Origin of the sequence: Nocardia sp. NPDC049149 (assembly GCF_043197455.1) — a bacterium.
In the GTDB taxonomy this organism is placed as follows: Bacteria; Actinomycetota; Actinomycetes; order Mycobacteriales; family Mycobacteriaceae; genus Nocardia.
Map to the genome: position 1 here is coordinate 86957 of NZ_JBICTD010000010.1, position 112816 is coordinate 199772.

The 112816-nt window shown below is 66.7% G+C and carries 106 protein-coding genes and 2 pseudogenes (1 of these 108 only partly in view); 40 read left to right on the top strand and 68 right to left on the bottom strand.

Annotated features, from left to right (window positions below):
* Window positions 1–185: 185 nt before the first annotated feature.
* On the top strand, window positions 186–338 hold the full coding sequence (locus ACGFNJ_RS33795; RefSeq protein ID WP_393457718.1) for a hypothetical protein: 153 nt from the start codon (window positions 186–188) through the stop codon (window positions 336–338).
* A gap of 324 nt (window positions 339–662) precedes the next feature.
* Here the strand turns inward: ACGFNJ_RS33795 and ACGFNJ_RS33800 are convergent, their stop codons facing one another.
* Window positions 663–1280, bottom strand: a complete 618-nt coding sequence (locus tag ACGFNJ_RS33800) for a hypothetical protein (RefSeq protein ID WP_393457721.1) — start codon at window positions 1278–1280, stop codon at window positions 663–665.
* Window positions 1281–1486: 206 nt separating this feature from the next.
* Between ACGFNJ_RS33800 and ACGFNJ_RS33805 the strand changes: the two genes are divergently transcribed.
* Window positions 1487–1762, top strand: a complete 276-nt coding sequence (locus ACGFNJ_RS33805) for a hypothetical protein (protein ID WP_393457724.1) — start codon at window positions 1487–1489, stop codon at window positions 1760–1762.
* Between the two features lie 2016 nt (window positions 1763–3778).
* Here ACGFNJ_RS33805 and ACGFNJ_RS33810 read toward each other — a convergent pair.
* The 7 genes from ACGFNJ_RS33810 to ACGFNJ_RS33840 form a co-directional block, all read right to left on the bottom strand.
* Entirely contained in the window at window positions 3779–5122 is a 1344-nt protein-coding gene (locus tag ACGFNJ_RS33810) for a DoxX family protein (RefSeq protein WP_393457727.1), read from the bottom strand.
* Window positions 5123–5139: 17 nt separating this feature from the next.
* Window positions 5140–5436 carry a hypothetical protein gene (locus ACGFNJ_RS33815; RefSeq protein ID WP_393457730.1) on the bottom strand — a complete coding sequence of 99 codons (297 nt, stop codon included), beginning with the start codon at window positions 5434–5436 and terminating at the stop codon, window positions 5140–5142.
* A complete protein-coding gene (locus tag ACGFNJ_RS33820; RefSeq protein WP_393457733.1) occupies window positions 5429–5806 on the bottom strand; it encodes a hypothetical protein in 378 nt (125 codons plus the stop codon). The genes ACGFNJ_RS33815 and ACGFNJ_RS33820 overlap by 8 nt, the downstream gene beginning before the upstream one ends.
* A 34-nt stretch (window positions 5807–5840) precedes the next feature.
* A complete protein-coding gene (locus ACGFNJ_RS33825; RefSeq protein ID WP_393457736.1) occupies window positions 5841–6242 on the bottom strand; it encodes a toxin C-terminal domain-containing protein in 402 nt (133 codons plus the stop codon).
* Between the two features lie 93 nt (window positions 6243–6335).
* Complete coding sequence (locus tag ACGFNJ_RS33830; RefSeq protein ID WP_393457739.1) at window positions 6336–6572, bottom strand: DUF4258 domain-containing protein; 237 nt, start codon at window positions 6570–6572, stop codon at window positions 6336–6338.
* A gap of 307 nt (window positions 6573–6879) precedes the next feature.
* Window positions 6880–7125, bottom strand: a complete 246-nt coding sequence (locus ACGFNJ_RS33835; RefSeq protein WP_393457742.1) for a DUF2283 domain-containing protein — start codon at window positions 7123–7125, stop codon at window positions 6880–6882.
* Window positions 7126–7199: 74 nt separating this feature from the next.
* Window positions 7200–7808 carry a TetR/AcrR family transcriptional regulator gene (locus ACGFNJ_RS33840; RefSeq protein ID WP_393457745.1) on the bottom strand — a complete coding sequence of 203 codons (609 nt, stop codon included), beginning with the start codon at window positions 7806–7808 and terminating at the stop codon, window positions 7200–7202.
* Window positions 7809–7903: 95 nt separating this feature from the next.
* Here ACGFNJ_RS33840 and ACGFNJ_RS33845 point away from each other — a divergent pair, with 95 nt between their 5' ends.
* A complete protein-coding gene (locus ACGFNJ_RS33845; protein WP_393457748.1) occupies window positions 7904–8830 on the top strand; it encodes an esterase/lipase family protein in 927 nt (308 codons plus the stop codon).
* A 17-nt stretch (window positions 8831–8847) separates the two neighbouring features.
* Here ACGFNJ_RS33845 and ACGFNJ_RS33850 read toward each other — a convergent pair whose 3' ends face one another.
* Genes ACGFNJ_RS33850 through ACGFNJ_RS33860 form a run of 3 tightly spaced genes read right to left on the bottom strand, consistent with a single transcriptional unit; the run spans window position 8848 to window position 17612 of the window.
* Complete coding sequence (locus tag ACGFNJ_RS33850) at window positions 8848–9759, bottom strand: fatty acid desaturase family protein (protein WP_393457751.1); 912 nt, start codon at window positions 9757–9759, stop codon at window positions 8848–8850.
* 19 nt (window positions 9760–9778) lie between these two features.
* The gene (locus tag ACGFNJ_RS33855; RefSeq protein ID WP_393457754.1) at window positions 9779–10741 is read right to left on the bottom strand and encodes a pyridoxal-phosphate dependent enzyme; all 963 of its coding nucleotides are present in this window, start codon (window positions 10739–10741) and stop codon (window positions 9779–9781) included.
* Window positions 10701–17612 carry an amino acid adenylation domain-containing protein gene (locus ACGFNJ_RS33860; RefSeq protein WP_393457757.1) on the bottom strand — a complete coding sequence of 2304 codons (6912 nt, stop codon included), beginning with the start codon at window positions 17610–17612 and terminating at the stop codon, window positions 10701–10703. The genes ACGFNJ_RS33855 and ACGFNJ_RS33860 overlap by 41 nt, the downstream gene beginning before the upstream one ends.
* A 264-nt stretch (window positions 17613–17876) precedes the next feature.
* On the opposite strand from ACGFNJ_RS33860, the gene ACGFNJ_RS33865 reads away from it, so the two are divergent.
* The 4 genes from ACGFNJ_RS33865 (at window position 17877) to ACGFNJ_RS33880 (ending at window position 19918) form a co-directional block, all read left to right on the top strand.
* Entirely contained in the window at window positions 17877–18155 is a 279-nt protein-coding gene (locus ACGFNJ_RS33865) for a hypothetical protein (protein ID WP_069162776.1), read from the top strand.
* Window positions 18155–18487 carry a hypothetical protein gene (locus ACGFNJ_RS33870; protein ID WP_393457760.1) on the top strand — a complete coding sequence of 111 codons (333 nt, stop codon included), beginning with the start codon at window positions 18155–18157 and terminating at the stop codon, window positions 18485–18487. The genes ACGFNJ_RS33865 and ACGFNJ_RS33870 overlap by 1 nt, the downstream gene beginning before the upstream one ends.
* Before the next feature lie 194 nt (window positions 18488–18681).
* The gene (locus ACGFNJ_RS33875; RefSeq protein WP_393457763.1) at window positions 18682–19617 is read left to right on the top strand and encodes a hypothetical protein; all 936 of its coding nucleotides are present in this window, start codon (window positions 18682–18684) and stop codon (window positions 19615–19617) included.
* 133 nt (window positions 19618–19750) lie between these two features.
* Window positions 19751–19918, top strand: a complete 168-nt coding sequence (locus ACGFNJ_RS33880) for a hypothetical protein (RefSeq protein ID WP_393457766.1) — start codon at window positions 19751–19753, stop codon at window positions 19916–19918.
* A 4-nt stretch (window positions 19919–19922) separates the two neighbouring features.
* Here the strand turns inward: ACGFNJ_RS33880 and ACGFNJ_RS33885 are convergent, their stop codons facing one another.
* Window positions 19923–21641 carry a hypothetical protein gene (locus ACGFNJ_RS33885; protein ID WP_393457769.1) on the bottom strand — a complete coding sequence of 573 codons (1719 nt, stop codon included), beginning with the start codon at window positions 21639–21641 and terminating at the stop codon, window positions 19923–19925.
* A 232-nt stretch (window positions 21642–21873) separates the two neighbouring features.
* On the opposite strand from ACGFNJ_RS33885, the gene ACGFNJ_RS33890 reads away from it, so the two are divergent.
* From ACGFNJ_RS33890 to ACGFNJ_RS33900, 3 genes are all read left to right on the top strand, one after another.
* A complete protein-coding gene (locus ACGFNJ_RS33890) occupies window positions 21874–22383 on the top strand; it encodes a hypothetical protein (protein WP_393457772.1) in 510 nt (169 codons plus the stop codon).
* 125 nt (window positions 22384–22508) lie between these two features.
* Window positions 22509–24848, top strand: coding sequence for a GH92 family glycosyl hydrolase (locus ACGFNJ_RS33895; protein ID WP_393457775.1), 2340 nt, complete (start codon window positions 22509–22511; stop codon window positions 24846–24848).
* A 117-nt stretch (window positions 24849–24965) separates the two neighbouring features.
* Window positions 24966–26333 (top strand): M14 family zinc carboxypeptidase, encoded by a 1368-nt coding sequence (locus ACGFNJ_RS33900; RefSeq protein WP_393457778.1) that lies wholly within the window; start codon window positions 24966–24968, stop codon window positions 26331–26333.
* Between the two features lie 55 nt (window positions 26334–26388).
* On the opposite strand, the gene ACGFNJ_RS33905 is transcribed toward ACGFNJ_RS33900, so the two are convergent.
* From ACGFNJ_RS33905 to ACGFNJ_RS33920, 4 genes are all read right to left on the bottom strand, one after another.
* Window positions 26389–27393: an ABC transporter substrate-binding protein gene (locus tag ACGFNJ_RS33905; protein WP_393457781.1), complete on the bottom strand. Its 1005-nt coding sequence runs from the start codon at window positions 27391–27393 to the stop codon at window positions 26389–26391.
* Window positions 27394–27460: 67 nt separating this feature from the next.
* Window positions 27461–28309 carry an ABC transporter ATP-binding protein gene (locus ACGFNJ_RS33910; RefSeq protein ID WP_393457784.1) on the bottom strand — a complete coding sequence of 283 codons (849 nt, stop codon included), beginning with the start codon at window positions 28307–28309 and terminating at the stop codon, window positions 27461–27463.
* Window positions 28306–29394 carry a FecCD family ABC transporter permease gene (locus tag ACGFNJ_RS33915; RefSeq protein ID WP_393457787.1) on the bottom strand — a complete coding sequence of 363 codons (1089 nt, stop codon included), beginning with the start codon at window positions 29392–29394 and terminating at the stop codon, window positions 28306–28308. Before ACGFNJ_RS33915 ends, ACGFNJ_RS33910 begins: the two co-directional genes overlap by 4 nt.
* Entirely contained in the window at window positions 29391–30404 is a 1014-nt protein-coding gene (locus tag ACGFNJ_RS33920) for a FecCD family ABC transporter permease (protein ID WP_393457790.1), read from the bottom strand. The genes ACGFNJ_RS33915 and ACGFNJ_RS33920 overlap by 4 nt, the downstream gene beginning before the upstream one ends.
* Window positions 30405–30848: 444 nt before the next feature.
* On the opposite strand from ACGFNJ_RS33920, the gene ACGFNJ_RS33925 reads away from it, so the two are divergent.
* Window positions 30849–31295: a nuclear transport factor 2 family protein gene (locus tag ACGFNJ_RS33925; RefSeq protein ID WP_393457793.1), complete on the top strand. Its 447-nt coding sequence runs from the start codon at window positions 30849–30851 to the stop codon at window positions 31293–31295.
* 1 nt (window position 31296) lies between these two features.
* Here the strand turns inward: ACGFNJ_RS33925 and ACGFNJ_RS33930 are convergent, their stop codons facing one another.
* The 5 genes from ACGFNJ_RS33930 to ACGFNJ_RS33950 all read right to left on the bottom strand — a co-directional run bounded on the left by ACGFNJ_RS33930 (window position 31297) and on the right by ACGFNJ_RS33950 (window position 35329).
* The gene (locus ACGFNJ_RS33930; RefSeq protein WP_393457796.1) at window positions 31297–32172 is read right to left on the bottom strand and encodes a lysophospholipid acyltransferase family protein; all 876 of its coding nucleotides are present in this window, start codon (window positions 32170–32172) and stop codon (window positions 31297–31299) included.
* A gap of 25 nt (window positions 32173–32197) precedes the next feature.
* Window positions 32198–32986 (bottom strand): hypothetical protein, encoded by a 789-nt coding sequence (locus tag ACGFNJ_RS33935; protein WP_393457798.1) that lies wholly within the window; start codon window positions 32984–32986, stop codon window positions 32198–32200.
* On the bottom strand, window positions 32983–33579 hold the full coding sequence (locus ACGFNJ_RS33940) for a hypothetical protein (RefSeq protein ID WP_393457801.1): 597 nt from the start codon (window positions 33577–33579) through the stop codon (window positions 32983–32985). The genes ACGFNJ_RS33935 and ACGFNJ_RS33940 overlap by 4 nt, the downstream gene beginning before the upstream one ends.
* 95 nt (window positions 33580–33674) lie before the next feature.
* The gene (locus tag ACGFNJ_RS33945; RefSeq protein WP_393457804.1) at window positions 33675–33863 is read right to left on the bottom strand and encodes a ferredoxin; all 189 of its coding nucleotides are present in this window, start codon (window positions 33861–33863) and stop codon (window positions 33675–33677) included.
* Window positions 33860–35329 (bottom strand): cytochrome P450, encoded by a 1470-nt coding sequence (locus ACGFNJ_RS33950; RefSeq protein WP_393457807.1) that lies wholly within the window; start codon window positions 35327–35329, stop codon window positions 33860–33862. Before ACGFNJ_RS33950 ends, ACGFNJ_RS33945 begins: the two co-directional genes overlap by 4 nt.
* 101 nt (window positions 35330–35430) lie before the next feature.
* Between ACGFNJ_RS33950 and ACGFNJ_RS33955 the strand changes: the two genes are divergently transcribed.
* Window positions 35431–36078 carry a TetR/AcrR family transcriptional regulator gene (locus ACGFNJ_RS33955; protein WP_393457810.1) on the top strand — a complete coding sequence of 216 codons (648 nt, stop codon included), beginning with the start codon at window positions 35431–35433 and terminating at the stop codon, window positions 36076–36078.
* Between the two features lie 177 nt (window positions 36079–36255).
* Window positions 36256–37239, top strand: coding sequence for a hypothetical protein (locus tag ACGFNJ_RS33960; protein ID WP_393457813.1), 984 nt, complete (start codon window positions 36256–36258; stop codon window positions 37237–37239).
* Window positions 37240–37452: 213 nt separating this feature from the next.
* On the opposite strand, the gene ACGFNJ_RS33965 is transcribed toward ACGFNJ_RS33960, so the two are convergent.
* Both ACGFNJ_RS33965 and ACGFNJ_RS33970 read right to left on the bottom strand, forming a co-directional pair.
* Window positions 37453–38391: an alpha/beta fold hydrolase gene (locus ACGFNJ_RS33965; protein ID WP_393457816.1), complete on the bottom strand. Its 939-nt coding sequence runs from the start codon at window positions 38389–38391 to the stop codon at window positions 37453–37455.
* An 86-nt stretch (window positions 38392–38477) separates the two neighbouring features.
* Window positions 38478–39056 carry a TetR/AcrR family transcriptional regulator gene (locus tag ACGFNJ_RS33970; RefSeq protein WP_393457819.1) on the bottom strand — a complete coding sequence of 193 codons (579 nt, stop codon included), beginning with the start codon at window positions 39054–39056 and terminating at the stop codon, window positions 38478–38480.
* Between the two features lie 230 nt (window positions 39057–39286).
* On the opposite strand from ACGFNJ_RS33970, the gene ACGFNJ_RS33975 reads away from it, so the two are divergent.
* Window positions 39287–40399 carry a hypothetical protein gene (locus ACGFNJ_RS33975; RefSeq protein WP_393457822.1) on the top strand — a complete coding sequence of 371 codons (1113 nt, stop codon included), beginning with the start codon at window positions 39287–39289 and terminating at the stop codon, window positions 40397–40399.
* 63 nt (window positions 40400–40462) lie between these two features.
* Here ACGFNJ_RS33975 and ACGFNJ_RS33980 read toward each other — a convergent pair whose 3' ends face one another.
* The 3 genes from ACGFNJ_RS33980 to ACGFNJ_RS33990 form a co-directional block, all read right to left on the bottom strand.
* Window positions 40463–41998, bottom strand: a complete 1536-nt coding sequence (locus tag ACGFNJ_RS33980; RefSeq protein ID WP_393457825.1) for an FAD-dependent monooxygenase — start codon at window positions 41996–41998, stop codon at window positions 40463–40465.
* 112 nt (window positions 41999–42110) lie between these two features.
* Window positions 42111–42305: a general stress protein gene (locus tag ACGFNJ_RS33985; protein WP_393457828.1), complete on the bottom strand. Its 195-nt coding sequence runs from the start codon at window positions 42303–42305 to the stop codon at window positions 42111–42113.
* A gap of 98 nt (window positions 42306–42403) precedes the next feature.
* Window positions 42404–43681: a glycosyltransferase 87 family protein gene (locus ACGFNJ_RS33990; protein WP_393457831.1), complete on the bottom strand. Its 1278-nt coding sequence runs from the start codon at window positions 43679–43681 to the stop codon at window positions 42404–42406.
* Window positions 43682–43843: 162 nt separating this feature from the next.
* Here ACGFNJ_RS33990 and ACGFNJ_RS33995 point away from each other — a divergent pair, with 162 nt between their 5' ends.
* Window positions 43844–44236 (top strand): ankyrin repeat domain-containing protein, encoded by a 393-nt coding sequence (locus ACGFNJ_RS33995; RefSeq protein WP_393457834.1) that lies wholly within the window; start codon window positions 43844–43846, stop codon window positions 44234–44236.
* 6 nt (window positions 44237–44242) lie between these two features.
* Here ACGFNJ_RS33995 and ACGFNJ_RS34000 read toward each other — a convergent pair whose 3' ends face one another.
* Window positions 44243–45613 (bottom strand): FAD-dependent oxidoreductase, encoded by a 1371-nt coding sequence (locus ACGFNJ_RS34000; protein ID WP_393457837.1) that lies wholly within the window; start codon window positions 45611–45613, stop codon window positions 44243–44245.
* Window positions 45614–45775: 162 nt separating this feature from the next.
* Here ACGFNJ_RS34000 and ACGFNJ_RS34005 point away from each other — a divergent pair, with 162 nt between their 5' ends.
* The 3 genes from ACGFNJ_RS34005 (at window position 45776) to ACGFNJ_RS34015 (ending at window position 48690) form a co-directional block, all read left to right on the top strand.
* On the top strand, window positions 45776–47323 hold the full coding sequence (locus ACGFNJ_RS34005; protein ID WP_393457840.1) for an amino acid permease: 1548 nt from the start codon (window positions 45776–45778) through the stop codon (window positions 47321–47323).
* 243 nt (window positions 47324–47566) lie between these two features.
* On the top strand, window positions 47567–48262 hold the full coding sequence (locus tag ACGFNJ_RS34010; protein WP_393457843.1) for a hypothetical protein: 696 nt from the start codon (window positions 47567–47569) through the stop codon (window positions 48260–48262).
* 56 nt (window positions 48263–48318) lie between these two features.
* Window positions 48319–48690, top strand: coding sequence for a hypothetical protein (locus tag ACGFNJ_RS34015; protein WP_393457846.1), 372 nt, complete (start codon window positions 48319–48321; stop codon window positions 48688–48690).
* Between the two features lie 102 nt (window positions 48691–48792).
* On the opposite strand, the gene ACGFNJ_RS34020 is transcribed toward ACGFNJ_RS34015, so the two are convergent.
* The 3 genes from ACGFNJ_RS34020 to ACGFNJ_RS34030 all read right to left on the bottom strand — a co-directional run bounded on the left by ACGFNJ_RS34020 (window position 48793) and on the right by ACGFNJ_RS34030 (window position 51274).
* A complete protein-coding gene (locus tag ACGFNJ_RS34020) occupies window positions 48793–49281 on the bottom strand; it encodes a carboxymuconolactone decarboxylase family protein (RefSeq protein ID WP_393457849.1) in 489 nt (162 codons plus the stop codon).
* The gene (locus ACGFNJ_RS34025) at window positions 49278–50357 is read right to left on the bottom strand and encodes a dihydrodipicolinate reductase (protein ID WP_393457852.1); all 1080 of its coding nucleotides are present in this window, start codon (window positions 50355–50357) and stop codon (window positions 49278–49280) included. Before ACGFNJ_RS34025 ends, ACGFNJ_RS34020 begins: the two co-directional genes overlap by 4 nt.
* Before the next feature lie 203 nt (window positions 50358–50560).
* Window positions 50561–51274: an esterase/lipase family protein gene (locus ACGFNJ_RS34030; protein WP_393457855.1), complete on the bottom strand. Its 714-nt coding sequence runs from the start codon at window positions 51272–51274 to the stop codon at window positions 50561–50563.
* Between the two features lie 180 nt (window positions 51275–51454).
* Between ACGFNJ_RS34030 and ACGFNJ_RS34035 the strand changes: the two genes are divergently transcribed.
* From ACGFNJ_RS34035 to ACGFNJ_RS34045, 3 genes are all read left to right on the top strand, one after another.
* The gene (locus tag ACGFNJ_RS34035) at window positions 51455–51784 is read left to right on the top strand and encodes a hypothetical protein (protein WP_393458467.1); all 330 of its coding nucleotides are present in this window, start codon (window positions 51455–51457) and stop codon (window positions 51782–51784) included.
* 140 nt (window positions 51785–51924) lie between these two features.
* Window positions 51925–54171, top strand: coding sequence for a protein kinase (locus ACGFNJ_RS34040; RefSeq protein ID WP_393457858.1), 2247 nt, complete (start codon window positions 51925–51927; stop codon window positions 54169–54171).
* A 223-nt stretch (window positions 54172–54394) separates the two neighbouring features.
* Window positions 54395–57622: a hypothetical protein gene (locus ACGFNJ_RS34045; protein ID WP_393457861.1), complete on the top strand. Its 3228-nt coding sequence runs from the start codon at window positions 54395–54397 to the stop codon at window positions 57620–57622.
* 3 nt (window positions 57623–57625) lie between these two features.
* Here the strand turns inward: ACGFNJ_RS34045 and ACGFNJ_RS34050 are convergent, their stop codons facing one another.
* The 4 genes from ACGFNJ_RS34050 to ACGFNJ_RS34065 all read right to left on the bottom strand — a co-directional run bounded on the left by ACGFNJ_RS34050 (window position 57626) and on the right by ACGFNJ_RS34065 (window position 59851).
* Window positions 57626–58186 (bottom strand): NADAR family protein, encoded by a 561-nt coding sequence (locus ACGFNJ_RS34050; protein WP_393457864.1) that lies wholly within the window; start codon window positions 58184–58186, stop codon window positions 57626–57628.
* A 72-nt stretch (window positions 58187–58258) separates the two neighbouring features.
* Window positions 58259–58543 carry a DUF6510 family protein gene (locus ACGFNJ_RS34055; protein ID WP_393457867.1) on the bottom strand — a complete coding sequence of 95 codons (285 nt, stop codon included), beginning with the start codon at window positions 58541–58543 and terminating at the stop codon, window positions 58259–58261.
* A gap of 2 nt (window positions 58544–58545) precedes the next feature.
* On the bottom strand, window positions 58546–59250 hold the full coding sequence (locus ACGFNJ_RS34060; protein WP_393457870.1) for a ferredoxin reductase: 705 nt from the start codon (window positions 59248–59250) through the stop codon (window positions 58546–58548).
* Window position 59251: 1 nt separating this feature from the next.
* Entirely contained in the window at window positions 59252–59851 is a 600-nt protein-coding gene (locus ACGFNJ_RS34065) for a sulfite oxidase-like oxidoreductase (protein WP_393457873.1), read from the bottom strand.
* A 336-nt stretch (window positions 59852–60187) separates the two neighbouring features.
* On the opposite strand from ACGFNJ_RS34065, the gene erm reads away from it, so the two are divergent.
* A complete protein-coding gene (erm, locus tag ACGFNJ_RS34070; RefSeq protein ID WP_393457876.1) occupies window positions 60188–60982 on the top strand; it encodes a 23S ribosomal RNA methyltransferase Erm in 795 nt (264 codons plus the stop codon).
* Between the two features lie 34 nt (window positions 60983–61016).
* The gene (locus ACGFNJ_RS34075; RefSeq protein ID WP_393457879.1) at window positions 61017–62210 is read left to right on the top strand and encodes a lactate 2-monooxygenase; all 1194 of its coding nucleotides are present in this window, start codon (window positions 61017–61019) and stop codon (window positions 62208–62210) included.
* A gap of 129 nt (window positions 62211–62339) precedes the next feature.
* Here the strand turns inward: ACGFNJ_RS34075 and ACGFNJ_RS34080 are convergent, their stop codons facing one another.
* From ACGFNJ_RS34080 to ACGFNJ_RS34165, 18 genes are all read right to left on the bottom strand, one after another.
* Window positions 62340–64391, bottom strand: a complete 2052-nt coding sequence (locus tag ACGFNJ_RS34080) for an AMP-binding protein (RefSeq protein WP_393458470.1) — start codon at window positions 64389–64391, stop codon at window positions 62340–62342.
* Between the two features lie 557 nt (window positions 64392–64948).
* Window positions 64949–65854: an ectoine hydroxylase gene (gene thpD / locus ACGFNJ_RS34085; RefSeq protein ID WP_393457882.1), complete on the bottom strand. Its 906-nt coding sequence runs from the start codon at window positions 65852–65854 to the stop codon at window positions 64949–64951.
* Between the two features lie 6 nt (window positions 65855–65860).
* Window positions 65861–66259 carry an ectoine synthase gene (locus ACGFNJ_RS34090; protein WP_393457885.1) on the bottom strand — a complete coding sequence of 133 codons (399 nt, stop codon included), beginning with the start codon at window positions 66257–66259 and terminating at the stop codon, window positions 65861–65863.
* Entirely contained in the window at window positions 66256–67533 is a 1278-nt protein-coding gene (ectB, locus tag ACGFNJ_RS34095) for a diaminobutyrate--2-oxoglutarate transaminase (RefSeq protein WP_393457888.1), read from the bottom strand. The genes ACGFNJ_RS34090 and ectB overlap by 4 nt, the downstream gene beginning before the upstream one ends.
* A complete protein-coding gene (gene ectA, locus ACGFNJ_RS34100) occupies window positions 67530–68174 on the bottom strand; it encodes a diaminobutyrate acetyltransferase (RefSeq protein ID WP_393457891.1) in 645 nt (214 codons plus the stop codon). The genes ectB and ectA overlap by 4 nt, the downstream gene beginning before the upstream one ends.
* An 85-nt stretch (window positions 68175–68259) precedes the next feature.
* The gene (locus ACGFNJ_RS34105; protein ID WP_393457894.1) at window positions 68260–69417 is read right to left on the bottom strand and encodes an ATP-binding protein; all 1158 of its coding nucleotides are present in this window, start codon (window positions 69415–69417) and stop codon (window positions 68260–68262) included.
* Window positions 69404–70114, bottom strand: coding sequence for a response regulator transcription factor (locus ACGFNJ_RS34110; protein WP_393457897.1), 711 nt, complete (start codon window positions 70112–70114; stop codon window positions 69404–69406). Before ACGFNJ_RS34110 ends, ACGFNJ_RS34105 begins: the two co-directional genes overlap by 14 nt.
* A 452-nt stretch (window positions 70115–70566) precedes the next feature.
* The gene (locus tag ACGFNJ_RS34115) at window positions 70567–71007 is read right to left on the bottom strand and encodes a hypothetical protein (RefSeq protein ID WP_393457900.1); all 441 of its coding nucleotides are present in this window, start codon (window positions 71005–71007) and stop codon (window positions 70567–70569) included.
* 1763 nt (window positions 71008–72770) lie between these two features.
* Window positions 72771–73556: an RNA polymerase sigma factor SigF gene (locus ACGFNJ_RS34120; RefSeq protein ID WP_393457903.1), complete on the bottom strand. Its 786-nt coding sequence runs from the start codon at window positions 73554–73556 to the stop codon at window positions 72771–72773.
* Window positions 73546–73977, bottom strand: coding sequence for an anti-sigma factor (locus ACGFNJ_RS34125; RefSeq protein WP_393457906.1), 432 nt, complete (start codon window positions 73975–73977; stop codon window positions 73546–73548). Before ACGFNJ_RS34125 ends, ACGFNJ_RS34120 begins: the two co-directional genes overlap by 11 nt.
* A 160-nt stretch (window positions 73978–74137) precedes the next feature.
* On the bottom strand, window positions 74138–74812 hold the full coding sequence (locus ACGFNJ_RS34130) for a PAS and ANTAR domain-containing protein (protein ID WP_069162798.1): 675 nt from the start codon (window positions 74810–74812) through the stop codon (window positions 74138–74140).
* 98 nt (window positions 74813–74910) lie between these two features.
* A complete protein-coding gene (locus tag ACGFNJ_RS34135; protein WP_069162799.1) occupies window positions 74911–75324 on the bottom strand; it encodes an STAS domain-containing protein in 414 nt (137 codons plus the stop codon).
* 225 nt (window positions 75325–75549) lie between these two features.
* Entirely contained in the window at window positions 75550–76392 is an 843-nt protein-coding gene (locus tag ACGFNJ_RS34140) for a fructosamine kinase family protein (protein WP_393457909.1), read from the bottom strand.
* Entirely contained in the window at window positions 76389–77162 is a 774-nt protein-coding gene (locus ACGFNJ_RS34145) for a helix-turn-helix domain-containing protein (protein WP_393457912.1), read from the bottom strand. Before ACGFNJ_RS34145 ends, ACGFNJ_RS34140 begins: the two co-directional genes overlap by 4 nt.
* Before the next feature lie 53 nt (window positions 77163–77215).
* Window positions 77216–78937, bottom strand: coding sequence for a molybdopterin-dependent oxidoreductase (locus tag ACGFNJ_RS34150; protein WP_393457915.1), 1722 nt, complete (start codon window positions 78935–78937; stop codon window positions 77216–77218).
* A gap of 50 nt (window positions 78938–78987) precedes the next feature.
* Complete coding sequence (locus ACGFNJ_RS34155; RefSeq protein WP_393457918.1) at window positions 78988–79713, bottom strand: anti-sigma factor domain-containing protein; 726 nt, start codon at window positions 79711–79713, stop codon at window positions 78988–78990.
* Between the two features lie 14 nt (window positions 79714–79727).
* A complete protein-coding gene (gene sigK / locus ACGFNJ_RS34160) occupies window positions 79728–80381 on the bottom strand; it encodes an ECF RNA polymerase sigma factor SigK (protein ID WP_393457921.1) in 654 nt (217 codons plus the stop codon).
* Between the two features lie 105 nt (window positions 80382–80486).
* Window positions 80487–81113: a fasciclin domain-containing protein gene (locus ACGFNJ_RS34165; protein WP_393458473.1), complete on the bottom strand. Its 627-nt coding sequence runs from the start codon at window positions 81111–81113 to the stop codon at window positions 80487–80489.
* 223 nt (window positions 81114–81336) lie between these two features.
* Between ACGFNJ_RS34165 and ACGFNJ_RS34170 the strand changes: the two genes are divergently transcribed.
* Complete coding sequence (locus ACGFNJ_RS34170; RefSeq protein ID WP_393457924.1) at window positions 81337–82140, top strand: thioesterase family protein; 804 nt, start codon at window positions 81337–81339, stop codon at window positions 82138–82140.
* 4 nt (window positions 82141–82144) lie between these two features.
* On the opposite strand, the gene ACGFNJ_RS34175 is transcribed toward ACGFNJ_RS34170, so the two are convergent.
* Both ACGFNJ_RS34175 and ACGFNJ_RS34180 read right to left on the bottom strand, forming a co-directional pair.
* Complete coding sequence (locus ACGFNJ_RS34175; protein ID WP_393457927.1) at window positions 82145–82717, bottom strand: hypothetical protein; 573 nt, start codon at window positions 82715–82717, stop codon at window positions 82145–82147.
* 286 nt (window positions 82718–83003) lie between these two features.
* Window positions 83004–83519, bottom strand: coding sequence for a hypothetical protein (locus ACGFNJ_RS34180; protein ID WP_393457930.1), 516 nt, complete (start codon window positions 83517–83519; stop codon window positions 83004–83006).
* A 133-nt stretch (window positions 83520–83652) separates the two neighbouring features.
* On the opposite strand from ACGFNJ_RS34180, the gene ACGFNJ_RS34185 reads away from it, so the two are divergent.
* Entirely contained in the window at window positions 83653–84279 is a 627-nt protein-coding gene (locus tag ACGFNJ_RS34185) for a MerR family transcriptional regulator (protein ID WP_393457933.1), read from the top strand.
* A 111-nt stretch (window positions 84280–84390) separates the two neighbouring features.
* Here ACGFNJ_RS34185 and ACGFNJ_RS34190 read toward each other — a convergent pair whose 3' ends face one another.
* The 3 genes from ACGFNJ_RS34190 to ACGFNJ_RS34200 all read right to left on the bottom strand — a co-directional run bounded on the left by ACGFNJ_RS34190 (window position 84391) and on the right by ACGFNJ_RS34200 (window position 88814).
* The gene (locus ACGFNJ_RS34190) at window positions 84391–86613 is read right to left on the bottom strand and encodes a DUF4153 domain-containing protein (RefSeq protein ID WP_393457936.1); all 2223 of its coding nucleotides are present in this window, start codon (window positions 86611–86613) and stop codon (window positions 84391–84393) included.
* Between the two features lie 141 nt (window positions 86614–86754).
* Window positions 86755–87801, bottom strand: coding sequence for an ATP-binding protein (locus ACGFNJ_RS34195; RefSeq protein ID WP_393458476.1), 1047 nt, complete (start codon window positions 87799–87801; stop codon window positions 86755–86757).
* 311 nt (window positions 87802–88112) lie between these two features.
* A complete protein-coding gene (locus tag ACGFNJ_RS34200) occupies window positions 88113–88814 on the bottom strand; it encodes a response regulator (RefSeq protein ID WP_393457939.1) in 702 nt (233 codons plus the stop codon).
* Between the two features lie 263 nt (window positions 88815–89077).
* On the opposite strand from ACGFNJ_RS34200, the gene ACGFNJ_RS34205 reads away from it, so the two are divergent.
* Entirely contained in the window at window positions 89078–89719 is a 642-nt protein-coding gene (locus ACGFNJ_RS34205; RefSeq protein WP_393457942.1) for a LysE family translocator, read from the top strand.
* Window positions 89720–89774: 55 nt separating this feature from the next.
* Here the strand turns inward: ACGFNJ_RS34205 and ACGFNJ_RS34210 are convergent, their stop codons facing one another.
* Entirely contained in the window at window positions 89775–90074 is a 300-nt protein-coding gene (locus ACGFNJ_RS34210; RefSeq protein WP_393457945.1) for a YciI family protein, read from the bottom strand.
* 173 nt (window positions 90075–90247) lie between these two features.
* On the opposite strand from ACGFNJ_RS34210, the gene ACGFNJ_RS34215 reads away from it, so the two are divergent.
* Complete coding sequence (locus ACGFNJ_RS34215; RefSeq protein ID WP_393457948.1) at window positions 90248–91138, top strand: class I SAM-dependent methyltransferase; 891 nt, start codon at window positions 90248–90250, stop codon at window positions 91136–91138.
* A gap of 466 nt (window positions 91139–91604) precedes the next feature.
* On the opposite strand, the gene ACGFNJ_RS34220 is transcribed toward ACGFNJ_RS34215, so the two are convergent.
* A complete protein-coding gene (locus ACGFNJ_RS34220) occupies window positions 91605–93626 on the bottom strand; it encodes a heavy metal translocating P-type ATPase (RefSeq protein ID WP_393457951.1) in 2022 nt (673 codons plus the stop codon).
* A gap of 115 nt (window positions 93627–93741) precedes the next feature.
* Here ACGFNJ_RS34220 and ACGFNJ_RS34225 point away from each other — a divergent pair, with 115 nt between their 5' ends.
* Both ACGFNJ_RS34225 and ACGFNJ_RS34230 read left to right on the top strand, forming a co-directional pair.
* Window positions 93742–94455, top strand: coding sequence for an endonuclease/exonuclease/phosphatase family protein (locus ACGFNJ_RS34225; protein WP_393457954.1), 714 nt, complete (start codon window positions 93742–93744; stop codon window positions 94453–94455).
* Window positions 94456–94532: 77 nt separating this feature from the next.
* Window positions 94533–95375, top strand: coding sequence for an alpha/beta fold hydrolase (locus tag ACGFNJ_RS34230; protein ID WP_393457957.1), 843 nt, complete (start codon window positions 94533–94535; stop codon window positions 95373–95375).
* Between the two features lie 9 nt (window positions 95376–95384).
* Here the strand turns inward: ACGFNJ_RS34230 and ACGFNJ_RS34235 are convergent, their stop codons facing one another.
* Window positions 95385–95804: a hypothetical protein gene (locus ACGFNJ_RS34235; protein ID WP_393457960.1), complete on the bottom strand. Its 420-nt coding sequence runs from the start codon at window positions 95802–95804 to the stop codon at window positions 95385–95387.
* Window positions 95734–96534: pseudogene (locus ACGFNJ_RS34240) on the bottom strand (serine hydrolase domain-containing protein); the annotation flags it as partial. The gene ACGFNJ_RS34235 and the pseudogene ACGFNJ_RS34240, both read right to left, overlap by 71 nt.
* 302 nt (window positions 96535–96836) lie before the next feature.
* Between ACGFNJ_RS34240 and ACGFNJ_RS34245 the strand changes: the two are divergent.
* Both ACGFNJ_RS34245 and ACGFNJ_RS34250 read left to right on the top strand, forming a co-directional pair.
* Window positions 96837–97547 (top strand): hypothetical protein, encoded by a 711-nt coding sequence (locus tag ACGFNJ_RS34245; RefSeq protein WP_393457963.1) that lies wholly within the window; start codon window positions 96837–96839, stop codon window positions 97545–97547.
* A 70-nt stretch (window positions 97548–97617) separates the two neighbouring features.
* Window positions 97618–98400: an SGNH/GDSL hydrolase family protein gene (locus ACGFNJ_RS34250; RefSeq protein WP_393457966.1), complete on the top strand. Its 783-nt coding sequence runs from the start codon at window positions 97618–97620 to the stop codon at window positions 98398–98400.
* 20 nt (window positions 98401–98420) lie between these two features.
* On the opposite strand, the gene ACGFNJ_RS34255 is transcribed toward ACGFNJ_RS34250, so the two are convergent.
* A complete protein-coding gene (locus ACGFNJ_RS34255) occupies window positions 98421–99116 on the bottom strand; it encodes an SDR family NAD(P)-dependent oxidoreductase (protein ID WP_393457969.1) in 696 nt (231 codons plus the stop codon).
* Window positions 99117–99197: 81 nt separating this feature from the next.
* Here ACGFNJ_RS34255 and ACGFNJ_RS34260 point away from each other — a divergent pair, with 81 nt between their 5' ends.
* Window positions 99198–99794, top strand: a complete 597-nt coding sequence (locus ACGFNJ_RS34260; RefSeq protein WP_393457972.1) for a TetR/AcrR family transcriptional regulator — start codon at window positions 99198–99200, stop codon at window positions 99792–99794.
* Window positions 99795–99849: 55 nt separating this feature from the next.
* On the opposite strand, the gene ACGFNJ_RS34265 is transcribed toward ACGFNJ_RS34260, so the two are convergent.
* The gene (locus ACGFNJ_RS34265) at window positions 99850–100368 is read right to left on the bottom strand and encodes a macro domain-containing protein (protein WP_393457975.1); all 519 of its coding nucleotides are present in this window, start codon (window positions 100366–100368) and stop codon (window positions 99850–99852) included.
* A gap of 175 nt (window positions 100369–100543) precedes the next feature.
* On the opposite strand from ACGFNJ_RS34265, the gene ACGFNJ_RS34270 reads away from it, so the two are divergent.
* From ACGFNJ_RS34270 to ACGFNJ_RS34280, 3 genes and pseudogenes are all read left to right on the top strand, one after another.
* Window positions 100544–101065, top strand: coding sequence for a hypothetical protein (locus ACGFNJ_RS34270; RefSeq protein ID WP_393458479.1), 522 nt, complete (start codon window positions 100544–100546; stop codon window positions 101063–101065).
* 222 nt (window positions 101066–101287) lie between these two features.
* Window positions 101288–101821 (top strand): annotated as a pseudogene (locus tag ACGFNJ_RS34275) (copper chaperone PCu(A)C); the annotation flags it as partial.
* A gap of 178 nt (window positions 101822–101999) precedes the next feature.
* Entirely contained in the window at window positions 102000–103202 is a 1203-nt protein-coding gene (locus ACGFNJ_RS34280) for a Dyp-type peroxidase (protein ID WP_393457978.1), read from the top strand.
* 65 nt (window positions 103203–103267) lie between these two features.
* On the opposite strand, the gene ACGFNJ_RS34285 is transcribed toward ACGFNJ_RS34280, so the two are convergent.
* Complete coding sequence (locus tag ACGFNJ_RS34285; protein WP_393457981.1) at window positions 103268–103852, bottom strand: HdeD family acid-resistance protein; 585 nt, start codon at window positions 103850–103852, stop codon at window positions 103268–103270.
* Between the two features lie 141 nt (window positions 103853–103993).
* A complete protein-coding gene (locus ACGFNJ_RS34290) occupies window positions 103994–104434 on the bottom strand; it encodes a VOC family protein (protein WP_393457983.1) in 441 nt (146 codons plus the stop codon).
* Window positions 104435–104606: 172 nt separating this feature from the next.
* Between ACGFNJ_RS34290 and ACGFNJ_RS34295 the strand changes: the two genes are divergently transcribed.
* Window positions 104607–105593 carry a glycosyltransferase family 9 protein gene (locus ACGFNJ_RS34295; protein ID WP_393457985.1) on the top strand — a complete coding sequence of 329 codons (987 nt, stop codon included), beginning with the start codon at window positions 104607–104609 and terminating at the stop codon, window positions 105591–105593.
* A gap of 236 nt (window positions 105594–105829) precedes the next feature.
* On the opposite strand, the gene ACGFNJ_RS34300 is transcribed toward ACGFNJ_RS34295, so the two are convergent.
* A complete protein-coding gene (locus tag ACGFNJ_RS34300; protein WP_393457987.1) occupies window positions 105830–106162 on the bottom strand; it encodes an ArsR/SmtB family transcription factor in 333 nt (110 codons plus the stop codon).
* A 183-nt stretch (window positions 106163–106345) separates the two neighbouring features.
* Here ACGFNJ_RS34300 and ACGFNJ_RS34305 point away from each other — a divergent pair, with 183 nt between their 5' ends.
* Together ACGFNJ_RS34305 and ACGFNJ_RS34310 are read left to right on the top strand one after the other, a co-directional pair.
* A complete protein-coding gene (locus ACGFNJ_RS34305; protein ID WP_393457990.1) occupies window positions 106346–107038 on the top strand; it encodes a M23 family metallopeptidase in 693 nt (230 codons plus the stop codon).
* A gap of 174 nt (window positions 107039–107212) precedes the next feature.
* Entirely contained in the window at window positions 107213–108322 is a 1110-nt protein-coding gene (locus tag ACGFNJ_RS34310; protein WP_393457993.1) for a hypothetical protein, read from the top strand.
* Between the two features lie 248 nt (window positions 108323–108570).
* On the opposite strand, the gene ACGFNJ_RS34315 is transcribed toward ACGFNJ_RS34310, so the two are convergent.
* Complete coding sequence (locus ACGFNJ_RS34315; RefSeq protein WP_393457996.1) at window positions 108571–108921, bottom strand: hypothetical protein; 351 nt, start codon at window positions 108919–108921, stop codon at window positions 108571–108573.
* Between the two features lie 267 nt (window positions 108922–109188).
* Between ACGFNJ_RS34315 and ACGFNJ_RS34320 the strand changes: the two genes are divergently transcribed.
* Complete coding sequence (locus tag ACGFNJ_RS34320) at window positions 109189–109524, top strand: RNA polymerase-binding protein RbpA (protein WP_069162823.1); 336 nt, start codon at window positions 109189–109191, stop codon at window positions 109522–109524.
* Between the two features lie 496 nt (window positions 109525–110020).
* Complete coding sequence (locus ACGFNJ_RS34325; RefSeq protein ID WP_393457999.1) at window positions 110021–110836, top strand: class I SAM-dependent methyltransferase; 816 nt, start codon at window positions 110021–110023, stop codon at window positions 110834–110836.
* A gap of 1217 nt (window positions 110837–112053) precedes the next feature.
* Here ACGFNJ_RS34325 and ACGFNJ_RS34330 read toward each other — a convergent pair.
* Window positions 112054–112816, bottom strand: the 3' portion of a protein-coding gene (locus tag ACGFNJ_RS34330; RefSeq protein WP_393458481.1) for an ABC transporter permease. It continues 20 nt past the right edge of the window; 763 of the gene's 783 nt are visible here — the last part of the coding sequence; the start codon falls outside the window, past its right edge — the gene reads right to left on this strand; it ends in the stop codon at window positions 112054–112056.

Below are 112816 nucleotides of genomic sequence, written 5' to 3' on the forward strand. Positions count from 1 at the left end.
CTGCAGCTGTGCAAGTTCGCAGGCTGACGACGTCGCCTCGGCGGCGCGGGCACGGTTCATCCGGAGGGGAATCCGTGCCCGCGTTGCCCCACGACATCAGGAAGGCAGTCCGTACCCGCGTCGCCACATGACATCCCGACGGGAATCCGTACCCGCGTTCCCACACGACTTCGGGTAAGGAGTCCGTGCCCGCTTGCCACACGACACCCGGACGGGAGGCCGAGCAGGCGGGGTTGGCCAGCATAAACCCGTTGCGCGCCAACGGTTCCGGCAAGGAAAAGATCAGCATGGGCGCACTGCGGAGCCGAGCGCTGCAGCTGTGCAAGTTCGCAGGCTGACGACGTCGCCTCGGCGGCGCGGGCACGGTTCATCCGGAGGGGAATCCGTGCCCGCGTTGCCCCACGACACCCGGACGCAGTGCGTACCCGCATTGCCCCACGACATCAGGTGGGAGCCCGTACCCGCAAAGCCCCACGCCACCAGGACGGAAGCCCGCACCTAGGTTGCCGCACGACATCCGTGCCCGCAATGCCGCACAACATCGGGGTGGGGAGTCCGTACCCGCGTTCCCGCACAACATCAGGAGGGGAATCCGCCCCCGCGTTCCCGCACGACATCGGGTGGAGCGGCGATCGCGCTGAGCCCGCCGCACCGTGGGCCTGTTATGTGAGTGCCTCGGCGACAATGGCTTGCACGTCGATGCCTGTCTCCGCGCGAATGTAGGCGGTCTCGTTGTTCTTGTAGTTGAATCCCCAGGTCAAGCCGTCGCCGGGTGGGTGCCGGGTAGTGAGCAGTGCCAAGACGTCGTCGAGGGAGCGTCGCGGGAATTCGACGTAGGTGTCCAGCTGTGGCTCGAGGTCCAACTCTGGCAACGGGACGCGCGGCAGTTCGACGCCGAGGCCGACCAATGCGGCGACGATCCCGTCGCGGGTCGGGCCGGGGATGTCGGCGAACAACCATCGGGTGCGATCCCACAGGACTGCCAGGACGAAATGCACGGCATCGGGTTCGGCGGCGCCGAAAGCCCAAGCGATACCTTCGGCGCGGCCGTGGACCGTGTACCACCTCGGGTTCGGGCTCAACCCTTCACCGGTTTCGACCGAACCGATTCTTTTCAGACTGCCCTCGACAGTTGTGGCGTCGAGCCCCGCTTGCTCAAGTGCTCGCCGCGCGATGTCGTCGGGATCGCCACGCAATATGCCGAGAACGGTATGTTCGGGCGCGATCCAGCCCTGTTGCAGACGATTGGCTTCGTTAGCTCCGATATTGAGCAGATCCATATATCGATAGTGCCCGAGCCGCCAGAGTTCGGCAATGAGATATCAGTGCACATGTGCAGCTGATGATCAATTATGGCAGCCATTCAGCTGTTGTGCCGCAACGCTTTTGGCAGTCTCGAGATATTCCGACCCGCCCCGTTGCGGTGTTACCGTCGGTTTCGATCGGCGCTCGATCTGCGTCGACGCGATAAAGGGGATATATTCACATGACAAGAATTCGATTGGCTGCCACCGTTATTGGAATCGCGGCGGGGGTGAGCATGCTCACCGTGCCTGCCCAGGCAGCGACCGAGGCGACACTCTCAATTCCAGCGGCCGTGTCCGCCCAGCAACTTCCGTCGTCGTTCAATGCGGCCGAGATGTACTGCTCGCCAGGGCAGGACGGGAAAATCGTATGGCTGGAAGGCGGGTTCTATGAATGCAAGCATGTCGGCAATTACAAGTTCATCTGGGTACCGAGGCCAGACCGCGGCCCACGCTGATTCTGCACTCGGTCGGTAGTCGCCCGTTATGCCAGACGCCGGGCCGCCAACATGCGTTGGCGGCCCGGCGCCGTCCGTGGAAGGGCCTCGCCGACACCAGTATTGCGCCGGCGACCGAGGTGAAGCCGACGACGCAGATGATGCCGGATCCCGCAGAGCCGCCGATGTGGAAATGCGCGCGTGAGAACCGAATCGACTGCTATGCCCTGAATCGACGAGAGAGAAGTGGTGGTTGCCCCCGTGTTGAGCGGAGAGAAATGGTTGTTGACCGGTTGAGCGGAGAGAAATGGTTGCTGACCACCGTTGAGCGGAGTCTTATGGTTGCAACACGTCGTCGCGACACGCACCATTTCTCTCATGCCAACATTTCAAGATCACTTTGAGGGCTTGGTTGGAGGGCCTACAGCCGTATGCGAGGAACCCGGCGAAGCGTCGAGCCCTGGATCGACGGGAGAAGTGGTTGCTGCCCCGTTGACGGGAGAGATGTGGTTGTTGACCCGTTGAGCGGAGAGAAATGGTTGCTGACCACCGTTGAGCGGAGTCTTATGGTGGCAGTACGCGCCGAGACGCCCACCATTGGACTCCCGTCAACCTCCCTCGAGATCACTTCCCCGAAAGGTCTTTGAACCGGACCACAGCCAAGCAACCCGGTCTGGAACAAGAGAACCCGCACCTGACATCGGAGGTCAGCCGGGTACGGCACACGACGCCACCACGCTATCCAGTGCAAACCCCGAAACCGTCCCGCTCGCCAGGAAACCGTCCAACCCGCGGATAAACCACCACCCCAAACGCAACACGCCCCACGAAACCCACACCAACCCCCAAAGCCGCGCCCCTCCAAAGCCGCGCCCGCCCGAGACCGCGCCCGCCCGAGACCGCGCCCGCCCGAGACCGCACCCGCCCGAGACCGCGCCCGCCCAAGCCCGCACCCGCCCAAGACCACGCCCGCCCAGAGCCGCACCCACCCAAGCCCGCGCCCGCCCAAGCCCGCACCCGCCCAAGACCGCACCCCACGGGCCGGGTTGGACTGCGGCCGTGCCGCTTTGGGCTCGGCGAAGGCAAAGCTCCTTCGGGTCCACGGTCTCCTGTGAGTACGGCATCTCGGGGTTTGCACCGGATTAGCGTGGTGGCGACGCCTGCCGTACCCGGCTGACCTCCGCAGTCGCTCACGGGTTCTCTCGTTCCAGCCGGGTTACTTGGCTGTGCTCCCGTTTCGAGAACTTCAAGATCAAAGACAGAGATTCAAGATCAAAGACACTCAGCCGCACACTTTCTGTCTTTCCGCACACGATTTCGCATGCCAGATCGTGTGCGGGAAGACAGAAAGGGTGCGGCTGCGGGGGTTTCACGATCAACTACGCCGAATCCTCGCTCGCACCCACCGCGCGCTCCGTAATCCGCACCCCCTCTGCGGCAACCGCACTCGTTCTGGGGATCCGCACTAGCTGTGGGCTGCTAGAACGGGTGCGGATTTGGGGGTGGGGTGGGTGCGCGGTTGGAGTTCGGGCGATTCGCGGCGGATTGCCTTGGCTTGCAACGGGTATACGTCGAAGCGGCGGATTGGGCGTCGGGTGGACAGATGAGCTTTCCGACCACTCTGTACGGCTGCACCAGCCCCGTCATTTGGGAGTAGTACGTACCCGCCATCCTATTTCGCCCACCTGTGGATGAGCGATTCGATCGCGACGTCGAAACCCTTGCGCGGCAGCAGCCGGCCCACCGACAGGACCGATGCATGCGATCGATCGCCCGAGCAACCTCGTCGACCCGCCATCACCCGCCCCGTGGTGCATCACGATGTCGCCCATAGGCGCGGAGAACTGGGCTACCCATTCGTCGTTGGTCAGGTACACCGATTGAACGGTGTCGTCACCATGTCCGGCCCGCGCTGAATCTGGGCTCGGTCGATAGTCGCCCGTTGCTCCAGATACCGGGTCGCAACATTCGTTGGCCGCCTGACGTCGTCTGTGGATGGGCCGCGCCGACACCACTATTGCACCGGCGGCGCGCGCACTATCTACTGTTCGGGTTGTAGGGATAGTCCTGCACAAGATGGAAACCCCGACCGAGCAGCGGCATGGATTCCAGCGCGATCCGACGCAGGGTGATCTCCACTCGATGGCCGTCGAGCATTCCCGACATGGTCGCGGTGTCTGATGTGGGGGTATCCAGCATGAGGGTGGAGATCTCCCCCGCTCCGTCGTAGCGGCCCAGCTCGAGCCGGTGGTTCCCGACGTCGACGACGGCCTGATAGAAGCCGATCGTGTCATCCATGCGCTGAAATTTGAACTCGTCGGGATACTCGAAAAAGACTCGCCGCCAACGGTTCTCATCGGAGAGGAGCGGCGGCACTTCTTGACCGTCCGACATCAGCCGGTCCACATTCCACACCCCGTACATCGGCGGCTTCGTTCGGCCTTCACCGTGCTCTTGCCAGGCGCCGATGCAATCGAGGACGATCGGGATCGCGATCCACACCCCGAGCACGACCTGGGCGACGGTGGCGATACGGTTCGCGCGACGCGACCGGAACAACGGAGGTTGTGTCGAAAGCCCGACCGGCCGCCGCGACAGCAGCACATCCAGCAGACGTCCGAGTTCCGGCGCCAACAGGAAGATGCTCAGCAACAGTAGGTGCAGCGACATTGTCTTGACCGGAACGTCATAGCTCAGGTTCAGCACGAAAACCTGGGTCAGTCCGACCGTGCTGACCACCGCACCGAGCGTGACCGTGCGCGGCAGGATGAGCAGCAGGCCGCCAACGGCTTCGAAGGTGCCGATCATGATCTCGTAGCTCGGCGCGGCCCCGACCGAAGACCACAGCAGGCCCATCGGCGTCAGTTCGCCGAACGGCGTCACCAAGGTGGTCAGCGGTGGGGACGGCATCTGGGTCAACAGAATCTTGGCCACCCCGTACAACAGGAGCTGGCCCGCCAACCCGAATCTGAGGAACACTCGAAACCAGACGAGCAAGGTCGAGTAGTGCGTCCGGCGGCGGTCGAGCACCGACCAGACAACGGTGCCCACAACCGAGATCACCACCAGACAGAACAGCATGACCCAGTCGTAAGTCCGGTCGCTGCTTGCGGTTTCGATCGTGACCAGTGGCTCGGCGATGCCGAAGACGTGCTTCGCGGTCCATTCCACGAGCGGTGTCGCCAACGCCGCGCCGCTGACTCCCGACGAGGGCTTGCTCAGCAACCCGAGCAGTGTGCTCGCAAGCTGGGTGAGCACGCTGTAGAGCCCGAAGTAGACGACGCAGAATCGGAAGACGATCCGAGTCAACGGATTCCACGCGCCGACCACCAGATCATCGCGCCGAACCGTGTCCGGTTCGGCCTGCGTGATCACCACCATCCCCACCCTCCGTGGTGCTAGTCGATACTGCCCGTCGACTCGGACCATCTGTCGAGTTCGTCGAGATGATCTGTCAGCGTGAGTCGATCGCCCTCACTGAGCTCGGCGCCGTCGACGGCCTTCTGAAATACGTGGCGATACAACTCGACGGTCGAACGGTCGTAGCTGTAGCTGAACACCGAACGCTCATCGACGCCGCTGGCCTGCTCCTCGATTCCGGATGCGGCAGCGAAGTCTGCGACGCGATCGACCTGTGCTCTCGTGAGCCCGTCGAGAAACAGAATCTGCCACAACCGTGCACCTGGCTCATCCATCGTTGCCGGTCCTCTCCGCGCTGTCGAAGTCGAAAAAGGCGTCGTCCGCGTCGTAGATCTGATCGCGCGGATAGGCGAGATGCGCCAGCCATTCGTCGAATCGATGGATCATCCCGGTGATGAGCGCGCGGTCCACATCGGTCAAGGGCGTTCCCTCGACAACCGCGCGAAACGCCCGCCGATGTGCGTCGACCTCCGACCGATCCAGTGCGCCCGACAACCAGAAGCGGGGATCTCGACCCGATCGCAGGAACTCCGCGGCGTCGGCGTCGGCAATGCCGTCCGCGACAGCGAAATCCGCGATCAGCTCGACTTGCTCCTTGGTGATGCCGGGATCGAAAACGATCTGCCACGATCTCGAATCGGGCATGCCATCGGGCGCACTGGCGGTCGAATGATCCAAATCAGTCACCAATCCGGTTGAGGTTCTCGTCGTAGGTGCCCATCCGGGTGTCCTTGGACGCGAGTCGTTCTGGCGAACTCGCCATCTTCCAACGCCCCCCGTTGTGCCCGTCGAGATCCTGCGAAATGTACAGGTTCTTTTTGCTGTGCTTGAAGATCAAGCACCCGTGGCTTCTGCCCACTTTGGCCTCAGCGTAACCGAGCGACTGTGCGGCGGCCCGGTCCTCGCCATCGTTGAATCGCTTGCCTGCCGCGGCCTCGAACTCGAACGGCAGCACCTGAGTGCCGTCGCCGAGCACCACAGCGGGCGATTGCGCGAGCGGCGTAGCTGCCGCCTCGACGCTGACGAGGAGCGGAAACGCGGTGATCAATGCCATGGCGAAGCCAGTGCGGATAATTCTCATGATGAAATCCCCAGTTCAAAAGGTGTGGCGGAGAATCGGGTTCGCGCATCGACATGGACGCGCGAACCCGACTACGTCGACGAGTGGCCGGCCTCAGAAGACCGTGACGATGTAGGCGTCCTCGTTGATCGCCACCGAAACCCCGCCCCACGTCACCTTCCAGGTCCGATGCTCGGGCTGCCACTGCCCCTCGTAATGGCTGGAGATGGCGGACTCGACCTGGTCCTTACTGATTCCCCGCTGCGCCATGCGGGTCAGCGCATGGTCGGTGTACCCGGCAATGTAATGCGGCCGACGGGCCAGCACCGCATCGAATCGGGTGTCGAGCACTGAAACGGCTTGATCGGTCGTTGCGTACGCAGGCTCCGCCGCAGAAGCCGCTCCGGCAAACGAAAGTCCCGATACCAGAATGGCAAACGTCGCCATGGGCGCGGCCGCGAGACGCATGATGGATCGCAAAGGTTCCCCTCCTGAATAGCACCGGGTCGACTACGACCCGGTATTCGAATCAGATCCGTATTCGAATTCGGATACGGACCAACAGCGAGTCCATCGTGCCTCGCGGCCCCCTGAATTTCGTTGCCTCACGCCGTCTTTGGCACCCACGTGGCAGACGAGTGGCAGCCGGGTTGTGCGGCTACTCTTTGCGGGCCGCGGCCTTCATCGCCGCGCTCAGTTGGACACGCGCGTTGAGCAACTCGATGCCGATCAGCTCGCCGTCCTCGCCGAAATCGAGGACGGCAACGACTTGCTCGCCGCTCTCATCGTTCACGGGGAGAGTGCGCAGCGCGCGGCGCTCTCCCCTGTTGTTCTGCGGGAGCGCGAGATAGGCGACGTTGTTCTGCTCGTCCCAGGTCAGGTAGTCGACGAAGTTGGATTGCATGGCCACATCCTCGCATCGCGAGTCGCCACAACACAGGAGATCCGACTGCCATGCCCGGCACCGTCGGAGAACACCTAGGCGTGCGCCTCGAGGTAGCGGGTGAGGGCGAGTTTGGCTTCGGCGATGATGGCCGGGTCCCCATCGGGAACGAAGCGGTAGGCGACCTCGACTGCCCGGTCGCCGAGTTCCATGGTGAGTTCGACGACCATCGGGTCGACGTCGGGTGGCAGCAGGGCACGGTCGATGAGGAGTTGACGGACCATGCCCGCGAAGCGATTCCGGTGGTCGCGGGCGTCGGCGAGTTCGCCGGTGGCGCGGCGGGCGTAGTACAGCGCCACCAGTTCCGGGTGGGCGCGGTAGTGGACGCGGTGGAGTTCGAGGATCTGGTCGACGGCTTCGGCGAGCGTGCCGATCGGGAGGGCGGCCAATCGCTGTGGCAGTTCGTCGTCGAGGCGGTCGGCGGTGCGCAGCGCCAACTCTTCCAGCAGCGCTTCCCTGTTGGTGAAGAACTGGTACAGGGTGGCGACCGAGACCCCTGCGCGTTCCGCGACTTCGCGGGTGGTGACCGCGGCGGTGCCGCCCTCGGTCAGCAGCGCTGCGGCGGCCTCGAGGATCCGTTCGACGCGCTCGCGGCTGCGTTCCTGAACGGGCTCTCGGCGTCGAAGTCGGCGTTCGGTGGGCATTGCGCCATCTTCGCATGAAAGGAGGTAAACATGAATAATGTTTATGTTACGCTGCGGCCTCAACACTGATTGTCGGGGAAAGTTGTTGACAGCCAATGAGACACGCACGCTCACTGTTCGCCGTCGTCGCCGCGCTCGCGGTGGCCACAACCCCACTCGCCCAGGCACAGCCCGACCAGCTACCCGTCCCGTACGGCAACGGCGCGATGCTGCGGATCGCCCAAACCGATTGGAACGGCGCGGTTTCCGGTGCGAATGACTACAGCTGCAAGCCCACCGCGGCACATCCGAAGCCGGTGGTCCTGGTCGGCTCCACCTTTCTGTCCGAGGCGGTGAACTGGACCGCGCTCGCGCCCTACCTACACAACCGCGGCTACTGCGTGTTCACCCTCAACTTCGGGCGCACCATGTACCAGGTCGGGCCCGGTCTCAACGGCATGGATCCGATCCCGATGTCGGCACCCGAGGTCGCCGCGCTCGTCGACCGGGTCCGCGCGACGACCGGCGCGGCGAAGGTCGATATCGTCGGCCATTCCCAGGGCGGCGCGGTGGCTCGCTACTACGTCAACGAGCTCGGCGGCGCGGACAAGGCCGATCAGGTGGTCTTACTGTCCTCGCCCTACACCCTCACCGGTGCGCCGTTCGATCTCACCGCAATCGGTCGTTCGACGATTCCCAAGCCGCTGTACGACGCCGTCCTCTACAACGGCGTGGTGCCACCGGTCCCCTTCGTGCTGATGGATCCGTGGGCGATCGGCAAAACCCAACTGCTGCAACCACATATCCGCTACAGCCAGATCACCTCGAGCACGGACGAGCTCGGGCTGCTCGGCGGCATGTACCCACCGGCGGGCGCCACCAATGCCACCACGCAGTTGATCAACGAGGTGTGCCCGACCGACCTGTCCCAGCATTTCGCCCAGCCATATTCACCGACCGCGGTGGCGATGATCGGTAACGTGCTCGATCCGGCCGCCCCGGAGCCGGTGCCGTGTACCGTCGTGCCGCTGTACGCACCCTGATCGCGAAAAGCACTGCGTCAGTGGGCAGATGTCTTGATCGCCCGCCACAGCGTGCGATAGAAGTCCGGATACGTGCGTTCGACGTGCACCGCGCGGCTGCGGGTCTCCTCGTGCCTGGCAGGCAACTGGTTGATCGGAACCGCCATCGCCGCATGGTGTTCGATGTGCAGGTTGTTGCCGTTGGTGAACCAGGTGCTCAGCCTGCTGCCGCGGATGGAGCGGGTATTGCGCAGGACGTCGGCGCTTTCGGTGTCACAGAGGATGTGCTCGGGCAGTTCGACGAGGAAGTGCATCGGGACCGCGAACAGCAGCGGGAGCAACCAGAGCCGAATGACGATGTCGTAGTGGCCGATTGCGACCAGGACGAGCACGCCACAGAGCAGTGCGCCGAGGATCAGGTGCTCGGTGACGGCGCGGCGCCGCATCGCCGGGCTGAGGTCGCCGTACTCGTAGCGCCAGCGACCTGTCGCCGCACGCACCACGTCGCGCAGCACGAAATACACTCGCGCATAGTCGAACATGCCGCGCAGCAGCAGGCCGACGGTCAACGGCTTGCGGGTATCGAAGCCGAAGAACTCGGTGTCCTGCGGGGTGCCGAGGTGGCGGTGGTGCTGCAGGTGCCGGATCCGATAGTGGGTGTACACCACCAACATCGGCAGCCCGAGCGGCACACCGACCAACCGGTGCGGCCAGGACGCCCGAAAAGCCGAGTGGTGCAACGCTTGATGTTGCAGCTCGACGGCGTGGGTGTACATCGCCGCGAGTAGCAGCACGCCGACGATCAGGAAGAGCGGCTCCGGTCGCAGCGCAAGCACGACGCCGAGCGCGGTGAGCACCGCGAGCAAGGCCAGTTTCGCCAGGTAGACGCGCTCGTCGGCGGCACTGGTCCTGGCGCGGGCGAACAGCAGCCCGGAGGCAGAGTGGGTCATGTGTTCTTCTCGAGTCGGGTCAGCGGCCGCTGAGCAGAACGACGTGGGTTCCGGTGAGCGGAGTGTGCTCGGCATAGCGGAGCAGCCCGGCGAGCGCGACCGCGCCGGACGGCGTCGGCCATGCCCCGTGCTCGGCAAGCACGTCCTTGGCCGCAAGCAGCTGGTCGTCGTCGGCGCCGTGCACCCAACCGCCGGTCTCCGTCACCGCGGCCATCGCCTCCGGCCCCTGCAGCGCATGCCAATTCACCAGTGGCTGATTGTGATCGGTGGTCACGACACCCTCGGGCGGCAGCATCTCGTAGGCACCGGGCCAGCTGGTCACGACGGGGTTGTTGGCGGCGGAGCCGACGCCGTGGATCGGCACGGACCAGCCCACCGCACGCAGCTGCCGGTGGATCGCAATGATGGTGGTGCCGTTGCCGACCGGAATCCACAGTGCGGCAGGCGGTTCGACGAGCGCTGCATGCAGCGCGTGCACCACGACGCCGTGACCTTCGAAGACCGAGTCGACGAACGGGCCGTCGACATTGCCGTCGATCCAGCCGTCGGTCTCGGCGAGCACCCGCGACTGGTCGACCGCGTCCTCGTAGCTGCCGGGCACCAGGTGCACGTCGGCGCCCGCTTCCCGCATGAAGGCGCCACCGTCGCTCCACCCTTCGGGCAGCACGACCGTGCACGCCATGCCCGCGGCCGCGCAGGCCATCGCCATGGCCCGGCCGTAGTTGCCGCAGGTCGCGATGACGACCCGCTGATAGCCCTCGGCTGCGGCACGCAGGACAACGGCGCGTGCGGCCGGTTCCTTGTGACTGCCTGAGGCGTACCGGGTTTCGTCCTTGATCAAAACCCGGACGCCGGGCACTAACTCCCCCGCGTCGATGAGCGGGGTGGCATACGCGTCGGTCGGCGCGGTGGACAGGGGTGAGCGGGACAAGGTCGGCCTTTCAGCGGGAAAGTTGAGCGTCGGCATAGCGTTGTAGGTCATCTCGGGAATCGATCTCGTTGGGCGGCAAGGCATCCGGCAGACGGTCTTCCAGCAGGCGCAGCTCCGTGTCGAGCCAGCCGCGCAGCGCCCAGGCCAATTGCAGTAGGCCGCTGAGGATTACCAGCACGGCGAGGCCGCGGCCCGGTCCGACGCCGATGAGCTGGCCCACCGTGTCGGCGAGCGCTCCGCCGGGTTCGAGCAACGGCTGCACGTAGCGTTCGGCGAGCGGGCCGACCACCAGGTAGCCGAGCGGCATGGTCAGCATCATCACGGTGATGAAGATCGACAGCACCCGGCCCTGCAGTTCGAAGCCGACCTTGCTCTGCACCACCGCGATCCAATGTCCTTCGGCCAGTGACTCGCCGAAGGTCAGCAGGAACATGCCTGCGACAACGAAGGCGGGTGCGCTGCCGAGGCCGACCACGGCCATCCCGAGGCTGCCGACGCCCATGAACGCGATCAGCCCGGTGGTGCGCCGCGGCGTGCCACCCCACAGCCCCATCACGAGACTGCCTGCCAGGCCGCCCAATCCGCCTGCGCCGAGGGCGACGCCGAGCACCGTAGGCGACTGTTCGAGCAGCAGCATCGGGGTGATGACGGCGAAGCCGAGCGTGTAGAACGCGTGGTCGATGACGAAAAACCTTAGTGCGGCTCGCATTCCGGGCCTGCGGACGATGTAGCGCCAGCCGTTGACGATCTCGCTGCGGAAGGTCTCCTCGCGGCGGTGGAACAGCAGATTCGGGAACCGGATCAGCAGCAGGGTGAGCACGCCGACGCTGAAAGTCAGCATGTCGAGCAGGATCACGCCGGAAATGCCGATCAAACCGATCAGGCCGGCACCGAGCATCGGCGCGAACACCAGCCCGACACCGACGCCGAGCTGGCTGATGCCGTTGGCGTGGCCCAGGTATCGCTTGGGCACCAGCTGCGCGACGGCGGCCAGATAGGCGGGCCGCTGGAACGCACCGGCGATCGAGGTCACCGACACGGTGAGATAGACGTGCCAGTGCTGAATGCCGCCGGTCCACACCAGAATTCCGAGCACGCTCATCGCGAGCGCGGCGGCACCGTCGCTGACCAGCATCACCCTGCGCCGGTCCCAGCGGTCGGCGACGGCGCCGGCGATCGGGCTGACCAGGATGCCAGGCAGCAGGCCGATCGCGTTGACGACGGCGAAGTCGGTGATCGAGCCGGTCTGCTGGAACACCCAGATGCTCAGCACGAGCGCGCTGAGCCCGCTGCCGATCATCGACACGAACTGGCCGAGCGCGACCAGCGCGAATTTCGCGAGGCTCGGCGGCGGTCCGGCGGCGGGCGCGGCCACCGGCTCGACCGGGGTCTCGGCCTCGCGGTCGACGAATCCGACCAGCGCTGCGGCCAGCGGCTCCGCGTGCGTCTTCACGAAGAAGTGGCCCGCGCGCGGCAGCACAGCCAATTCGATGGGGCCGTCACTGAAATGCTCCCATTCCCGGCGACGTTCGGTGTAGTGCTCGGTGACCCGGTCCTTCGCGCCGACGACCGTCAACACCGGAGTCTGCAACGGCGCACGCGGATCGGTGTAGGCCGCGGTGAAGTACTCCTCGGCGTCGCGCGCGTCGTGGCGCACGTTGCGCAGCACGAACGTCTGCTGTTCGGCGTCGTCGACGTCGGTGAAGCCGCCGCGCCCGCGCAGATAGGTGAGGTATTCGCGATCGGAAGTGAGCCGGTCGGTCGGGACGAGCCGGTAGAACCAGTCGAAGAACCGCCCTGGCAGTCGCGCCGTCGGGAATCCCGCGCCGAGCCCGACGCCGACCAGCGGAATGCCCGCGGCCTCAGCCTGTCTGGCGAGTTCGACGGTCACCGCGACGCCGAGGCAGTGCCCATACAGCAGGATCGGCCCGGTGATGGCGGGCATTTCGGCGAGGATCAGCTCGGCCACCGCCGCGGCGGGGAGCAGTTCCTCGTCCGGGCGGGCGCGATCGTGCCCCGGCAGTTCGGCCGCGTACAGCGCCCACGTCGCGGGCAGCGCGTCGGCCAGCGGCTGGTAGGCGACCGCGCTGCCGCCGGAATACGGCACCGCGACGACCGTGACGCCGTCGGGGTCGGCGTCGGAGTCGGTGAGCCGGTGCAGCATTCGACGCTCGGCGGGCCGGTCGGTGCTGCGGCCGTCGAGCAGTGCGGCGAGCCTGCGGATCGTGGGGTGCTGGTAGAGCTCGATCAGTGCCGGCGCCGGTTCGATGCGCCGGATCACCTTCAATGCGGCGAACGAGTCACCGCCCAACGCGAAGAAGGTGTCGTCGATGCCGAACTCCGCGACACCGAGCACCTCGGCCCACACCGCCGCGATCCGCTGCTCGGTCGGGGTGCGCGGCGCGGATTCCGTACCCGCTCCGGCACTTTCCGGCGGCTCGGGCAGCTGCTTGCGATCGAGTTTGCCGTTCGGTGTCAGCGGAAGCTTTGGGAGCGTGAGGATTCGGGCCGGAACCAGGTGGGTCGGCAATCCGGCGCCGAGCGCGTCGCGCATCGCGGTCTCGTCGAGCTCCGCGCCTGCCTGCGGCACGACGTAGCCGACCAGTCGGGCCAGCCCGGTCGAGCGGGTCTGCACCGTTACCGCACAACCGATTACGCCGGGCAATGCGCCGAGCGCTGCCTCGACCTCGCCGGTTTCGATCCGGTAGCCGTTGACCTTCACCTGACCGTCGAGACGGCCGAGGAAGTCGACCTCGCCGTCGAGCCGCCAGCGGGCGGCATCACCGGTGCGATACATCCTGGCGCCTGGCGCGGCGGCGAACGGGTCGGGGACGAACCGGGTGGCGGTGAGCTCGGGCCGGTCGTGATAGCGGTCCGCGACACCGACGCCGCCGAGGTACAGCTCGCCGATGATGCCTGCGGGCACCGGCTGGCGGTACACGTCGAGCACGTAGACCCGGTTGTTCGGGAAGGGTTTACCGATGGGCAGCGGCGCGGTCGCGGGCAGGTGGTCCACCGTGCCTTCGAACCACACGTTGTCGACGGAGACCTCGGTGACGCCGTACGCGTTGACAACTCGGTTCGCCGAGCCGACCAGGCGACGGGCCAGGTCGAACTCCCTGACCCGCCATTCCTCGCCACCGCCGATCAGCAAGCGGACGAATTCGAGTGTCTCCCCGGACTGTTCGACGTGCGCGAGCAAGGTGCGCAGCACGGCGGGCACCAGCTCGGTGCACTGGACGCCCTCTGTGCGCATCAGCGTGAACAGCTCGGCGGGATCGAGCAGGGTCTCCCTCGGCACGATCACCAGGCGGCCGCCGGTGGTCAGTGCGCGCAGGGTCTCGCCGACGAACATGTCGAATGAGAAACTGGCGGCCTGTTGATAGGTCCATTCGGCGCGCAGATCGTAGGCGTGCTGCCACATTCCGGCCGCGTGCACCAGGTTGCCGTGCGTCACCACGACGCCCTTGGGCTTACCGGTGGAGCCGGAGGTGTAGATCAGGTAGGCCGGGTCGTGCGCGGTGTTGACCAACGGCAGATCGGTATCGTCGGAAGGGGTTTCGGCGCTCAGATAGGCGTCATCGATGACTACCTGCGCGCGGCAGTCCGCGAGCATGTAGTCGAGGCGGTCCCGCGGATAGGTCGGGTCGAGCGGCACATAGGCCGCGCCGGCCTTGAGCACCGCCCACATCGCGGTGAACAGGTCGAAACCTCGGTCGAGGCAGATCGCCACGCGCGCTCCCGAGTGCACGCCTTCGGCGCGGAGACGGCGGGCGAGGCGGTTGGCTCGGCGGTTCAGGTCGCCGTAGCTGATCGTGGCGTCCCGGAAGGTCAGCGCCGGGGCGTCGGGAGTTGTTGCGGCACAACGTTCGAACAGCTGGTGGATGGCAGTCGCGGCCAGCAGGGGCGTTGCGCTGTCGTTCCATTCGTCGACGATTCGCTGCCGTTCAGCGGCAGTGAGGATCGGCAGCCTCGTCACTGGGGTCGACGGGTCGGCGCAGGCGGCAGTCAACACGGTGAGCAGATGACCGAGCAAGCCCTCGATCCGTGGCGCGTCGAACAATTCGGTCGCGTAGTCGATGCTCAGCGTCGCGTGCTCGAGCGGAAAGTCCAGACCGATGGCGAGATCGACCATCGTTGCGGCAGGAGTGATTTCACCCGCGTACCGAACATCCGGGTCGGCAGGGGCCGGATTGTTGTGCACGGTCAGCGTCACTGGGCTGATCCGGTTGCGGTTTCCGTTGCCGGGCCGGGCCAGCGCGTCGACCAGATCAGGCAGTGCCAGGTGCTGCTGGTCCAGATCACGCACGACCGCGGCGCGCACACGGTCGAGCAGCTCGGCGAACGACGGCTCGCCGGAAGCGTCGCCGCGCAGCGGCAGGATGTTCAGCAGCGGCCCGACCAGTGGTTCCAGCTCGGCCGTGGTGCGCCCGGCGACCGGGGCCAGCACAGTGATGTCGGTCCGGCCGGTGTAGCGCGCCAGCACCGTCTGCACACCGGCGAGCACGACCATGAACAGGCTGGCCCGCCGCGTCTGCGCGTAGCTGCGCAGGCGATCGAGCAGCGCAGGATCGACGCGAGTGCTGATGCGTGCGGCGGCAAAGGAGCGCGCGGCCGGACGCGGCCGATCGGCGGGCAGTTCCCAGTCGAGATCGGCGTCGTCGAATCGATCTCGCCAATAGGCGGTCAACGCCGGGTCGGCCTTCGCGGCAGCGGCGAGCGCGGCCAGGTCGGGCAGCGGTGCCGGGCTGGGCAATTCGCTGTCCTTGCCCGCACGAGCAGCGCGATACAGCTGTGCGAGTTCGTCGCCGACGATGCCGACCGACCAGCCGTCGAACGCGAGATGGTGGACGACGAACACCAATTCGTCCGCGTCCTCGCCACGAAGCAAGTGCGCCACCGCAATCGGCCCGTGCTTCGGATCGATCGCGCTGGTGTCCGGCGCGGATTCGACGAGCGGGATCGTCGCGTCCTGCTCGATCACCAGACTCGGTTCGGTGCCGTCGTCCGGGAAACGGGACCTGAGCAATGGATGGCGGCGGGCCAGCTCGGCAAGGCTTGCGGCGAGCGCCGCCGCGTCGAGCCTGCCGTTCCACTGATAACGAATGCCGAGGGTGTGCGCGGGCAGTCCGACGCACACCTGTTCCGCCACCCAGAAATCACGCTGCAACGGGCTCAGTGCCAGCGCCACATTCTCCGGCAGGCCGGCGACGACGTCACCGGGACCGACGGGTGCATCCGCGTCGAGCAGCGCGGCAACCGCGGCGACGGTGGGTGTTGAATACAGTTGGCTCAGTGTGAGTTCGACGCCGTACGCGTGCCGCAAGGCGACGATCATGCGCATCGCGGTGAGCGAGTCACCGCCGAGCGCGAGATAGTCGTCGTCCGATCCGTGCACCCGAACGCCGAGCACCGACTCCCACAACGCGGCGATCCGCGCTTCGTTCGGGGTGCCCGTCCACGGACTGCCGATCGGTTCCTGCGGAGCGTCCGTCGCGACCAGCGCGACTCGGTCGATCTTACCCTGCGGCGTGACCGGGAATCGTTCGTGCCGAACAAGATTCGCGGGAACAAGGTAGGCAGGAATGGTCGCACGCAGCCCCGCCATGACCGCGTCGAGATCGGCGTCGGCAGCTGCCACCACGTGACCGATCAGCCGAGGCTGCGTGCCCCGCCGATCGACCGCGACCACAGCGTCCTCGATCCGCGGATCTGCCCGCAACGCTGTCTCGATGTCCGCGGGCTCGACTCGGAAGCCACGAATCTTCACCTGATCATCGAGTCGACCGAGATACTCGAGCGCGCCGTCGGCCCACCGGACCAGATCGCCGGTGCGATACTCCACGCCGTCCTGGCCGGGACGGAACCGCTCGGCGGTGAGCTCGGGCCGGTTCAGATATCCCTCGGCGACCATGCGACCGCCGATCAGCAGCTCACCGGTCTGCGCAGCACGCCCGTCGGCATCGACAACCCGGCAGGTCACGCCGGTCAGCGGGGTGCCGATCGGGACCGTGTCGCCGGACCACTCGGTCAGGTCGGCGACGGTGGCAACCACCGTGGTTTCCGTCGGGCCGTAGGTATTGAGCAGCCGTGGCGTCCGGCCGACCGCCGCCTGCCACCGGCGCACCGCATCCGGGGTGGCCGCCTCGCCGCCGATGATGACCAACCGCACCGAGGCAGGCAGCACGGCCGTCTCGCGGTCGAGCGCCGCAACCAGTTCGTGCCAGTACGCGGTCGGCAGATCCAGCACGGTCACCCCCAACGCCGCGCACCGATCGAAGAACAGATCCGGCCGACTGATCATGTCCTCGTCGCGAAGCACCACCGCCGCACCACAACTCAGCGCAGGGAACAGCTCTTCGACGCTGGCGTCGAAGCTCAACGACGCGAACTGCAACACCCGATCGTCGACGCCGAGCTCGTACCGATCGACCGCGGCCGCACAGAACCCCTCGAGTGCGCGCCGCGAAACCACGACGCCCTTCGGCCGCCCGGTCGTCCCGGACGTGAAGATGACATACGCGGCATCCGGTTGCGGCACACCGCCTTCCACGGTCTCGACGCCGTGCTCGGTGACGAGCGCCCGCGGCCGCGCATCATCGATCATCACGTCCAGTCGCGCGGCCGGATACGCCGGATCCAGCGGCACGTATCCCGCGCCGACGCGCAGCGTCGCCAGAATCGCGACGACGGCACTCCGACTGCGCGGCAACCGAATTCCGACGAGATCCCCCGCCTGCACGCCTGCCGCGACCAGCCGCGCCGCGACTTCGTCGACGAGGTCCGCGAGCTCGGCATAGGTCAGGCTGCCGTCCGCGTCGACGAGCGCGGTGGCGCTCGGCCGATGGCCGACCTGACGTGAAATCGACTGCCAGATCCCGTCTGCCACGTCGGGTCGATATTCCTCGGTGGCCGAACTCACCAGGTCTCCTCGCGCTTGTTGATAACCACGGGAGAGGTTATGGCTCAACTGATCTGAGGGCCGATCGAGCGGACGTATCGATGATTTTTCGATGATGCGCCGCACGTACCCGGGCGACAGGTGTCGAGGCAGGTGAGCCGATCGCCGCGCGGAAGTCCCCTGGCGTGCCATGGCGCAGCAGCGATGATCCTTTGATGATGGATCAGGCAACCCGCCCGAAACGGACAATGGCGCCCCGGCGTACTACGCGCGTATTATGTGGTGGTGGGTTTCGAGTGGCCTGATTGGGCGCTGGACATGCTCATCGGGATCACGCCGGACGAGGTGATGCAGGTGTTGACCAGGCAGCGACGGTGGCCGCGACGTGGCCGTGGCGGTGCGGGCCTCCAGATGCTGACGATCTGGGGCCGGACCGCAGCGGGACGCCCCTTGATCGTGGGGTTGCGGCAGGCGGAGCCTTGGCAGTGGCAGATCGTTGCCGCGCGACCGATGAGCCAGGAGCAGGTGACCGAGTTCGAAAAGTGGGAACAGGAGAACCCGTGATGGGCGACAAGGACTTTCCGTCCACCCCGCAGGGGGTGGAGGAGTTGATGGACAGCCTCGTCTTCGACGACGAACCGGTACGCGACGCCGACGTGCCGGCCCCCTTGGCGCCCGGTGACGACATCATGGTGGTGCGCTCGCTGCGCCTCCCGCTCGCGATGGACCAGTCCATCAAGGCCGAAGCCCAGGCCCGCGGCCTCACCATGAGCGAGCTCATTCGCGACTGGCTCGCCGTCGAACTGGCCGCCCTGGCCGACGACCAGCCCATCTCCCGCGCCGACGCATTACGCGCCCTGGCCGGCGTCCGCCCGATCCACCCAAGGGCCAGTTGACTCGACAAGCTCAGCTCGTGCACGTCGAACAACCGGCCGAGGATGCGCAACACTGAGACGGCAGTGCCAGTTGTTCAGGTCGGCGGTCCGACCGACGCCGAGCCTGCGGTCCAGGACAGCTCCGCCGCCACCACTCGAGCCCTGCTCCGGTCGGTACCATCTGCGGTAAAGGCTGAGCGACGGGGAGAGCCACCATGAGCGTGCTGGTGTTGGGTGGATACGGCGCCGTCGGCACCCATCTCATGTCGCTGCTGCGCGCGGCCGGAACACCGGCGCTGGCGGCCGGGCGGAATGCGGCGCGCGCGGATCGAGTCCTCGATCTGTCCGACGTAGGCAGCTTCGAAGCCGGGCTGGACGGCATCACCGCGGTCGTCAATTGCGCAGGCGCCGAGGATATCCGGCTCGCCGAAAGCTGCGCAGGCCGCGGCATCCCCTTCCTCGACATCTCCGCGACCACCGATTATGTTGCCGCGCTGGAGAAGATCGGCGGCCCGGTGGTGCTCGGCGTCGGGTTGGCGCCGGGTCTGACCACACTGCTCGCGGTCGATGTCCTGTCCGACCAGCCCGGCCCTGTCGACATCCTGATCGGCCTCGGTTCCGGCGAACACCATGGCCCCGCCGCGACCGCATGGACGTACGGCCTACTCGGACAACACTTCCCCGACCCCGACGGCACCGTCGTCCGCAATTTCACCAGGCCTGCCCGCTTCGACGTTCCCGCCCAGTCGGGATACAAGTCCGGCCGCGCCCTGCGCGCCGACTTCGCCGACCAGCACCGTCTCACCCGGGAATTCGGCGTCCCGGTCCGCGCCTACCTGCGCACCGACTCCCGCATCGGCACCGCCGGACTCGCCCTCCTCACCCGAGCACCGGCCCTCCGCTCCCTGATCCCGGCGCACATGCCTGGCAGCGACCGCTGGGTTCTACTCGCCCGCGCCACCGACGGTTCCACGCGCTGGGCGCACGGCCGCGGCCAGTCCAAGGCGACCGCAGTCGTCACTGCGGCCACAGTGCACGCCGTCCTGAACCACCACCCCACCGCTCCCACCTGGATCCATCAGATCCTCACCCTCGCCGATGTCAGGGACACCCTGCACGACAACGGAATCGAACTCGGCAACCGCCTCTGAACTGGTCAACCAGAGCTCGTGCCGAATCAGCGGAACCCGGCGCGGATCGCCGCCGATCGATCTTCTCCGATCGTGTAACGCGATGGCCACCAGCGCGATTCATCCTGTGCGGGGGTAATGACGGGATTGAGGGATGGGCGAACTACGTCTGGTGCGGCCTTTGGTCGGCACAGTGGCGGCACTGGCGCTGGTCATCGGCGGGTTGACGGCATTCTCGAACACCAGCGAACCAGGGTCGCCGCAATGGCGGGTAGAACTGCTACCCGCGTGCACGGGTCAGTGCCCGGCCAACTGGAAGTGAGCGCTCAGCTCGCGAGCGTCTGCCCCGGCCGCAGCGTCGGCCCGCAGGAACCCGAATTCCGGAACCCCGGCCACAGCGGTGGCAGCACCCGCCCCGCGTACTGGCGCAACTCCTCGAGCTGAACTTCGTCGCGCACCACTTCTTTGCGCACCCAATCCTCGTCCGACATGTCGAGATTCGGGGACCGGTGGATCCGGTAGTAGTCGCGATCCATGCGGGGATCGATGGTGACCTGGTTCTGCATCCACGCGCCGTGCGTGTGCACGAAGGTGGGTTTGACCTGCTCGAACACATAGTCGCTCAGATCGGTGGGATCCTTGCCCGCGTACATGTCCGCGATCTTCGCTTCGGTCAGCCCGGCCATGTCGATCAACCGCAACCGCGACGTCAGCGACGTGCCGCCCATATCGGGAGAGAAAAGACTGCCCCGCTGCAGACCGATGATGTCCGCATAGCCGTTGAAGACATACCCGAACCGTTCGACGATCCAGCACAGCGGCACATCCGACGTGGCGCGATACGACTCGGAAGCGCTGGCGAACGCGCTGCCGGACGGGATCAACACCCCGACCAGCGTCAGCGCGACCAGCACCCGACCGCGCGTACGCAGCCGCGCCACCAACTCCCCTACCGAAACCACCACGAGGAACACCGCGAGCACCCACACCGGGGTGGCGAACCGGAACTGCCCCATCCAGTCCGGCTCCAACACGCAATAGGCGACCAGCGCGAGCGCCAACGGCACCACCACCGCGACAACGCCGTCGCGCCACCGACTCGGCACGGCCAGCGCGAGCCCGACCACGCCGATGGCGGCGATCACCGCGGGCGCGCCCGCGTACTGCACCAGATCACCAGCCCTGGTCAGGTCCTGCACCGTCGGCAGCGCCTGATCCTTGGCGACCGCGGTATTCGGCACCAGCCTGCCGAACTCGGCGAACCGCCACACCAGGTAGGCACCGTAGGGAACCGCGAACGCGAGCCCCGAGTACAGCGCGGATCGGACGGCGACGAACAACGTCGCGCGCCGGACCAGGATCACCGAAACCAGCGGATACGCGACCAGATAGATCAGCCCGTCTGGCCTGGTCAACGCCGCGAATGCCGCAATAGCACCGGCGGTGACCGCCACGGTCGGCGTCCACAGCCGCCCGTCGAGCACCGCGAGCAAGAGATAGACGGCCAACACGCACGCCGCCAACGCGAACAGCGGATTCTCCAGACCGGAGAAGCACCAGATCACGAACGAGGGAATCGCGGCAAGCGCCGCGCCGGTCGCAAAGGTGACCAGCGCAGGCCACCGCGAGACCCGGCGCGCAGCGATATAACACGCGGTGAGGATGCCCGCGCAGCACAGCAGCGCGATCGCCTTGGGGTAGAGGACATAGTCAGGAACGCCGAAGACGGTGCCGCGATCGAAGAGTCCGAACCATTCGCCCAGTACCAGCACGGCCAGCCAGGTGGGGTTGGAGAAGCCTTCCACCGCAGGCGCACCGGGTTGCAGCACCGGACCCGCGCCCTCGGCAACGCTGCGCGCATACGCGAAGGTGATGCCTGCGTCGTCGACCATCCAACTGCCATACCGGCTCGCCTGCCAGCCGATCAGCACCAATCCGCCGACCACGGCTGCCAACGGGGCCAACCACGACCGATCACGATGTCGCCGTGCACCCTCGGGTACCTCGACCGGAGCGGACAACCGCGCCGTCTCTACCTCAACCATTCACCAGATCCCGCGTTCGAACGACATTGCCAGAGGCACAACAACGTTCGCACCGTCGCGAATTCTGCCATCGGACTTGACTGATCTTAACAACAGCTACACGGGCCCCGAACACGTGATCAACGGTGGTTGGGTGGGAGTTGCCGGGGTACCGCGGAGAAATGGGCCCCGTTTCACCGGAGCTCGTCACCCATCCAGCAGTGGACGCTGCAGGGGAAAGGAACTGCGAACGATGACCGATACCGTCGTCGACATCACGGATATCACCGTTGACCGCGAGCACGTCGCGCGACCGGAGCACGGACCGCATGCGCAGCCGGACACGGCGACCATCTGGCGGGACGCCACTACGGTTTTGGTGACCAGGGTCACCGGACCGCGGCAACTCACGGCGGTGCCGCGGCTGGTCATCCCGATCGGTGACACCCAACTCGCCTTCCGGGTGTCGTCGCGATCCGCCGAGGCGCAGCAGTTGGTGCGCGACGGCCGCGTGCTGGTCCAGCCCGCCGACTGGCGTGGCACCCCGGTGCTCGGTTCCCATCAGCGACAGGGGCAGTCCCAGTTGGTGACGGCGGGCACGCTGCTTCCGTACGTGCAGTCGGAGATCACGGCCAAATACCGGTGGCGAATTCCGATGGCGCGGTTCGCGCATCGCCTGATCCGCCGCACGGCGCCGTACGGCGATGTCGTGGTGCTGGTGAACGTCTCCGAGCCGAGCCGGATCCCGATGCTGACCAGGTAGCGCAAGCGGGCTGCTTTTCGACAAATGCGCAGTTCAGCGGCGTGTCGGCGGATGCGGCACGGTCCGGCGATGTCAGGATGGCTGACAGCAGGGCAACGTTGTCGGACGCTCGTCGAGGAGCAGGTATGTCGCGTCGCCATCTTGTCGGCATCGTTGTGCCCCTGCTGCTTCCCTTCATCCCCGTCACGGCGCACGCTGAGACTGTGGTCGATGCCAGCAAGTACGTGAATCCCTTTGTCGGCACAGCGGACGGCGGCCCGGATTTCGGGCACGGTGGCGGCGCGGGCATGACCTTCCCCGGCGCGGTGACCCCGTTCGGCATGATGCAGTGGAGCCCGGACACCGTGCGCACCGCGGGCGGCGGCTACAAGTACGAGGACAACCGGCTGTACGGGTTCTCGATGACGCATATCTCCGGGCCTGGTTGCACTGGTGCGCAAGACTTTCCGGTGCTGCCGATATCCGGGGTGATCGGCAGGTCGCCCGCGGTCGACGGCCCGGGGTATGTCCAGACCTTCGATCATGCGAACGAGCAGGCGAGCCCCGGCTACTACCGCGTCACCACCGACTCCGGCGTGCGGACCGAACTGACCACGTCGACGCGAGCAGGCGTGGCCCGCTTCATCTTTCCGACGGGCAAGCCGGGCACCGTGCTGCTCGACGTGACCGGCTCGGTGAACGGTGTCGACGATGCCGAGGTCTCGATCGACGGCAACACCGTGTCCGGCTGGGCGCACACCGGCGGATTCTGCGGCGCGGCAAGCCGATACCGGGTGTACTTCCACGCGACCTTCGACCGTCCGATCACCGCGGCGGGCAGCTGGAAGGACGGTGTCGTCCAGCCGGGCATCACCGTGGTCTCCGGTGGGGCGCCGAGCAGGCGCACGAACGCGGGCGAGATCGCGAGCAATGGCTCCGGCAAGGGCATCTACCTGCAGTTCGACTCCGACCGGCCAGTGCAGATGCGGACCGGGCTCTCCTACGTCAGCGGCGAAGGCGCGCAACGCAATCTCGAGGCGGAGCTCGGAATGAAGGACTTCGACGCGGTCCGGGTCGACGCGCGGGAGGCCTGGCGGCAGCGGCTCGACCAGATCGAGGTGTCCGGCGGCGATCCGGATCGGTTGCGCACCTTCTATTCCGCCCTCTACCACGTGTTCCTGCAGCCGTACGTCTTCGACGACGTCGACGGCAACTACACCGGATTCGACGGCAAGACCTACCAGGTGCGCCGCGGCCACCACCACTACGCCACCTTCTCCGGCTGGGACATCTACCGCAGCCAAACGCAATTGCTCGCGTGGCTGGTGCCCGATGTGGCCGCCGATATCGCCCAGTCGATGTACGAGAACGCGCACGTCCTCGGTGATGTGTGGGATCGGTGGTCGCATCAGAACACCATCACCGGCGTGATGAACGGCGACCCGTATCACTCGATCATCGCCAGCACGTACGCATTCGGGGCCGATGACTTCGATGCCGAGGCGGCCCTGGATTCGATGGTCGCCGGCGCTGAGCGGGTCGGCGAGAAGTCCGGCTACACCGAGCGTCCCGGCAATGACCAGTACCAACGGCTCGGCTGGGTGCCCGGCCAGGTCTCCGACACCCTGGAATACTGCCTGGCCGATTTCGGTATCGCACAGCTGGCGGACCGCCTCGGCAACCACGAGCAGCACGAGAAGTTCCTGCGCCGCTCACACGGCTGGCAGCACCTGTACAACCCCGACACCGGCTGGCTGCAGCCACGCTCCGCCGAGGGCGCCTTCGGGTTCCCGTTCGATCCGGCCGCCACCGACGGATACGTGGAAGGCAATGGTGCGCAATACCATTGGATGGTCTTCCAGGATGTGCGCGGCCTCTTCGACAAGATGGCGGGCACCAACAGGATGGCCACCAACACCGGGGCCACCCGCGACGACACGGTGATCAGGCGGCTCAACGAGTTCTTCGCACAGCTGAACGCCGGTCCGCACGCCCCCTACGCCTATCTCGGCAACGAGCCGTCGCTGCAAACACCGTGGCTCTACGCCTGGGCGGGGCAGCCGTGGCGCACCCAGGAGGTGATCGACCGCGCCCGCTTCGAACTGTTCGGCCCGACAGCGGACGGCCTGTCCGGCAACGACGATCTCGGCACCATGTCGTCCTGGTACGTCTGGGCCTCGCTCGGCCTCTTCCCGGTGATCCCCGGCCGCGCCGAACTCTTCGTGCACGGACCGGCTTTCGCGCACGCCGAGATCCGCCGCTCGTCGGGCGAGCAGTTCACCATCAGCGCGCCCGACGCGGGCGATGCGGCCCCGTATGTGCAGGCATTGCAGGTCGACGGCAGCGCGACCACGAAGGCGTGGCTGCCCGAGCCGTTCGCCCGCGACGGCGGACGGCTCGACTTCGTGATGGGCCCCGACCCCGAAAAGAGCTTCGGCGCTTCGCCTTCCGACACACCGCCCTCGTTCGGCGTGCCCGGCCCATGAGATCACCCACCGGCAATTCATGCCATCATCGGATGTCATGACCACCAACCGGTCGGAATCCCTTCTGCTGCGGTCGAATTGGGCCCGAAACGCACTCTGACGAGCTCACTATTGACTATGGGCATAGATGAGTTGGCGGCAATAGATGCGGTAAACGCGACAGTCGGCGTTGTCGAGGATATCGACGCGTTCCCGACCGTCGACGAGCTCAACACCTTTGTCGACGCACTCGCCGAGGCGGCGGCGGGTCGAGTGACCGTCACCGAGATCGGCCGATCACGCGGCGGCGACCCGATCAGGGAAGTCCAGATCGGCGCGGGGACCAGACACATCGTGGTGGTCGGCAATCCGCATCCGAACGAACCCATCGGGATGGCAACAATCCGGCACCTGCTCGGCAGGCTAGCCATGGAGGGCATGCAGGACTTCGACGCCACCTGGCATTTCCTGCTGTGCCTCGATCCCGACGGCACCCGGCTCAACGAGGGCTGGTTCGCCGGACCGCGGGCCCGGACCGTCGTCGCGCGCGGCTTCTATCGGCCGCCCGCCGTCGAGCAGCCGGAATGGTGTTTCCCGACCAGGTGGCGCGACACCGCGGTCGGGCAGCCGATGCCGGAGACCCGCGCGCTGATGACGTTGATCGATCGGACCAGGCCCGCGTTGATCGTTTCGCTGCACAACGCCGATTTCGGCGGCGGATTCTTCTACGCCACCGGAGGCGATCCCAGCTACTGGTCCGGACTGACCCGCCAGCTCGTCGCGGCGGGCGTGCCGATCTACGAGGGCGAGCCCGACGTGCCGGGCGCACGGACCTTCGCGCCTGGCGTTTTCGAGCTGCCGTCGTTCCACCGGATCGCGAAAACGTTGGCGGGCAACGGGATCGATCCGCTGGCGATGATGTACGGCGCCGGGATCCGCGACTACGCCGCGAGCCACGGCACCGCGGTGCTGGTGTGCGAACTGCCGCTGTGGACCGACCCGAGGGTCGCCGACGAAACACCGAGCGCACGGTCACTGTCGACCGTATTGTTCGCCACCGCAACGGCTTACGAGGAGATCGCCGATATCGTGAGCGGCGTCCTCGACCGGCTGTCGGGCTCGCTGCACGGCAGCAGCCCCTTCGAGCGTGCCCTGACGGACACGGTGCGCGCCCTGCGCGGCGGCGCCATGGCCAAACGTGCTGCGGCCAAGGATCATCCGGCCGCCCTCGGCGACATCTTCATCGAGGAATACGTCTGGGTCGGCGTCGCCCGACTCCGCGCGGGCGGCATGCTGACCCGATTACTGGACGAACAGGCACGCCTGCAGCGCACCGCCGCGATCGACGCCGAGCGCGCCACCTTCGCCGCCATCTTCGAAAAGTGGTGCGCCGACATCGAAACCAACGCACCGGGCAACCCGGTGCCGATCCACCGGCTGGTCGCCATCCAAGCCGCGGCCATCGTCACCGCCGCCGCCCGCCTGCACGCCGGCCTCCCCGTCTGAGCGGGGCATGGGCTGCGGCCCTCTTCGCCGCAGCCCATGCCCCGCTCGGCGGTCCTTATGCCGTGCCGGTCGCCTTGGCCACGTCGGCGAGCATGGTGTCGGCGGCCTGGACGCCGATGCCGGACATCCAGGTTTCGTCGAGCACGTCGATGGCCTTGCCGTTCTTCACCGCGGGCAGGTCGCGCCAGACGGGGCTGGTGGTGACCGCGCCCTTCTCCGTCTTGCCCGGGTCGTCGATGGTGGCGACGAAGATCAGGTCGGCGTCGGCCTGATCGATCTGCTCGGGACTGACGTCCTTCATGGTCTTCTTCGGGTCCGTGGAGACCTGCGAGGCCGGGCGCGGCAGGCCGATATCGGCGAGCACGACGCCGCTGAAGGAGTTGCTCTGGTACAGCCGGGTCGGTCCGGCGAGGAAGCGCACCACCGAGGCCGTCGGCATGGCGCCGTTGTTCTTGGCCTTGATCGTGTCGCCGAGCGCGCGGGCCCGATCCTCGTACGCCTTCAGCGCGTCCGCGACCTGCTTCTCCAGCCCGAGCGCCTTGCCGTGCACGGCGAGGTTCGCTTTCCAGGTGCCGCCGGTGTTCTCGGTGAACACGGTCGGCGCGATGCCGCTCAGCTTGTCGTAGATCTTGTCGTGGCGGACCTTCGACGACAGGATCAGGTCCGGCTTGAGCGAGGCGATCCGCTCGAGGTTCGGCTCGAGCAGCGGGCCGACATCGGTGACGCCGCCGACCTTGTCCGCCAGGTACGCAGGGAACCCGCCCTTGGTCTTGGTGTGCGGAATGACCGCGCCGACCGGCTTGATGCCGACCAGGGTGACCGAATCCAGCTCACCGGTGTCGAGCACGACCACTCGCTTGGGCACCTTCGGGATCGTCACCTGCCCCATCACGGTGTCGAGAGTGCGCGGGAAGCTCGTCGCGTCCGCGGCCGATACCGTGGCATCCGTTGTCGCGGAGTCTTTTCCGCAGGCCGCGAGGCCGGACAGGCTCACCGTCGCGACCAGCGCCGCGATCCCGATGCGACTGAGTCCGCGCATGCGGAATCGCCGTGTCGACATGATCAGTTCTCATCTCTGCAGTGGTGACGCATCATCTCGAACGAGGCGATGCCATGGGGCCGGCCGCTCACACGCGAGCGGCGGCCGATCTGGTGGCTCTGCTGCGCGGAACCACCAGTGGCGTACCGGTTTCCGGGTCCGGCAGCACCAGGCAGTCCACCCCGAAGACGGTGCGGATCAGGTCGGCTTCCAGCACCTCGGCGGGCGGCCCGGCGGCCGCGAGGCGTCCCTCGTGCAGCACCACCAGGTGATCGGCGTACCGGGCCGCCTGGCCGAGATCGTGCAGCACCATCACGACGGTGCGGCCCGCCTCCTCGTGCAGGTCGGCGACCAGGTCGAGCACATCGAGTTGATGGCGCAGGTCGAGGAAGGTCGTCGGCTCGTCGAGCAGCAGCAGGTCGGTGTCCTGCGCCAACGCCAACGCGATCCAGGCGCGCTGGCGTTGCCCGCCGGAGAGTTGGTCGACCTGCTGGTCGCGCAGCTCGGTGGTGCCGGTGCGGCGCAACGCATCCTCGACGGCCGCCTGGTCGGTGGCCGACCAGGGACGCAGCAATCGCTGATGCGGATAGCGCCCGAGCCGGACCAGCGCCTCGACGGTGATCGCCTCCGGGGTGATCGGCTGCTGCGGCAGCAGGCCCATCCGTAAAGCCAACGCCCTGGCCGACATTCGATGGATATCGGCGCCGTCCAGGGTGACCGTGCCACCGGACGGGCGAAGCAGCCGGGTGAGCCCGCGCAGCAGCGTCGACTTGCCGCAGGCGTTGGGGCCGACGATGGCGGTGACCGAACTGCCGGGCAGCACCAGGTCGAGTCCGTCGATCACGACCCGGTCGCCGTAGCGCAGATCGACTGCGCGGGTAGCCAATTCATTGCCCGCCCGGGCCTGTTCGGCGCTCGTTTCGCTGTGCTCACTCATGCGGTCCTCCGGGAAACGGGTGCGCTCTCGCGGAGCATCAGGATCAACAGCCACGGGGCGCCGACGGTGGCGGTGACGACGCCGACCGGCAGGCCTTTGATCGGCAGCGCGTGCTGCACGATCAGGTCACAGCCGAGCAGCAGTGTCGCACCGGCGAGTCCGGTGACGGCGAGGGTGATCGCGGTGGGCGGGCCGGCAAGTCGCCGCACCAGATGCGGAACAGCCAGTGCCACAAAGGAAATCGGCCCGGTCAGCGCGGCAGCCAGCGCGGCGAGCGCGATCGTGGTGCCGAGCAGGGCGAGGCGGGCGTGTGAAACGCGCACGCCGAGCGTGCCTGCCGAATCGTCGCCGAGGTCGAGCACCGAGAGCGTCCGGTACTGCACGGCGAGCGCCGCGAGCACCAGCAGGCAGGCTACCGCCGCACCCTCGATTTCCGGCCAAGTGCGGCCGTAGAGGGATCCAGTGGTCCACTGCACGGCCGAACCGGCGAGTTCCCTCGGGAAACGCACCACCATCAGATTCACCGCGGCCGCCAACCCGGCCTGCACCGCGAGGCCGACCAGCACCAGCCGGGTGACCGGCAGTCCCGAGCGCCAGCCGAGCGCGCCGAGCAGCACCGCGGCGAGCATGCCGCCGCCGAGCGCGCCGAGCGGAATGATCGACTGGCTGGCGCCGAGAGCGAGCACGAGCACCGAGCCGAACGAGGCGCCGCCGGTCACGCCCATGACATCGGGCGAGGCCAGCGGGTTGCGGAACAGCCGCTGCAACACCGCACCCGCCACGGCGAGACCCGCGCCGGCGAGCAGCGCGGCCACCAGCCGCGGCGCACGGAACTCCTGGACGATGTACACCTCGCCCTGGTCGCCGAGGCCGACCGCGGCCCGCAAGGCCGTGCTCACCGACATCTCCACCTCGCCGACGGTGAGGGCGACGGTGGCGAGCACGGCAATCGCGGCGGCGCACACCGCGCCGATCAGGAGCGCGCGCCTGCGTTGGCGCGCAAGAACATTGCTCCCCGAGGCGGGGCGCTTGGCGAGTCGCTTGGGACGCGCCGATCCGTTCCGCAGCGCGGTGTCGTCGATCATCGCGCGGACCGCCGGGCCAACAGGGCAAGCAGGGGCGCACCGAGGAACGCGGTGACGATGCCGACCTCGAGCTCGGAGGGCCGCGCGACGATCCGGCCGAGAATATCGGCGGCCAGCAACAGCAGCGGTCCCGCGATCAAGCAGCCGGGCACCATCACCCGGTGGTCGTTTCCGAGCACCAGTCGAACCAGATGCGGCGCGGCCAACCCGATGAACGCGATCGGCCCGGCCACCGCCACCGCAGAGCCTGCCAGCAACACCACCGCTGCCATCCCGGCCATACGAATCCGGCCCACCGGCATGCCGAGTGCGGTCGCGGCTTCGTCGCCGAGCGCGAGGGTGTTGAGGGCAGGCGCGAGCACGAGACCGAGCACCGCGCCGATCAGCAGCGTCGGCAGCATGGGCAGCAGCACGCCGAGATCGCGTTCGGCGATCGAACCGGCCAGCCAGAAGCGGGCCTCGTCCAGTGTGCGCTCGCTGAACAGCAGCACCGCCGAGGTCCACGACACCAGCACCAGCTGCAGAACGGTGCCGCCGAGGACGAGCCGGACCGGATCCAGGTCGCCGGCTCGGCGACCGAGCGTCAGCGTGAACAGCGCGGCGCAGGCCGCACCGGCGAAGGCGAACCACACGTACTCGATCGGGCGGCTCAGCTGCAGCGCGTAGATGGCGACCACCACTGCGAGGCCAGCGCCGTGATTGATGCCCAAGGTGGTCGGCGAGGCCAGCGGGTTGCGGGTGATGCCCTGCACCACCGCGCCCGCGAGACCGAGCGCGGCACCGACCGCGAGCCCGACCACCGTGCGCGGCAGGCGCATGCCGGTGACCACGAGCGCATCGCGGCTGTCGTCCGCGCCGAACAGTGCCTGCACGACGGTGCCGATCGGGACCGAGCGCGCGCCGATGGCCAGGCTCAACACGATGCACAGCAGCAGCGCGGCAACCCCGAGCAGCAGCATCGGGATTCGGCGCGCAGGCACAACCGTGCGGGTCGTGTCGACAGTGACCATGGGACGAAAGCTTAAGTTAGCGGGACCTAAGTTTGTCAAAGCGAGGGCGGCAGTGTGACGCCCACCTCGTTCGAACCCCGACCAACGCCGTGACCACCGGCAACGACTCCGCAACCGATCGATTCCTCAGTCACGGTTTCGTAACGACGACTAATGGGTATCACAAGAACATGACATCGACGGATCACCGACCAACCCGGATCGCGGGCGTGGAGTCGGGGACCGCGGTTTTGGCATTCGCTACGTGCCTTGCCTTTTCGATCGGCATCGGCTTCCTGACGCAGTCTGCTGTCACCACGGTCCTCGCGTGCTTGAGCATCGCGGCCGGACTCGCCCTCGTACTGAACATCCTCCCGCACAAGGCATAACACCTGCCGCCTCTTGATTCCCCGGCGCGCCCCTGGTGCCATTGCGCCACGAGGTTCTGCGCAATCGGAGGCAAACATGCTGTCCCTACAAGAAATATCGGACCGCCTGGAAATCCAGGACCTCATGGTCCGCTATTCCCACGCGGTCGACACCAGGCAGTGGGACCTGCTCGACGACATCTTCACCGAGGACGCGCACATCGATTACACGGCGATGGGCGGCGCCGAGGGCGACGTGGCGGCGACGAAGCAATTCCTCGCCGCCATGCTGCCCCACTTCCCCGCGTTCCAACACCTGATCAGCAACTCGTCGATCGTCGTCGACGGCGACACCGCCACCGCACGCACCATGTGCCACAACCCGATGCTGCTGTCCGGCGGCGACGGCCCGCACAGCCTGATGCTGTGCGGCCTCTGGTACCACGACACCTTCGCCCGCATCGACGGCCAGTGGCGGATCGCCGAGCGGATCGAAGAGAAGAGCTACATGTTCGTCGCGCAGCCACTCCCCGGCACCAGCTGAGTCAGCCGATGACCGGTAGCCCTCGTTCCTCGCAGAGCTCGGTCAGCTTGTCTTGCATGATGCCGGTGACGTAGTCGTAGGCCGCTTCTCGATCCAGCTCGGGGCCGAGCGCCGCATGCAGGTCGATCGGCGGGAGGAATTCGACGGTTACCTTGCTCGGCAACGGGATATGCCCTGCCAGGTCACCGATGTTCAGGCCCCACGGCAGCGCGATCGAAATCGGAAACACCTTCAGCCGCATCATCCGATCCAACCGAAGCAGCCTCGCGAGCCGATCACCTCTGGTCAGCATCAACGCGGTCTGTTGCGCACCGGCATTGACGAACGGCACGATGGGAACACCTTCGTCCCAAGCCAATTGGAGGAACCCGGTGCGGCCCGCGAAGTCGATCTTGTCCTCCTCCCACGTCGGGCGATGCACCTCCCAGTCGCCGCCGGGATAGACGAGCACCACCGCGCCCTCGCGCAATACCTGCCGCGCGCTGTCCTGGTTCGCACCGACCGTGCCGAATCGGCGCAACAGCGTGCCGATCAGCGGGTAGGCCATCACCATGTCGTGGGCGAGCTGATAGAACGGCCGATGCGGGCCGAAGCGACGCACGAACGCGAGCGAGGTCACGAAGACCTCGGGAGAGACATTGCCGCCGGAGTGATTGCCGACCAACAGCACCGGGCCGTCCGCGGGAATGTGTTCGATGCCGCGGACCTCGGCCCGGAAGTACGCCCTGGCGAACCACCAGGCCGGACCCACTGTGTCGATGATGAATTCGGGATCCCGATCGGCCGGATCAGCCGCGGGCACCCTGGCCGTCAACTGCTCGGAAATCCAGCCGGTGACCTCGTCGATCCGGTCGGTCGGCAATCGAAACAGACTCATGGACAATGTCTCCCGCCGTTGCGACTTACGACTCGACTACGAGCAGTCGATGGAAGAAGCCGCGGTAGCCGCGGATCGCCTGGCGCAGCTCCTCGGTATCCGAATCGCCGACGCCGGAGCAGTGTTCCTCTAGCGTCCGCTTGCGTTCGGCCAGCGTGGTGGTCAGCTGGTAGATGAGGTCGGAGACGATCTTGTCGGCTTGGGTGACCGCGTCGCGCGGGTTGTCGACGAAAGCGCCTTGTACCTCGCGCCACTGGGTGCGCAGCTGATCCACGTCGGCCTCGGCGAACAGTGGGTCGCCGACATCGTCGAGTGATACCCGTTGCGGCGCAGCGTTATCCGTTGCAGCTGACCCGTCGGCGACGAGCACTGCCGTGGAATGGTCGGGCTCATCGGTCGGAGTGGTCACAGTGTCCGCCTCTATGTCGTGCGACTCGGCTGACACCTGGGCCGGCATGCCGTCGTCGGTGAGTGTGCCGTCGGTTGTCGAACTGTCGTCGGTCATCGAGCTTTCGGTCGTCGAGCTGTCGGTGGCCGAACCCAGCGGGGTGCCATCCGTCTCGTCCGCTCGACCCGCGTCATGGTCGGTCCCGCGGGACTCCCCGTCGTGCTCGACCACCTCCGACTTGGCGGGCCCGGTGACATCCGCGGCGGTCGGCTCCTGTTCGGGTTCGGCGATCTCCGCGGTGTGCGACGCAGGTTCCGACTCTGTTGCCGCCCAGCCGCTCTCGGCGTGCTCGCGGTCCTGCCAGCTCGGCGACTGCTCCTCGGCGGACTTGTCGGGATGCACGCTGCGTTCGTATTCCGTACTCATGACAGTGCTTTCTTGTCGTGCTTCTCATGCTTGGCCGGTTCGGTCTGCGGTTCGCCGCTCGCACCGTTCAGCAAGTCCTGGAACAGGTCTCGGTAGTGCACGATGGCGGTCCGCCGGTCCTCTGTGGACACCGCGCCAGTGTCGGCCTTGGTCGCGATCTCATGCGCGGCGCGGTAATGGCCGAGGGGTTCCGCGTGTTCCACGGACAGGTCGGCGACCTGTTGATCGAAATTCTCGGTGGGATAGCCGCGTTGGGCCAGCACCGTGGTCAGTAGCCGGTCCGCGGCCTGCAGCGCCGCCTGCGGATCGTCGATGAACTGCTCTTGCACCTCGACCCATTGCGCGGTGTAGAGCTGCTTCTGGTCCGACGTCAGTGGACGAAGTTCCAGTTCGGCGTGGCGCCGTTCCCGTTGGGCGAGTTCACGTTCGGCCGTGCGCCGGTCGTCGTGTTCCTGCACGGTCCTGTCGTATTCCGGCCCGAACCGGCTGCGCAATCGCTGCCTGCGCACCATCGGCCACACCAGTAGGGCGATCACCGCCGCAGCGACGACGACCACCAGCACGATCACTGTGATCAACACTCCAGTCGACACCTGAACCTCCTCGCCGAGCCTGTCGTATCGACCGGGTAATGCCTCGTTCGAGCAGATCCAAACTGTTGATCAAGCGCCGGTGTCACCCAGTGGGATCAGCTCAGGCGCAGCGCCGCCACTGGACAGCTGTCGATGGCCAGTTCGGCCAGTTCCCTGTCGGATTCGGCGACGGTGTCGACAAGGGGGGTGACGAGGGCGTCGTCGCCGACGCGGAAGAGGTTGGGCGCGATGGCTTCGCACATCGCGTGTCCCTCGCAGCGGGAGCGATCGGCGATGATTCTCATGACGGCAGTCGTTCCAGGTGGATGGGCAGACCATCGGCGGGCATGGGACCGGTCCCCGCGACCAGCGGCACCTGGTAGCCGGGTCGCACGGACCAGCGGTAGCGCAGGAGCATCTGGTGCAGTACGGCTTTCACGGTCATCCCGCCGAAGTACAGGCCGATGCACTTGTGCGCGCCGCCGCCGAACGGGGCCCAGGCCAACCGGTGGGATTTGTCTTCGCGGCGGTCGTCGGCGAAGCGTTCCGGGTCGAAGGTGTCGGGGTCACGCCAGTACTCCTCGATGCGCATCATCGGGTAGGGGCCGACCATGACGAGGGTCCCCTTCGGCACATAACCGCCGAGGATCTCGGTGTCTCGGATGGTTTCGCGAACCTGTTGCGCCACCGGCGAATACAGGCGCAGCGTCTCTTTGAACGCCAGGTCGAGGCCGGGTAGTCGGTCCAGATCCGCGTACTCGATGGCCGGTTTGCCGAGGGCACGGGCTTCCGCGCGCAGCCGGTCCTGCCAGTCGGGATGCCTGGCCAGTTCGTAGGCCAGCATCGACGCGGCGATCGTGCTGGTGTCGTGCGCGGCCATCATCACGAAGATCATGTGCTCGATCACCTCCTGATCCGAGAAGGTGTGGCCCTCCTCGGTTTCGGCGCGACACAGCACGCTGAACAGGTCACTTCCCTCGCCTGCCCGTTTTGCGGGCAGCTCGCGCCTGAAGTGCTCGGCAAGGATCCGCCTGCCACGGATACCGCGCGACCACACACCCCCGGGCACATTGGTGCGAATGAGCGCGGTCGCACCGTGCACCGCGTCCTCGAAAGCCCGCGCCAGCACTCTGCTTTCGGGGCCGAGCTCGGCGCCTGCGAAAACCTCGGTGGCTTGTGCGAGCAGAATCTCCTTGATCGCGTCGTAGAGCGGGAAGTCCTCGGCCGGCTGCCATCCACCGACGCCGCGGGTGATGCGCGGCGTGGTCAGGTCGAGGTAGCCGACGAGCCTCGGCCGGGTGAAGGCCTGCTGCATGATCCGGCGGTGGAACAGATGCTCGTCGAAATCACGAAGGAGCAGCCCGCCGTGAAAGAACGGGCCGATCATGAATTCCCAGCCACGCTGCGCCGAGAACACCTTGTCCCGGTCCATCAGCACCGCCTCGATGGCGGCCGGGCTGTAGACACCGACGACCGGACGCCCGAGCACACCCATCCAGTTCACCGGCCCGTAGCGCCGAAACCGATTGCGCGCCAACCCGACTGGATCACTCAGCGCATGCAGGGTGTAGCCGATGCCCGGCGCACCGAAGTTGCCGAGGACCGGCCGTAAGCCGCTGCCAGGCGGCGGCTCCGCCAGTGGACGCGCGGTGGACGGGTATTGATCGACGACACGAGCGCCGAGCTGTTGGGCGCGTTTGGCGATGCGCGCGCGCAGCTGCCGGACATCACCGGGAACATCGGTGATCCTCTGGGGCACAAGAAGACTCATAACGGCCGTCCCTTCGCTACACTGCGACAACTCGACCATACCGGAAACGCACGTTTCCGTAAACAGTTGTTTCCCGACTTCTGGTGTGCAAGGCTGCTCGGGTGACCCGAGCATTCAGCGGCACCTACCGGGGTACGTCGACCGCCGAGCGCAGGGAAGACCGGCGCAGACGGCTGCTGGACGCGGCCCTCGACATCGTCGGCACCCAGGGATTGTCCGCGCTGACCGTGCGGGGCCTCTGCGAGCAGGCCCGCGTCGGCCCGCGCTTCTTCTACGAGGCGTTCCCCGACCTCGATGCCCTCGCCGCGGCACTGCTGCTGGAAATCCAGGAGTCAGCGCTCGAACGCGCCCGCACGGCCGTCGCCGACACGGTCGGCGACCCCGCGGACAAGATCCGCGCCGGTGTCGCCGCGCTCATCATCGAACTCACCGACGACCCGCGCCGCGCCCAGGTCGTCTTCGCCCAGGCCTACGGCAACGAATCGATGATGCGCAGCCGTTTCACCGGCATGCGCCGGGTCGCCGACGTCATCATCGAACAGACCCGCCTCGTCCTCGACCTCCCCGAGGGCGACGACACCGCGGTCGCCACGACCTCGCAGCTGATCACCGGCGGCGCGTCGGAACTCGTCCTGGTGTGGCTGGACGGCGGACTCGACGTCGACCGCGACGGCCTCGTCGACCTGCTCGCCGATTTCGCCATCGCCATGGTCGCCCGCCTCCCCGAGGTCGCCGAACGCCTACGCTGACCGACATGCTGGTTGGACGGGCCGCTGAGCTAGCCGAGATCGATCGGCTGCGACTGCGGCCTCCCATTCGGCCCGAGCCACCCAGCGAAAGGATGCCACCGCCATTAACAGCGATCCCGACCTACTCGAAGATACATAAAGCCCGATCATCCAAACGCGCTTCAGGCAGGATTAGACGTGAGCATCGGCACGGCATTCAGCGATGCGTGGAAGAAATTTCGCAATCTTCTGGCGGGGGATATCAGGATAGGCGGTAATATCGCGTCGGATATGCCCCGAGAGGCTGGCACCGTATTACGTGCTGCGGCACATAAATTCAGTGCCGAAGACCACAGCCATCCAAGCGAGAATCCCGACGCGGCTGGGATAGGTAACCGTGAGCGGTCAACGGAGGAGCGGGACTCTAGTCGAGATTTTCCGGATCGGAGTATCCCGCTGCTCGAACACATGGACCCGGAAGTCGACGCACTGATCCGCCGGTACGACCACACATTGGCACAGAGAATTCTCGACCTCAGAGGCGCCGGATGGGAAATCCGCTACGGTGAAATAGGAAGCGGAAATCGGACCAGATTCGATCCTCCTGTCATCAATATCGACGGCGTGCATCGAGAGGACACGCTGAAGACGGTAAGTATTCTTGCGCACGAAACCAACCACGCCCATCCGGACGGCTACCACCCGCAGAACAAGCCAGACGAGAGAAAGACACCAGAGCGTGTGGTAGCCAAGGTGCAGGAACTGCTCGAAGCCGAGGGCGTAGCCGACCGGGCATTGCGTGACCTGTTGCATGACCCACGATGGATGCACAACAGGACATCATGGGCAGCAGCGAGGGTATGGGAGCAATTTAAAAACGAGGGCGACGCAGAAATAGCATTGCGCGATTCACGCAAGAGAATATTGAAGAACGGAGGTCCGGATATCGGACCCGGCTTCGACGACGCGGAGATCAATGGTATCTACGAAAGATATGAGAGAGGTGAGATATCTCGAGAAACGGCCCGAGAGGAAATTGGGTACGAATACGGAATTTCGCCCGGAGCTTCGCTCGTGCATCCCGATTTCGAGGCCCGCTCATATCTGGAATACTATAGCGAATATTATGGAAAGAGTTGGGACAACACCGTGACGGAATTGCTTCGTAAACAAGGTCGATGATGCCACGGAGCCGTGGCACGAGTACGACGGTCTTCGCGCCAGGAGCGGACGCGCCCTCGACCACTTGACAGGCGATCATCGACACCTCACTGCTCAAACGCGCTGCCACCCGTGCCGACGTCGGCCACGTCGCGGCATTCGCCGCCTCGGATCACGCAGCCGCCATCACCGACACCCAACTCAACATCTCCTGCGGCACGTTCTGCAACTGACCTAGGAGCTCGCGATCACGCTCGGCGCGAAGAACGAGAACAGTTCGCGCAGTAGCTGTTCCGGCTGTTCTTCGGGGAGGTAGTGCCCGCTGCCTTTGATCTCGACGACCTGGATGTCGGTGCCCTTGTCCGCCGACATCTGTTCGCGCAGGTGCGGATACGACTGCTCCCCCGCCAGGGTCAGGATCGGCAGGGTCACCGGTGGATAGGTGTCGAGGTCGGCGATGTCCTGGCGCATCGTCTGGTACCAACCGTTTCCGGCCCGGATGGCGTCGGGAGAATCGTAGGCGTGCGCGTAGATGCGCCGCGCCTGCTCGTCGACGGCGTCCTGATCGAGCAGCATGTGCCGGTAGAGCCAGTCGATCAGCAGCCGAAAGCGGTTGGCGAGCAGCGCTTCCGGCAGCCCGCGCAGCTGATTGAAGGCGAACCACCACGGGTAGCCGCCGAGCCCGTGCGCGAGTGCCTCGGCCTGTTCGTCGCTACCGGGCAACATCGGAATCGCCTGCCACGCCGCGTCCGGCACCCCCATGTCCACGGTGATCAGCCGACGCACCGACTGCGGGAAGTTCGCGGCGAGGTGATAGCCGAGCGAGGCGCCGATATCGTGCCCGACAACGAACGCGGACTCGTGGCCGAGGTGCCGGATCAGCTCGTGGATATCGCGGGCCATCGTCTTCTTGTCATAGCCGGCTTCCGGCTTGGCCGAGCCGCCCATGCCGCGCAGGTCCACGGCGGTCACCTCGTGGCGAAGGGCCAACTCCGGCATGATCTTTCGGAACTGCCACCAGGTCTGCGGCCACCCGCCGAGCAGGATCACCGGCGCGCCGGTCCCGCCGGTGACATGGTGCAGGCGAATGCCGTTGACCTCCGCGTAGCTACTGGTGAAATCGCCGGCCAGGGAGGCGGCGAGCTCGGCGTCGGTCGGAACAGTGGAAACCACAGAACAATCCTTTTCTTTAACGTTCGGTCCAGAAAATGGACACGACAATACGAAACGAGCTGTGCGAGAATTTGCGGGCCGAAGGGTCAGCCGAGCATGGCGAGCGCCTGATCGACGGTGTCGTCGAGGAACCGTTGCCGCAGCGGCGTCTTGCCGACCACCCGGACGCCCTGCAGCAGGGTCACCAGAAACCTGGCCAGCGCGACGGGATCGCGATCCGCCGCGAGCTCACTCTCGGCACGGGCTCGCATCAGCGCGCTCGTGAGCACCGTTTCCATGGTCTCGAGACCCGAGGTGACCAGCTGCCTCGCGCCCTCGTCGCCAGGCAACTCGACCGCGGTGTTGGTCATCAGACAGCCTTTTCGCGCGTCATCGGCCAACGAGGTCTCGGCATACCAGCGGATCATGGCGCGCACCGCGTCGAGCGCGGACCCCGGCACGGAGAGCTGACCGAGCAAGCCGGCCCTTGCGTCTTCGTTGTAGCGCTCGACCGCCTTGAGATACAGCTCCCGCTTGCCGCCGAACGCGCCGTAGATGCTGCCGCGCCCGAGCCGGAGATGGTCGACCAGATCTTGCATCGAGGTGGCTTCGTACCCCTGCCGCCAGAACAGCTCCATCGCCGTCCGCAACGCCACATCCGGATCGAATTCCTTCGTTCTGCCCACGATCGAGAAACCTACCCCATATGGACCGATCGTTCAACAAAAACGATTCGCGCTGGCCTTCCGGTCGGTTCCCGCTTAGGCTTTGCGACATGTACACGTGCACGCGATTTCTGTGCCCCGGGCCGATGGTCGGCCGCGGGGGTTGCTGCGTGCGCACACTCACGTAGTTCCTGTGGTCGGCGCCGGTTCGGGGGTTTCACCGAATCCGACCGGCTACCAAGGGATTACCGATGCCTACCTATCTCACTCCCCTCGATCTGTCCGCCGCACTGGCCGTGCGCGACCTGAGCGACGCCGCGCATGGTCCCCACGCCATGCAGACGCTGCTGCACGGAACGGTCAACGCCCTGGCGCGCGCATGGACGGCCACGGTGCGTGTTGTCCGCAACTCACCGATCGTGGCCGTCGCCGACAACTACGACAAGCTCGGCTACGACCCGGCCGACGTCACCCGCGACGCGCGCTACACCCGCTACCTCAGCCCGACCGCGATGCTGCGCAGCCACACGACCGCCGACATCCCTACTGCGCTAACGGAATACGTCGGCAAGAGCGCTGTCGACGAACTGATCGTCGTGCCGGGCCTGACCTACCGCAGAGACGTCGTCGATCGGATCCATGTCGGTGAACCCCATCAGGTCGATCTGTGGCGGCTGCGTTCACGACCCGATACCGGCGACGCGGACGTGCAGACCATGCTCGCCCACCTCGTCGACGCGGTGCTGCCCGGCGCCGCCTGGCGCACGACCCCGGCCGAACATCCGTATACCGCCCTCGGCAGACAGGTGGACGTCCGGCTCGGCGACACCTGGCTGGAGCTCGCCGAGTGCGGCCTCATCGCCGACCACGTCCTCGCCTGCGCAGGCCTCGATCCCGCCCGCTGGTCGGGCCTCGCGCTCGGCATGGGTTTGGACCGAGCCCTCATGCTGCGCAAGGGAATTCCTGATATTCGCTACTTGCGGTCCGACCACCCGCGCATCGCCGAGCAGATGCGCGATCTGTCGCCGTGGCGTCCGGTCTCCATGCTGCCGCCGATCCGCCGGGACCTCTCGGTGGTGATCACCGACGACACCGACGACGAAACCCTCGGCGACACCGTCCGCGCGGTCCTGCACGACCGACTCGACGATATCGAATCGGTCCTCGTCATCGCGCGCACCCCGTGGGCCGACCTCCCCGAAAAGGCAAGGGAGCGACTCCAGCTCACACCGGGCCAGACGAATGCCCTTGTCCGCCTGACGCTACGCCCGCTGGCCAGCACCATGACCGACGATCAGGCCAACGCCATCCGCAACGAGGTATATCGCGCCATCCATCTCGGTCCGACCTGGGAACTCGCCTGATCGACGCGGGCCGCAATACCGTTGAGGACAAGGGTATTGCGGCCCGCGCGAGAACGGTCCGACTCAGGCGGGCTCGCCGAACCAGCGAGCCAACGCGTCGGTGAGCCCGTCCAGGCTCCCCACGTCGGCGGCCCAGGCCACGAATCCGTCGGGGCGAACCAGCAGGCCGGTCAGGTCGGTCGGTTCGGCGGTCTTGGCCGTGACCACGCGCACCCGAGCCGCCCACTTCGCCGCTGCCGCACGCAATTCAGCCGAGTCGGCGAAGTCGAACAGCACCGCACCACCGGCGGCGAAGTGCTCGCCCAACCGTGACCCGTCGGACAGCTCGAGGTCCGGCATCGCCGCACCGACTCGCTCATGCCCGCCACCCAGGTCGTAGCGATGCAGCACACCGGAGATCTTCTTGAAGACCATGGTCGCGCCGTCGCGAGTGGTCAGCAGTTCGGCCATCACCTCGCGAAGTTGCTTGCTGCGCTGGTCCAGTCGCATCAGCGCGACCTGCGCCCTGGTCCAGTTCAACACCCACGCACCGATCGGATGCCGTTCGGCGGTATAGGTATCGAGCAAGTTCTCCGGCGCCCAGCCCTGCACCACCGCAGCCAGTTTCCAGCCCAGATTCACTGCGTCACCGACGCCGAGGTTGAGTCCTTGGCCGCCGAACGGCGAATGCACATGTGCCGCATCGCCTGCCAGCAACACCCTACCCATCCGGTAGTCGGTGGCCTGTCGCGTGTTGTCGGTGAATCGGGTCGCCGAATGCACCGCGCTGATGTGTATCTCTGCGCCGGTTACCGCGCGCAAGCTGTGCTCGAGTTCGGTTGCGGTGATGGGCGCGTCCCGGTCGGCGGGCGGCCCGTCGAGTTCTACGGTGAGAATGCGGCCTGTCGTCATCCCGTTGACGACGTAGATGCCGTGTGGGGTGGTGACCCAACCGGGTTCCAGCCCTTCGGCGCCGGTCAGGTCGACGATTGCCTGATGCCCGGTGATCTCCGGGCCCAACCCGGGGAAGTCGAACGCCGCCAGTTTCCGCACGGTGCTGCGGCCACCATCGCATCCGACCAACCAGCCCGCACGCACCACGTCGTCGCCCGCGCGCACCGTGACACCGCCGCCGTCGTCGGAGAAGTCGGTCAGTTCGACGCCGCGCCGAATCGGCACACCCAACTCGGCCGCCCAGGCGCCGAGGACCGCCTCGATCCGCTGCTGCGTCACCAGAAATACCGTCGCGGCTGGGCCGAGCTCGGCGAAAACCGGATCGTCGAAGTCGATATCGTCCAGATCGAGCATGAGGCCGCCGAAGTGACCGGCAAAGGGCGGCCGCTGCGGCGCTCCCTCCTCGGCCCCCTCGTCGGCCATTCCCCATCCCGCCCGCATAGCGCTGATCACCTTCCGCTGCTCCTCGATCAGCTCCGGCAACAGGCCGCGTCGATAAAACGCTTGTGCGGTAGGCACATTGATCGCACCGGCTTTGATCGTCAGATCTGGCTCCGTCAGCCGCTCGACCACAAGCACGTCCACCCCGGCAAGCCGCAATTCACACGCCAGCATCAGACCGACGGGTCCGGCGCCGGCCACCACCACATCGAATGTCTCGTTCATGACTTCGACTGTGCCCAGCACCGATTGCGGGGCTCTTGCATCGCCCTTGCACCCCCGTGACAGCACGAGGGGCGAGGCCGAAAGACCTCGCCCCTCGAATCTGCTTGTCAGGTCAGCGGTTCTGGTGGCTGCGCGCGCCGCCGAGGCGTTTGGCCTCGACCGGCTGTGCCGCCGCTCCCTTCTTGCCCGCCTCGCTGGCGCGCTTGGGGTCGTTGTCGAAGCTACCGCTGCTCGCCTTGCCACCTTGGCTGGCGATCTCGCGTTGCCGTTCTGCATCCATGGCGGCGAAGCCACGTGGGGCGGCCATGTGCATCCCTCCTTGCCTCGAGTACTGCTGTCGGCGACGGCCGTTCGGCCCGTCCCTGACGCGCTACCCGAGGATTGCAGCGGCAAACACCGCGGAGGTCAGGACTGGTGTTGCGGCACCAGCGCGGTCACCGGTTCCGGCGCAGGGGTGCGCTTGCGTCGGCCCGAGACCAGATACAGCGCGACGAGCAGCACGCTGAACCAGACATAGGTGTTGCCGATGACGTGTTGCCATGGCGTCCACGCGGTTTCGCGATTCTCCGCCGCGGGCAGCCAGTTCTGCGGGCCGTAGACGAACACCGCGGTGATGACCACGATGGTCACCGACCACCCGATGGCCTGCTTGCGCGGCAGCAGCGTGGCGTATCCGACGGCGCCGAGCAGCGCGGGGGCGATCCAGACCCAGTGGTGCGACCAGGAGATCGGCGAGAGCAGCAGGGTGAAGACCGCGTTGATGCCGAGCGCGAGCGGCGGGAAGTCGACCGCGCGCCGCATGGCCGCGACCACCAGCACGAGCAGCGCGAGCCCGAGCACCACCCACAGGCCGGTAAACAGCGGCTCCGGCACCCGCAGCCGAGCCATGACCGCTTGAATCGACTGATTGGTATGGAATGCGGAACCGCTCAAACCGGACACGTTGCCGAGACCGCCGAACCAGTATTTCGCGGAATCGTGCGGCAGGATGGCGAAGCCGAGCAGCGTGGCGCCCACGCCGGTGGCCGCGGCCGTCGCCGCCGACTTGTAGTCCTTGCGCACCAGGAAATACAGCACGAACGCGGCCGGGGTCAGCTTGATCGCGGCGGCGATGCCGATCAGCATGCCGCGCTTCCAGCGCGGCTTGTGCGTGAGGCAGTCGGCGGCGACCAACGCCATCAGCAGCAGGTTCACCTGACCGAAGTCCAGCGTCGAATGCACCGGTTCCAACAGCAGGCCGAGCGGGGTCGCGCACGCGGTCGCGAACAGCGCGAGCGTGCGCTGCTGCTCCGCGGGCCAGATCCGGCGAGCGACCAGGTACAACGTGAGGGCGAGCGCGGCCACCGACGAGACGAAGAAGCTGAACGCGGCAACCTCCCACGGCAGCAGCGCGAACGGGCTCAGCGCGAGCGCGGCGAACGGCGGGTAGATGAACGGCAGCCCGGCGCCGATGGTGGTCTGCGGCAGCTGTCCGTACATGTCCGCGCCGTGGCGTAGGGCGTCGACACCGAGGCGATACACCTGGAGGTCGATGAACCCACCGGTGATCTTCTGGTAGGGCCAGACCGGCAGCAGCAGACAGAACGCGGTGAACGCGGCGGAGAGCACCGGTGCCAGCCACACCACGACCCCGAGTCGACGGTGCTGGGTCTCCGGCTCATCGGCGGTGGTGACACTACTCATCCGCGGCGACTATACCGACTCACAGCGGCTGATACACCACGTGGGCGTTACCGCGACCACTCGCCACGCCGCTCCTCGGACAATGCGGGCATTTTCCCAGCACAGGACGGCACGCGGGCAACCGAGGATCGGCCGGGTCGCGCACCTGGTAGGAATGAGCGAATGGGCGCTGACATGGATCCGGAACTGCTCGAGCTGACCACCAAGATCTTCGGTTTCGCCAGGCAGGGCGACGCCGCCTCGCTCGCCACCTATCTGGACGCCGGCGTCTCGGCGGACTTGAGGAACGAGGCAGGCGACACCTTGCTCATGCTCGCCACCTATCACGGCCATCGCGATGCGGTCGCCGCGCTGCTCGACCGCGACGCCGATCCGACGATCGCGAACGACAAGGGCCAAACTCCGTTGGCGGGTGCGGTCTTCAAGGGCGAAACCGAGATCGTGCGGCTGCTGCTCGAATCGGGCGCCGACCCGGACCAGGGCACCCCCTCGGCCCGCGATGCCGCACTCATGTTCGGCAAAGAGGATCTGCTGAAGTTGTTCAGCGACTACTGATCCCGGCTACCCGCGCTTGCGGACCGCGGCCACCGCCTTGCGCGCCGCCACCAGCACGGGATCCCACACCGGCGAAAACGGCGGTGCGTACCCGAGATCGAGCGCGGTCATCTGCTCGACCGTCATGCGCGCGGTGAGCGCGACGGCCGCGATGTCGACCCGTTTGCCCGCGCCCTCCCTGCCGACGATCTGCACGCCGAGCAGCCGCCCGGTGCGGCGTTCGGCCAGCATCTTCACCGTCATCCCCGCCGCGTCCGGGTAATAGCCTGCGCGACTGGTCGATTCGATCGTGACGGTGACGTACTGCAGGCCCGCCGCCCGAGCGTCCTTCTCCCGCAAGCCCGTTCGCGCGACCTCGAGGTCACACACCTTGCTCACCGCGGTGCCGACCACGCCGGGAAACGTGGCGTAGTCGCCGCCGATGTTGGCGCCGATGATCTGACCGTGCTTGTTGGCGTGGGTGCCGAGCGCGATATGGCGGTCCCGGCCCGAGACCAGATCCAGCACCTCCACGCAATCGCCGCCCGCCCAGATGTTTTCGTGGCCACGCACCCGCATCGCCAGATCGGTGAGCAGCCCGCCGTGCTCCCCCAGCGGCAGCCCGGCGGCACGGGCCAGGTCCGTGTCCGGGCGCACCCCGATGCCGAGCACCACCACGTCCGCGGGGTATTCGGCGCCTGCGGTGACCACGGCGCTGACCCGTCCCTGCGCGTCGGTGCGCAGCTCGGTCACCTCGGCATCGTCGACAACGGTGATGCCCATGCCCTGCATGGCGGCGCGCACCAGTGCGCCCATGTCCGGATCCAGGGTCGCCATCGGCTCGGAGCCGCGGTTGACCATGGTGACCTCATAGCCGCGATTGATGAACGCCTCGGCCATCTCGACCCCGATATAGCCCGCGCCGACCACGACGGCGCGCTTGCCCTCGGTGCGCTCGAGGGTGTCGATCAGCGCCTGCCCGTCGTCGAGGGTCTGCACGCCGTGCACGCCTGCCGCGTCGATGCCTGGCAGCGGCGGCCGGATCGGGCGCGCGCCGGTGGCGATCACGAGTTTGTCGTACTCCGTCCAGGTTTCGGCCCCGGACTCGAGGTCGCGGGCGCGTACTCGGCGACCGGCGACGTCGATCTCGGTCACCTCGGTGCGCAGCCGCAGATCGATGCCGCGGGCGCGGTGCTCCTCGGGGGTGCGGGCGATCAACGCGTCCCGGTCGGTCACATCCCCGCCCACCCAGTACGGGATGCCGCAGGCGGAGAACGAGGTGAACCGGCCGCGCTCGAAGACGACGATCTCCAGCTCGCTCGCGTCCTCGAGCCTGCGCGCCTGCGACGCCGCCGACATGCCCGCCGCGTCCCCGCCGATGACCACCAGTCGTTGCATACTCCTCACGCTACGACCCAGCACCGACAGCCGGGCGCATGGGCCAGGTCACGGCGATTTTCGGCGGAATTCCTGGTTGCCGAGCGGTTGACCCGTGATTACTTCACACTGATCTTCTGGCAAACGCTGTGTGAGGGCAGTGTTTACACCCGGGAGCACTACATGACCGAAACACCGTCCCCGTCCGACGACGAACGTCGGCTCGCCGAACTCGGCTACAAACAAGAACTGGCCAGATCGTGGTCCGGCTTCTCCAATTTCGCCATCAGCTTCACCATCGTCTCCATCCTGACGGGCGGATTGGCCAGTTACGGAATAGGTTTGGCCAATGGTGGGCCGATCACCATGGCATGGGGCTGGCCGCTCGTCTCGATCATGGTGTTGTTCGTCGGCCTGGCGATGGCGGAATTGGCGTCGGCCTATCCGACCTCGGGCGGGTTGTATTGGTGGGCTTCGCAGCTCGGCGGGCCGGTCTGGGGCTGGTTCACCGGGTGGTTCAACCTGATCGGCCAGATCGCGGTGACCGCGGCCATCGACTACGGGGCGGCGATCTTCACGACCGTCGTGCTGAACGTGATCGGCATCGATATCGGCACCGACCGCACCGCGATTTTCCTGGTCTTCCTCGCGATCCTGGTGCTGCACGCGGTGCTCAACGCGATCGGACCGCACCTGTCCGCGGTGATCAACAACATTTCCGCGTGGTGGCACGTCGGTGGCGTGGCGATCTTCGTGCTCGTCCTCGCGTTCGGCGCGAAACAGCATCAGAGCATCGAGTTCGTGTTCACCGAAACCGTGGACAACAGCGCAGTCGGGTTCGGCGGGGTGGCGTTCAGCTTCCTGCTCGGCCTGCTGCACGCCCAGTACACGTTCACCGGGTACGACGCGTCCGCGCACATGTCCGAGGAAACCCACGACGCCTCGCGGATGGCGGCGAAGGGCATCATCAACACCATCGTGGTCTCGGCGATCGCGGGCTATCTGCTCATCATGGCGGTCACTTTCGCGATCCCGAATCTCGAGGACGCCCTTGATCCGACGAAGAACAGCGGCTACCCGGTGATCTACATCCTGGAGAATTCGCTGAACTCGTTCTGGTCGGGGCTGCTGCTCGTCATCGCCGCGATCGCCCAATTGTTCTGCGGCTACGCCTCGGTCACCTCGGCCTCGCGCATGCTTTTCGCGTTCGCCCGCGACGGCGCGGTGCCGGGATCGCCGCTCTGGTCGAAGCTTTCGGCGCGGAAGGTGCCGGTGAACGCGGTGCTGTTCATCTCGTTCTTCGCGTTCCTGCTGCTGATTCCGTCGATGCTGGTGCCCGCGGAGAACGCGCCGACCGCCTACGCCGCCGCTACCTCGGTGGCGACCATCGGGCTGTACATCGCCTACGGCATTCCGATCCTGTTGCGGCAGTGGCACGGTGCCCGATTCCGAACCGGCCCTTGGCAACTCGGCCGCTGGTATCGCCCGATCGGCGTCGTCGCGCTGATCTGGATCGTGCTGATCAGCCTCCTGTTCATCCTGCCGATGGATGATCGCGGCTATCCATGGAACAGCGAGTTCACGTGGACGACAGTCAATTACGCGCCGATCGCACTGATCGGCGTCGTCGGCGCGATCGGCATCTGGTGGGTGGTCTCGGCCCGCACCTGGTTCACCGGTCCGAAGCGCACGGTGGACGAGGCGGGCGACGAGACGGCGGTGAAGGCCTGACCGCCCTTGCTGCGCCGTTTCGATCTGCCGCGCGAATATGCCGACCAGATATGCGACCTCCCCCGAATATGACTATCTCGAGGTTCCGGTTCTGGAAGTGTTCCAGTCCGATCAAGGCAGTCACGCCAATTTCGGCCGCAGCTAGCCGTTGATCAGTGCCGAGTTGGACCAGGCGATAGCGGCTACCTGCCGAGAATGACGGGTGCCGCGCGGTATGTCGGTGGCGGTCGCTAGGTTCGAGGGATGGAAAGGATCGACCTGGAAGGCAGACCGACGGTGGGACGGATTGTCTTCCCGGGAAACCCATGGCCTGCCGGGCACGCGATCGAGGAGTTCGCGTGGACCGGGCGGATCGACGAGAACGGCAATCTATGGTTCGACCTGCATCTCCGGACGGTCGGGTACAGCGCCGACGGTGCACCGAAAGGCACAGGGGACGAGGAGGACTGGGCATCGCCGGTGGTGTGGCAGAACTACGGGCGCTGCACGTTGTCCTCGACATACTGGGGTGAGGACGACGGCACCGGATTCCTCGCCGCCACGCCGGGGAAAATGTTTCAATTGAAATCGTTGACACCACAACGCTTAACCGCGGACCCGCTGCCGCTCGTCGATGCCGATCAACTCGAATTTCTCGCCTTCAACATCTACCTGCTCGGCCACGATTCGGTCGCCGACCAGGAGGTGGTTTTCACCAGGCGCCCAGACGGCACGCACGACATCGACTGGTCCGGCCGCATCGCCCTCACCTACGTCGACGACACCGAATTCCGGCACCGATTCCTGGTCCGCAATACCGCCGCGCTCGAATACATCCGCTACCCGGCGACGCTGTCGCCGGTCGAGGCGCACGACCTGCTCAGGGCGGTTTTGGACGCCCCGGAATTATTCGAGACGGGCCTCGTCGACGGACAACCAGCATGGGTGCCTAAACAGTAATTCGCAGAGTTGTTGTCCCAGCCTGTTTTTCGGCGAATCGCGCTACCGTTGGACAGATGAATTACGAGTTCGTTGTGCTGCCGATGGGGGCCGTCGACTCGCCCGCACAGGTTCGCGACTATGTCCGGACTCAGTACGGACAACCGGTCGATGAGCAGCTGCACCGATTCGTCGTTGCCGCGCTGCATGGCTGGAATTCCCGCGTTCCCGCCGCTTACCGCCACGCCTTGCTCAATGTGGAAGCCGCAGGCCATTCGGTGCGCGTGACCGCCGCCGATCGCGCCGACCGGCGCCGACACCGCAGTTCCGCCGTCGACAGCGCGGCAACAGCGGTCCGCCGCTTGATCGAAGGCCTCATCCTGGGATTGGAGTACCAGCTCTACGACGCGGCCGACGACAGTCTGTGGCCGCCGAAGCGTTCCGAGTGATCGCCCACTCCTCGAAATCCGCACCGGTTCTAGGGATCCGCACCCACTGCGGGGGCCCTGAGGGGGTGCGGATCCCAAGAAGGAGTGCGGATTTCGGCGAGGTCAGGCCGCGGAGTGGCCGGGGAGGACGCAGGCGGTGTCGAGGCCGAGTACGCGGTTGAGGCGGCCGAAGGCCAGCCAGGAGCCGATGCTCATGCTGAGTTCGACGACCTCGGTCTGGGAGTAATGGGCCAGCATGCGAGTCCAGAAATCGTCGTCGATGCTGTGGTGGTCGAGTGCGTACAGTTCGGCGTATTCGGCAGCGAGCCTGGTGCGTTCGTCGAACGCATCGGTGGTGCGCCATTCGGTGACCGCGTCGGCGAACTCGGGTTCCACCTTCTTCCCGTCGCGCTCGGTGCGCCAGTCCTGACAGAAGAGGCATCCGTTGATCTGCGCGATGCGCAGGCGGGCAGCCTCGAATTCGCGCAGACCCAAGGTGCTGTGCGAGTACACCGACAGCGAGAACTGCGACGCGGCCAGGCCGATGCCCGGCACCATTTCGCCCCAGACGTAGCCGATCGGATCCTTGCCCGCGGGAATGTCGATGATCATGGGTTTTTCCTTCCGAGTTTGCCGACCGCCGGCCGCAGTGGGATGTCGAGCGCGTCGTAGAGCCCGGGCTCGGCGTCGACGAGCCAATCGATGGCGCTCACCAAACGCCCTACGGCAGTGGCGTTTCCGCCCGCGGCCCGATTGCCGCCCTCGTCGGTCGCCTCGATGGTGACCTCGATGCGCGGGCGGCCCTCGATGATCACCCGGTGCGCGCCGTCGCCGTCGGCGGGCGCGGGCCAGTCCGGCGCGCAGGACGCATGGATGCGGGTCACGTGCTCGATGACGATGCGCGGCACCCCCGCAACGATGCCTTGCACCTCGAATCGCACCGCCCCCTGCGTGCCCGCCTCGAAGTCCCCCATCGACGCGGTGGTGATGGTCGTGTCGAGCGCCCGCCGGTCCAGCGTCTCGCGGATCTCGTCGAGTTCGACGCCGAGTGCGCGCGCCATCAGCCGAATCTGCCCGCCCCACACCATGGTCGGCACGGTCGCCGCGAGCATCGGCGGCTGATAGTCCATCGGCTGGCCCATGCCGACCAGATAGCGGACCGAGTCCGGTTGGTCATAGGTGGCGTAGTCGAAGATCTCTTGGCAGCGCAGCACATCCACGGTGCCGCCGAGGCCGCTCACCAGCAGTGGCAGCACATCGTTGCCCCACCCGGGATCCACGCCGGAGACGAACAGTGAACCGCCGCCTTCCTCGATCGCGGCCAGCACCGGATCACGCACTTCCGCAGGCGCATTGCGCGGGTCGTACAGGGCGTAGAGCGCGGGCGTGACGACCACCGCACCTGCCCGGATCGCCCGCACGATATCGGCGAGCGCGTCGTCGGGCCGGATATCACCGGACGCCGCGTACACGATCGCCTGTGGCGCGGCGGCCAGCATCGCCTCGATGTCGTCGCTCGCGGCAACGCCGACGCGATAGTCGAGTCCGCTCAACTCCCCCGCGTCGCGGCCGACTTTGCCGGGATTGTGCACGAGCACACCCGTGAGTTCGAGCGCCGGATGCGCCTCGACGGCCCGAATGGCCGCCCGGCCGACATTGCCGGTGCCCCACACCGCCGTGGAGATCATGCGGCCGAGCGTAGCAAGCGCTTGGTCGGTTATTTGGGGTATTCGCGAACCTTGAGGGTCTTGTGACAACAAGGGGCAGCACAAGGTACGCTGTCCCTCGTCTGAAGATCTGCGAGCTGCGATCCGCGCCCACGTCTTCGAAATCCCCCGAAGTTATGTGTAACCCACGGTTACAGTTACCGGCGGTTACACATACTTTGTCGCTACCGGCAGGTCGTCGCCAGCGGTCCGCCGCGCAACGCGGAGTCGATCAGCTGCTGCATCGCCTGATCGGTCGGTTCGTCGGGATGGCCGACTTTGCGCCCGGGACAGAACGATTGAACGCTGGCATTGACGGCACCGGGCAGCAGCTTCGTTTCGCCGCCCTCGGTGTCGGAGAACAGGTGGAACGCGGGCAGCCCGGCCGGAACCGCGGGCGGCGCGTTGAGCTCGGCGAGGAACGCAGAACCGGGCAGCAGATCACGACAGCCCTGCGCGAACAACGCACACGCCACGGCGAGCGGTTCCCCCTCCTCCGGCGTCCCGAAGTCGACATAGGTGCCGACCCGGCCAAGCCCGCCAAGGAACTTCACGTAGTGCCGCTGCGCCAAACCGCCCATCGAGTGACCGACCAGATCGACCCGCGCCGCACCGGTCTCGTGCCGGATCGCGGCGACCTTGTCGGCAACCGCCTTCGCCGACTCGGCAATCGGCGCAGTGCCGGTGGGGGTCCCGAGCAACTGCATCGAATAGGCCGGGTAACCGCGCGACCCGAGCCAGGCGCGCAAGTTGTCCAATTTGGTCTGATTCGCGTCGAATCCGCCAATTACCAGAACGGGATTCGGGCCGACGGCATGCGCGGCGCCGGAAGGTAGGAGAGCCAACCCGAAAATCACGCAACACAGCACAACGGTCGAGCGAAAAATTCGCACGCGCATGAATGTCGACCCACTTTCGGAAACGGTTCGTTTCCGTAGAAACCCTACTGCCTATAGCCTGGGGGGTACGCGACTCAGCTACTGTCTGCACGAAAGGCACGCGGCAAACCGCGATGTCCTGCACGCCGGGGTGGCGGAAACGCCGATGTCAGAGTTGACTTGGTGACGAGGAAGGTGGTGATGGCAGTGAAACCAACCGCACTCGGCTATGTGCGGCGCGACGTGTCGGGCGCGCAGCAGGTTTGGGATGAGAGGCAGATGCGTAGTCTCGCAAGGAGACTCGGTTACGATCTCACTCAAACCGTCGTGGTCGATGCCACCGAGGACCGAATCGTCGAGCTATTGGGCGCGGTCCACCGCTTCGATGCCGAAGCAGTGATCACACCGAACCTCGAACACCTCGACGGCACCGCCGATGCGGTCGTCTCGACCTGTGATGTGATCACCGTGCGCCCCGAAAACACCTACGCCCGCTGGGCTTTCACACCCCACGCAGGGATGGACAAGTAACTCTCGCCGCCGATTCGGCGCTGCTGAGAAACACTCCCACCGTCCGCCATAGGCCTTCGATCATGCCGTGCGGATTGGTAGTCCGGATATTTCCGGGCAAACGTTCGGTTTCCCGGGGACCGCAGAGATACGATGCGCAGATGGCGCACCCCGCCCCGCCGGTTTCGGGGGCGACGGTCGCATCCGACCGTTCGCCCGTGGATTCCCGCGGCAACAGCGTCGCCGACGTGGTCGAGCGCTTCGCCGACGCGTGGCGCACCGCGAACACCCCACCCGATCTGCGGGCCTATCTGCCCGAGTCGCCCGCGATACGCCGGGTCTCGCTGATCGAATTGATCAAGGTCGATCTGGCCAACCGGTGGGGACGCAACACCGAACCGAAGCGGCTCGCGGAATACGTGGCGGACCTGCCGGAGTTGCGCACCTGGCCGCTGCCGCCCGACCTCATCTACGAAGAGTTCCACCTGCGGCGGCGGGCAGACCAGTCGGTGCAGGTCGCCGAATACACCGCGGCCTATCCCGAACAAGCCGAACAGCTTTCGGAAATGCTGGCAACCGACGACTACCACAGCACGATGATGTCGGCCGCCGAACCGGTCAACCTCGACGAGATCGACGTCGGGCAGAAGATCGACGACTTCGACCTGATGACCGGGCTCGGACGCGGCGCGTTCGCCAGGGTGTTCCTGGCCAGGCAGCGGTCGATGCAGCGGCTCGTCGCGGTGAAGATCTCCAGGGACAAGGGCACTGAACCGCAAACGCTGGCGCAGTTGGACCACGACTACATCGTGCGGGTCTTCGACCAGCGGGTGCTGGCGAGCCGCAAGCTCCGATTGCTCTACATGCAGTACGTGCCGGGCGGGACGCTGTTCACCGTGCTGGAGCGGGTCAGAGCGACGCAGGCGGAGCAACGATCCGGCCTGCTGCTGCTCGACGTCATCGACGCCGTGCTGACCGGCAAGGGTGAGATCCGGCCGAGCGAATCGGCGTTGCGTGCCCAACTCGCGACGCTGTCCTGGCCGGAAACCATCGCCTGGCTCGGCCGCAGGCTGGCCGAGGCGCTCGACTACGCGGGCAATGCCGGTGTGCTGCACCGGGATATCAAACCGGCGAACGTGCTGCTCACCGCGGACGGCGTGCCCAAGCTCGCGGACTTCAACATCAGCTTCAGCGGCAACGTCTCCGGCGACAGCCCGGTCGCCTACTTCGGCGGCTCGCTCGCCTACATGTCGCCCGAACAACTGGCGGCGGTGCACCCGGACCGACCTGGCACGGCCGAAGACCTCGACACCCGAAGCGATCTCTACGGGCTCGCCGTCATGCTGTGGGAATTGCTCACCGGGCGAAAGCCTTTCGCCGACGACTCGGTGACAGGAGGCGATCGCACGGCACTCGACGGCATGCTGGAGCGCCGGTCAGGCAGCCCGAAAGCGCTGCCATACCAAGACCTTCCCGCCGACTGCCCCGCCGCGCTGCAACGCGCGCTGGTCCGTGCGCTCGACCCCGACCCGGACAAGCGGTGGCGCTGCGGCGCGGACATGGCCCAGCAGTTCGAGGTGTGCCTCGACGCCAGGGCCCGCGACCTGGTCGACCCGCCGCCGACCAGCTGGCGGCTGCGAGCCCGGCGGCTCATGCACCCGGTCATGGCGCTCGCCATCGCCGTGCCGAACGCGCTCGCCATCTGGTACAGCTACAACCACAACCGGACGCTGATCATCGGCAAGCTGGATGCGCAGGCACAGCACCGATTCGACCAGATCGCGACCCTCACCTACGGGTTGTGTTTCCTCGTCGGCTTCATCGTGACGAATGTGCTGCTCGCCAATCTGTGGTCGGTGTCCAGCGGATTACGCAAGGGCAAGTCCTACGACACCGATGCGCTCGCGCGGGCACGGTCGGACACCTTACTGCTCGGTAAACGAAATGTGCTGACCTGCTTCGCACTCTGGGTCATCGCGGGCATCATCGTGCCGTTGTCCGTGCGGGTCTCGGGCAACCACCTCAGCGCCGAGTCCTATGTGCATTTCTTCATCACGCAGATCGTGTGCGGTGCGATCGCGATGGCGTATCCGTACTTCATGGTCAATTTTTATGCGGTGCGCTCGCTGTACCCGATGTTCCTTCCGCACGGCGGACTCGGCGGGAAAGACGCGCTGCGGCTCGCGGAGCTCGACCGGCGCAGCGCCTATTTCCTGGCCGTCGCCGCCGCGGTCCCGCTCCTCGGTGTCGCGGGCGCGACGTTCATACCCGCCGAAGACATTCCGCAGGTCATCGTGGCGCTCCGGGTGTTGTGCGTCGGCAGCGCGCTCGCCTTCATCGGGGTGTATTGGCTGTTCCGGATGCTGGAACAGGACCTGGCCGCGCTGGAACGCGTCGTCACGCGATGAGATCGATCGAACCGCTGAACCGCAATCTCGAGCGGTGGCGAGTCGGCCGAACGTTCGTCTCCGGCGGCCGTAAAACCGATGAACTGATCGGTATCCGGTACGCAGTGCTCCCAGCGGTGGCCCGCCGGATTGCTGGGCCATTTCCAGCTTCGGCGAGTACGGTATATCCCGCCGCACAGCGCAGGGACGGCGAGACACTTTCGGCCGGAAAGGCGGGCACTACATGAACGAGCGGTATTCGTCATGGGGTGCGCGGAATTCGCAGGAAGAGCTACCTCTCGCCGCGCGCTATCAGAGTGCCGAACCGATCGTTCTGCGTGGTAGCAAGGTCTATCCGATGTACACCGAGCAGGTCGGGCCCGAGCCGACGACCGTCACGGTGACTCTGCTCTCGGCCGCACCGCCCGCAGGGCTGCGCGGGCTCGGCATGGGGCTGTCGGTGGTGAACGGATACGTCGGGCTCAACGGCCGTCGCCTGGCCGGGGTCGACGTCTGGTCCGACGCCCTCGTCGGCGGCATCCGCTTCGACATCGTCAGCACCGCACCCGGCACGCTGGTCACGCTGACGCCGGTCTGGGTCGACGGCTACGGCGAGCAGAAATCGTGGGTCGGCAACTACGGCATCGTCATCGAAAACACCCCGGACGGGCGAATCGTCTTGTGGTGCAGCATCGGCGAAGGGCCAGCCAATTTCGCGAACCTCGTCGTCGACGTGCGCACCACACCGACCCACGACGTGGACCCGGCCAGCGGCCAACACCCCGACCTCGACGCCGTCCACACCCAGCCGCTCCGTTCCACCCCGAGCCTGCCTGCCAGCGTGACCGGCGGACACCCCGCGATCCAGCAGCACCCACCCGGCCAGCCCGCGCACCCGGGCGCGTACTCCCCTGACGCACAACCGCATCCGGGACTGCGCTCGAATCGCGCCCACCCCGGCCCCGATCGCCGAGCCCAATTCGATCCCACCCGAGCACCCAGCTCCGACGATCCAGCCCAGTTCGATCCGGCAACGCATCCCGGATCTGGTCGCATCGCTGAGTTCGATCCGACGGCGCATCCCGGATCTGACCACCCCGGCCAATTCGATCCGGCACAGCGCTCCGGACCCGACCGCGTCACCGAGTTCGAACCGACGGGATTCGATCGCGCCGGCCAATTCGATCCGGCAGCGCACCCCGGATCCGACCGCGGCGCTGAGGTTGATTCGACGGCACACGCTGACCGATTCGATCCGATGCAGTCGGGATCTGATCACAGCGCCGAGTTTGATCCGATGGCACACCCCGGACCCGACCGCGCTGGCCAATTCGATCCAATGCACTCGGGATCTGATCACAGCGCCGAGTTTGATCCGATGGCACACCCCGGACCCGACCGCGCTGACCGATTCGATCCAACAACACACCCCGGACCCGATCGCGCCACCGAGTTCGAACCGACAGCACACCCTGGATCCCGCGCTGGCCAGTTCGATCCGGCAGCGCACTCCGGACCCGATCGGCTTCCCGAGTTCGAACCTTCGACGCAGTTTGGGTTCGACCGCGCCGCCAACGCCAATTCGGCACCGCACATCGCTTCCGACCACCCCGCCCAACCCAATTCGGCACCGCACCCCAGTTCCGACCGCACCACCCAGTCGAGTCGAGCACCGTATCTGGATACCGATCGCGGCGGGCAGTTCGATCCGGCAACCCATCCCGGTTCTGCGCACGCTGCTCCGTTCGATCCAGCAGCACAACACGATTCCGGTGACGTAACCCGGTTCGACCCGGCACAGCACGGCTCTGGTGGCGCAGCCCAGTTCGACCCGGCACAACACGGTTCCGGTGGCGCAGCCCAGTTCGATCCAGCACAACACGGTTCCGGTGGCGCAGCCCAGTTCGATCCAGCAGCACAGTTCGGTGCTGATGGTGTCGGCCAGTTCGATTCGGCGGCACGCTCTGGATCCGATCGTGTCCCGGGGTTCGGTCCGGCGACGCCTGCTGGTTTCGATCGCGGCGCCCAGTTCGATCCGACCGCGCACTCTGGTTCCGATCGTGTTTCCGAGTTCGGTCCGGCAACGCACCCTGGTGCCGATCAACCGGCAAGTCCAAGCGCGCCACCGCAACTCGCTGCTGATCGGACCGTGCAACCCCGTCTGGCCCCGTACCCAGGTTCCGATCTCAACGCCCAGGCCGATCCGCCCGCGCCGCCGGGTGCCGATCAGCCTGCCCAATCGGGTCTGGCGGCGCGGCCTGATTCCGATCGGCGTACCCGTAGCGGCTTGGCCTCGTACCTCGGTTCCGGTCGCACCGCGCGCAATCCCGCCGCCCAGCCCGGTGCCGACCGCACCGCCCAGCCAAGCGCCACACCGCAACTCGGCACCGACCGCACCGCCAATTCGGCACCGCACATCGCTTCCGACCGCGCCACCCAACCCAATTCGGCACCACACCCCGGTTCCGACCACGCCTCCCGGCCCGGTCGACCACCGCATCCGGATACCGATCGCAGCGCCCAGTTCGATCCGGCGATGCATCTAGCTTCTGAGCACGCTGCTCAGTTCGATCCGGCACAACACCCCGGCTCCAACCGCGCCGCCCAGCCCGGTCGGATAACACACTTCGACACCGATCGCAGCACCGCGCCCGGTCCGGAATCGCAGTTCGACCCCGACCACGCCACACAGTCCGGTCGAGCACCGCATGTGGAAACCAATGGCAGCGCGCAGTTCGATCGAGCACCGTATCCGGATACCAATGGCGGCACGCAGTTCGATTCGGCACCGCACCCAGACTCCAACCACGCCGGGCAGCCCGGTCGGACACCGCACTTCGACACCGATCGGAGCACCGCCCCTATTCCGGAGGCGCAGTTCGGCTCCAACCACGCCCAACCCGGTCGAGCGCCACACTTCGATGCCGATCGCAGCATCGCCCCCAGTTCGGAATCTCAGTTCGATTCCAACCACGCCGGGCAGCCCGGTCGAGTAGCGCACTTCGATGCTGATCAGCCCAACTCGGGATCGCAGTTCGATTCGGACGGTGCCGCCCAGTCCGGCGTCGCGCCGAGCGGCGATGCCGAGCCCTCGTACGGGCCGAGCGCTCCGGCATCGATGCCGGACGAGGAGAGCGCCGACATCAGTTATCGGGCCGCGCTCTATGACCTCGGGGTCGCTATGTACAGCCGGGGTGAGGAGAACCAGGCGTGTGGGCTGTGGTCGCAGGCTGCGGCGGCAGGGCATGCCGGGGCCGCCTATGACCTCGGGGTGGTGCGGTTCCGGCGCGGGGATCTGGCGGATGCCGAGCGCTGGTGGCGGACGGCGGCGGATCGGCGTGAACCGCGCGCGATGGCGGGCCTGGCCGAACTGCTCGATCGCCAAGGCAATTACGCCGAGGCTCGGGTGTGGCGTGCGTGTGCGGACGAGGAACGCACCGCAAATGCCGACCAGTCGGTTGGTTCTAACTGAGCGCTACTCACGGGCGTGCCGCAGCCGATCCCGCGCCGCCATCAGGGCGAAGCCGAGGAGATTGAGCCCAGCCCACTCGGCCGGATTCTCGGCGCGCGGATCACTGGCCGCCAGCCCGATTCCCCAGATCCGGTCCACCGGGCTGGCTTCCACCAGCACCTGATCCCCGGTGCCGAGCAGGTAGTCGAGCAACGGCGGGTGCTGCCCGAATTTCGCGACGTTGCCGACGACCACGGTCTCGAATCGGTGCGTTGCCCACAGCTGCGTGTCGAAACCGCGGACCCGTCGCCCGATCGCCTTCGCCTCCTTGGGTGTCTCCGCCGCCAGCACCTGCTCGGCATTCTCGCTGTCGCCGAACACCATTGCCTTGCCCCACATCATGTAATGCTCGGCCGTCGCGAAATTCAGCCCGTCGACGGTGAACGGCGCCGGCCACCACTGACTCAAACAGCTCGGGCCGATCCGCCCGCTCGGCTCCGGCTGATGCCCCCAGAACCACAGATAGTCCACCTTCTCGCCGGCGGCTCGCGCGCGGACGAGCTCACCCACCGTGTGCAGGTTCATGATCAGAGTTTGCACTACACCTGGCAGCGCTGCCCGCAATTGTCAGTGCGCTCAGCCGGGTGGCCGGAAGGATCAGCCGATTGGCGGTGCGGGCAGGCAGAGCGCGGCGCCCGCGCCGAAGTCGAGCCAGTAGCCCGACGGAGTGGCGGTCAGGCGCAGCACAACGGCCGCGCAGTGCGCGCAGCGCGCGACCGTGCCGGGACAGTTCAGGTAAACCAGGGCACGGGCAAGGGGTTCGACGTTGCCGCAGGCACCGCAGCGGCAGGCGCAACCGGTGGGATCCACGGCGAAAACCTCGGAAAGGGTTCCGGCCAAGGCGTTTCCGTCGACATGAGGTGTGCTCGCTGTGGGGTGCATGGCTACTTTCCGCTCGGTCCGAAGCGTTCGGTTCTGATGGCGGCCGGGTCGTGACCCAGGGAAACCAGTGTGGCCGCGACGGATTCGACGAACCCGGTCGGTCCGCAGACATAACAGGTGACGTTCGCGGCAGGCGGCAACCCGTTGGCGTCGAGCTCGGCCCGAGTGAGCCGGTGCGGCGGCCGCGGGTTTCCGGGTGGCGCGGTGCGGGTGTAGGCGAGGAACAGGTCGAGCCCGCTTTTCTCGGTGAGTTCGTCGCGGTAGTACTGCTCCTCGGGACCACGCAGCGAATAGATCACGCGCACAGGCACATCGGCGCCGGACCGGGCACGGACCATCGACATGATCGGGACGATCCCGGAACCACCGCCGACCAGCACGGCAGCACCGCGCTCGGGCTGCCAGACGAACCACCCGCCGACCGGCCCCCTGACCTCGATCAATGCCCCCACCGGGAACACGTCGACCAGGTACTCCGACACCTCACCGCTGGGCACCCGCTGCACGGTGATCTCGATCAGTTCCCCGTTGGCGGGCGCGGCGAGTGAGTAGCTGCGCTCGGCACGGTAGCCGTCGGGCGCGGTCAGCCGGACATCGATGTGCTGGCCAGGCAGATGTCCCGGCCAGCCCGCGACGCGCAGCGAAAGTGTCCGGGCGGTGGGCGTTTCGAACCAGGCGGCGACGAGTTCGGCAGGCTGCCAGCGCATCTCAGTCGCCCTGGTATCGCTGTTCGCGCCAGGGGTCGCCGTAGTCGTGGTAGCCCGCGGTCTCCCAGAACCCCGGTTCGTCGCGGTCGAGCAGGCGAATTCCGTTGACCCACTTGGCGGATTTCCAGAAATACAGGTTCGGTACCAGCAACCTGGCCGGGCCGCCGTGCTCCGGCGCGAGGTCGCGTCCGTCGAAACGGTGCACGATCCATGCCTTGCCGTCGAGCAGCGCGGTCAACGGCAGATTCGTCGTGTAGCCGCCGTAGCAGTCGGCGACCGCGAACGCGGCCTGGGTGTCGATGTCGGCGAGCAGGGTGTCGAGGGACACGCCCTGCCAGTCGGTGTCGAGTTTGGTCCACCGGGTCACACAGTGGATGTCGACGCGAGGCCGTTCCTGCGGAAGGGCGAGCAGTTCGCGCCAGCTCCAGCGGTGCTGGCGACCGGTCTCGGTGGTGAGGGTGAAGACCCAGGAGTTCAGGTCGATGCGGGGCGTCGGTCCGGCGGAGAGCACCGGGAAATCGTCGGTGCGGTATTGACCAGGCGGCAGGCGATCTCCGGTCGGCCGCGGCCGACCATGGAAACCGGGCGAAAAGATGTTCACGCGAATCCATCCTTCCGATCGGGAGGCCTGCTCAGCATACCTTTCGCCCTGTTCACGACGACGCCGAAAAATCGGTCGCGCGCCGCGGGTCGCGTGCACTACTTTGCCCGCGTGGGAACTTTATGCATGAACGGAGTGTGCGTGGTCGCCGCGTATTACCTGCGGCTGCGCGCGGAAGCCTGGACTCTGCCAGCGCACCGCAGCACTCCGGTGTCCCGACACTGCTGATCGGGTTCCACACCGGCGGTCGATAGCGGCCGTCGGGTTTTCTGTGCCCTGGCATGGGTCCGGGCGAATCACCATCCCTGATTCGACCACTCCGCTCGGAGGACACCCATGTCTCGCAATCGTTCGCTGCCGCGTGTCCGCGTCAGCACCCGCAAGCGTCTGTCGCAGAACTTCCTCACCGACGCGCGCGCCGCTCGGCTCATCGTGCGCTCGTCCGGCGTCACCGCCGACGAGCTCGTGCTCGAGATCGGGCCCGGCGACGGCATGCTGACCCGGCAGCTGCTCGCCGTGACCGGCCGGGTCCGCGCCTACGAGAAAGACGCCCATTACGCAGACCGGCTGCGCAGACGCTACGCAGGTGACAGCCGAATAAGACTGTTCCACAGCGACTTCCGTGCGGTGCGCGCTCCGGAGGAGCCGTTCGCGGTGGTGGCCAACGTGCCCTTCGCCATCACCACCGATCTGGTGCGCTGGTGTCTGGCCGCGCGGCAGCTGACCTCGGCGACCCTGCTCACCCAACTGGAGTTCGCCCGCAAGCATTCCGGCGACTACGGCCGCTGGCCGAAGCTGACCGTCACCCATTGGCCTACCGTGGCAACGGAATTGGGGGCGCGCATCGGCCGGGACAGTTTTCATCCCGTGCCGCGGGTCGACACAGCGATCCTGCGCCTGCACCGGCGGGCGCGCCCGCTACTGTCGAGCTCGGAGCGCGCGGATTATCGCCGCGTGGTCGCGCTCGGCTTCGAGGGTGCCGGCGGCTCGTTGGCGAACTCGCTGCGCACCCGGTTCCCCACCCGCGCGGTGCGCGGCGCGTGCGCCGCGGCGGGTGTCGCCACTGATGAGCCGGTCGGGTTGATCGACCCGGATCGCTGGCTGCTGCTCTACCGGGCCTTACGTGGATAGCCCGGCCCGCTACACAAACGTATCGGATACATTTATGTATCTATCCGTGGAAGGACGCGACGTGACCAGCAATTTCGGTGACTACCAGCTCGAGATCTACCTCCAAGGCCTCGGCGGTGTACTGCCCGACCTGCCGATGACCTACACGGAATTGGCGGCCAAGGCACAGGCCGCGCTGCCACCGGGCATCTGGTCATACGTGGCAGGCGGTGCGGGCGACGAGCACACGCAGCGCTCGAATGTGGCGGCATTCGACAAGCTGGGGCTCGTCCCCCGGATGCTGCGGGCCTCGAAGACGCGCGACCTCTCGATCGAGCTCTTCGGCATGCGGCTGCCCTCGCCGATCTTCATGGCGCCGGTCGGGGTGGTCGGGCTCTGCGCGCAGGACGGGCACGGCGATATCGCGACCGCCAAGGCCGCGGCCCGCACCGGCGTCCCGATGGTGGCCTCGACGCTGACCGTCGATCCGCTCGAGGACGTCGCCGCGCACTTCGGAGACACCCCTGGCATGTTCCAGCTCTACACACCGACCGACCATGACCTGGCGCAGAGCCTGGTGCGCCGGGCCGAGACCGCGGGCTTCAAAGCCATTGTGGTGACGCTGGATACGTGGGTGCCGGGCTGGCGGCCGCGCGATCTGAGCACGTCCAACTTCCCGCAGCTGCGCGGCCACTGCCTGGCGAACTACTTCAGCGATCCGGTGTTTCGCGGCATGCTCGCGAAGAGTCCGGAGGAGGACCCGAAGACCGCCATCCTGACCTGGGTCGCGCAGTTCGGCAACGCCCTCACCTGGGACGACCTGCCGTGGCTTCGTTCGCTGACCGATCTTCCCTTGGTGCTCAAGGGAATCTGTCACCCCGACGACGCGCGCCGGGCCAAGGACGCCGGCGTCGACGGCATCTACTGCTCGAATCATGGTGGCAGGCAGGCGAATGGCGGCATTGCGGCGATCGAGCACCTGCCCGACGTGGTGGCCGCCGCGGACGGGCTGCCGGTGCTGTTCGACTCCGGCATCCGCAACGGCTCGGACATCGTGAAGGCGCTGGCGCTCGGCGCGACCGCGGTCGGCATCGGCAGGCCGTACCCGTACGGTCTGGCGCTCGGCGGCGTCGACGGCATCGTGCATGTGCTGCGCACACTGCTGGCCGAGGCGGACCTGCTGATGGCGGTCGACGGCTACCCGTCGATCGCCGACCTCACCCCGGACTCGATCCGGCGTTCCCACTGAGTCCGGCTGAATCAACTCGGCCCCAGCCGAATTGCCCACTCGCAGAGTTGGTCGACTGATCACCGGGTAATGGTGCAGGCATCGCCCGAGAAGCCACCTGCACCATTACCCCCTCGGCACGAACCCAACTCAGCTCGGCTGAATCAGCGTGCGCTTGAGGATCTTTCCGGTCGCGTTGCGCGGCAACTCTTCCAGGAAGGTCACGTCGCGTGGCACCGAGAACCGGCTGAGCCGATGCCGGATGTAGTTGCAGACCATGTCGCGGTCCAGGCCGAAACCCTCCCTGGTCACCACGAACGCCGCTAGCCGCTGGCCGTACTCCTTGTCCGGCACCCCGACCACGGCCACCTCACTGACCTGCGGCAGGTGCGAGAGCGCCTCCTCGACCGGGCGCGGGAAGACGTTCTCGCCGCCGGAGATGATCATCTCGTCGTCGCGACCCGCCACGAACAGCAACCCGTCGGCGTCGATGTAGCCGAGGTCGCCGGTGTCGAGCATGCCGCCCCATTCGGTGGGCGGCTTGGCGTCGGTGTACCCGTCGAAGAGCATGTGGTTGAGCACGAAGATGTGTCCGGTCACCCCGCGCGGCACGGGACGCAGATCCTTGTCCAGCACAGCGAGTTTGGTGCCGAGCGGCGGCCTGCCCGCGGTGGTCGGCGCGGCCCGCAGATCGGCAGGGTCGGCGATGGTGGCCCAGGACACCTCGGTCGAGCCGTAGACGTTGTAGAGCACGTCGCCGAAGGTGTCCATGAACTTCAGCACGGTCGGACCGGCAAGGGGCGCACCGCAACTGGCGACCACCCGCAGGCTGGAGGTGTCGTAGCGGTCCCTGACGTGCGCGGGCAGGTCGAGGATCCGGTTCACCATCACCGGCACCACGACCAGCGAGGTGACCCGATGTTCCTCGATCAAGCGCAGGCAGTCCTCGGCGTCGAACCGTTCCGGCAGCACGACACTCGCCCGAATCGGGGTGCTGATCTGCAATGCCGCCAGACCCCAGGTGTGGAACAGCGGCGCGGGGATGAGCATGGTCTCGTCCATCCGCAGCGGGATGCGCGACAGCAACGCCGCGACAGTGCCGAAACCCTTGGGCTGCGGGCGTTGTGCACTCTTGGGCGTGCCGCTGGTGCCGGAGGTGAGCACGATCAGCCGTCCCGGTTGCGTGGGCCGGGAGAAGGTCGGCGCCTGCAGGGCGATCAGATCATCGACGGTGTAGCGCTCGAACTTGGTGCGCAGCCCGGTGGCGAACCTGGGCACCGATACCGCCAAATATTTGGTCAGCGTATCGAATTCGTCGTCGAGAAACACCGCGGACAATCCGTGCCGATCGGCCACGTCCTCGATCTGCCTGGCCGAGAGCCCGGTATTCAGCAGCACGGTATCCACGCCGAGTTTGCCGGTCGCAACCATGCATTCGACCATGGTCGCTCGATTGCGCGAGAGTAACCCGACTTTGTCGCGCGCGCCGATGCCGAGCATATTGAGCGCCGACGCGAGTTTATGCGTGCGATCGTGCATTTGTCCGAACGTGTAGGCCGCCGTGTTGTCCACGATGGCCAGCCGATTCGGCGAGTGTCCCGCGGCGGCCGCATACCCGCCCGCCAAGGTGAATCCCCACCTGGCCAGGCCGCCGACCTGTTTGAGCGCGCGGTCGGGCCGGAAGGTGCGCACCACGCCGGTGGTCACCATCTGCTTCATCGTGCCGACCTGCTGCTTGGTCGCCGATTCCTCGCCGTTGATCAGCACCGATGTCTCGGCGCCGAGGATGGCGTCGACGACGCGATCCAGCCCGGCCATGGTCCAGGCGATCACGTCGGAATTGTCCTGATCTTCGATCCACGGGTGGATCCGGCCGGGGCAGAAGTAGGTGACGGTGACCCGAGTCTGCTCTTCTTCGCCACGTAGTCGGATCGCGGCGAAGCTGCCGAGGCCGGGGCATTGCAGCTCGAAGGTCTCGAACTCCTTGCCGACGACAAGGCGCAGGGCAGGCACTGTCAGTTCGGTGCCCGCGTTTCTGGCACGAATGAGCAGTACAGGGTGGGTGTCCGAGGTTTCCGCGCGTTCACATGCGCCGATGCCCTGAAACATCCGGGTGTAGGTCTGCGGGTCCATGAAAAAGTCCCACAGCGCTTTGCGTGCGGCTGCGAACTCCGCATCTATTGTGATGACGTTCGTTACCAACTGCGTGCAATTCTTCATGGGCCGACCGAGCGGTATGCGTCGGCATGGTTACGTAGTTGTACCCACCGGTAACAATCAGGTCAAGGGGTTGACCGGTAGCCGAGCATTAGCCGCGAAACTGGACGTACGCCCACTTTACTGTGCGTCGCCGCCACCGCACAGCACTCTGCACAAAGTACCGAAAAAGCCTCCTGCGCAGCCCTGTAGGCGGCCGTTGGACGAGAAGGCTAGGCGCACAGCCACGGTGGGCGGCGGAATCGGCGTACAGGAACGAGTTCGACCCGGCGGCGCCGGTGAGTGATCTTGTGGCAAACTTCCAAGATCAACTTGTTGTCCAGAACATTGCACACGCCAGAAGAACTTTTGGCGGCGCGCCAGGAAACGATGGCCGAATTCGACTGCGCGCGAGACCCGTCGTGCAGCCTGCAGAGCGCGCGCAGGGAGCGTACCTCCGATACGCGCGAGGCGCGCGCCGGGCGATACCACACCCGGAATAACCAGCGGGGCCGCCAGTTAAACACTGGCGGCCCCGGCTGATTCGCCTCAGTCGTGTCGAATCATGAAGACAGCGGCGTGAAGTCACGACTGCCGATGTAGCCAGGTCGTGGCTCAGGCGCCGCGAACGGTTCGACCAGAGTGTTCTCCACGCTGTTGAACACCAGGAAGATGTTCGAGCGCGGGAACGGGGTGATGTTGCTGGACGACCCGTGCATCAGATTCGAATCGAACAGCAGCGCCGACCCCGCCCGGCCGGTGAACTGGCTGATGCCATAGCGATTCGCCAACGATGTGATATCGGCCTCGGTCGGTACGCCGATCTCCTGCTCCTGCAACGATTCCCGGTAGTGCTCGGCGGGTGTGCTGCCCAGGCACGGCACGAACGTCCGATGCGAGCCTGGCATCACCATCAGGCTGCCGTTGATCGGATAGTTGTCGGTCAGCGCGATGGACAGGCTCACCGCGCGCGGTGTCGGCATGCCGTCCTCGGCGTGCCAGGTCTCGAAATCCGAGTGCCAGTAGAAACCCGAACCACGGAAGCCCGGCATGTAATTCACCCGGCTCTGATGGAGGTAGACGTCGGAGCCGAGCAACTGCCTGGCCATCCCGGCAACCCGCGACTCGCGCGCCAGCTCCGCGATCGCCGCGCTCAGCCGGTGCACCTCGAAGACCGAGCGCACCTGGTTCGACGCCTTCTCCACGATCACCCGATCGTCGTCGCGCAACGCGGGATCCCCGGCGAGACGGCCGATCTCGGCGCTGAAATCGGCCACCTCGTCGGCGGTGAGGAGTTCGTCGACGCTGGCGAACCCATCGGCGTCGAAATTGGCCAGCGCCGGGTTCTCGACCTTGCCCCACACGGTCGGGTGCGAGCGCTCGATATGGTCCGACGGCGCATCCAGCCGCGTCGGATAGCGATCGATGCGATCGGTCGCCGGCAGAGTGTCGCTGTGCTGCAAGACCATTGCCGACTATCCCCCGATCGTCGCGGCGACCAGCGGGTACGCCCCTGTGCTGTCGTGGACCTCCTGCCCGGTGACCGGGGGGTTGAACACGCACATCATCCGCATCCGGGTGCGTGCCGTCAGCCGGTGCCGTTCGTTCTCGTCGAGCAGGTACATCGACCCGGGCGCAAGCTCATAGGTGACGTTGTTGTCGAGGTCGACGAGCGAGCCTTCGCCCTCGATCAACCACACCGCCTCCACGTGATAACGGTAGTGGAATTCGTGCTCGGTGCCCGCCTCGATGGTGGTCTCGTGGAAGGAGAAGCCGACGCCGTCGCCGCCGAGGATGATGCGCTTGCTGCGCCAACCCTCGCCTGCCACATCGCGATCCGTGCCGGTGATCCCCTCGGTGGTGCGCACGATCATGCGATCGCCCCCATGCCCTGGCAGACGGTGTCGACGGCGGTGCCGAGGATGTGCAGGCCGTGGTCGAGTTCCTGATCGGTGATCGTCAACGCGGGCAACAACTTCACCACCTCGTCGGTGGAACCCGAAGTCTCCACCAGCAATCCGCGCTCGAACGCGACCTGGCAGACCTTGCTCGCCTGCGAGGCGTCGTCGAACACCACGCCGTGCACGAGGCCGCGGCCACGCGTCGAAAGTCCTGGCACACTGTCGGCCAGCTCGGTCAGCGTCCGCGCGATCCGCTCGCCCTTGGACAGCGTCGCGGCCTGCAGCGCGCCGTCGGACCAGTAGTGCCGCAACGCCACCGACGCGGTGACGAAGGCCGGGTTGTTGCCGCGGAAGGTGCCGTTGTGCTCACCCGGCGCCCACTGGTCGAGCTCGGACTTGAACAGCACCAGCGCCATCGGCAGGCCGTAGCCGCCGATCGACTTCGACAGCGTGACGATATCGGGGGTGATGCCCGCGATCTCGAAGGAGAAGAACGGCCCGGTCCGGCCGCAGCCCATCTGCACGTCGTCGACGATCAGCAGAATCTCCCGCGCCGCGCACAGCCCGGCCAGGTGCCGAAGCCATTCCGCGCGTGCGACATTGACGCCGCCTTCACCCTGCACCGTCTCGACGATCACCGCGGCGGGACGATCGAAACCCGACGAGGTGTCGTCGAGAACCTTCTCCATCCACTGGAAATCGGCGGTGGTGTTGTCGAAGTAGCCGTCGTAGGGCATGTGCGCCGCGTGCACCAGCGGGACGCCCGCGCCTGCGCGCTTGGCGGCGTTACCGGTGACCGAGAGCGCGCCAAGGGTCATGCCGTGAAAAGCGTTGGTGAAGCTGACGATGGTCTCGCGGCCGGTGACCTTACGGGCCAGCTTGAGCGCGGCCTCGACCGCGTTGGCGCCGGTCGGCCCGGGGAACTGGACCTTGTAGTCCAGCCCGCGCGGCGCGAACACGGTGTCGCGCAAGGATTCCAGCAGCTCACGCTTCGCCGAGGTAGACATGTCGAGGCCGTGCGTGATGCCGTCGCCCGCGATGTAGTCGAGCAGCGGCTGCTTGAGCACGTCGTTGTTGTGGCCGTAGTTCAACGCGCCCGCACCCGCGAAGAAGTCGAGGTAGTCCTTGCCGTCCTCGTCGCGCAGCCAGCTGCCCTTCGCCTTGGTGAAGACGGTGGGCCAGGCGCGGCAATACCCACGGACGTTGGACTCCAGGCTTTCGAAAATGCTGGTGTCGGCGTTGATCATCGGTGTTCCTCCTGCGTTGCGCGAGCGGTCGGTGCGATGAGATAGAGATCTTCGGGCGCGTGGCTGTCCGGGAAGACGCCTGCGGCGAAGAAGGGACGCTTGGTGATTCGGGCGTTGCGGCGGCGGGCCACCGAGGTGAACAGCGCGATGGACGCGGCGTTGTCCGGCGAGATCGTCGTCTCCAGCTTCGAGACGCCCTGGGCGGCAACGTTGTTCAGCAAGGTATGCAACAGATGCCCGCCGGTGCCCCTGCCCTGCTGACGCGGATGCACCGCGACCTGCCACACGAACAGCGTGTCCGGCGCCTCCGGGCGGATGAAGCCGATCACGTAGCCGACGATGCGGCCGTTGCGTTCGGCGACCACCGAGGTGCGGGCGAAGTCTCGGCTCCACATCAGGTAGGCGTAGCTCGAATTGGTGTCGAGCACGGTGGAGTTCTTCGCGATCCGCCACATCTGGGCGCCGTCGGCGACGCGGGGTGCGCGCAGGATGACGGTGGGTGCGGACTGAGTGCGGGAGGTGGGTGGTCCCAGCGCGGCCGCGGCCTGTTCGACACGGAGGCGCTCGAGTTCCGCGGTGTTCAACTTGTGCTCCGCGGGCTGCGCTCTGTGCTTCGCGGTGTTCAACGTTGGCAGTGACATACAACTCCCTGGTCGGGTACTGCAGTACTTATCCAGGCTTACGAACCAACTTTGAGGTGGCCCGGTCGACTTCATTACGGTTGTATTACGGCTCGATTTCGCCGACGGCCGGTAGCGTTACCTGAAACCGGGCGCCGCCACCCGGCCGCTCGGTGCATTCGACCTGGCCACCGTGCTTTATGACGGTCTCGGCGACCAGCGCGAGGCCGATGCCGGTTCCGGTCGCCGAGCGGCGTCCGTTACGTGCGGTCGCGAAACGTTCGAAGATGCGCACCCGGTCCGCGACCGGCACACCCGGCCCGGCGTCGTCGATCACGATCACCGCGTCGTCCCCGCGGCAGCCCGCGGTGACCCCGACAACGCCGCCGCCGTGCAACTCGGCGTTCTGCAGCAGGTTCGCCACCGCACGCTCCAGCTCGAGCTTGCGGCCGAGCACGATCACGTCCTCGGCGACGGTCAGCACGTCCGAGGGATACCTGCGCTCGGCCAGTGTGTGGATCAACAGATCGCGCACCGACAGCGGTTCCTGGTCGCCGCGATGCATGCCCGCCTCGACCCGCGCCAGCGCGAGCAGGTCGTCCAGCAGCCGTCGCAGATGGTCCACCTCGGCGGTCACCAGGGCGAGCGCGCGTTGCGAACGCTCCGGCAGGTCCGCGCGATGCCGATTGAGCACCTCGACGCTGGCCATGAACGTGGTCAGCGGCGTGCGCAACTCATGGCTGACATCGCCGAACAGCCGGTGTTCGCGCTCGATGCGTTGCTGCAGCGAGGCGACCATGGTGTTGAACGACTCGACCGTGCCCGCCAGATCCTGATCCCTGGTGGCGGGCAGGCGCTGATCGAGGTCGCCGGAGGCGATCCTGGCGGCGGTCACGGCGAGCTGATGCAGCGGGGTGAGCACCCGCCTGCTCGCCCACCAGCCGACGGCCGCGCCGATCCCGGTGACCACCACGGCCGAGCCGATCAGCACATTGCGCAGCAGATCCAGGTTGTCCTGCAGCAGCAGATCGTTGTGACCGACCTCGGCGCGTTGCAGGTAACTGCGGCTGATGGCGAACACCGACACGACCAGCACCAGCGACATGAATGCTGCGATCGCGGTGAACATGGCGGTCACCCGGCCGCGCAGACTCCAGCGTTGCGGGGCCTCCCGCAGGCGACAGCCCCAGCCGGCGAACCGGCTCGGGGCGGGTCCGTCACGTGCGGGAGGCTTGATGTCGGACCAGCGCTCAGCGCTGGACATCGAGGCGGTAGCCGAGCCCGCGCACCGTGACGACGAGTTGCGGGTCGGACGGGTCCCGTTCGATCTTGGTGCGCAGCCTGCGCATGTGCACGTCGACGATCCGCTCGTCGCCGAAAAAGCCTTGGTCCCATACACGTTCGAGCAGCACCGTGCGGCTGAGCACCCGGCCAGGCGACTCGGCCAGCTCACACAGCAACCGGAATTCGGTGAGCGTCAACCGGATCTGCTCGTCGCCGCGACGGACCACGCCACTGTCCTGCGCGAGGATCAACGGCGTGCGCGGATCGGCGTCGAGCACCACCTCCTGCGGGGCGTCCCGCTCGGCAGTGAGCCGGGCACGGCGGCGCACGGCACGCATCCGCGCGGTGATCTCCTTGATCTCGAACGGCTTGGTCACGAAGTCGTCGGCGCCGGCCTCCAGCGCGGCCACCACGTCATGGGTGTCGTCGCGGGCGCTGACCACGATGATCGGCACGTCGTGCTCGCGCCGGATCTCGCGAATGCAGTCGAAACCGTCCATGCCACCGAGCATCAGATCCACGATCATCACATCGGGCACACCGTTGCTCCGCAGATGGGTGAGCGCGTCCTCGGCCTCCTCCGCCTCGGCGACGTCATAGCCCTCGTCCTCCATGGCGAGCCGCAGCGCGCCGCGGACCCGGTCGTCGTCCTCAACGATCATCAGGTTCGCGCTCAAGTAACCATCCTTTGCAGACACGCAGCACGCGTCCGATACGGAGAATCGCATCCCCATACCGACGCGACATTCCGCTGTTCGAGCACCTTGCCGACCTACCAGGTACCCGAACAGACCGTTCGGTAAACGCCAGCCGGACGCTTGATCAATAGTCGAAGCGGCTGATACCGATCGCCGTCGGCGCGGCCATCGAGCCGAACACGGCGACACCGGCATCGGCGTCGCGAACGCAGCAACTCCTGCTTCTCGGCCGAAATCGATGCGCCGAGAACCATGATCAGCGTCTAACTGGTTACCCCTCCACCCTGTCCTCGCGAGCGGCGTTACGCAACCGTTACGTGATACCCGACACATTCCGGTCGTGAGGTGTTCACCTCCTTCCAAACGGAAACCCTGTGACCGAAAACTCGGGTCACAGGGCTCAGCGGCTCGGACGATGCGGTGGCGTGCGGTCAGCGCTCCTCGCGATTCGGGCGTTCCAGACGGTTGAAGTTGCTCGGCGACCCGTCCGGTAGCCGGTCCAGGTAGCGCAGCTGCAGGCGCCGCGCGTCGAAGGTGGCAAACCATTCGTCCCAATCGACCGGCCGCAGCACCGCGCCGCCGTAACCGGGAAAATCGAAGCGCAGCACACCGAGTCGCCCGTTGTACTCGCTGCCCGGCGTGGTGGCCGGGCGCGCACCGCGCTGCTCCGCCCACTCCCGGATGGTGTCGTGATTCCTGGTGACGCGGGTGTGCTCCGCGTTCCCGTTGTGCTTGTGGTTCCCGTTGCGCTGGTTCCCGTTGCGCGAGTGGTCACCCCCCTCGGGCATGCGCGCCTCCTGCGGGTATTTCGGCGACCTCGGGCTGCCCGGTCCGGCGTACGGATTCCGGGTGCCTAGTCGGTGGTCGTTCATGACGAGCTCCTGAGCCATCGGCATCGTTTTCCGGCCTCCCTTTCACGTACCCGGCGTCAACTTCGCACAAACCGCCAGTCCGTCACACATCCTGCGGAATCGCCCCACACACCCCGAAAACGCTGACCAACAGTCGATGTGAAGCGAGTCACCCCGCAATACAGCGGCAACCGATGTCCACCCCGGTTGGCAGACACGGGGTCCGGCCGGCACACGCCCGACCCGGCCTGCCACACCCAGAATCCAGCCAGGCACACACGCATACCCGCAATGCAGCCGGGAACACGCGAGATCCCGCCGGCCACGGCGGGGCAGACGCGGCGGTCGGGCTTGGCAGCGCGGGGTCAGGCCCAGCGCACGCCGGACCTGGCCAGCCATACGCGGGATCCAGCCGGCCACGCCCGCGCAGACGCGGGGTCAGGCTTGGCAGCGCGGGGTCAGGCCCAGCACATGCCGGACCTGACCAGCCACACGCAGAACCCAACCGGGCACACAGGAATCCGGCCGGCCGCAGCCAGGCACCCGCGGAATCCGCCAGGCACACACGTACCAGAAATCCGGCCAGGCACGGTCGGGCAGACGCGGCGGTCGGGCTTGGCAGCGCGGGGTCAGGCCCAGCGCACGCCGGACCTGGCCAGCCATACGCGGGATCCAGCCGGCCACGGCCGTGCAGACGCGGGGTCAGGCTTGGCAGCGCGGGGTCAGGCCCAGCACATGCCGGACCTGACCAGCCATACGCGGAATCCAGCCGGGCACGCCCGCGCAGACGCGGGGGCAGGCTTGGCAGAGGCGGGTACGCACGGAGTCCAGGTCGGCATGCGCAGGGTGGGTTGATTCGACGCGGGCTGGGTGGGTACCGCGGGACCGAGGAGGAATACAGATGACAAGTCCAGTGCTCCCCGAACCAAGCCCGGTGCCGCCGACGCCCAACCCGGATCCGGTGCCACCGAACCCCGATCCCGTACCGCCCAACCCGAACCCCGAACCCGTACCGCCCAACCCGAACCCCGTGCCGCCCAACCCGAACCCCGTGCCGCCCAACCCGGACCTGGATCCGATACCACCTAACCCGGATCCGGTGCCGCTGAACCCGAATCCTGCACCGGTGCAGCCGAATCCGATTCCGCCGATCCCCGGCCCGGACCCCGCGCCCGCCCCGCCGCAACCGGGACCAACACCTCCCCCGATCCCGGAGCCTCGACCGGATCCCGACCCGGGTCGGCCACTGCCGCCGGTTCCTGAGCCAGGCGGACCATTCCCGCCGACAGATCCAGTACCCCCGCCGGCGGATCCATCACCACCGAATCTTGTTTGATATCAGCAAACTTCGGTCAGTCACCGACACATGACACACCCACCCTGAGCAACCCACGACGGCCGCGTTCGCCGAGCAACCGTCAAACCCGCGGAGAGCGACGCACCTATCGGTGCGGATCGACACCGGTTCCGTGGATCCGCACCGGTTCTGGGTGTGCAGGACTGGTGCGGATCCACAGAAAGGGTGCAGACCCACGGAAAGGGTGCGATTTCGATGCCGAACCCGGCGCCGAACGCGCACAGTTCCTGCCGAGGCACCCCCCATTCCCAGTATCTGGGAATGGGATGGATGGTTTCGTGTCGAGGGGGCAGTGGTGGCGGGGGCTTCTCGGGCGATGCCGCCACCAGTGCCTCGTGATCAGTTGACCAACTCCGGAAACGACATGGATGCGCGGAGGGGGTGCGGGATTCGGAGGGTTCGCGATCACGGGAGGGGGCGTGGTGCGTTAGTCGCGTAATGCTTGGTCGCGCAACTGGTTCAAGGTGTTCGACAGGATGCGCGAGACGTGCATTTGGGAGACGCCGAGCACTTCGGCGATCTGGGTCTGCGTTTTCGACTCGAAGAACCGCATGATCAGCACCTGGCGTTCGCGGGCGGGCAGCTCTTCGATCAGGGGGCGAACAGCGAGGTAGTCCTCGACCAGATGGTAGGAGTTTTCCTCCGCCCCAAGGCTTTCCAGCAGCGGCAGCGGCGCATTCTCGATATCGTCGCCTGCCACCGCGTCGAGGGACGAGGACTGGTAGGCGTTGCCCGCGATCAACGCCTGGGTGACCTCGACGAGATCGACCTCGAGTTCCTCGGCGATCTCCCTGGCCCGCGGTATCCGGCCGAGCCGCTGCGACAGCCGCTCCACGGTGGCGCCGATGCTGAGCTGAATCTCCTTGGTGCGGCGCGGCACTCGCACCGACCAGGTGTTGTCGCGAAAGTGCCTGCGCACCTCCCCCATGATGGTCGGCACCGCAAACGACAGGAACGACGAACCCCTGGTGACATCGAATCTGTCCGCGGCCTGCACCAGCCCGAGCCGGGCGACCTGCAGCAGATCGTCGAAATTCTCGCCGCGCCCGGAGAACTTACGCGCGATGTGTTCGGCGAGCGGCAGACATCGCCCGATCAACTCCTCCCGCATCGTTTCCCGACGCGGGTCCCCCTCGGCCAGTGCGGCGATCTTCTCGAACAGCGGCTCGATATTGTCGTAGCTGTCCCCGCGTGACCTCGATTCACGCGCCATCGGCGGCACCCCGGACCCAGCTGAAATCGATAATCGTCGGATATCCGGAAACCACGCCGTCGAAAGGCGCCTGCGCGGCGGCGATCGAATGCGTCAGCGTGCGCACGATATGCCACCCGAAACCGGCCTGACCCACCACGGTAACGGAGGCAGCCACCGCGGCGACGTGCACAAACATATGGTTCGTGTCGTAGGTGAATTCGCAATCCAGATTCGAACCAGGCACCGCGTCGAGAATCAACGAGGTGGCGACTTCGTCGAGCGCGAGACGAATATCGGTGACCTCATCGATCGCGAAATCGGCAATGAGCGCGACGGTCTCCGCGAGGGCGCGCAGCATTGTCAGCTGTTCCAGCCTAGCGGGGATTCGGACACCGATTGTCGTTGTTTCCGTAGAGGATTGGGAAGTCCACTCCCCCATGCCCATCACCACCTTGTTCTCCGCAGCCGCCCGGCGCGCTCGGCGTCGTCCGTTGTTCGGGCCGCCCGATGCCCATCACCGCAGCAGGCCGGAACAGGACTGCCGCGACGCTCCTACCCGTCGTACCCGCCGCAGCAGTCCTGAAACCGTCGGTGAAATATCAGCCGACGTCGACTCGTTGGTGGGCGGTCAGCAGCAGATGGTCGAATCGGGTGCGCAGCGCGACGGTCGAATCGGTCAGTGACGCGAAGTCGGCAACCAAACGCGAAGCGAGCGTGCGCAGTTTGATGTTGGTTTCCTGCGAACGCCAGCTCAGCACCTTGAACGCCTGTTCAGCGCTGACGCCGTAGACCAGCATCACCGCGCCCTTGGCCTGCTCGATCACCGCGCGTGAGGCCCACAGTTCGGGCAGCGCGTCGTCGAGCGCCTCCTGGCGGTGCACCTCGAGGGTGTCGGTGACATCGATGTAGTAGCCGGATGTGCCCGCGACCCGGCCCGCGTCGTCGTGCAGGTGATCGGCGACCACGATGACGTGGTGCACGCCGCCTGCGGTGTCGATGATCCGGTGCCTGCTGGAGAACGGTTCGGCGTCATCGATGGACTTGGCCAACGCGTTGGCCACCTGTGCGCGATCGTCGGGGTGCTTGTGCCGTAACAGCAGCTCGGTGGTCGGCGTGACCGTGCCGGGCTCGTAGCCGTGCATCATGGCCACCTCGTCCGACCATTCCCAGCGTTGGTCGGCGAACCAGAAACGAAAATTACCGACACTCTGTGGTGTCCCTAGTCCGATCACCCGATCCAGTGCGAGAGAATCCTCGGGCTGGATCGGCCCCATTTCAGTCACAGCGCAAGTATCCGTCGTACACCCGCGCCACGCGACCAGATCGGGGCACGCCACGCCGGAATCGCCGCAGCTCCTGGGTCGGATTCAGGTCACGCGTCCAAGGCGGCTCGCATCGACGAGTAACGGGAGAACAACGGCCGCACGCCCGCGACTTCGAGTGCGCGTTCGATCTCGCGGCGCTCGGCGACGAGGCGGACATCAATACCGTCGCAGGCGGCCCGGTGTTTCATCGAACCGAGCATCGCGGCGGCCCGGATACTGAGGAATCTGGCCGCCCGCAAATCGACGACGACCGCGCGGCAGTCCGAGCGGAGCGCGCCCTCCATGGTCGAGAAGAATTGAGGATAGGCCACCGCATCCAATTCGCCTTCGACACGGACCACCGCGCATTCGTGCTGCCGGTCCACGCGTTGGGCCCAGGACCGGGTTGCGCGCGGTGCTGGTCCAGAGCCGTTGCGTTGCACGCCGTCGGCGTACTCGTGCAGTGCGGAGCTGACGGACATACTGAGCCTCCCGAGCAAGGGGGGATGTCCGGTCCGATACGAAAGGTCAACCGGCGGAATGGGAGTGGCGACCGTCGCGGCAGTGCGAATCGGTTGTTGCTACGGTCCCATCGGCGGTTGTGGCAGGTGGTGCGCCAGCGTCGAACCGGGGTCGGCTGTAGTCTCAACCTTCTTACAGTCTTACACGGCTCGCCGCCGATGTCACAGACTGGCCGGAGGTCGGCTTCAGCGCCCGGCATTGATGGCCGCAGTGGCGGCGGCCAGGGTTTGCGCGCGGTAGCTCGCACCGTACAAGACCACGTGAACCAGCAAGTGGTGCAGTTGATGCAGTGGGATGCGGACGCGCCAACCCTCGGCCAGTGGGTGAATCTCGTTGTAGGCGGCTCGGATTCGATCCAGATGCGGGGCGCCGAACAGTGCGAGCATGGCCAGGTCGGTTTCGCGGTGGCCGCCGTGGGCGGCGGGATCGATGAGCATGGCACGTTCAGCGGTCCAGCAGATGTTGCCGGACCAGAGATCACCGTGGATTCGCGCGGGTGGTTCTGGTGGGCCAGCCAGGGTGTCGATGCGCTCGATTACCTGCTCCAGCAAGGTGATTCCGTCGCGGCCGAGGGCCGCGGCGGCACCAGGCAGGTAGGGCGCGAGGCGACGTTCGGCGTACCAGCGGGGCCATGGGCCGGTGGAGCGGGCGTTGTCAAGGGGTAGTTCGGCGATCCAGCCTGGCCATGGCGCGCCGAATTCGCCGGGCGACTGCGCGTGCAGCGCGGCGAGCTCGCGGCCGAACCGTTCGGCGGCGGCCGGGGTGGGATCGATGGCGGCCAGCCATGGCAGCACGATCATCCGGTCGTCCGCGGCCAGCACCTCGGGGACGAGGTCGGAGCGGAGCCAGCGCAGGCCTGCCGCCTCGGCGGCGAAGACCGCGGTCGGCTCGGCAGACACCTTCGCGAACAGTGCACGTCCATCGGCCAAGGTGATGCGGTGCATGGTCCAGGCGTGCGACATCCCGAGGTCGGCGATGGCGCGAACCTCGGCACCGAGCACCGTGGCGAGGTGACCGGCGAGGCTCATCGGGCGGTGAGGAGCTTCATGGTGTCCTCGTCGGCGGGGAAGAACGATTCGATGGCGAGCTCGGCGACCGTCACGTTCATCGGCGTGCCGAACACCGTTGTCACGCTGATGAAGGACAGTTCGTTGCCGTCGCGGAGCAACCGAAGCGGGACCACCGTCTGATCCGGCTCCGGCAGCGCCAGCTCGGTGACACCGCCTGGGTAGGAACGTAATTCGTCGCGCAGTTCGACTAGCTCGGCCGCACCGGTGACCTCGATCTGACGCGAAAGTCTGGCAAGGATGTGGCCGCGCCATTCCGCGAGATTGGCGATGCTGCCTGCCAAGCCGTCGGGGTGCAGGCTCAGCCGCAGGGCATTCACCGGCGGGGTCAGTAGCGCGGGATCGATGCCGGTGAGCAGTTGCGCAACGCCGACGTTGGCGTCGACCATGGTCCAGCTCTGGTCGATGGCCAGGGCCGGATACGGCTCATGACCGACCAGGATCTGCCGCATCGCGCGGCGCACCGCGTCCATCGCGGGAGTATCGAGCGACGGTTCCGCGTAGACGGGGGCGTAGCCTGCGGCGAGCAACAGCCGATTGCGTTCGCGCAGTGGGATTTCCAGATGCTCGCTCAGGTGAACGAGCATCGTCCGGCTCGGCGTTGCGCGACCGGTCTCGATGAAACTGAGATGACGCGCCGACGTCTCGGCTCGCCCCGCCAATTCCAGCTGGCTCAGCCTGCGCTCGAGCCGCCAATGTCGCAGCAGGTCACCGGCCCTCTGAGTACTCACTCCCCGATCCTACGAACTGGCCGCGATCAGGACGATTACCTGGCAGGTAAAGGTCAGCGGACGGTGACGACGCGACTGTGCCAGCCGGTGGCGCCGTCGGGGAAGGGCGGGGTGCGGCGATCGGTTTGGGTGTTGCCGTCGCGGTCGGTGGCGCGGACGCGGAGCGTGTGCGGGCCGGGCGTTGCGGTCCAGGGCCAACGCCATTGGCGCCAGGTGTCGGTGGAGTATTCGTCGGCCAGTGTCGCCTGCTGCCATGGTTCGTTGTCGACCTGGACTTCGACGCCGTCGATGCCGCGATGTTGGGCCCACGCGACGCCCGCGACGGTGACGATGCCTGCCGGGACGGTGGCGAAGGACGCGGGGACATCGATACGCGATGCCGTCTTGACGGGTGCCTGTGCGGCCCAACCGCGTTCGGTCCAGTACGCCTCGGCGCGGTCGAACCGAGTGAGCTCGAGATCGACGACCCATTTGGTGGCGGACACGTAGCCGTAGAGACCGGGCACGATCAGCCGGGCGGGATATCCGTGGGCGATCGGCAACGGTTCGCCGTTCATGCCGACCGCCAGCAGCGCGGCACGACCGTCGGTGACCGCGGAAACCGGTGTGCTCGCAGTGAATCCGTCGATACTGCGCGACAAAAGCATGTCGGCCTCAGGTCGCACGCCTGCCTCGGCGAGTAACTCCGCCAGCGGATACCCGGTCCACACCGCGGTGCCCGCCAGCTCGCCCCCGACCTCGTTGGACACACACGTCATCGTGATCACCCGCTCGACCGCGGTCCGCTGCCGCAGCGCGTCGAAGTCCAATTCCATTGGCCGCTCGACCATCCCATGAATCCGCAGTCGCCACTCCGAACTCGGCAACCCAGGCAGCTGCAACGCCGTGTCCACCCGGTAGAACCGCTCGTTCGGCGTCACGAACTCCGTAACACCCGGAATCCCCACCCGGACACTAGATCCCGCCGCAGGTGCAGCCGCAATCGGCCGCGGCACCAGAAACCGCGCCCGATCAGCCACAACATCCCGCACCCGAGCGCCGATCCACTGCCCCGCAACAGCCGCCCCGGCGGTAACAGCCCCCACTCCAGCAGCCAGCGCAAGGAATCGCCGCCGCGAACGCACGGCCTTCGTGCCGGTGGCAGTGGTAGATCCACTACGCAACGCCGATTCGCCAAGTGACGCCCGTGCATCGGCCGACGCGGCGACACCCAGCTCAACGTTGTTCAGCCCAGCGCTCCCCGACCCAGCGCCCCCTGGCCCAGCGCTCCCGGGCGCAATGTCCCTCGGCTCAGCATTCCCCAGCTGAGCGTCCCCCGGCACGTTGGTCACGAGCAGCAGCAGAACGATGACACCGGCCGCCACACCGACCAGCGGCGGCAGTGCGAACCATGGTGTGGCCGTTGGACGTTGCAGTGCCGCCCACACTGCTACGCCGCCGAGGAGGACGAGGAGTCCGCTTGCTGCGCGTGGGCTGCGGCGGGCGAATACGCCGAGTAGTAGCGCGAAGACGATCATCACCGCCGCCATCGACACGAACAGTGCCAGTTTGTCGTTGCTCCCGAACTGCCGGATCGCCGCGTCTTTCAGCGCATGTGGCGTATGGTCTACCACCGCGGCGCCGATCGCATAGAACGGCGACGCCGCCGGATCGATCAGGGCGGCAACCATATGGCCGATGCCTAGTACGCTCAGCGCCGCAAGCAGTCCGGCGATGGCTGCGGCGGCAGTGCTCCACAGCCTCGAATACCTGTTGGAGGCATGACTTTTCACCATCGCTCGCTCATTTCAAGGGTCGGCGGCTGCCTGCCCGCGATGGTGGCGGGTCAGGCGAGATTCACGCTGGCGATCGGCGGCGTGGTCGGCTGTCGTGATCCGGCAGCGGGTTCCACGGTGACGGCCAGGGTGTCGATCAGGTCGAAGTAGGTCACCAGGACGGGACCAGAGGACGGCAGTGTGGTCAGCACGCCGGCAGAGTGGGCGGTCCCGCCGAGCGGCACCAGCCACAGCTGATACGCGGTGCCCTGCCTCGGTCCGGGGACGGACTCGAAAGTGGCAGTGGCAGCACCGATTCGATTCGATGTGTGGATCGTGAGAGTGCCGCCGCCCTCGACCGGCACGGTCCGCACCGCCACATCCGGCTGCGCAAGCACCAGCTGCGCGGTCAGCGCGGGCGGACCGTCCTCGGTCCGCTGCACGAGCACACCCACGGCCGACCCGATGGCGACCAGTACCGCGACCGCCGCCGCGAGCCAGCGCAGTCGCCGACTGCCGAAACCACCGTTCCGGCGCAGTTTCTCGGGAGAATCATCGAGGGCACGCAAGAGCGCGCTCTCCAAAGCAGGCGGCGGTGCGACCGCGTCGAGCACCGTGAGCGCGGCCAATGCTTCGCGCACGCTCGACACGATGCCGGTGAACGCGGTGGCGACGACCGGGTCCGCGTCGCGGAGCCGCTGCTCGATGCGGCGGCGCTCGAGCTCGGCGACCGCGTCCATCGCGTACGGGTAGGCCAGGTCGAGCAGGTCCGTGCCGGGCCGCTCACGCTCAGTCATGGCCCACCACAGGCTCATTCATCGTTATCACTTCCTGTCAGGCAGGTCGCCAGCCGCTTGAGTCCATCGCGGATACGGCTTTTGACGGTGGGTAGTGGGACCTCGAGTTGGTCGGCGACCTCGGTGTAGGTCCGGCCGCTGTAGTAGGCGAGCGCGACGGCCTCGCGCTGGATCGCGGTCAACGTCTCCAGGCAGGCGAGCACCGACTGCTCGTCGAAGCGTTGCCCGACCTCCTCGGCAACGACATCGTGGTCGCGGCCCAAATGCGCATGGCCGTAGACGATGTCGCGGCTGGCCGCGGACCGCTCGCGGCGGACGCGGTCCACCGCCCGCCGGTGGGTCAGCATCATCAGCCAGCCCATCGGACTGGACAGTTTGCGGTCGTAGTCCGCCGCGATCGACCACGCCTGCAGATACACCTCCTGGGTGATCTCCTCGGCCGCCGCGTGACTGCGCAGAATCCGCAGCGCCAGGCCGAAGACTCGATGGCTTGTCGCACGGTAGAACTCGGTGAAGGCGTCGCGATCTCCGGATCCCACCGCGTCGAGGAGTTCGACGAGCCGCTTGGTGTGCGCGACCTCCTCCGGATGCTCGCGCGGCGGACACGATGGCCCGCCGGCGCCGGTGTGGCGCAGGCGGATCGCGGCGAGCTTCGGCTCATGCGTCATGGTCACCTCCGCCGCCACCACCGGCACGGGCGAACGAGGACTGGATCTGCGACAGTGACACGGCGAGCTCGACTCCTGGTGGGCGGGACCATCTCGAACAACGTGCTATGCGGCGGGCGGCTGCAGAACGGTATCGATCATGTACACCGTCGCATTGGCGGTCTTCACTCCGCCGCAGATCACCGAAGCGTCGCCGACCTTGATGGCGTCGCCGGATCGGGTGACGGTGACATCGGCGCCTGCGACGGTCTGGTGCGTGCCCGCGATCTTGTCCGGCGCGATCTGGCCGGGGACCACATGGTAGGTAAGGATTTTCGTCAGGGTGGCGGAATCGGTCTTCAGCGCTTCCACGGTCGCCGGATCAATCTTGGCGAAGGCCGCATCGACCGGCGCGAACACCGTGAACTGGCCGCCGTTGAGCGTGTCGACCAGATTGACCTGCGGGTTGAGCTTGCCGGACACCGCGGCGACCAGCGTGGTCAGCAGCGGGTTGTGCGAAGCCGCCGTGGCGACCGGATCCTGGGCCATGCCGCTGACCGAGCCTGCCCCGGTGGGGACCTGCTGAGCGTACGCCTGGCAGCCTGCGCCGACCAAGCCTGCGGCCGAGGTCGCCGCGGTCGTCACCGGCGCCGACGAGCTGGCGGAGGCGCTGTCGGACTTGTCGGAGGAGCAGGCGGCACCGCTCGCTACCGCTGCCGTCAGCAGCATCGCCGCCACCACCGAACGTCGCATCATTGTCATTGTTGTCTTTCGCTTCCGTCGTGACGGCTCGCAGCCGTGCTGGGATTGACGGAACGGAATTCGCCTTGCCGAGCGGGGCGGATGGGTCGTCTTTCGAAGTAGTCCGTTCAGCAACGGAACGGCAAGCCCCGTGGGGCAGGGGTGCCCGGCTCGACGGCCTCGATCCGATGGGACAGGATGGGGTTTTGGGTCGGTGTGCGGCGAGAGGTGCGGGATGACTACTACGGCGGAGTCCGTGTTCGATACCGATACGGCGAGTGACCGGGTCGGCGAGCACGAATACGCGTTGCCGCTGTCGGATCGGTGGAAAACCTTCATCGGCACCGTCAACGGTGGATATCTGCTGGCCACCTGTTTGCAGGCGCTGCGGCGCGAACTGCCGCAGCCCGATCTGCTGTCCGCGTCCGCACATTTCCTGCGGCCGGGCACGCCGGGACCGGCACGGATCGTCACCGACGTAGCGCGCATCGGGCGGCGCACCGGGACCGCACAGGCGACACTGCTGCGCGACGACCGCGAAATCCTGCGCGTGCTCGCGACATTCACCGATTTCGCGGCCGCGGAAGGGCCGACGCTGGTGAGTGCGGAACCGCCCGTGTTGCCTTCGCCCGAACAATGCATCGATCCCACTGACGGGTTCCCGAAGGACCGCCCCGAAATCTCACGGCGGATCGAATTCCGGATGACCGAGGTGCCGGGCTTCTGGCGCGGAACTCCCAGTGGCAAAACCACTATGGAGTTCTGGATGCGCTTCGCCGACGGTCGCGAGCCCGACCCGATCGCCCTCGCGATGCTCGTCGACGCCGCCGTCCCTGTCGTGTTCGAGCTCGGCATTCCGGGCTCGGCCACCGTCGAACTCACGGTGCACATCCGCCAGCGGCCTGCCCCCGGCTGGCTGGCCTGCCGGGTGACCACCCACTATCTGATCGATGGCTTCCATGAGGAGGACTTCGAAATATGGGACAGCACAGGGGCTTTGGTTGCCCAGTCGCGACAGCTCGCGATCGTCTCGACGTAGCCGATCAGGCCGGTGGTGCGATCTTGGCGATCGAGACGGTGTTCCCGTCACGTGCCACGGTCACGAACTGGCGGTAGGTGCGGATGGCGGTGTTGGGGCGGATCTCGGTGATCACCACGTCGAATCGGCCGTCGGGCATGGGCGTGATCAGCACACAGTGCTGGGTGCCCGCCGGGATCGACTCGATCCCCGCGGCGATGACGTCGACGGCGGGCACGTAGGCGTCGGGGGTCGTCAGCGACCGTGCGGCGATCCCGGACCGGGACACGTAGTAGGCGTACTGGAAGGCCAGGATCACGTCCGGTCCGGAGTCGGTCGATCCGGTTCCGTTGCCGCGCACCACCTGTTCGCTCCTGGTCGGCTGGCAGCCGGGGCCGCCGCCGAGCACCGGATCCCCGTAGGTGGCCGACTGTCGCGGTGCGCTCACCGCCGCCGTGTACACCAGCACCACCGCCACCGCGGCCGTGGTCGCCGCCACTGCGGCGGTGCCGACCAGCCAGGACTTGCGGGTCCGGTGCACATGCCAGCGCTGCGGTCCGCTGGGCGGAATCATGCCCGGCCACAACGGTACTGCCACCCGGCGCCGTCGGGGCCGCGCGGCCGCACTCCCCCCGGAAATGTTGGACGACGACATCATTCCGTCGCACCCCCTTACCGGTGCCTGCTCAGCGCACTCAGCAAACCCCTCAATGCCTTTGCGCAGTAACAACATTGCACACCTGTCCGGATTGTGCCCGGCGAATGGGTCAGACCGGTCCCGAGGAGTGATACCCGGCGCCGGCGAACGCCGGGTAGCTGCGCCGCCCGAGCGGCCCGCGACCCGGGCGTCCATCCCCGGTCACGACCCGCTCATCCAGGCGTAATCAGGTGCGGCTCGGGATCATCCGCAACCTGCGGGCGTTCGCGGCGAAGGTCAGCGGTGCGGCCGCGAGCAGCGCGACACCGATGTACAGGAGCTGCTCGGGAATTCGGATCCACAACGGGGATGCGGGGGCGCCGTGGAAGGGGATCTCCTGCACGGCGGCATAGATATTGGCCGGGATCAGGAAGACGAACAGGACGGCCAGACCGATGCCGGCCCAGCGGCGCGTGCGGGCGACCACGAGGCAGACCGCGCCGAGCAGTTCGAGGATGCCGGTGAAATAGACCATCAGGTCGGGGAACGGGACGAACGGCGGCACCATCGCGGTGAGGTCGGCGTGGGTCGGCACCGGCCCGTCAGCGAAGCTCGCCGGGACGAAATGCGTTGTGCCCGTGACGACCAGCAGCACCGCGAGGGCGTAGGCCGCGCTGGTCGACCAATCGAGGCGGCGGACACCGAGCGCGCCGGCCAGACGCAGCGCGGTGAGCAGGACTACGAGCAGGACAAGGGTTTCCATCACGCCTCCGTGCGGGGTTCAGACGAGCGGCGCGCGGGCCGCGCAGCAATCGAAACTATTACTATCGATAGTTGTACTATCAGCGTTGATTATGGATAGCTGTGCTTCCCACTGTCAATACGGAGGAGACACCGTGCGCATCGCCGAACTCAGCCGTGCAAGCGGCGTTCCGCCTGCCACGATCAAGTACTACCTGCGCGAAGGATTGCTGCCGACCGGCGTCCGGACCGCCCGCAACCAGGTCGACTACGGCGACGACCACGTCAACCGGCTGCGGCTGATCCGGGCGCTGGTCGACATCGGCGGGGTGTCCATCAGCGCGGCCGCCGAACTGCTCGCCGTGCTCGACACCGGCAGCCTCACCGCCAGAGAGGCACTCGGCGAAGCCATGTATGCACTGCGCGGGCGCCGCTCCCCCGTCGGCGCGGACCAGCAAACGACCGCAGAAAGCGACGTCGATGCGCTGCTCATGCGGCGCGGCTGGCAGATCGGTGCGGACAGCCCGGCCCGGCACACCCTGACCGATGTCTGCGCCGCACTACGTCAACTCGGCCACACCGACGTGCTTGCCGTCATCGACGACTACGCCGCCGCGGCCGAAGCCGTCGCCACCATCGACATCGGCATCGTTCGCGCCGAACCCACCGTCGAGCGAATGACCGAAACCGCCATCGTCGGAACGGTTCTCGGTGACACGATGCTCTCCGCACTGCGTCGGCTAGCACAGGAGCACGTCTCCGGAATCGCTCTCCCGGAGTGATGCGTCGCGATAATCGCACTGTGCCCGAACAGATCTCGCCGGGTGCGCCGATGGTGGCGCACCCGGCGAGACCAGGTGCCGACCTCGAAGGGTCGGGTTCGTATCAGTGGATCATCGAGCGGTCGAGCGGGACAGGTTCCAGCGCTGCCAGGTTGCGTCCTCGAGGTTGTCGAGGATCGGTTGACGCGCCTGACTGCGCAGCGGCGCGGGCAGACGATCGAGCGCAGGCAGTGCATCAGGCGACAGTTCGCTCAAGTACGCGGTATCGAGCGTGCCACCCTGCTTCCAACGGTCGATGTTCTTGTCGGCGATCAGCCGTTCCGGGTTCACCACGGCCAGGGCGAGCAGGCTCACCATCACCGTGCCCAACATGGCGCGGGGCAACCATGTTCGGCGCAGGAGCGGCAGGTCGGCGAGCACGAGCAGATAAGCGAGACCGAACCACAGTGCGAACGCCTCGACAATCAGCCGTTGCACCGTGAAGCCGTAAGCCTCCTGATAGGCCCACATCCGATTGTGTGCCGAGACGACGATGACCAGCGAGAGCACGCTCACCGCCGAAAGCAGCACCCGCAACCACCATCGATCGGCCCCCGAATCATCGGCAGCCCAATGCAATACCACCAGAATCACGATGAGGCTCAGGATGGACACCGCCAGCAGCTGCCAGAATCCGCTGCGCGCATACTCGGCGTAGGTGAGTCCGGCCGTGCGCTGCACATAGTCGGCGCCGCCGAACATCGCCGCGAACTGGACGCCGACGAACAGCCCGAACAACGCGGTCAGCGCGCCGACCGGGAGCGCCCACTCCAGTCGACTCAACCGCCGATAGCTCACTCCCCCTGTGGATTCCGCGGCAGGCGAAGGTGGACCGGCCAGCAGATACAAGGCACCGAGCGTGCCGAGTCCGGCAATAGCGAACACCAAGATCCACTGCACGATCCGACCGCCGTCCAGCTGTGGCGTCGCCGAATCGAGCAGCCGCGCGAAGGTCGCATCCGCACCGACGAGCAGCGGAACAAAGACCGCGAGCAAGGCGATGGTGACTGCCACGGACGACGCCACCCGCACCCCGGTCCGCGACGCCCCCTTGCGCACCCGCGCCAGTCCGGCGAAGGCCCACTGCGCACCCGACCACGTGGCCAACGGCACCGCGATCACTTCATAGAAGACCCCGTGGACCGTCCGCCGCCCTACCACAGCCAGCGAAGCGGCCAAAGCCGACGACAGCACGCACAGTCCGACCAACCATTCGGCCGCCCGGATCGTCCCGACCGCCAACAGCAGAATCAGTAGCGCTGTCCACCAAACACGACCCCACCCACCGACTTTCGCCAGTATGACGGCGAGACCCGCTAAGACGTCCTCGTCGTCCTTCGCGTCGGAGTTCTTCGCCGGCATCGGCGGTGCGGTGGCGGCACCGATCTCCTCGTTCCCCGCAGTCGATCCATCGGAATCCGAGGCAGGAACCTCGACGCCAGCCCGCTTCGAGCTATCAGCATCCGGCACCACCGCCGAACCATCGACTGCTGGACTCGACTGCACCGCAACAGATTCCGGCTCACCCTCGGGAGATTCCGACTCACCCCCGGAAGCTTCGGCGTCACCCCCTGGAGCTTCGGCCGACGGCTGATCGCCGGTCGAGACCTCCTTCCCGGAGCTCGCCTCCACTACCGGCTCCGGTGCGCTCGCGGATTTCGGCTCCACCGTCGAATCCACCCCACGGGAATTCGACACGGCTGCCTCAGATTTCGAGTCCTCCTTCGGCTGCGCGCCTGCGGATTCCGGCGTCGCTGTCGAATGCTCCCCTCCGGGATTCGACACGGCAACATCAGGTTCCGCGTCCCCCGCGGGCCGTGCCCAAACGGCTTGCGGGACAGCCGCCGAATCCACCCCACGGGAATTCGACGCGCCGGACTCGGTATCCACCGCCTGGTCCGCGTCCGAGGACACTGCCGCATCCGAAGCGGCTCGGCGGGCGTTGCGGTCGACCAGGTAGATCGCCGCCATGGCGACCAATGCCGTAAGCAACCAACCGATTCCAGGGTCGTCCACCGGGATCAGCACTGCCGCGGCAACCGCGGTGACGAGCGCGGCGGGTACCACACCGGGTGGACAGGCGACCCGCTGCCACCTGGGCACCACCCGCATCGGTATCGGCGGCAGCGCCGGGTTGGACGGGTACCGGAGCGTCTCGATCGGCGCCTTTCGGCTCGTCGACCGTTCTGCGGACAACAGCCCAACCACGGAGGCGGTGGCGGAGGGCGGCGGAGCCGGTATCCCGGTCTCCGGTTGTCGTGCCGGAGCGGTTGGGGTTTCCGTGTTTTCGGGCATTTGCTTCTTTCTGCAGGCGTGCGGGATCGACCCGCGACCGTCTTGCGGTTCGGGTTGGCGGGAAACGGTGAATCAGGTTCGGATAATTGCTAGGTCAGTTGGTGAAATGTCGCTAGCGACAGGTGTTTCGGTGAAGATCGTCTAGTTGTCGGGGATAGTTACGCGGATGCGGGACCCGGGGTCGGCCACCGCGATGGTGCCGCCGTGCAGGTCGACCACCCAGCGCGAGATGGCCAGGCCGAGGCCGGTACCGCCGCCGTCGCTGCGGCCGCCGCGGGTGAAACGGTCGAAGACGCGGGCACGTTCGGCGGGCGGGATGCCGGGCCCGTCGTCGGCGACCTCGATCACCAGCTGACCAGGAAGCCGCCTGGCCCTGAGCCGGACCTCGCCCCCGGACGGGCCATGCCTCGCCGCATTGTCGAGCAGGTTGTGCAGCACCTGTTGCAGACGCGCACGATCGGCGAATACCGTTGCGGCACTTGGCGCTATGTCGGTGGTGAACCGGACGCCACGACCGAGCGCCGCGACGGCGACCTCCGCCTCGGCAACCACCTCGGCGAACAGCGGTGCCACGTCGAGCCTTTCGCGGTCCAGCGGAAAGGCGCCCGCTTCGATGCTGGACAGATCGAGCAGCTCCGAAACGAGCAGGCTCAGTCGCTCGGTCTGTGCCAGCGCGGTGCGCAACGTCTTCGGGTCCGGTTCGGACACCCCGTCGACGAGGTTCTCCAGCACCGCGTTCAGCGCGGTGATCGGCGTGCGTAGCTCGTGGGACACATTGGCGATCAGATCGCGGCGTTGCTGATCGGCGTCCGCGAGATCCGCGGCCATCTGATTGAATGCCTCGGCCAGCTGCCCGACCTCGTCCTTGGAACTCGCCCGCACCCTGCGGGTGTAATCACCCTGCGCCATCTGCTTCGCCGCCGCCGTCATCGCCCGCAGCGGCCTGGTGAGCCCGTGCGCAAGAAACTGCGACGTCACCAACGCGATGACCACCGCGGCCAACGTCGTCTTCGGCGGCAACCACCCGATCTTCAGCCGGAAGAACCCGAACGCGGCACCGCCGGAACACAACATCAGAATCGCCAGCTTCAACTTGATCCACGGCACCGGATCCAACGGCCGAGGCAACGCCTCGGACAGATACTCCGCAGTCTCACGCAACCGCCGCACCTGGCGATGCCAAGCCATCGTGACCGCGGCACGCCATGTCGGCCTCGGCTCAACCGTCGTTTCCACCTTGGCAGCAGCACGCTTCCGCCGCGAACCGACTCCCAGCGCAGGTTCGAGGGCCACAGCATCATTAGCGTGTTCGGGCACCACCACACCCTCGGTGTGCTCGTCGCTCGGGACGGACCCGTCCGCGCTCATCCCGCCTCCTGTCTCGCGGCAGGTGTGCCACCGCATAAGGGTGGCAGGCGTTTCGCGGTGCGTCCCGTGCGACTGCTGAGCGAAGTCGGCGGCTTCGCCCCCGGCCAGGCACGGACGCGGGTACCCGCTTCTCATCGCGCCTCCAGGGCGTACCCGACGCCGTGGACGGTGCGGATCAGATCAGAGCCGAGTTTGCGCCGCAGGGCCTTCACGTGGCTGTCGACAACCCGGGTGCCTGCCGCGTCGGCCCAGTCCCAGACCTCTTCGAGCAGGCGCTCACGAGCCAGGACCGCGCGCGGCCTGCGGGCCAGCCTGGTGAGCAGATCGAACTCGAGCGGGGTCAGCTGCGCTTCGACATCGGCCCGCCACACGCGACGCTGGTCGAGGTCGATCCGAAGGTCGCCGACCACGATCGAGACACCGTCACGGTCCGCGGCACGATCCACCCGCCGCAGCAGCGCGTGCACGCGGGCGGTGAGCACCCGCAGCGAGAACGGCTTGGTCAGATAGTCGTCCGCGCCGACACCGAGCCCGATGAGCTGATCGGTTTCGTCGGTCCGCGCGGTCAACATCAACACCGGCACCGACCGCTCGGCCTGAATCCGTCTGCACACCTCGAGCCCGTCGAACCCGGGCAGCATCACATCGAGCACCACCAGATCGGGCTGCACCGCCGCCGCCATCGCCACCGCGCCCGGCCCGTCATGAGCCAACTCGACGGTGAACCCTTCGGCGCGCAACCGCGCCGCCACGGATTCCGCGATGGTCACCTCGTCGTCGACCACCAGAATCCGCCGCGCCAGGTGTCCCCCACCAGCTCCGTTCTGCTCCATGAACCGAAACCCTAGCCACCCGCTGTGGAGAGGTATTGATCCAATTGTGGAGATTCCGTGTGCACCCCCACCCCACTGCCCCCAATCCTCGGGGCCCACCCCGTTCCGGAGTTGGTCAACTGATCACGAGGCACTGGTGGCGGCAACGTTCGTAGAGCTCTTCGCCACCAGTGCCCTCTCAGCACGAAACCACCCAGGTGATCGGGCCAGTGAGTCGGAACTGGCCTGCGACAGGGGCGTCGGCGTGCTCGAGGATGGGGACCATGATCGAAACGACCGCGTTGCTCGGCATTGCTGCTGCTGAGCTCGGGATGGTGCTGACGCCGGGGCCGAACATGATGTACCTGGTGTCGCGCTCGGTGTCGCAGGGGCGGCGGGCCGGGTTGGTGTCGCTGTCTGGCGTGGCGGTCGGGTTCATGGTGTACCTCGCGGCGGCCACGGCCGGGATCACCGCGATCTTCGCGACGGTGCCCGGGCTGTATCTCGCCGTGAAGCTGGCCGGGGCCGGCTATTTGGCGTACTTGGCGTGGAAAACGTTGCGCGGCGGTATCTCTGCGTTCGAACCGTCGATGCTTCCGCCCGATCCCACTCGCAAACTGTTCACCATGGGGTTGGTCACCAACCTGCTCAATCCCAAGATCGCGATCATCTACATGGCGCTGATCCCGCAGTTCGTGAACCCTGAGCACGGCCGCGTCTGGTTGCAGAGCCTGCTGCTCGGGTCGGTCCAGATCAGCATCGCGTTGATCGTCAACGGGATGATCGTGCTCGGCGCGGCCGCGGTCGCGACCTTCCTCACCGGCCGCCCGCTCTGGCTGCGGGCGCAACGCTGGATCACCGGCACCCTGCTCGGCACCATCGCCGTCCTCTTGGCCACCGACCGATCCCGCCCACTCCCGGCCTAGTCCGTCGGGCGAGATCGGCCGACCACACGGTTGACGGCGAACCTCGCTGCAGGGATCAGGACGGCAAAGTTTCCCGATACTGGTCTAACGGTGCGGCGGTCTTGGTCGCGACGAACTTGGTGATCGTGTACTCCGCGACGCCGGCGACGGTGAACGGATCGCTCTCGGCGATCTCCGCCATCTTTGTTCGGTCGTCGCCGAGCGCGATGATGACGCCCCCGTCACGGGGCTCCTTGCGGCCGGAAGCGAGGAAGACCCCACTTGCGTAGTGGGCGTCCAACCACGCCACATGGTCGGAAAGGACCGCGTCAACGCGTTCCATCGGGGCAATGTAGGTCAGCTCCAACACGAACATGCCCCATACGTTACGACTCTCGCGGGTACCGAGCGGCTTTGGTCTCCGCCGGATTCGCGCGTGCGGCTTTGTCGACGGTAACCCAAGACCGGAAACCAAGCCCACCAGCCGCTTTGCGTGGTGTGGCCGAGTTCACGGGTGCACGTGTGGTGTTCGTGAGTAGCGTCCGAAGTATGGACAATGAGGGACCGAGCCGGACAGCACTCGCGACCGCCTACGCCCGTGCCTATCATCAAATTGCGGACCGGCCAAGGATTCTTACCGATCCGCTGGCGGCACGCCTGCTGGGTGTCACCGAGGATGAGCTGGCCGAATTGGGTGGGACCGCAGCGAATCGTCCCGAGAGCGGTGCGAACTCGGGGATCCTGCGGCTCGCTGCCGGCGATCGGCCGCGCCGCCTCTTCTTTGCCGCTCGCGCCCGCTGCGCCGAGGATCGGCTGGCCGCGGCGGTCGCGACCGGCGTGCGACAGGTCGTGATCCTCGGCGCGGGCCTGGATACCTTCGCCTACCGCAACCCGCATCCCGGCCTGCATGTCTTCGAGGTCGACCATCCCGCTACCCAAGCGTGGAAGCACGAACGCCTCGCCGCCTCCGGTATCGACCAGCCGGAGAGTGCGACCTTCGTGCCGGTCGACTTCGAAACCGACACCCTGGCAGCAGGATTGGCGTCCGCCGGGTTCAGCCGGACCGATCCGGCCGTATTCGTCTGGCTCGGTGTTGTCTACTATCTGACCCCGGACGCCGCCCGCACCACCCTCGACTACATCGCTGGTCAATCCGCGCCGGTTGAGGTGATCTTCGACTACCTGCAGTCGGCGGACACCGACGAGGATCGTGCACGGTTGCAGGCGCGCGCACAGCGAGCACAAGCCGTCGGCGAACCCTGGTTCAGCTACTTCACTCCCGACGACATCGCCGCACAACTGCGGGCGCTCGGCTTCACCGATATCGAAGACCGCTCCGCCACCGACGTCATCGCCGGATACCACAATGGCTCAACGGAATTCGCGGGCGAACCACCCCAATCACTGCGCCCGGTCCGCATACTACGAGCGAGCCGCTGATTGCCTTGTCGATATTCCGCCGCCCTGGCCTGTAGTTCCAGCGCGCGGTCCGGGATGCGGTCGCGAAGAGGCGCACGAGGGACCGCCGCAACAACTGCCCCACAACCCCACGGCGACACCTGACCACTCGAGCGAACCACTGACGACTCCCCCTGCGTATCGGCACGGCGAGTTCAGTTCGTTCAATCGACTGGATCCCAGGCATCGACAGCCGAAACACCCGCCCGAAGTGCAAGCGGCACTGAGCGTTTGCCGCTACGAGCAGCAATCTCCAGCCCCACACCGCCGGACCACGAGCGGTCGATGCCTTCATGCTCCGCACCAGACCCAAAGTGCACGCGGCACTGAGCGTTTGCCGCCGCACGTCGCAACCCCAGACCCCAGACCCGCGCCACCGGACCAACAGCGGCCGATGCCCTCACGCTCGGCGCCAACTCCCGAGCGCGAGGGCAATCCACCGTCCCGCTTACACGGTCGGCCTAGGCTCGTGGTCGATACCTTCATGCTCTGCACCACGTCCGAAGCGCAAGAGGCGCAATGCATTTGCCACCACGAGCAAGGTCGATCCTTCGTGGATGAAGACCGCAGGGCCGATGGGGAGACCGATCAGAGTGGCCGGGACCAGGGCGGCGACGATGATCAGCGAGAAGGCCAGGTTTTGGCGGATGATGCGGGCGGTGCGGCGGCTGAGAGCCACTGCGAACGGTAGGCGGCCGATATCGTCGACCATCAGTGCGACGTCGGCGGTTTCGAGAGCGACGGCCGAACCTCCCGCGCCCATGGCGATGCCGACGGAGGCGTTCACCATGGCGGGTGCGTCGTTGACACCGTCACCGACCATGGCGGTGCCGTTGCGGCCGCCGAGTTTGCCGATCATCGCGACCTTGTCCTCGGGGAGCAGGCCGCCGTGCGCGGCATCGAGGCCCATGTCCGCGGCAACGGCGTCCGCGACGCGCTGGTGGTCGCCGGAGATGAGGACGATGTCGTCGATGCCGAGCGCGCGCAAGCGGGCGACGACGGGTGCAGCTTCGGCGCGCGGAGTGTCCATCACACCGACGACGCCCAGGTAGCTACCCGCATGCCGGACGATCATCGTGGTGCGACCGCTCTCGTGCAGTTCGTCCACGATCCGACCGATGTCGGCGGGCACGCCTTCGGGATCGAGTTCGGTGAACATCGTTCGGTTGCCGACCTCGGTAGCGCGGCCGTCGACGAGGGCGGTCACACCGCGGCCGGTCACCGAACTGACTGCGGTGGCGGTCCGGTCGATGTCTTTCGGCAGCAGCGGGGCAAGGTCGCGGGTGATCGCGCCGGCCAACGGGTGATCACTGTAGGACTCGACCGCGAACAGGGTGGCGATCAGTTCATCGCGCAGTTCCGGGCGGGCCGGGACGATATCGGTGACCTTCGGCTGGCCCCAGGTGAGCGTGCCGGTCTTGTCGAACGCCATCGACCGCACCCGCCCGAGCGTCTCCAGCTGCCCGCCGCCTTTGGCGAGCACACCGGCCTGCGCAGCGCGTGCGATCCCGGCCAGCACCGCACTCGGCGTGGCGATCGCCAGCGCACAGGGGCTGGCCGCGACCAGCACCACCATGGCCCGATAGAAGCTGTCCGCGAACGGTTCCGACGCGGCGAACACACCGAACGCCAGCACACCGAGCACGCCCGCGAGGACTACGGGCACGTAGAACACCTGGAACCGGTCGATGAACCGCTGCGTCGGCGACTTCTGCGTGTCGGCCTCGCGCACCATGGTGATGACCCTGGCCAGGGTGCTGTCCTCGGCACGGCTGGTCACCAGGACATCCATCGCACCTGCACCGTTCATCGTGCCCGCGAACACCCGATGCGTTTCCGGCACGGGCGTACTACTTGCCAGCGCGGCGGCGGCATCGGCGATCGGCGCCTTCTCGACCGGAATGCTCTCGCCGGTCACCGACGACTCATCGACGCTGCTCATGCCGTCGACCACGACGCCGTCCGCGGCGAGCCGCGAATTCGGCAGCACGACAACCACATCGCCGATCGCGAGATCGTTCACCTCGACCTCACGCACCGTCCCGTCGGGGCCGCGCACCAGCGCGGTCGCAGGCGCGAGTTCGGCGAGCGCCTCGATCGAGCGCTTCGCGCGGCCCATCGCGTACTCCTCCAGCGCGTGCCCGAGGCTGAACAGGAACAGCAGCACCGACCCTTCGGCCCACTTACCGACCAGCGCGGCACCCACCGCGGCGACCAACATCAGGAAGTCGACCTCGAACCTGCCGCGCCGCACCGTATTGATGGCGGTACGGATGGTGTAGAAGCCACCGAAGAAATAGGTCGCGGCGAACAGCACGATCGCCACCCATTCCGGGGCGGAGACCAGGTACTTTGCCGTCATGCCCGCCGCGTAGGTGACGCCGGAGGCGATCGCGAAGATCAGTTCCGACCGCTCCCCGAACAGCGCGGGGCCGTGTCCGTGCTCCTCTGCCTGTTCTTTTCTGCTCATGTGGCGATTATATGCATAGATCGCAATATGTGCATAGCATGTTGCCAGAAGTAGCCGCCGACAGATGCCGCGCCGCCGTATACCGCTCGGACTCGTTCCCCTACCATCGCGACATGTGATCACCGTTGCCACGTGGAACGTCCTGCACCGCATCCACGCCGAGAATTGGTATGAGGACGTGTCCACCCGCTGGCCGGACGAGGCGGCGCGCATCGACGCCGTCACCGCGCTCGTCGCGACCCGCACCGAGCAGGTCATCGCGTTACAGGAGGTCAGCGGCGACCAATTGTTCAGTCTCCGTGCTGCTTTGCCCGACCGAACAGTGCACTCCATGCGCTATCGACGGCTGCCGACGGCGCGCAGAAGGGCGAGCTCGCTGCGCGATCCCGGCGAGTACCTGGTGCTCGTCGTCGCAGGACCCGGCCGCGAGATCAGCGCCGAATCGTTCGCCGACGACCCTGGCAAAGGCGCGCTCGCGATCACCACGGGCGGCGCGGTGATCATCGCGACCCATCTGACCGGCGATCGGCGGCGCACCGGCCAACTGGCGCGACTGGCCGAATTGGCCTCCGCCACACCGGAATATCCTGCGGTGCTGCTCGGCGACTTCAATACCGACCGCGACACCGTGGCGGCAAGTCTCGGCGACGGCTTCACCATCGCGCGCCTCTCCCCCGACGCGGCGCCGACCCGCCCGCGCACCTCGGGCGCGAAATCGCAGTTCATCGATCACGTCGTCGTGCGCGGAGCCGTGGCGCAGGATGCACACGTCGAGGACACCGCGGGCCTGTCCGATCACAACCTCGTCCGCGCGACCATCGCGCTGTGAGTCATAGCCGTCGGTGATCAACACCGGATGACCCGATTCCCCCGCCCCGATCCGCCGTCCCCGCCCAGAATGCTTCTATGGTCGAGATCAGCCGGGGCGTCGCCACCGTGAACGGCATTCACATGCACTACCGCCGCGCGGGATCCGGTTCGGCGGTGGTGCTGTTGCACGGCTGGCCACAGACCGGCTACTGCTGGCGGAAGGTCTTGCCTGCCTTGGCCGAACGGCACACCGTGATCGCCCCGGACCTGCGTGGCTACGGGTACACCGACAAGCCGACCACCGGCTACGACAAACGCAGCATGGCCGCCGACGTGGCCACACTGATCGAATCGCTCGGCGTCACCTCGGCCGCCGTCGTCGGGCACGACCGCGGCGCGCGGGTAGCGCATCGGTGGGCCCTCGATCGTCCCGATCAGATCAGCAAGCTCGTTGTGCTCGACATCATTCCCACCAGGGAGACGTGGCGCCGGATGGACGCCGCACTGAGCCGCCGCTTCTTCCACTGGCTGTTCCACATCCAACCGGACCTGCCGGAACGCCTTGTCGGCCACGACATTCCCGGCTACCTGCGCTACTTCTTCGAGACCTGGACCGTCAACCGTCACGGTCTGCCCGCCGAGGCGATCGACGAATACATCCGCGCCTTCAGCACGCCTGGCGCGCTGCGCGCGGGTTTCGACGACTATCGCGCCGCCGATCTCGACACCGAACACGACGACGCCGACGCGGGCCACCGCCTCACCATGCCGGTGCTCGCCCTCTGGGGCGCGTCGAGCTTCCTCGAAGAGATTCCAGCACTCGAGATCTGGCGCGAGTACGCCGAGGATGTGCGCGGCGCCGCGATCCCCGACTGCGGGCACTTCATCCCCGAGGAACGGCCCGAGGTCCTCCTCGCCTACCTCACCGAATTCCTCTGACGGGTCGGCTCATTCACCGCAGAGCGCATGCTCGATCAGCGCGTTGGCGGCCTGCAGTTGCGTGAATCCCTTGCTGTGCAACGGATTTTCCCCCACCGCGAGGGTGCCGGACAGCGAGACGACGGCACTGCGGCGACCGTCCTCGGTGACGGCGGCGTTGGTGAGGTATCCGGTCTGGCCGCCGTTGTGCATCCAGTAGATGCCGCCGCAAGACAGCGGTACCGAGAACAGGCCGAGCCCAGCGCGTCCGCCGGGCCAGACCTGGGCGATCACGCCGTCGGCTGGCACCGTGCCACGCATCTGCGCCAGCTGTTCGGGTCGTAAAAGCTTGCCGCCGAGCAGGCTTCGATAGAAGGTGCCGAGATCCGCAGTAGTGGACAAATAGCCGCCGGAGGCGTCGGCGTCCACCAGCTCGGTGACCTCGACCATCGGTCCGTCGGCGGCGAATTGGTTGTAGCCCTTCGCATGTGGTGTCGGCAGCGTTGGTGCGTCGCCGGGGCCACCGGGTGTCGCGCAGCCCGAGCGGCTGCAGAATCCGCGTGCTCACCTCGTCGTACCAGGGGCGCCGACTCGCCTTCTCGATGATCAGGCCGAGCACGACGTAGCCGAAATTCGAGTAGGACCAGCCGGTGCCCGGCGCGAAATCAGGGGCCTGTGCGACGGCCGATGCCACCGCCTGTTCCGGGGTGCGCGTCTGGTAGCGGAGCCGGTAATAGTCCTCGGCGGTGGCCATGTCCGGCGTACTGTCGTGCAGGCCACTGGTGTGCTGGAGCAGGTTGCGGACGGTGATCGACGCTCCGTCGTTTCCGTTGCCGCGCACCATATCCGGTAGCCACTGCGCGACGGCGTCGTCGAGGGTGAGTCGTCCTTCGCCGACCAGCATGAGCACCACGGTCGCGACCAACGTCTTCGTCACGCTGCCGATCCGGAAGTAGCCGTCCGACGAAACCGGTTCCACCCCGGCACTATCCGCGCGGCCAGCCACCGCGACCCGATCGGTCCCCGCGGCCCCGTCCACCACCCGCGCCTGCACCCCGGTGGTGCCGACGGCCACTATCGCATCGACGTCACGAGCCAGGGCAGCAGGCTCGGACGCGTCGCCACATCCGTTGACCGCCAAGGCCAGAGCAAGTGTTACAGCCAGCATCGGATATCGCATCGCGCCTCCCTCGGTCCGCGAAATCTATCCGCGCGGCAGGCTGGCGGGCATCCCGCTGCGGTAGCGCGCCGCTACCCCCGCGGTACCTGATCGACCCGGCGAGATCACCCCTCGGTATCGGCTGATTGCGCTTGGCCCAAGATCTGGTCACGGAACGGCTTCCTGCCCCGCACCGACCATCTGGTCTGAAACAATGAGCTATCTCCACAGGTGCGGAGCCCGGTGGCGGCATCATGCGAGTTCCCCGCACCCCGCACGTGCGTGCAGAAAGCCTGACCCATCCGCTGGATGAAGGGTGCGACATGTGTGCTCTGCGACGGTTCGGGATTCGCGCGATGGTCGGCATCGTCGCGTTGGCGTTCGCTCTAGTCTGGGTGCCCGGTCACGCGGCGGCCGTGCCGAGCGCATCTCTGGGCGGTGGTTCGGGGATCCTGCTCGGGCCGTCGGCGTGCACGCTCACCACCATCGGGTACGACAGGGAGAACCGGCTGGTCGGGCTCACCGCGGGCCACTGCGCCGAAGTCGGGATGACAGTGCGGGCGGAACGGACGCCCGCCGCCGGGATCATCGGCACCGTGGCGGCCGTCGACAATGCCGACGACTATGCGGTGCTCGAGTTCGATCGAGCCAAGGTCGCACCCATACGACAGGTCGCCGCGACCCTGATCGACGGCATCGGCGCCCCACCGCAACCCGGTGACGTGGTGTGCAAGAACGGACGGACCTCCGGCCACAACTGCGGCGTCGTGTGGGACACGCATCGGTGGTGGTTCCAGCATCAATCCTGTTCTCAGCCAGGCGATTCCGGCGGACCGGTCACCATCGGTGATCGACTGGTCGGCATGAACGTCGGGCACCTCGGCGTGCGAGTGGTCGGCGTAACCGTGTTCGATGTGGTGTGTCAAACCGCGGCGACGCCGCTGCACGATCCGGCGGTGGCGACCCAGATCGGGATGGTGCTCGACGATATCGACAACGGCGGCGGCGTCGGGGCCGGGTTCCGGCCGCTCTGAACGCGTGCGACGATGTGTCGAAATGCGAGGTGCCCGTACGGGATTCCCGCCAAGACCACAGGAGTCCGTCGTGCCGCCGACCGCAGGAGAGTCGTTCACCCGATTCGTCGCCCTCGGCGACAGCCAGACCGAAGGACTCGGTGACCCCGACGGTCACGGCGGATTCCGGGGCTGGGCCGATCGTTTCGCCGCCATGCTCGGTGCCGCGAACCCCGGGCTGCACTACGCCAATCTCGCGGTTCGCGGTCGACGCGCAGGCGAGATCCGGGCCAAGCAGCTCGAACCCGCGCTCGCCATGCGCCCCGACCTCGCGACGGTCGTCGCCGGGATGAACGACATCCTCCGGCCGCGATTCGACCGGGACGCGCTGCTCGCCGACATCGATGCGATGTTCACCGCGTTGACCGGCGTCGGCGCCAAGGTAGTGACCTTCACCTTCCCCGACATCGGTGCCGTCGCCCCCTTCGCCCGCCCCCTCTCCGCCCGGGTGCACACCCTGAACGCCGACCTGCGCAAGCTGGCCGCACGGCGCGGCGTCACCCTCGTCGACTTCGAACCGGTCGCCGCCGCACGCCATCCCAGCGCCTGGTCCGACGATCGTCTGCATCTCAGCCCGGTCGGCCACGACATCGTCGCCCGCGCCCTCGCCGCCGGGCTGACCGTTCCCGGGGCCGACGACACCTGGCGCGATCCCCTACCCCCGCTCACCTCGACCCTTGCCGAAAGACTCAACACCGAATTCCGCTGGAACGTACAGTTTCTTGCCCCGTGGGTCGGTCGACGCCTGCGCGGCATCTCCTCCGGTGCAGGCGTCGAACCCAAACGCCCCCAGCTACTTCCAGTGCTGACCTGACTTCGGTCCGCGCGCGGCAACTACCACGGAACGATCTCGCCGTGCCGATCCAGGAACTGCAAACCGGCTGCGCCCGCCTGCTTTTCGAGGACATCGACGACGGACGGGATGCTGTCCTCGGCAGCTAGCGGCGCATCGGATCCGCCGAGCCGGGTCCGGTTGTGGCCGGGGTCGATGAGCAACTTGGTCTGCCCGTCCTCGGCATAGCGGGTGGCGTAACTGCGCATCAGCTGGTTGAGCGCGGCCTTGCTCGCCTTGTACAGCTCGAAGCCGTCCTCGGTGTTGCGCGAGATGCTGCCCTGTTCGGAGGACATGACGGCGACGGTGCCACCGGGTGCGACGAGTTCGCGCAGCGCCTCGAGCGCGCGCAACGGGCTCAACGTGTTGGTGATCATGACCTCGGTGAACATCTCGGTCGAGACCGCGCCGATCGGCAGGTTGCCGCGATCGATGGCGGCGTTGACGAAGAGCAGGTCGAGCCGGGTGCCGTCGAGGCGCTCGCGCAGCGCGGCCAGCTGGTCGGGGCTGGTCAGCTCCAGCGATTCGATCGTCAGCCGTCCATGCCAGGCCTCGGCATCGGCTTGCAGCTGACCGCCGCGCTGCCTGGTGGTGGCGATGACGTGCCAATCGCGTCGCGCCAGCTCATTGGCCAGGACGAGCCCCAGCCCGCGAGAGGCGCCGAGAACGAGCGCGCGACGGTAGGACATATCGGACATATTCCCTCCTTAGCAATAGAACACCTAGCTTAGACGCGACGTTGCGTCTAGACAATGTCGTTGGCCGGTAAGGTGTCCCGCATGCCTGCCGCGAACCCTCAGCCTCGAAGGGCGCACTCCGGTCCCCGGCGCGATGAGGCCGCCCGCCTAGCAGTGCTGCATGCCGCGGACGATCTGCTCGCCGAACTCGGCTTCGGCGCATTGACCATCGAGGCGATCGCCCGCCGCGCAGGCGTCGCCAAGCAGACGATCTACCGCTGGTGGCCTTCGAAAGTCGAGATCCTCCTCGACACGCTCATCGAAGACAGCGAAAAGCAGGTCCCCGTTCCGACGGAACCCACCGCAGCCGCCATCCGCGACTACGTGCACGGCTTCACCCGGTTTGTCGCCGACGAACCCGCAGGCAAGGTGCTGCTCGCGCTCATCGCCGAGGCACAACATCATCCCGCCACCGCAATTGACTTCCACGAGCGCTACTTCGCCCCGCGCCGGGACCGCGAACGCGCCATGCTCACCCACGCCACCGACGCCGCCGAGATCTCTCCCAAACTCGCCATCGACGCCACCATCGACGCCCTCATCGGCCCAATCGTCTACCGAGCCATGATCGGATCCCCCACCCCCGCCGACCTGGTAGAAACCCTCTTCGAAGACCTCCTCAGGCCCAAAGCCCCCTAACCCGCTAAGACGTTGCCTCACACGACAATTGGCTCGACATCGTCATGACGAGCCTTCATGCGGGCAGATCGTCTCGTTGTGTTGCCTCGACAAGGAGGTCATAGGCCGTCTGGTCGAAGGCCACCAGCCGGATCAGAGCGACATCGGTTTGCGCGGACTTGATCGTCGCGACGGCGATCCGCGCAGCCAAAGCAGACGGAAAGCCGTAGACACCAGTGGCAATGGCCGGAAACGCAATACCGCGGACCCCCAGTTCGTCGGCCACCTGAAGACACCGCCGATAGCACGACGCCAGGGTGTCGGCCTCACCGTAGGCCCCGCCGTCCCACACCGGCCCAACGGTATGGATCACGTACTTCACCGGAGGATCGAGATCGAACGCCGGCGTCACCTTCGCATCGCCGGGTAGGCACGGCGCAATCGCGCCACCCGCCTGCGCCAGTCGCGGCCCAGCTGCACTGTGCACCGCCCAGTCGACGCCGCCACCACCGAGCAACGACTCATTCGCCGCCGTGACAATGGCATCAACAACCTCATCGGCAATATCACCAAGCACTACCTCAATCAGAGCCACCTCCCCATCGTGGCACCGGCCACCGTTCGCCACGAGTGGCACATGGCTGAGGCGAAGTGCGAGTAGCGCCCACAGTGGTGTGCCACTCGTGGTGCAAACCGGTGGGTGTGTCCGGGAAAGCCGAGGAAACCGGCGCGGGTGGGGCTACGACCGGAAGTAGTATGGGGCGGTGCGGATGGCGGTGGCGGCGGTGGCGCGGGTGCGTGGCGCTTTCGTTGGGGCCGCGTCCGGGGCGGTGAGTATTGCGGCGCATGCCGTGGGTGGGGGTGTTGTTGCTCCTGGTGGGTCTTCGATCTCGCTGTTGATTGCCGCCTGCGCCGTGGTCGGTGTGGTGGTCGGCGGGCGGCGGGCTCGGCACCGGGTTGCCGACGTGATGGTGTTGCTGGCGGTGGGGCAGGCTTTTGGCCATGTCGCGCTGACAATTTCGCCCGGACATCATCATGGGTCGCATCTGACGTCTGTGATGCTTGCCGCACATCTCGCCGCTGTTCCGGTCGGGGCGGTGCTCATTCGGGGTGCCGAAATTGCCGTCGCGCGTGCGGTTTCCGCGGCGGACCGGACGGTGCGGGTACTCGAGAGCGGCCCTGCGCCCGGCTTCGTGCCCAACTCCCCCATTCCCTTCGGCCCGCTTCCTGCATACCGGCGGCTGCTGTTCAGCTCCGGTTCCGGGCTGCGTGGGCCACCCGTGCACGCCTGACCACACCCGGCTCGCCGCTGCGAGATGGGCTGTTGGGCATCATCTTCCAGCCCGAAAGACGCCTCGTCTTCGGCCTGGCTCTATCGACTGGCTCGCCACGGCGTGAAGCTCGGCTTGCCAGCTCGATCTGTGTGAACTTTTCGGAGTCCCGTGCTCGTCGAAGGCCGCTGAGTTGGCGCGGATGTCGACGGCGGTACTCCACGTTCTTGATCGGAGATTGTCATGACTACAGGTTCGGCGCGGGGCAACGGCATTCGGTCGTTGAAGCAGGTATTGCGTGGGGGTGTCGCGATTTTGGCGGTGCCGGTCGTGCTGGCCGGATGTTCGTCCGAGGCGAAAAAGCCTGAGCGGGCCGCGGATTCGGTGACGGTGCAGGAGCAGTGGGTGAAAGCGGCGGACGCGGAGATGTCGGCGGCTTTCGGGGAGTTGAGCAATTCGGCGGACAAGGCGTTGACCGTCGTGTCGGCATCGAGTCCGGCATCCGGGCGGGTGGAGTTGCACGAGGTGGTTGCGGATGCGACCGGAGCCAAGACGATGCGCCCGAAGGCAGGCGGGTTCGTGATCCCGGCGCACGGCAAGGTGACACTGCGGCCTGGTGGTGATCACATCATGTTCATGGGGTTGACCGGTCCGTTGCGGACAGGGTCGGAGACTCCGGTGACGTTGACCTTCGACGACGGGTCGACCACCACGTTCACCGCACGGGTGCGCGACTTCTCCGGCAATCAGGAGAAGTACTCGCCCGATCATGCGAATGGTGCACCGGCGCCCGAGCATGCGAATGGTGCACCAGCATCCGAGCACGCAGGTGGCGCACCGGCACCCGAACCCGCCAGCGGCGCACCGACATCGGAACACGCAAATGGCGCACCAACATCGGCGCAGACGAACGGCGCACCCACCCACGCCAATGGTGCGCAGGCACCTGCGCACGGTGGCTGAGCCCGACAACTCCCGATCGGGTCGGCTCAACCGTCGGCGGCTCCTCGGTGGTGGAGCCGCCGCGGCGGGCGCGGCAGGGATCGGGTGGGGTGCGGTCGCACTGACCGGTCGGCAGGACACCGCGCATACGCCGATCGAACCGTTCTACGGACCGCATCAAGCGGGCATCGCGACGCCGCCGCAAACGCATGCGACGTTCGTCGCGTTCGATCTGAAGCCGGGTGTCGGCAAGGCCGACCTGGTCGGCATCTTGCAGATCTGGACGGGTGACGCCGCGCGGCTCACCCAGGGTCGGCCCGCGCTGGCCGACACGGAACCGGAACTGGCGCAGCGACCTGCTCGCCTCACTGTCACCGTCGGCCTGGGGCCTGCGGTCTTCACGGTGGCGGGCCTGCAAGACAAGCGCCCGTCCTGGCTGCGGCCCTTGCCACCGTTTCCCATCGATCGTCTCGAATCAGCGTGGAGCGACGGCGATCTGCTGGTGCAGGTCTGCGCCGACGAAGCGACCACGGTGTCGCATGCGGTCCGGGTGCTGTGCCGCAGCGTCGCGTCGCTGGTGAGGGTGCGCTGGGTCCAGCGCGGATTCCGCAATGCCGCACCGGGCCAGACGCCGCGCAACCTGATGGGCCAGGTGGACGGCACGGTGAACATCGCGCCGGGCACCCCGGATTTCGATCGACTGGTGTGGGACGACGGCGCCGCTCAGCCGTGGCTGGCGGGCGGCACCTCCTGTGTGCTGCGCCGCATCGCGATGACGCTGGACACCTGGGACGAAATCGACCAGGAGGGAAGAGAACTCACGGTCGGCCGCGCCGTAACCACCGGCGCCCCGCTGACCGGCACCCGCGAGTTCGACGAACCGGATTTCGCGGCGGTCGACGGGAACGGCATCCCGATCATCCCGCCGTCCTCGCACATCGCCCGCGCACATCACACCAACGACGGCGAACGCTTCCTGCGACGCGGCTACAACTACGACGACGCTCCCGCGCCGGGCGCACTCTCGAATTCGGGCCTGCTCTTCGCCGCCTACCAGCGCGACGTGGACTCCCAGTTCCTGCCGGTCCAGCGGCGGCTCGCGGAATTCGACGCCCTCAACGTCTGGACAACGCCGGTCGGCTCGGCGGTCTTCGTCCTCCCGCCCGGCGCGCGGTCACCCGACGAGTATCTCGGCCAGTCGCTGTTCGAATCCTGATCGGCCGACGAAAGACTGCGGCCGCCGCGCCGGTTGGGCGCGACGGCCGCGGGCCGGAGAACTGGTCAGGCGAGCGTGTTCTGCAGCGCCCTGGCATCCTTGCGCACGCCGAACGCCACCACGACCTCCATGATGCCGAGCACGATCAGCCACACGCCGACCACGACGGCCAGTGTCGCCACCGACGACAACGGCCACACGATCAGCACGATGCCCGCGATGACGGTGATCAGACCGAAGAACACATTCCATCCGCGACCCGGCATGGCCGGCTCCGACAGCGACATCATCACCGTCGCCACGCCGCGGAACAGCCAGCCGATGCCGATCCAGATGCCAAGCAGCAGAATCGAAGTCAACTCGTCTCGGAAGCAGAAGACGCCGATGGCGATGGACAGCACCCCGCTGATGAACGCGAGCACCCGGACGCCGGTGCTGCTAGGTATGCCGAACGCACCCATCAGCTGCAGAAATCCGGTGACAACCAAATAGATGCCGAAAAGGATGCCCGCCGCCAACAGGGTCGGCCCGGGCCACACCAACATGATCACACCGAGAACCACTGAGAGGAAGCCAGTTACCAGCACCGTTTGCCACGCACTGCGGGCAAGGGACTGCAAAGGACCCTCTAGCACGCTGTTTGTCGTCATATATCGATGCTAGGCGCTCTCACCTGGCATTTTGCGCATTTGGACGCGCGATCGGCAAGTCCAGCGGGCTTCACAGCGAAACGGCCGGATCAGGCGGCCATTCGACGCGCTCGGTTCAGCCGTCCAGCGGAAACGGCCGGATCACTCGGCGGCCGACACACTCGGTTCAGCTGGCTCCGGGCTGACGATGTTGACCATCCAGCCGATGCCGAACCGATCCGCGCACATGCCGAACTCGTCGCCCCACATCTGCTTCTCCAACGGCACCGAGACCGTGCCCGCGGCCGACAGCCGCTCCCAGTACCCACGCAGCTCCGCCGCGTCCGGACCGCTGAGGCTGATCGAAATGCTGCTTCCCGGTTTGTATTCCATGCCTGGCGGGGTATCGGCAGCCATCAAGGTGAACCCGCTCGGTGTTTCCAGGACGCCGTGCATGACCAAGTCCGCGCCAGGTGCATCCTTATCACTGAATTCGCTGAACGTGCTGATGGATAGGGTGCCGCCGAACACGTCGCGGTAGAACTCCAGAGCTGCGCGGGCCGTGTCGCCGAAACTGAGGTACGGGTTGAGCCGGGAGGTCATGACACGAGGTTAGTGCGCCGAAGCATCCAGTGCGATCGATAGCACTGACGCGTCGGGGTTTATGGCTCAACTGGGTCGGGTAGTCATCGGGCAGTGACTCTTGTCGGTGGGCGCCCATGGGCCGAAACGGGTGGGGTCGGTTTCGTGAGTCTCGGGTGGCTAGGAGAAGAGGGTGGCGGTTGTACTCGTGCTGCAGGCACGTGGGCTCGGTGATTTACTCACTGCGGTCCCGGCCCTCCGCGCGCTGCGCCGAGCCAGGCCACATGATCGGATCGTGCTCGCCGCGCCGCAGCGGCTGAAGCCGATCGTCGATCTGATCGCTTCGGTGGATTCGTTGCTGCCTACCCCCGATGTTGCCGGGCTGCGCTGGGACGGGCCCGGCCCGCAACTGGCGGTGAATCTGTCCGGCCCGAGCACCGAGAGCATTGTCGCGCTGGCCAAGACGGATCCCGGACGCATCCTCAGCTATCAGAATCCCGCGTTTCCCGAGCTCACCGGGCCGCAATGGCAGTCGGACATGCATGATGTCGACCGCTGGTGCCATCTGCTCGAATCCGACGATATTGCCGCAGACCGACGCAACCTCGGCCTGGTGCCCCCGGTCTCGATCACCAGCCACCGCGACTGCGTCGTGGTGCACGTCGGTGCGGGCGCCGCGGCTCGGCGCTGGCCGCCCGATCGATTCGCGGCCGTCGTCCGGCACCTGCTCGTCCTCGGCCGTGAGGTGGTGCTCACCGGCGACGAAACCGAGCGCGATATCGCGCTGAACATCGCCGCACGCGCTGGTCTGCCGATCGGCCGGGTCCTCGCCGGGGAACAAAACCTGATCGAGCTGGCCGCCACCATCGCGGAGGCGGCCCTGATGGTGTGCGGCGATACCGGCGCCGCGCACCTGGCCACCGCGTTCGGCACCCGCACCGTCCAACTCTTCGGCCCGACGCCACCCCGCTGGGGCGGACCACCCCCGCACCTGCTCAACCGGCATGCCGTCCTCTGGGCGGGCCAACTCGGTGACCCTGACGCCGACACCCCCGACCCCGGCCTGCTGCGCATCGGCATCACCGAGGTGATCAACGCCGTCGACAAACAACTCAACAAGCGCAACTGGCCAGGCACCGGCACCCAACCCCGCCGCACCACCTACCGCCGCGTCGGCTGACCCCTTACCGCCCATAGAGTTTCGAACACACCACCAAGGCTCCCAGAGCGTCGATACGCCTCACAGCAGTTACAGGTGCTGTGCGACGCACCGAAACCCTGTGGCGGCCAACGAAACCCAGCCTCCGACAGCAGCGCGGATGTTGCGCCGGTGGACGTCTTCGCCGCATCGCAGGTGTTGCGCCGGTGAAAGTCGAAGCCGGACCACAAGTGTCACGGAGAGCCTGCGGCATTGGCTTACGAAGGGTCGCCGGGGCCCTCGGCGCGGGCGGTGTGGAGTGCGGCGGCGTAGGCGGCCAGTGCGCTCGGCCAGAACTGGTCGAGGTAGTCGCGAGCATCGCTGAGGCCGCGGGGGTCAAGGGAGTACAGGCGGCGGTTGCCGTCCGGACGCATCAGCACCAGGCGTGCCTCGCGGAGCACGCGGAGATGCTGGGAGACCGCCGAGCTGCTGACACCCGTGAGCGCGGCGAGCTCACCGACCGCGCGCGGGGCTTGCGGGAGCGCCTCGAAAATCGCGCGGCGGGTCGGATCGGATAGCGCCGTCAGCGCGCGGACTCCGTTAGTCGCCACTAAAATAGTGTGATCAACAAGCAGCCTTGCGGTCAACTCGGCTTAATACGGAGTTACCCCCGGTAAACACGCAAGACACGCCGTGTAGTTACCTAGATGTGATACGCCAACTGGGCTTTTCCGCCCATGTGACGGTAGCCACACGATTGCGGACCTCACCGTAGACTCCCGTACGTTCGTTTCATGCCCGTGACCGTTCCGTTATCTTCACGTCGGGGCGCGACCCGGACCCGACGCCATCGTGCCGCCACCCGCGCGGTGGCCGTGTCCGCCGTCGTCAGCGCCTCACTCGGCGTCCTCGCCGCCGCCGACCAAACCCCGGCAGGCCACCTGACCCCCGGAAAGCAAGTCGCCGCCGACGTGGTCGCGCAGGCACAGTTCACCGCCTTCACCCCCCGCGAAGCGCAGATGCCGCAGATCGTCCCGGACAACGTCCTGTGGGAGCAGCACCGCCTCGCCGCGGAAGCCGCCCGCCCCAAGACCGTCCGCCCCATCGTCGGCATCCTGACCTCCACCTTCGGCACCCGCTGGGGCGCGCTGCACGCGGGCCTCGACCTCGCCGACCCGATCGGCACGCCCATCGCCGCGGTCACCGACGGCGTCGTCATCGAAGCCGGGCCTGCCAGCGGCTTCGGCATGTGGGTGCGCGTGCAACAGGACGACGGCACCATCGGCATCTACGGCCACGTGAACGACATCCTGACCACCGTCGGCCAGCAGGTCCGCGCGGGCGACATCATCGCCACCGTCGGCAACCGCGGCTTCTCCACCGGCCCGCACCTGCATTACGAAATCCACCTGCCCGGCGGTGAGCCGATCGACCCGATGCCTTGGCTTGCGGCCCGCGGCATCGACATCCAGGCCAACAACCCCTGACCAGTTTTCCTTCGCGGGTCGATGAGGGGCTCGCGAAGGGCCTGACCGACCGCGAACGTGCCGACGATGCCACGCTCGCGGTCGACTTCGTCACTCGGTCAGTACCCGGGTACTAGAACCGAATAGCGCTGCGGCGGGACGCCTTCCGGGTGTGCCGATTCCTACTTTCGGTGCATGGCAATCACAGATCTCGCCGCCGCGCCCACCGATCGCCGCTCGGCGCGGCATCGTCGCACCGGCCCGATCGCCGACGCCATCGCGCGCCTGCACCGACCGCTGACCTGGATGACGCTCGTGATGGCGGCGCTCGTCGGCTGGTGCCCGATCGGGATGGTCGTCGACGATCGCATCCTGCTCGGCGAATCCGTCTGGCTCAAGCCCGCCAAGTTCGGCCTCGCCTTCGCCCTCTACGGCATCACCCTGGCCTGGTTACTCTCCTTGCCGCACAAGGGAAGTCGCGTCACCTGGTGGCTCGGCACGATCTTCGCGGTGACCGGGATCATCGATGTCGGCTTCATCGCGCTGCAGGCGGCCCGCGGCACCTTCAGCCATTTCAACACCGACCACGTCGACAAGGTGAACGACATCGGTCAGATGGTGTTCGCCTCCGGCGTGCCTGGGCTGTTCGTCGCGAACCTGATCATCGCGCTGATGGTGTGCTGGCAGCGGATGGCCGACCGGCCGACCACGCGCGCCATCCACGCGGGCTTGTTGCTCGCCGTCGCCTCGATGATGCTCGGGTACCTGATGGGCTTCACCGGGACCCAGCTGGCCCGCGACACCGACGGCAAGATCGTGAAACTGGCCGCCGGTCACACGGTGATCGACCCGGCGAGCCGCGATCTTTCCCCACGGGACGCGGCGCCAGGCATGCCGATCACGCACTGGAGCACGATCGGCGGCGACCTGCGGATCCCGCACTTCGTCGGCATGCACGGCATTCAGGTGCTGCTGCTCGCCGTGCTCGTCCTGGCCTGGCTGGCCCCGCGCTATCGCTGGCTGCGCTCGGAGCGCACCCGCGCGGCGCTGATCGGTGTTCTCGCGCTCGGCTATGCGGGACTGCTGGCAATCGTGCTGTTCCAGGCGTTGCGCGCCGAGTCGCTCGCGCATCCGAGCAGCGGCACGCTGATCCAGTTCGGTGCGCTCGCCGCAGGTGTCGTGGTGTTGCTCAGCACCGTCTACCTGCGCGCCCGCAAGCCAGCGGCCAGCGCAACGGCAACGGCAACGGCAACGGCAACGGCAACGGCAACGGCAACGAGGCTGCGGCGCATCGAAACTCGATGAGCGCAGGTCCACCGGACGTGGTGACCGGATTGGCGAACCCGCACGGTCGACCGTGCGGGTTCGCCGCATCAGTGCCTGTGTCGAAGTCCAAGCCGGATGCGTCCCTGGCGCGCTGGCTGGGGCTTCGACACCGGCCCTAGATCACCGCAGCCGTGCGGGTTCGCCGTGTCAGGGCCTGTGTCGAAGTCCCAGCGAGGCGGTGAGCTGGCCCCGGAGGCGCCAGCTGGGGCTTCGATACAGGCTCTGGATCACCGCAGCCGTTCGGCCTCCCTGGCTAGCTCGATCAGCGTCTTCGCCAGCGTCGCCAACTCCTCGTGACTCTCCCGCTCCTCGATGGCGATCGCGACATCCTCGGCGGCACACCGCGCGGCGAACCAGCGATCGGCCAGGTCAGCCGCCTCTTGGGCGCTGAGCACGACGGAGTCGTCGGGGATACCGGTGCCCTTCAGACTGTTGCGATTCTCGTAGGCCCGTTGGCGACAGGACTGCCGGCAGTACCGGCGGCGACGCCCGGCCTCCGACTCCACGATCTCCCGCCCACACCACAGGCAGGACAACTGGCGAGACTGACGGCGCTCAGAGATACGACTCACCCCCATTTTCACGACAGGCAGGACAGCAAGCGGCGCGACATGACGCAGAACCTTAACGGTTCGGCCGCCGTACTCCGCTTAGCGACCCTCGCTAACCGCTGGACACTGGGCGCGGCGAGGTCGACGCGCGGTTACGACTACAATGGAACGGTTCCGCGGCCGCGTCGGGAACTATCGGCGCAGGCCCGTACGTTGCACATAAGGTCCAGCACGAGAATGCTCGTCCGGACACGGTCGCAGCAACAGACTCGAGCACACAGGGAGAGGCACACCATGGCAGATCGCGTACTCCGGGGCAGTCGGCTCGGAGCGGTGAGCTACGAGACCGATCGCGACCACGACCTGGCTCCGCGTCGGATCGCCCGGTACCGCACCGACAACGGTGAAGAATTCGATGTCCCGTTCGCCGACGACGCCGAGATCCCCCCGACGTGGTTGTGCCGCAACGGCCAGGAGGGCACCCTCATGGAGGGCACCGCCCAGGAGACCAAGAAGGTCAAGCCGCCGCGCACGCACTGGGACATGCTGCTGGAGCGTCGCAGCAAGGACGAGCTCGAGGAGCTGCTCAAGGAGCGCCTCGATCTGCTGAAGACGCGTCGGCGCGTTTAATACGCTGTCTGCGTTGAGAGATGTAGGCGGCGAAGGGCGCGTGGGTCGAGAGAAGTTGGCGGCGGAAGAGGTACTCGGAGAGGCCGCTGGCGTCGACAGAGGTAGGCAGCGGGAGACGTAATCCGCAAAAGCCGCCTGCATCGACAGAAGTAGTCAGCGGGAGACGTAATCCGCAAAAGCCGCCTGCATCGACAGAAGTAGTCAGCGGGAGACGTAATCCGCAAAAGCCGCCTGCATCGACAGAAGTTGGCGGCGGGAGATCTAGTCCGCGAAAGCCGCCTGCATCGGCAGAAGTGGGCGCCGGGAGACGTAGGTCCGCAAGGCCGCCCGCATCGACAGAGGTAGGCACCGGGAGACGTAGTCCGCAAAGGCCGCTTGCATCGAAAGATGTAGGCGGCCTTTTGTGTTGCCTGAGTTTGCTGGAGCAATGCCGGCCCGAATCGTCGAAGTTAGGCTAGGCTAATTTCCAACGAACGGCGGCCGGGAGGACCACGTAATGGGCACTGAAGTCGAGAATCTGAAGGGCGTACCCGAAACCATGCTGTGGACGCTCTACAACCGAGCGTCCGAAGCCAGGCGAGCCGACGGGATCCTGCGCGACCCGGAATGCCTCCGGATCTACGACGCCATCGACTTCGACTATCAGCGCACCTTCGGCCCGCCCGACGGCACCCACGCCGTCCGCTCGGTCGCCTTCGACAAAGCGTTGACGCCGTGGCTGGCCGAACATCCCGGCGGCACCGTCGTCGAACTCGCGTCGGGGCTGGAAACCCAGTTCCAGCGGTGCGACGACGGACGCGTGCGCTGGGTGTGCGTCGACGTGCCGGAGGGCATCGAACTGCGGGCCCGGTTCCTGCCGCCGAGCGAACGCTGCCGCCACCTTCCGGTGAGCGCACTCGACCTGGCCTGGCTCGATGAGGTCGACCCGGCCAACGGCGTATTCATCACCGCCCAAGGACTTTTCATGTACTTCCAGGAGGCGGAAGTGCGGGAACTGTGCACCGCGATCTTCGAGCGTTTCCCCGGCGTCGAGTTGATGTTCGACACGATTCCGCCGTGGTTCTCGCAGAAGACGATGAAGGGTTTCCAGAAGACGCCGGACTACCAGGCGCCCCCGATGCCGTGGGGCGTCAAACGGAGCGACATCTCAAACCTATTGCGTAGCTGGAGTTCCCGAGTCACCGAGGTCTCGGTCTCGTCCTACGGCCCCTCCCGCGGCGCGCTCGCAGCAACCCTGCCCTTCTTCAGCAGCCTGCCACTCTTCCGCGACATCCCCCCAACCATCGTGCGCGCCAAGGGCACACCAGCCTGACACGAAATCCGCACCCCCACTGCGCATCCGCACCCCTTCTAGCAGCCCAGAACGAGTGCGAATCCACGGAACCAGTGCGGCTCCGAGGTCTCCGATCTTGAATCCCCCGCAGCCGCACACCTCCTGTCTTCCCGCACACGATCTGGCATGCAAAATCGTGTGCGGAAACTCAAAAGGTGTGCGGCTGAGGTTCTTTGATCTTGAATCTCTGTCTTTGATCTTGAAGTTCTCGAAACGGGACCACAGCCAAGTAACCCGGCTGGGACAAGACGACGCGTGAGCGACTGCGGAGGTCAGCCGGGTACGGCAGACGACGCAACCACGCTAATCCGGTGCACACACCGAGATGCCGTACTCGTCAGGAGGCCGCAGAGCCGGGGAAAGCTTTGCCTTCGCCAAGCCCAAAGCGGCACGGACACAGACCAACCCGCCCCGTGGGGCGCGGCCTCGGACGCGCGCGGCCTCGGGCGGGCGCGGCTTTGGGGGCTGGTGCAGCTTTCGTAGGGCGTGTTGCGTTTGGGGTGGTGGTTTATCCGCGGGTTCGACGGTTTCCAGGAACAGGACATTACGGGGTTTGCACTGGATAGCGTGGTGGCGTCGTGTGCCGTACCCGGCTGACCTCCGCAGTCGCTCACGCGTTCGCTCGTCCCAGCCGGGTTACTTGGCTGTGGTCCGGTTCAAAGATCTTTTCGGGGAAGTGATCTCGAGGGAGGTTGACGGGAGTCATATGGTGGCCGTTTTCGAGCGCACGGCAACCATATGACTCCCGCCAACGACGCTCAGCAACCATTTCACTCCCGCCAACGACGCTCAGCAACCATTTCACTCCCGTCAACGGGGCAACAACCACTTCACTCCCGTCAACACGGGCGGCAACCATTCGACGCCGTGAACAGCGATCTTGGAAGGTTGGCGTGAGAGAAAAGGCGCGTGTCGCGACACGCGTCGCAACCACTTCACTCACGCCAATCAGGTTCAGCAACCACTTCTCTCACGCCGAATTGGTATCGGCAACCATTCGACTGCCGTCGATGCGCTGTTGGTGCAGCCATGTCCCGTTCGGGTGATGGCGGCACCTCGAACGGGACATGAGGGAGTGGGTTGCGGGGTGTCGGCTCCGCAGTGTCCCGTTCGTGGGGCCGTTAAGGGGTGGTGGGACATGGGTGAGGAACCGCGGCGAACCTGAAGGAAGTGCTCGGGCGTATCGAGCGAAACGCTCAGTGGCTGGCTACTTTTCGGTACTGCATCAACGCGAGGGGTACTGCGACGGCGAGGATTACCAGGGAGCAGCCGATGGCGTATTCGACGCAGTGGTCGGCGGCCCAGCCGGTGGCGGGGGCGAAGGTGGGTGGGGCTCCGTTGTCGAAAAGCTTGCGGCCTGCGGCTGATACCGCGGTGATCGGGTTCCATTCGGCGATGGTGCGCAGCGGGCCGGGCAGCGTTTCGGCGGAGATGAAGGCCGACGAGATGAAAGACAGTGGGAACAGCCAGATCAGGCCCGCGCTCTGGGCTACCTCGACGGTCGGTGACAGCAAGCCGGTCAGCGCGCCGACCCAGGACATCGCGAACGCGAACAACAGGATGACACCGAAAGCCAGTGCGGCGTCGGCGATGCCACCGTTGATCCGCCAGCCGACCACGTAACCACAGCCGACCATCACCGCGACGCTGAGAATGTTGACCACCAGATCCGACAGCGTGCGCCCCATCAGCACCGCCAGCCGTGACATCGGCAACGTCCGCATCCGATCGATGATGCCCTTCTGCAGATCACCGGCCAGCCCAACAGTGGTGAACGCCGCATTGAATGCGACTGTCTGCGTGAAGATTCCGGCAAGCAGGAATTCGCGATACTGACTGCCGCCGAGCGAGGCGCCGAAGATGTAGGCGAACAGGAACACGAACATCAGCGGCTGAATCGTTGCGGTCACCAGCAGCGTCGGCACGCGAAGGATGGTCAGCAGATTGCGGTAGGCGACG

What these genes read in the sequence shown, in the direction of transcription:
- ACGFNJ_RS34305 (WP_393457990.1), top strand. Translation starts at nt 106,346, where the DNA reads ATGCCCGTGACCGTTCCGTTATCTTCACGTCGGGGCGCGACCCGGACC.
- ACGFNJ_RS33945 (WP_393457804.1), bottom strand. Translation starts at nt 33,863, where the DNA reads ATGAGAATCATCGCCGATCGCTCCCGCTGCGAGGGACACGCGATGTGC.
- erm (WP_393457876.1), top strand. Translation starts at nt 60,188, where the DNA reads ATGTCTCGCAATCGTTCGCTGCCGCGTGTCCGCGTCAGCACCCGCAAG.
- ACGFNJ_RS34025 (WP_393457852.1), bottom strand. Translation starts at nt 50,357, where the DNA reads ATGATCTCCACGGCGGTGTGGGGCACCGGCAATGTCGGCCGGGCGGCC.
- ACGFNJ_RS34270 (WP_393458479.1), top strand. Translation starts at nt 100,544, where the DNA reads ATGGCGGTGGCGGCGGTGGCGCGGGTGCGTGGCGCTTTCGTTGGGGCC.
- ACGFNJ_RS33905 (WP_393457781.1), bottom strand. Translation starts at nt 27,393, where the DNA reads ATGTCGACACGGCGATTCCGCATGCGCGGACTCAGTCGCATCGGGATC.
- ACGFNJ_RS34115 (WP_393457900.1), bottom strand. Translation starts at nt 71,007, where the DNA reads ATGAACGACCACCGACTAGGCACCCGGAATCCGTACGCCGGACCGGGC.
- ACGFNJ_RS34140 (WP_393457909.1), bottom strand. Translation starts at nt 76,392, where the DNA reads ATGAGCCTCGCCGGTCACCTCGCCACGGTGCTCGGTGCCGAGGTTCGC.
- ACGFNJ_RS34245 (WP_393457963.1), top strand. Translation starts at nt 96,837, where the DNA reads ATGTGTGCTCTGCGACGGTTCGGGATTCGCGCGATGGTCGGCATCGTC.
- ACGFNJ_RS34060 (WP_393457870.1), bottom strand. Translation starts at nt 59,250, where the DNA reads ATGCGCTGGCAGCCTGCCGAACTCGTCGCCGCCTGGTTCGAAACGCCC.
- ACGFNJ_RS34180 (WP_393457930.1), bottom strand. Translation starts at nt 83,519, where the DNA reads ATGGAAACCCTTGTCCTGCTCGTAGTCCTGCTCACCGCGCTGCGTCTG.
- ACGFNJ_RS34235 (WP_393457960.1), bottom strand. Translation starts at nt 95,804, where the DNA reads ATGGTCGAGGTCACCGAGCTGGTGGACGCCGACGCCTCCGGCGGCTAT.
- ACGFNJ_RS33995 (WP_393457834.1), top strand. Translation starts at nt 43,844, where the DNA reads ATGGGCGCTGACATGGATCCGGAACTGCTCGAGCTGACCACCAAGATC.
- ACGFNJ_RS33915 (WP_393457787.1), bottom strand. Translation starts at nt 29,394, where the DNA reads ATGATCGACGACACCGCGCTGCGGAACGGATCGGCGCGTCCCAAGCGA.
- ACGFNJ_RS33805 (WP_393457724.1), top strand. Translation starts at nt 1,487, where the DNA reads ATGACAAGAATTCGATTGGCTGCCACCGTTATTGGAATCGCGGCGGGG.
- ectB (WP_393457888.1), bottom strand. Translation starts at nt 67,533, where the DNA reads ATGATCAACGCCGACACCAGCATTTTCGAAAGCCTGGAGTCCAACGTC.
- ACGFNJ_RS33825 (WP_393457736.1), bottom strand. Translation starts at nt 6,242, where the DNA reads ATGAGAATTATCCGCACTGGCTTCGCCATGGCATTGATCACCGCGTTT.
- ACGFNJ_RS33925 (WP_393457793.1), top strand. Translation starts at nt 30,849, where the DNA reads ATGCTGTCCCTACAAGAAATATCGGACCGCCTGGAAATCCAGGACCTC.
- ACGFNJ_RS34005 (WP_393457840.1), top strand. Translation starts at nt 45,776, where the DNA reads ATGACCGAAACACCGTCCCCGTCCGACGACGAACGTCGGCTCGCCGAA.
- ACGFNJ_RS34045 (WP_393457861.1), top strand. Translation starts at nt 54,395, where the DNA reads ATGAACGAGCGGTATTCGTCATGGGGTGCGCGGAATTCGCAGGAAGAG.
- ACGFNJ_RS34190 (WP_393457936.1), bottom strand. Translation starts at nt 86,613, where the DNA reads ATGCCCGAAAACACGGAAACCCCAACCGCTCCGGCACGACAACCGGAG.
- ACGFNJ_RS34010 (WP_393457843.1), top strand. Translation starts at nt 47,567, where the DNA reads ATGGAAAGGATCGACCTGGAAGGCAGACCGACGGTGGGACGGATTGTC.
- ACGFNJ_RS33975 (WP_393457822.1), top strand. Translation starts at nt 39,287, where the DNA reads ATGCCTACCTATCTCACTCCCCTCGATCTGTCCGCCGCACTGGCCGTG.
- ACGFNJ_RS33980 (WP_393457825.1), bottom strand. Translation starts at nt 41,998, where the DNA reads ATGAACGAGACATTCGATGTGGTGGTGGCCGGCGCCGGACCCGTCGGT.
- ACGFNJ_RS33850 (WP_393457751.1), bottom strand. Translation starts at nt 9,759, where the DNA reads ATGACCCACTCTGCCTCCGGGCTGCTGTTCGCCCGCGCCAGGACCAGT.
- ACGFNJ_RS34255 (WP_393457969.1), bottom strand. Translation starts at nt 99,116, where the DNA reads ATGTCCGATATGTCCTACCGTCGCGCGCTCGTTCTCGGCGCCTCTCGC.
- ACGFNJ_RS33890 (WP_393457772.1), top strand. Translation starts at nt 21,874, where the DNA reads ATGACCGATACCGTCGTCGACATCACGGATATCACCGTTGACCGCGAG.
- ACGFNJ_RS33880 (WP_393457766.1), top strand. Translation starts at nt 19,751, where the DNA reads ATGGGCGAACTACGTCTGGTGCGGCCTTTGGTCGGCACAGTGGCGGCA.
- ACGFNJ_RS33840 (WP_393457745.1), bottom strand. Translation starts at nt 7,808, where the DNA reads ATGCCCACCGAACGCCGACTTCGACGCCGAGAGCCCGTTCAGGAACGC.
- ACGFNJ_RS34310 (WP_393457993.1), top strand. Translation starts at nt 107,213, where the DNA reads ATGGCAATCACAGATCTCGCCGCCGCGCCCACCGATCGCCGCTCGGCG.
- ACGFNJ_RS34155 (WP_393457918.1), bottom strand. Translation starts at nt 79,713, where the DNA reads ATGACTGAGCGTGAGCGGCCCGGCACGGACCTGCTCGACCTGGCCTAC.
- ACGFNJ_RS34220 (WP_393457951.1), bottom strand. Translation starts at nt 93,626, where the DNA reads ATGAGCAGAAAAGAACAGGCAGAGGAGCACGGACACGGCCCCGCGCTG.
- ACGFNJ_RS33855 (WP_393457754.1), bottom strand. Translation starts at nt 10,741, where the DNA reads ATGACCTACAACGCTATGCCGACGCTCAACTTTCCCGCTGAAAGGCCG.
- ACGFNJ_RS34040 (WP_393457858.1), top strand. Translation starts at nt 51,925, where the DNA reads ATGGCGCACCCCGCCCCGCCGGTTTCGGGGGCGACGGTCGCATCCGAC.
- ACGFNJ_RS33950 (WP_393457807.1), bottom strand. Translation starts at nt 35,329, where the DNA reads ATGAGTCTTCTTGTGCCCCAGAGGATCACCGATGTTCCCGGTGATGTC.
- ACGFNJ_RS34210 (WP_393457945.1), bottom strand. Translation starts at nt 90,074, where the DNA reads ATGTTCGTGTTGGAGCTGACCTACATTGCCCCGATGGAACGCGTTGAC.
- ACGFNJ_RS34105 (WP_393457894.1), bottom strand. Translation starts at nt 69,417, where the DNA reads ATGTCCAGCGCTGAGCGCTGGTCCGACATCAAGCCTCCCGCACGTGAC.
- ACGFNJ_RS34320 (WP_069162823.1), top strand. Translation starts at nt 109,189, where the DNA reads ATGGCAGATCGCGTACTCCGGGGCAGTCGGCTCGGAGCGGTGAGCTAC.
- ACGFNJ_RS34195 (WP_393458476.1), bottom strand. Translation starts at nt 87,801, where the DNA reads ATGGCTTGGCATCGCCAGGTGCGGCGGTTGCGTGAGACTGCGGAGTAT.
- ACGFNJ_RS34050 (WP_393457864.1), bottom strand. Translation starts at nt 58,186, where the DNA reads ATGAACCTGCACACGGTGGGTGAGCTCGTCCGCGCGCGAGCCGCCGGC.
- ACGFNJ_RS33920 (WP_393457790.1), bottom strand. Translation starts at nt 30,404, where the DNA reads ATGGTCACTGTCGACACGACCCGCACGGTTGTGCCTGCGCGCCGAATC.
- ACGFNJ_RS34075 (WP_393457879.1), top strand. Translation starts at nt 61,017, where the DNA reads ATGTATCTATCCGTGGAAGGACGCGACGTGACCAGCAATTTCGGTGAC.
- thpD (WP_393457882.1), bottom strand. Translation starts at nt 65,854, where the DNA reads ATGGTCTTGCAGCACAGCGACACTCTGCCGGCGACCGATCGCATCGAT.
- ACGFNJ_RS34260 (WP_393457972.1), top strand. Translation starts at nt 99,198, where the DNA reads ATGCCTGCCGCGAACCCTCAGCCTCGAAGGGCGCACTCCGGTCCCCGG.
- ACGFNJ_RS34325 (WP_393457999.1), top strand. Translation starts at nt 110,021, where the DNA reads ATGGGCACTGAAGTCGAGAATCTGAAGGGCGTACCCGAAACCATGCTG.
- ACGFNJ_RS34150 (WP_393457915.1), bottom strand. Translation starts at nt 78,937, where the DNA reads ATGGTGAAAAGTCATGCCTCCAACAGGTATTCGAGGCTGTGGAGCACT.
- ACGFNJ_RS33875 (WP_393457763.1), top strand. Translation starts at nt 18,682, where the DNA reads ATGAGCGTGCTGGTGTTGGGTGGATACGGCGCCGTCGGCACCCATCTC.
- ACGFNJ_RS33810 (WP_393457727.1), bottom strand. Translation starts at nt 5,122, where the DNA reads ATGGTGGTGATCACGCAGGCCGAACCGGACACGGTTCGGCGCGATGAT.
- ACGFNJ_RS33820 (WP_393457733.1), bottom strand. Translation starts at nt 5,806, where the DNA reads ATGCCCGATTCGAGATCGTGGCAGATCGTTTTCGATCCCGGCATCACC.
- ACGFNJ_RS33900 (WP_393457778.1), top strand. Translation starts at nt 24,966, where the DNA reads ATGGGCATAGATGAGTTGGCGGCAATAGATGCGGTAAACGCGACAGTC.
- ACGFNJ_RS34030 (WP_393457855.1), bottom strand. Translation starts at nt 51,274, where the DNA reads ATGCGCGTGCGAATTTTTCGCTCGACCGTTGTGCTGTGTTGCGTGATT.
- ACGFNJ_RS33815 (WP_393457730.1), bottom strand. Translation starts at nt 5,436, where the DNA reads ATGGATGAGCCAGGTGCACGGTTGTGGCAGATTCTGTTTCTCGACGGG.
- ACGFNJ_RS33845 (WP_393457748.1), top strand. Translation starts at nt 7,904, where the DNA reads ATGAGACACGCACGCTCACTGTTCGCCGTCGTCGCCGCGCTCGCGGTG.
- ACGFNJ_RS34290 (WP_393457983.1), bottom strand. Translation starts at nt 104,434, where the DNA reads ATGACCTCCCGGCTCAACCCGTACCTCAGTTTCGGCGACACGGCCCGC.
- ACGFNJ_RS34215 (WP_393457948.1), top strand. Translation starts at nt 90,248, where the DNA reads ATGGACAATGAGGGACCGAGCCGGACAGCACTCGCGACCGCCTACGCC.
- ACGFNJ_RS33895 (WP_393457775.1), top strand. Translation starts at nt 22,509, where the DNA reads ATGTCGCGTCGCCATCTTGTCGGCATCGTTGTGCCCCTGCTGCTTCCC.
- ACGFNJ_RS34200 (WP_393457939.1), bottom strand. Translation starts at nt 88,814, where the DNA reads ATGGAGCAGAACGGAGCTGGTGGGGGACACCTGGCGCGGCGGATTCTG.
- ACGFNJ_RS34230 (WP_393457957.1), top strand. Translation starts at nt 94,533, where the DNA reads ATGGTCGAGATCAGCCGGGGCGTCGCCACCGTGAACGGCATTCACATG.
- ACGFNJ_RS34035 (WP_393458467.1), top strand. Translation starts at nt 51,455, where the DNA reads ATGGCAGTGAAACCAACCGCACTCGGCTATGTGCGGCGCGACGTGTCG.
- ACGFNJ_RS34130 (WP_069162798.1), bottom strand. Translation starts at nt 74,812, where the DNA reads ATGGGGCCGATCCAGCCCGAGGATTCTCTCGCACTGGATCGGGTGATC.
- sigK (WP_393457921.1), bottom strand. Translation starts at nt 80,381, where the DNA reads ATGACGCATGAGCCGAAGCTCGCCGCGATCCGCCTGCGCCACACCGGC.
- ACGFNJ_RS34120 (WP_393457903.1), bottom strand. Translation starts at nt 73,556, where the DNA reads ATGGCGCGTGAATCGAGGTCACGCGGGGACAGCTACGACAATATCGAG.
- ACGFNJ_RS33985 (WP_393457828.1), bottom strand. Translation starts at nt 42,305, where the DNA reads ATGGCCGCCCCACGTGGCTTCGCCGCCATGGATGCAGAACGGCAACGC.
- ectA (WP_393457891.1), bottom strand. Translation starts at nt 68,174, where the DNA reads ATGTCACTGCCAACGTTGAACACCGCGAAGCACAGAGCGCAGCCCGCG.
- ACGFNJ_RS34055 (WP_393457867.1), bottom strand. Translation starts at nt 58,543, where the DNA reads ATGCACCCCACAGCGAGCACACCTCATGTCGACGGAAACGCCTTGGCC.
- ACGFNJ_RS34315 (WP_393457996.1), bottom strand. Translation starts at nt 108,921, where the DNA reads ATGGGGGTGAGTCGTATCTCTGAGCGCCGTCAGTCTCGCCAGTTGTCC.
- ACGFNJ_RS34205 (WP_393457942.1), top strand. Translation starts at nt 89,078, where the DNA reads ATGATCGAAACGACCGCGTTGCTCGGCATTGCTGCTGCTGAGCTCGGG.
- ACGFNJ_RS34000 (WP_393457837.1), bottom strand. Translation starts at nt 45,613, where the DNA reads ATGCAACGACTGGTGGTCATCGGCGGGGACGCGGCGGGCATGTCGGCG.
- ACGFNJ_RS34125 (WP_393457906.1), bottom strand. Translation starts at nt 73,977, where the DNA reads ATGGGGGAGTGGACTTCCCAATCCTCTACGGAAACAACGACAATCGGT.
- ACGFNJ_RS33835 (WP_393457742.1), bottom strand. Translation starts at nt 7,125, where the DNA reads ATGCAATCCAACTTCGTCGACTACCTGACCTGGGACGAGCAGAACAAC.
- ACGFNJ_RS33870 (WP_393457760.1), top strand. Translation starts at nt 18,155, where the DNA reads ATGGGCGACAAGGACTTTCCGTCCACCCCGCAGGGGGTGGAGGAGTTG.
- ACGFNJ_RS33990 (WP_393457831.1), bottom strand. Translation starts at nt 43,681, where the DNA reads ATGAGTAGTGTCACCACCGCCGATGAGCCGGAGACCCAGCACCGTCGA.
- ACGFNJ_RS34020 (WP_393457849.1), bottom strand. Translation starts at nt 49,281, where the DNA reads ATGATCATCGACATTCCCGCGGGCAAGGATCCGATCGGCTACGTCTGG.
- ACGFNJ_RS34090 (WP_393457885.1), bottom strand. Translation starts at nt 66,259, where the DNA reads ATGATCGTGCGCACCACCGAGGGGATCACCGGCACGGATCGCGATGTG.
- ACGFNJ_RS33935 (WP_393457798.1), bottom strand. Translation starts at nt 32,986, where the DNA reads ATGAGTACGGAATACGAACGCAGCGTGCATCCCGACAAGTCCGCCGAG.
- ACGFNJ_RS34135 (WP_069162799.1), bottom strand. Translation starts at nt 75,324, where the DNA reads ATGTCCGTCAGCTCCGCACTGCACGAGTACGCCGACGGCGTGCAACGC.
- ACGFNJ_RS33885 (WP_393457769.1), bottom strand. Translation starts at nt 21,641, where the DNA reads ATGGTTGAGGTAGAGACGGCGCGGTTGTCCGCTCCGGTCGAGGTACCC.
- ACGFNJ_RS34170 (WP_393457924.1), top strand. Translation starts at nt 81,337, where the DNA reads ATGACTACTACGGCGGAGTCCGTGTTCGATACCGATACGGCGAGTGAC.
- ACGFNJ_RS33930 (WP_393457796.1), bottom strand. Translation starts at nt 32,172, where the DNA reads ATGAGTCTGTTTCGATTGCCGACCGACCGGATCGACGAGGTCACCGGC.
- ACGFNJ_RS33800 (WP_393457721.1), bottom strand. Translation starts at nt 1,280, where the DNA reads ATGGATCTGCTCAATATCGGAGCTAACGAAGCCAATCGTCTGCAACAG.
- ACGFNJ_RS33910 (WP_393457784.1), bottom strand. Translation starts at nt 28,309, where the DNA reads ATGAGTGAGCACAGCGAAACGAGCGCCGAACAGGCCCGGGCGGGCAAT.
- ACGFNJ_RS34015 (WP_393457846.1), top strand. Translation starts at nt 48,319, where the DNA reads ATGAATTACGAGTTCGTTGTGCTGCCGATGGGGGCCGTCGACTCGCCC.
- ACGFNJ_RS34165 (WP_393458473.1), bottom strand. Translation starts at nt 81,113, where the DNA reads ATGCGACGTTCGGTGGTGGCGGCGATGCTGCTGACGGCAGCGGTAGCG.
- ACGFNJ_RS34285 (WP_393457981.1), bottom strand. Translation starts at nt 103,852, where the DNA reads ATGACGACAAACAGCGTGCTAGAGGGTCCTTTGCAGTCCCTTGCCCGC.